Here is a 115,343-nt window from a genome sequence, read left to right as displayed (position 1 = left end):
ATATGTTTCGTACATGCCAGCAAAACTAGTACCTTCAAGATCTTCTTCTGGAGATGATGATCTTACAGCAAAAATATTACCCTGTAAATTTGTAAATGTCTTATTAAAAGACTCACTCTGCCATTCGTTAAAGTTCATAACCTCAGCAAGTGCCTTTACTGCATCACAGTTTTCTTTGGTAGTATTTTGAATTACTGCTTTAAACTCATTTGAACTCTTAATTGTGTTGAGCCATGTACTAAAAAAATCAACAGATAGTGTTATACCCTCTGGAACAGGAAATCCCGCATTTGTGGTTTCAATAAGGGCTTTGGCTTTTCCACCTACTTGAGACAATTCTGGTATTTTCTTTTCATTAAAATAATATATCATAGTAACCCTCCTATTCAATAACTGTACTCTGTCTGTTAACAACAGTACTAGGTTTCTATTATGCTTTAATTACCTACTTGTTTGTAAAAATGAGAAGTTAATACTTGGTAGTACAAATCACATAAATTAATAAGTTCTACAATAATAGCGTCATCTAAAACATATCCGTGTTTATTAAGCACCTCTATGCCTAACCCCTTATAAGTCCAGCGAATTATATGAATAGCTTCTTTTGCTTTTGATTGATCTTTAAACTTTGAGTAATCAATATTAAATGTATAGAACTTTTCTCTAAATACCTTAAAATTACTTTTTTGAGCTTCGTTATAAACTTTATCTCTAAATTGCTCAATAAACTCCATTAAATAAGGATACTCTATTATAATCCCAAATCTACACTTAGAAACATCACATATTCTTTTAATTATATCGTTGTTATTCCAATCAAAATTCTGCTCTAAATCAATTACTGCTTTACTAACCGAGTAATATAGTAAAAAATTAAACAGCTCTTGCTTATCTTCAAAATAGTGATAAAAAACACCTTTTGAAATACCCGATGATCTAAGAATCTTATTTAACGATGCTTTATTTTCACCATACTTTGCAAATTCTTCATACGCAGCATTAACAATTCTTTTTACTTTTTCATTATTTAAATCTATATTTTTAAACTTATCTTCCATTATGTCACTCTTTCTAGAACCGCTAGACCACTTCGGTCTATATTTAGTATATGCTCTAGCACCTATAAATGTCAAATATAAATGACCATTTCGATCTATTAAGTATTGTTATTAATGTAATATGTAAAAATAACTCACTTATTAAATAAGTGAGTTATTGCTAAAGCATTACAACAAAACAATATAATTATATTTTTTAAGCAACTCTTTTGTTCTGGTACCAAAAACTTGCAACTGCAACTACAATAATGAGCAAACCACCTATAACACTTAGTAAATCTGGAACCTCTCTCCACATAAAAAAGCCCATTATAGCCGCAAAAATAATGCTCATATAATTGTAAATAGATACTTCGGAGGCTGGAGCAAGTTTATAAGCAAAGGTTAATCCATATTGACCTATTGCAGCAAATACTCCTGTACCAATAAGATATAACCATTGAATACCAACTGGCATCTCAAAATTCATTATGGTTAAGGGAATCATTGCAATTACAGATACAAAAGAGAAGTAAAATATAATAGTAGAAGGATTCTCTTTATTTTTTAACAACCTAACTAATGTATATGCTGCACCTGCACATATTGCAGATAATAATCCCGATAAAGCAGGTAATACTTCAAAGCTGAACTCAGGTTTAATAATTAGTAATGCTCCGATAAACACAATTATTAATGATGGAACTTGTATTTTATTAAGCTTTTCTTTTAAGAAAAGATAAGCAAAAATTGTCACAAAAAAAGGAGAAAGTTTATTTAACATAGCAGCATCTGCCATAATTAAATTATTAATTGCATAAAAATAAAATACTACACCACCAACACCTAATAGAGACCTACTAAGTAAGTATTTTTGATTTTCCTTATTACCAAACATCTTTGTCTTTGTACTATAAATGACATAAAGAGCTACAACTAAGCTTACAAGGTTACGAAACAAAACCTTTTCGAAGATAGGTATATCGCCTGCTAGTTTCACCATTGTTTGCATAAACACAAATGAAAGCGCAGACATTAGCATAAACAGTACAGCTTTAGGTTTATTGTCGGGTATGTAAAAAATTTTGTGTCTAAAGAAACTCTAATCTGGCAATACTTAGCAAAGAGAAGCCAGAAAAGGAGTTTTTTTAATGAAAACAGCACGTCAGCAATTGCTAAGAGAGATAATTAGTGAAGGTAAACTACAAACATCAGAAGATGTGCATAACTATTTAAGAGACCTATTCAAAGATACCCTACAGGAAATGCTTGAAGTAGAGTTAGAGACAAGCTTAGGATATGAAAAAAGAGAGCGTAAGGATAAACAAACAAAGAACAAACGTAATGGCTATACCTCAAAAAAAGTAAAAACAAAATATGGGGAACTAGCAATTGAAGTACCTAGGGATCGAGATGGAGAATTTGAACCTAAGGTAGTACCTAAGCATAAACGAGATATTTCAGGTATAGAAGAAAATGTAATATCACTATATGCTAGAGGTATGTCAACAAGAGATATACATGACCAACTAAAAGACATATATGGTATAAAATTATCAGCAGAAATGGTTAGTAAAATAACAGATAAAATTATTCCTAAAATAAATGAATGGCAAAATAGACCTTTAGACGACATCTATCCATTTGTATTTATGGATGCAATTCACTATAAAGTGAGAGAAGATGGTCAAATTAAGAGTAAAGCAGCTTATGTAGTATTAGGAGTAACAATTGATGGTAAAAAAGACATATTAGGTATCTGGATAGGTGAAAATGAATCTTCAAAGTTCTGGCTAACAATACTTAATTCACTCAAGAACCGAGGAGTCAAAGATGTGCTAATATTTAGTATAGACGGGTTAAAAGGTCTAAAAGAAGCCATACAAGCCTCATATCCAAACGCTGAAGTACAAAGATGTATTATACATCAGTTAAGATACACCTTTAAATTTGTTAATTATAAGGATAGAAAAGAGTTTGCTAGAGATTTCAAACAAGTATATAGAGCAGTCAATGAAGAAGTTGCTTTTGAAACTCTTACTGAGCTAGGTGAAAAGTGGAGCAAGAAATACCCATACGCTATAACTAGTTGGGAGTCAAATTGGGATATACTATCTCCATTTTTCAAGTTTCCTTTAGCAATTAGAAGAATTATGTATACTACCAATATTATTGAGGGTGTTCATAGACAGTTTAGAAAAGTAACTAAAACTAAGTCAGTCTTTCCAACTAATAAATCACTTGAAAAAATGCTTTATTTGGCTAGTCAAAATATTATGGAAAAATGGACTACCAGATATAGGGATTGGGATAATGTCCTTAATCAGCTGATGATTTTCTATGGCGAAAGGCTTGCTGCTTTTGCTTTAAGATGAGCTTATGTCGCTTACTAAAGAATATCTTAAAAGTTACTTAGAGGTCATTTTATCTTTATCCTAAGTATATTGAAGTGAAGTTACTATTTGACCTTGGTTCTCATGCAATTGTTGATGACCAGATTTATGAGTACACAGAACAGGATATTGTTATGCATATGAGAATAACTATAGATAAGTATTTATATAATAATTCAAAAAATATTACATTCTAGCATAAATTAAATTGCCAAAATCATTTATTTTTATACATAAAATCTTTGATTTTGGCAATTCTATATTTAAATTAGTTTCTTCTTTGTTTTTGTTGTCAGATTTTAAGCAAACTTATTTAGACACAGAAATATTTACAGTCTCTTATTGTCCATTTTCATCCTCCTAGATTAATCTTTATATCTATTTATTTTAATCTTATAAAACCTAAAATTAATAAAGATAACTAAACCACTTTATTTCACTTTTTTTAATATTTTACTGTATTGATGACTACAGTCTTTAATTGAAACGAGCTGTAATATATTATTTTTAATCATTTTTTCTATACGTAGTGCATACCAAGCATCGCCAATGCCCAATGGATATTTGCCTAAAATTGTACCTATAAATCTGGCCATTTCAAACTCGCCAGATGGCAGGTTATTTAAAATTAAATGGTCATAAAAGTTCTCTGGAACAGAAATTAGTTTACCATTAACTACAGCACGCAATGCAGCGTTTTCTTCTTTTAAATTAGTCCAAATATTACTTTGCAAACACTTTTCCAATGTAGATACTTTGCGCTCTATAGATAAAAATTGATAAAACTTATAGGGTGCAATCTCTGCCCAATCAGTATAAGATGTTAAGCTAGTTTCGGAAGTCTGCCAGTATGTAGGTAGCTCCATTACACTTATTTCACAATCAATACTTTTTAACGTATTACATAAATAAGCATAAGCACAGGCTGAGTAGGGTGCATTACTTTTCCATACTCTTATGGCTGTACCACTTTTTGCAGCATTAATTAATTTACTTAAGTCATTGCGTTGTCTATTAAGGTATGTTTGCATTTCATTTTCTTCAAAACTAGCAAAACTAAATAGGCTTTTTAACACATCTTTGCGTGATTCTTCATTTTCAACACAGCTGATATCACCTATATCTAAATTACAACCAATAAAAACAACATCGTTTGAACTTCCTTCAAGTGCTTCACCTTCAGTATTACTTTGTAATTGTTTTAGAGCTTGTTTATCTCCAATATAAGCAATAGCACTATTATGCTTACTTTCTTTACTATAACTTTTTGCTACTTTTAAAGAGCCTTTTAAACTTTCACTAAACACTGCTTCAATCATATTGTCACCACCTAATTTATTTTTATTTACTTTTAACTATAATTCTATTGCATATTACAAAAGTAATTTACTAGTTGCACAACCCATTATATTTTTAAATATATTCTTGTTTACGAATTCTTTAATTATAGCTCATTATATAATAGTTACACAAATTAGTAAGGTATTTTTTTTAGCAAGATAGTATGCAAAATATCAAAATAAAAAGACAAAAAATCTATTAATAGAAATTTTGTCTTTTAATATGCTCTAAACTTTGTAACTATGTTTATTTAGTAAAATATCTTTAATACATTAAACATCTTGGCAAATTTCGCTTTAGAAGCTAATTCGGGATAATCAGTAAAATTAATAGCCAATAATTTAATTATTGTATCATCTGGAATACTTGGAGAAACTTTTATGCAAAAATCCTCTCCTGTTTTAACATACTTATTAAATAAAATATTTAAATCTTCTTCTGACTGAGCAAATTGTCCGTTTATCATGTAGTAATCTTTATCATCTTTATCACTTACATAATTTTTTAATTCTGAGTTTAATATATATTCATCACTTGTAGTAAAGTCTGTAGACACTACTTTATCACTAGCATTATATACAGCATAAGGAATACTATCCCCATCATTATTGGTGGCATCTACATGATACCATGTATCATTTAATCTAACTTTATTCCAAGCATGAGGTACTGAGCCAACTGTGCCTGAAGCAACTACACATGGTACGTTTGCAGCATCACATAATAGTTTGTAAGACTCTGCATAACTTTGACACACACCAAGTCCATTAATAAGTATGCCATAAGGGTTAAATGAGTCAGCATATTGCTCAGAAATATCTCGCATATCTTTTCCATCATAAAATGCTTCAAGGAGTTCTATGTGATATTCACCCCTACTAGTAACCCAGTCGTGTAATGCTTGTTCTTTTTGTTCTATGGTCATGTCTGGTTTAATTATTTCACCCACAACATCTGAAACTTTATTTACTATTTCTATTTGTTTTTTCAGAGCTTCTTCTTTAGTCCATCTGTAGCCAATTAATAATTTTTTATTACGATAATCATATCTATAATTTTCTTCATCAAGGATTAAAGGATATTGAGTAATAACTTTTAAGAGAGTATCTTTTAATAATATAGGATCATTAGCCTCTTTATGCATAGAAATATCTATACTTGTCTCGTGCTTTAACATACCCTCAGCAATTGTTATCTCTAAACTTTTTTCTGGCACTTTTTCTTCATCGTTATTAACAATGTCGTTTACATCTTTGTTGCTCATTTCCTTGCTATCTTCGTTGCTAGGAGCATTTGGAATGTCAATTTGATCTTCAACATTTACAGCTCCAATACTTACTTCATTTTCTTTTGCTTTTTCCTTAAATGCAGCTATTTCTTCATCTGTAGGTAAGTCGCTAAAAGGCAAATACCTAACAGTAAAAGTTGTACCTAATACTTTTCCTACATATTTTTCTACTTCACCTTTCATGACAACCATATTATCAAAATCCCAGATGATAGGTAAAGTTTTTCTATGATAATCACCATCGTATTTCACCATATCAACACTTATTTTTAATGGCAAATCTAAAATAGTATCTATCTCATCACTTGAAAAACGTGTTTTTTCACCATATGTTATTTTACTAATAGCAATATCATCTAAATCATCACCTATAATGATATTACTTAGTCTTGACTGCTCTTCTCCCTTAACTGCTACAACTGCAAAGTCATAAACTTCACCAACCAGGGTATTCATAGCAACAGTTCTAAATCTATCTTCTGATAAAACAAACTCAGTTTTTTCTGTTGAACCAATCACTTCCATGCCATGACTAGTTCCACGGTATATTTTGTATTCGGTAGCTCCCTCTATGGTTTTCCAATACAATGTTAAGTTTCCTTCAAAATTATGTTTAACTGTTACAGTTGGTATATCTACCTTCGACTGAACTGTAAACATCATACGTTTAGGTTTTTCTAGCTTGGTTACCTTGGTAGCTGTAACATCATGTTTAATTAATAGGTAGTATGTTTGTAATCCACCCCAGTTACGCTTTTCTTCACTATCAACACCTTTTCTAGCATACATTCCCCAACTGCTTTTATCGGGTTTAACCGTAATTTCATTTTTAGCTCTATCAAAAACAACATCTGCTAAAAGTTTACGTTTACATTCTCTATCTGTATAAACCTCAAACTGCTCTTCTATTCTAAAATCATCAAATGGATCAGTTCCAAGATTAAGTTTAATTACAAATTGGTTATCTGCTGGTACATTATGTAATGGTTCTACGGTTTCAAAAGGATCCTCGTTTTTACCACGTTGTGCTTCTGATAGATTAAACTTAGAAATAGACTCTAAGCTAAAATCTTCATTATCATTTTGTTCTTTCGCTATCGGTTCTTTTAACTCTCCATTAGCATTATTTTCAGCAGAACATCCAACTAATGCCATCACTAAAACAACAGTTAACACCAAGCTTAATAGCTTTTTCATGCTTATTCCCTCTCTCATATGTCCTATGCTTTTTTGCAAGTTAAGAAAATTATTAATTATGTAATCTCTTGTATTATAGCTAATAAAAATCTTATTTACAATTAATACTGTGATTAAATTAATCATAGTTATAGATTAAAATACATCCAGTTAAAGCTACCTTAAAGTTAAAAAAAACATGTAATTGTTTAACAAATTTATGTCTTTAGCTAATCTATATTAGCTGCTAATTTAACTAACGGTTCTGCTAGTTTTACCCTAATAAACGTTTCACTAAACATAAAAAGATAAAAATCGAAAGCGATTTTTATCTTTTTATAAACTTAATTTTAACTTAAATACTACTATAGTACTAAAAAATACTAATAGATAATAAAATTTAAAAAACTCTTATTGCTTATTTTTCATCTTACTTAAACATTCTTTACAATAACCATAAATCTTTAGACTACAATCTTCAGATTGAAAGCCCTTTTTTTCGTAGACTCTTTTACCTAAGTTATCTGGAAGTAATCCATAAACTTCAATTATTTTTCTGCAATTTTTACAAACTAAATGACAATGATTTTCTTTTTCTTTTATAAAAATTTCATACTTTGCCGCACCTTCACCAAAATCATGTCTAGTTACAGCTCCTATCGCAGCTAAAATATCCATAGTTCTATAAATGGTGGGAATGGCTATCATGTAATTTTTAGTTTTAGCTGTATTATAAATATCTTCTACAGACATATGCGTATCTATATTCTCGATTAAAATCTCTAGTATTTTTCTTCTTTGGTTTGTTATTCTAATATTATTCTTTTCCATTATGTTTCTCACAATATTATTCACCTTTAACTGCATTACAATCCATCCCCCTAATCCAAAATAACTAATAAATATTTTAAAAAGTTTATTTAAATATATATTGATTCATATAGTTGTAACCAAAATCAACATAATTTACTTTTTCAAAATTATATTTTTCTACTAATTTATCTAAATTATCAGCAGATATTCGAACATGCAACGGTGGTCCAAAACCCATTCGTTCTTTTTTACACTCTACTATAAACATACGTGCCCCAGGTTTTAAAACCCTGCAAATTTCATTAAATAACCTTTCTTTAACAAGCTCAATATCTAGCGAATGCAGCACTGTGCAAATAAAACAAACATCAACAGAGTTATCTTTTAGATCTATATTCGATGTAATATCTGAAACTTTGGCAATGATATTATTAATTCCACTCTGTTGCATCTGCTCTTTTAACTTAGTAATAATGGACGTCATTCCATCAATAGCATAAACTATTCCTTTTTGACCTACTCTTTTTGAGGCCTCAAATGAATAGTCACCTGAACCACATCCTAAATCTAAAAATACCTCATTTTCTTCTAGCTTCAACTCATTAAAAACTAACTGGTAATCTTGCATATGAAAACTACTTGGTCCTTTTCTATGCCTACCTAACTTATGCCCTTGTTTACACTCATTATATTTGTTCATAATATATCACCTCTTAATTTACTAAATTATAAATAATATAAAAATGAAGATAACTTACTTTTATCATTTTCATTATCATTGCCATCAAAAGTTAAATTTAATATTGCAAGATTATTTTCCTTATCGAATCCTCTTTGTACAACATTTAAAGCAACTCCTGTATTTTCATATATTGAATTTACAGTAATAATTCCATCTATAGAATTTAATTCACTACAAATTTTTGCTGCTCTGTATCTACCATTTGCTCCAGCATAGTAACCCATTGATTTTTGGGCTTTTTCAGTTAAACTATCTAGCTCTTTTTCAAATGGACTTGCACAATTAAAGCATAAAGCTATTGACTTTATCATTTTTTTAAAATTATTTAGCCTTTTTTGCACCTCTTGTGTATTATCTTGTCTTTCTCTTATTGAATCATGCCAAATCATCCACATATACTCACTCATAGAGTTATATATTATTTTATGGTTTTGATCTTCAAGATTTTTTAAAGTATAGTTGTTTAAAAAATCATTAAATATAATAGTAGCCTCACCAGTAACAAATATTTTTTTATTATATTGTTTAGTTTTTAGGCTTTCAGCTATTTCAGTTGCGAAACTTATAAGTTGATTTAAATCAAGCTCATTCTTTTTAACTAACTCAACTACTTGTAACAGGTATTTGTGCCTTTCATTTTTATCAGCCAGCATAATAATGTCTCCTGCTAAAAGACATCTACAAAGCATTGTGAACTCCCGCTCATCTCTATTTACTAAATCCTCAATAAAGGGTTCTACAATACCAATATCTGTAATTTGTTCTTCAGCTAAAATTGTTTTAACCATTTGGCTGTATTGTCCTTCTACTTCTGAGCCTTCTGTTCTAAAAATTAGGAAGTCAATATTATCTTCATCTTGCTGCTTAACGTCTTTAAACTCGTTAACCTTTTTAAATACATCTCCTAATAACATTGTTAAGGAATAATACTCTTGACCTAAGGTATATTTTCTGCCAATAGCCAATGATTTTTTACAGGTAAGTGGTAATACATCAGCATTTATGTCTCTAGTTTTAAGTGTTTCTTTTAGTAAGTCTGAATACGGATACATATATTGTAGGTAAAGCTTGGCTGGCTTATTATTGTTATTATTTTTATTAACATCCATAACATAATTTATATTTTGCACTCGACCCAAACTATTAACAAAAGCTTCTACCCGAGTAATTATGCCTACATTCGAAGAGTGTTCATCAACTTCAATATTCAAGTAGGGCTTTGCCTGCATTTCTTTTCTAAAGTAATGAGAAACAACGGAATCTGGACCACAGCCATGGTGGGTTAAAAAAACTGCATACATATTGGCTTTATTTTTTATATACTTAGCTGCCGCTAGAATATGCTGACTAAATGGCCAATACATATTAGGGTAGTCATCATAAATATCACAATGAACTAAATCAGTAAATAAAATTACATTGTACCCCATACTCTCAAGTTTTTTTGCTACCCCAGTATTTAAGACAGGATCAAGAACACCATATATTTTTGAGATAATTACAAAGGTTAGTTTATTTTCATCTTGGTGGGCAATTTTGTTTTTAGCATTTTGCTCAAGGTTTGTTTTAAATTTTTTAACTGCTGCAAAACCCCTATTAAGTGCCCTAAGTATCTCTTCTGAGCTACGATTAAGTACTTTTCCTAAGCTTAAAAAACTTTTCTGCATAAAATCAGTACCTAAGTTTGGTGCTAAAGTTGGAGATAATAAGTAGATACCTTTTTTCTCTAATTCCATAGCTTGATTAATCATTTTAAATGCTAATTGCATATAAGCACAGCCGTAATTTTTTCTTGATTTTGACTCAGGATGATCTGCTGTATACAAATCTGGAATAAATATATAATCTACTTTTTTCTCAATTAATTCTGCTACGTGGCCATTTAGTAGTTTCATGGGAAAACATGTTTCTTCCATAGAATATTCTTGGCATAACCTTACTGTGTTTTCATTTGATTCACTTGAAAGCAGTACATTAAATCCTAGCTCTTTAAAAAATTCATTATATAGTGGAAACATTCCAAATGTAAATAATGCTCTTGGTATACCTACAGTCTGTTTTTTATCAGCTATTGACTTATCATAATCCTTAAAAATTATTTTTTTTAACTCTTTATCAAACTCTGTAACTTGCTTTTGTTTGCTAATTATCCTATTATCATTTACTTCTAACTTTATATCTTTATTAAATCCTACAAATTGAGTCTCACAAACCATCTCTTCACTGGCAATTATAGCTACGCCATATGCTCCAGTTACGCTAAAGAATGGTGGTACTACAATTTTATCTCCAATTAAATTACGAAAAGCATTTACAACTCCCTGATTGTAAGCTACGCCACCTTGAAAAAATATTTTTTTACCAATTTTCTTTTTACCTACAACTTTATTAAGATAATTTTGAACTATAGAATAACAAAGCCCAGAGGCTATGTCCTGTATTTTAGCTCCTTTTGAAATGCTTGAAGCAATACTTGTTTCCATAAAAACTGTACATCGTTCTCCTAAGTCAATTGGGCTTAGTCCATTTAAAGCAACTTTGCCAAAATCATTTATAGGTATATTAAATTTATTAGCCTGTTCCTCAATAAACGATCCTGTTCCAGCTGCACATATTTTATTCATTTGAAAATCAGTCACTACTGCATTTTGTAGACTAATGTATTTAGAATCTTGGCCACCAATTTCAAATATGGTGTCTACAGAACTATCTATTGTTATAGCTGCTTTTGCCTGAGCAGTAATCTCATCTTTTATAATATCAACTTTAAGCAGTTTTCCTATCATATATCTACCAGATCCAGTAATACCAGTTCCAATTATTTGTATATTATTATCACATTTATTCATTAACAGTTTTAAACCCTTTTTTATTGTTTCAAGAGGTTTACCATAGGTCTTTAAATACTCATAAGCTAATATTTCTTTAGCTTTGTTCATTAGAACTAAATTTGTACTAGTAGAACCTATATCAATACCAAGATAACACTGCCTACTATCTACTTTACTTACTACTTTACAAATATGTTTATCTTTTGCATCATCTATGTTATAGGTGTTTAGGGGTTTAAGCTTTACAGTACTTACTTCTTGATACTCAAAATCATCTATTTGTAATATATTAAGCAGTTCCTTTATACTAAATAATTTTTTTTCTGTTAAAGCAATACTGGCAGCCCCAATCGCTACGCTATTTATGGCATTTTTAGGTACTACTAACTCGTTATCTTTTAGCTTAAAAATATCCTTAATTGCAATAATTATGCCTTGATTATAAGCAACTCCACCTGTAAACATAATGGGTTTACCAATAGGTAGTTTTCTAACCACTGATCCCTTATAATTTCTCACCATTGCATAGGCCAGACCCAATAAAATATCTTCTACTGAAGTACCCTCTTGTTGATGATGTGTTATATCTGTTTTGGCAAATACACTACATCTGCCTGCAATTCTGGGAATTTTTGTTGCTTTACTTGCATACAATGAATAGTCTTGTAACTTGAGATTAAGTCGTGAAATTTGCTCTTCTAAAAATGATCCTGTACCAGCGGCACAGTTACTATTCATAGCTACTTCAATCTGGGACTTGTTATCTTTATTTATACCTGCAATAAACTTAGCACCTTGACCTCCAATGTGAATTATTGATTTTATGTTTTTATTAAATTTTAATCCAGCCTCTACCATTGCTGGTATTTCATCAATAAAGCTTAATGAACTTACTTTTACTATTTTTTTACTTCCATTGCCTGTTAATGCTCCATACTTAATATTATTAAGATCATATTCACTTGCTAGTTCCTCTATTATTTCTAGTAAATTAACTTTAATATGACCTTTGTGTAATCTATATTTATTACAAATTACTTTATTACTACTATCGATCACCGCCATCTTAACCGCTGAGTAACCAATATCAATACCTATGCTATACATAATCATCCTCCTCTTCAATATTGAATATCATTATCACTTTTTACTTATTGTAATACATTTTTTACTTCGACATTGTATCTCGAGATACTATAACTATAAATATAGTAGTCATTATTATCATTCCATATTAAGGAAACAGTTTTCTTTAAAATTTATTATAGCTATGCTATACTCTTAGCAAATATTATAATTCTAATGAGAGTAGATATTATGAATAATTTATACCATAAATTGCAAAAATGCTGTCTTTTTAACAATAAAACTTGTTTAGAGATTGAAAAATTATTATCAAAAATTAATTATAGAACCTCATGCTACAATAAAAATGATGTTATATTTTCTGCATGTCAAAAAGCAACTACCCTAGGAATTATTATATCTGGATCTGTTGATGTCACAAAAAATTATCCATCAGGAAAAAAAGCCCTGTTAATAAGTAGAAAAAAAACCTATGATTTAATTGGAGAGGACTCCATATTTTCTACATTAGAGGATTATCCCGAAACTTTCACTGCAAACTGTAGCTGCGAAATTTTACTTATAGCTTATAATGAACTATTAATACTGCTTAACAATGATAAACAACTTAATTTAAACCTACTTACTGCAATTTCAAATTATATAATAGTATTAAAAAAATGCACTGGAATACTTTCTTTGAATTCTATTCAAGAAAAAATAGCAGGCTATTTATACCACGAGTATTTGCGTACTAATTCATTAGTGATAACTCTGCCCTTTTCTAAAAAAGATTGGGCCGAGCACTTAAATATCTCCAGAACTTCGCTCTCAAGAGAATTGCGTGCATTAGAAAGCTTAGAAATTATTTCTTTTGATTCAAGAGTTATTAAGATTATTAATTATAAAAAACTCAAGCAGTTATTGCTATTACTATAAATGGCACAATTGCTAAAAAATTGTGCCATTGCAAAATTGTTAATTAACTTATGATATAGTTTATTTCCACTCGTAAAGTCCTATAGATTTACTCATATCTGTATACAAGCCTTCAACGCCATAAAATTCTCTTAGTATCTCATTTGCAGACTGCTGTACATTTAAATCCTTAAATAAATCCGGATACAAAATTTTTGCAATATAGTAAACCTCAGCAATTTCTGTTGCTATGTCCCAACCAGCAAATTCACCCCTTATTGCATATACACAGTCATTTGCCACAGCATTTGTTTCTTGAATCACCGCATCTTGTTTTAGGTCTTCAACTTTACTCCAGCCTTTTACTTTTTCTGTAAAAGTAGATTGTAAAAATATATAGTCTGGATTCCAGGCTATAATTTGCTCTTTACTAACGTCAAAAAGCCCTTTAGGTATTACCTCTCCGTCTTTTGCTAAATTATTACCTCCAGCTAAATCAAAAGCCTCATAGTTTCCATTTGTTTTTGGAGCATTACCTATACGAGGATGAGACCAGTAAAATAACTTTTTTCTTTTATTGTTGGGTATTAAGCTAATAACATCATCTATTAATTTTAGTTTACTATCAGCATAGCTTATTAGCTCTTCTGCTTTACTTTCTAAACCAATAATTTTGCCAACAATTTTTAGAGTTTTAAAATTCAAACTACCGTGCCCACCTACACAAACAACTGGAATTCCAGTTTGTGCTTCTATTCTTTCAGCACTATCCTTTGTCATCCAATCTATAAAAATAACATCCGGATTTAATTGTATTATTTTTTCTATATTAGGCTCCTTCACCAAGCCAACAGTTTCAGCCATTTTAAGCTCTGGAGCAGCCTGTTTTACAACAATATAGCTTTTACTATACATTTTATCGGAGTTAAAAACAGAGTGACTTTTTTCACTAATGCCTATTAATCTATTTTGCTCATTTAAAAATACCAAGGTTCTAATACCATCTAACAAATCCGATAAATCAACAATTTTTTCTGCTTTATGATCTAAAACAACCTCTCTACCAGCAATATCTACAATTGATATACTCTGCGATGATGTATCTTCTTCCATAGCTTTATTAGCCTGTTGAGTCCTATAAGCTGCAAAAATCACTACTGCAATCAGTATTATAAAAAATACAATTTTACTCTTTATATTATTCATACTTACCCCTCCTATTTTTAAACACACATAACCTTTAAAGGCACAATATGTGGTTTACTCTCAATATTACCAACATAAGCATCTACCCCATATACATTTGCAATGTTATTTTTGGTGAGTACTTGATGAGGATCCCCCACTTTAACTATTTCACCTTTTTTCATCATTACAATTTTATCTGAATATCGCGATGCAATATTTAAATCATGCACAACCATAACAACTGATATTCCATATCTACTAGCCAACTGCTTAACTATTTCCATTACATCTAACTGATGTTTTATATCTAAATTACTAATTGCTTCATCTAATAACAGTATTTTTGTCTCTTGAGCTATGGCCCTTGCTATAATAACTTTTTGCTGTTGTCCGCCACTTAACTCATTAAAGCTTCTCATTGCAAGGTTTTCAATGCCTAATAGTTTTAAAGCATTTATTGCCTTTTCTTTGTCTTCAAAACTACTTCTCCAAGTCATATGAGGACTTCTTCCAATAAGAACCATATCAAAAACCTTTAACGAAAATCTATTCTGTGATACCTGAGGTACATAACTAACAAGCTTAGAAAGCTCTCTTCTATTCATGAACCTTATGTTTTTATCATGAACAACAACACTGCCTTTATTAGGAGTTAACAATCCATCTATACACTTTATTAAAGTGGATTTACCAGCACCATTAGGACCTAATATCGATACACATTCTCCACTCCTAATTCTAAGTGATATATTATTTAATATTACTTTTTTTGAGTAGCCAAATTGCAAATCCTTAATGTTAATTATCAAATGTTATTCCCCCTTCTTGAAATAATTAAATAAATAAACATAGGAACTCCAATAAAAGATGTCATAACACCAATAGGAATAATAACAGGTGCAATAACATTCATGGCAACAATATCACCAATTAATAATAATAATGCTCCAATTAATCCAGCTATTGGAATAACAAACTTATTATCTCCACCAATTAATATTCGGGTAATATGTGGAGCAATTAGCCCTACAAAACCTATTGCACCAGTAAAACAGATAGTTGTAGCAGTTAATAAAGATGTAACAATCATTAATATAATTCTTGTTCTCTGCACATTAATACCCATGCTTTTTGCTTCATTATCACCTGAGCTAATAGTATTTAATTCTTTTGCTTTTATCATTAAAAAAGGAATACATACTAATGCTACCGGAAACATAATTGCTAAGGTATCCCAGGTTCCTTTTGCTAAACTTCCAACCATCCAAAATACAACTTCAGCTGTCTGCCATGATTCTGCAAAGTATTGGATTACAGAGGTACAGGCACTAAAAAAATAGGACAATGCTACACCTACTAAAATCATCATTTCAGCTGTTGTTCCCTTTCTTTTCGACACTAACAAAATTATTACTGATGATAACAATGAAAACACAAAAGCATTTACAATAATTGCATATGAACCTTTACCAATACTTTTACCTAATATAATAGCAATTGCAGCACCAAAACTGGCTCCCGATGAAATACCTAAAGTGAATGGACTAGCCATTGGGTTACGTAATACAGGTTGCATTACAGCACCAGCAACAGCCAAACTAAAACCTACTAACAAAGCTGTTAAAATTCTTGGAACACGTACAAGCCAAACTACTTTTACAATACTTGAACGTGCACAATTACTTATCCCCCGAAACATATTATTAACAACCACCCATAATGATTGTTTAACAGATATTTCAAATGGTCCAATAGTAGTTGCAATTAAGGCAATCGTTATACATGAAATTATTAATGCAATTATGACAACCCATTTTTTATTACGATCTTTTCTGTACTCTTCCCAAAATTTTTTATTATCTTCACTTGTTCTCATGTAGACCTTCCTTATGTGATATGTAGCTTATTGATATTGATTATCATTGTCATTAATTTTAGTTTATCACGTTTTTTTTGAGCAACTAGTATCTCCAGATACACTTTTAAAAGTTTTCTTTATCATACTTAAGACTTAATATAAGTTAAAGATAAGGTTTGTTAAGATACTTTCACTTCTAAATAAAACTTAATATTAATTGATATTACCTGTATCACCAGATACATCTTTACCGAAAGTGATGTGCTAGAATTACAGCTAATCGATAAAGATTATCATTTTCATTATCTGTAAATAAGTGTATCTAAATAAAATTGAGGTGAAGATATGAAAACCAAAACAAGTTCTATTAAGCGTTTACTTTCGGTATCTAAAAAAGGAAATCTTCGTATTGCTTTATCTGCTCTGCTAATGTTTATCAGTTCTTTGTGTTCATTAGGACCATTTTATATTGCCTATATCATTATTGATAAAGCCATGAATCCCCCTTTTATAGCAACCGAGTTTTATAAGCTTGGCTGGATAGCTGCCTTGTTTATCCTTTTTCAAGTAATATTATCTGGTATAGCAATGAAACAATCGCACATTGCAGCCTATAATATTTTGTATGATTTAAGGGTAGATTTAGCAAAAAAAATGTTAAGGCTGCCTTTAGGTTATTACAGCAAAACTAGCTCTGGAGTAATAAAAAAAATAATGATGGGTGATATTGAAGCTATTGAGGAATTTTTAGCTCATAACTTAGTAGATTTAGCTTCTGCATTATTTTTACCTATTCTAATATTTGTATGGCTGGCAACATTCAATATACCATTAGCCCTTTTAAGCATTTTGCCAACAGTATTGGGTGTAGCAATTCAGCGGATAAGAATGATAATTGATGCTAAAAAACTAAATGAGTTTTTTAAGCTAAAGTCAAACATGAACATTACAATTATTGACTTTATAAGGGGTATGCCCATTATTAAAGCTTTTAATCAATCAGTGCATTCCTTTAAACAATACAAACTTGAGGCAGATAAATATCGAGATTTTTGGATAGCATGGACAAAATCCGCGGGACCCTTTATAGCACTCTACACTATTCTTATGGATGGGGGTATTTTGTTTGTTCTTCCCGTTGGCATGTATATGTTTTTATCAAATAGTATCACTTTAACAACCTTTTTAATGTTTATGTTCATTGGATTAGGGCTCGCTCGATTTATGAAACAGCTCAATGGCTTTGGCTCAAATATTACTCAGATATTAAAAGGGGTAGAAAAAATTAATGCTATTATGGCTGAGCAAGAAATTGAAGACAATGGAATATATTTAGCGGTTGAGAATTATGATGTAGAATTTAATAATGTTTCTTTTAGTTATGGCCCAAAAAAAATACTAGATAATATTAATTTTAAAGTAAAAGAAAAAACGATTACTGCACTAGTTGGTCCATCTGGAGCAGGTAAAACAACTGTAGGAAAATTAATTCCAAGATTTTGGGATATTGATAAAGGTGAGATAACCATAGGTGGTATTAATATAAAAAATATTAAAAGCGAAACTTTAATGAAATCTGTAAGTTTTGTTTTTCAAGATGTTTTTATGTTTAATGATAGTATTCTGGAGAATATTAGAATGGGCGATACTTCTATTAGTGAACAAATGGTTATAGAAATGGCCCAAAAAGCTCAGGCCCATGATTTTATTACCAAGCTAAAAAATGGGTACAACACTGTAATAGGGGCTAATGGTACTTATTTAAGCGGAGGAGAAAAACAACGTATTGCAATTGCTAGAGCTCTGGTTAAAGATTCCCCCATAATCATACTCGACGAAGCTACCTCTTATGCTGATACTGAAAACGAGGCTAAAATTCAGAGTGCCTTAAACTTCTTGCTTAAAAATAAGACCGTAATAATAATAGCTCATAGGCTTTCAACTATCCAACACTGTAATCAAATATTAGTGTTTAATGAAGGACAAATAATTGAAAAAGGAAAACAAAATGAGTTAATTGCTAATAACGGATTCTATAAAAAAATGTGGGATATGCATTGCTCTTCTGTTGATTGGACAATTGGTGATAACCTAAAAAAAGAGTACAAATTGCAGGAGGTAAAGACATGCTAAAAATATTAAAAATGATATCAAATAACAATAACTCAAAGTTATATCAAATATCGTTTATCTCAACCCTGGAAGCCCTTTTAGGTGCAGTGCCATTTTGTGTTTTATATTTTATTTTAAGTAGTATAATAGATAACAATTTTACCCTAGCAAAAGCTCATACTTACGTGTTAGCTATAGTAGTTAGTGTTGTATTGAGAGCAATAGTTTCATTTTTTTCTATAAACTTTGTCAGAAAAAGTGGCGCTATGATGATAAGAGATTTACGGTTACGTGTAGGTGAACATATCAGAAAACTATCTCTGGGCTTCTTTAATAATAACGATATAGGAAGCTTATCTAATAAAACACTTGAGTGTATTAATAGATTAGAGATGTTAATAACAATATTTTTAACAGAATTAGTTTCTACTTTTGTATTAACAATATTTGTAAGCATAGTGCTTGCTTTTATAGACATTAAACTAGTGTGGACTGTTTTAATAACAATCCCTATTGCATTTGTTATGTTAATTATTAGTAGAAGAGTAATGGGTTTGCATGGATCAGAACTTTATGAATCATCTAACCGATTATCTGATGGATTACTGGAGTTTATACAGGGCATTAAATACATTAAGTCTTTTAATAACTCTAGCAAAAAATTCGATGACTTAACAGAAAAAATGAATGATTTTAAAGTAAAAAGCTTAAACATTGAAGGAAATCTCAGCCCTATAATGGTACTAACAGGAATTGCTATTGACTTTGGATTAGTGTTATTAATTTTAGTGGGAGCCTACCAAATGATTGGTGGTGCTTTAAGCGCCAAAACACTTATTATTTTTATGATTATTAGCTCTAAGTATTTTGAAAACTTAAAAACATTAGCAATTAATTCTATAAAAATTAAGTACCTAACAATTGCTGGCAACAGTGTACAAAGTATTTTAAATGAAAAAGTTTTAGACGGTACCAAAACAGATGTTGATTTTTCAAACCACGATATAGTATTTAATAACGTTAATTTTTCCTATAAAAGTACTTCAGTATTAAAAGGTATTAACTTATCTATAAAGGAAAATACGTTAACAGCTTTTGTGGGTCCATCGGGCTCAGGAAAAACTACCATGACACATTTAATCGCTCGATTTTTTGATACCAATAGTGGAGACATAAAAATTGGGGGTTTAAAAATTAAAGAGCTTGATGCCGATAGATTATTACAAGAGATTAGTATGGTTTTCCAAAATGTTATTTTATTTAGAGATACAATTTACAATAACATTTTAATAGGCAGATCAAATGCTACTTATAAAGAAGTTATTGAAGCAGCAAAAAAATCAAATTGTCACGATTTTATTAGTAAGTTACCACAAGGCTACGATACTATAGTTGGTGAAAACGGCTCAACCTTGTCGGGTGGCGAACAGCAAAGAATATCTATTGCAAGGGCTATACTTAAAGATGCACCTATTGTTTTATTAGATGAAGCAACCGCTTCTTTAGATCCCGAAAATGAAATATTTATTCAAAATGCAATTTCAGAGTTACTAAAAAACAAAACTATAATTGTTATTGCACATAGATTAAAAACCATTAAAAATGCAGATCAAATAGTTGTTTTTGATAATGGAACAATTAGAGAAAAAGGAACTCACGCTGAATTATTAAGCTACAAACAAAAATACTACACAATGTGGAGAACTCAGCAAAATGCAATAGGCTGGCAAGTTGATAATTAAAAGCAATAGTTAAGCTTGATTTTTTAGTAGGTTAAATTAAAAAGGCTTTCACAGTAATAATTAATAATATAACATTAATTATGATAGTGAAAGTTTTTTTATTACCCTAAAAAATTAGTTATTTAAAACTGCTTATATAAATATTTTACATCGGGTATGTAAAAAATTTTGTGTCTAAAGAAACTCTAATCTGGCAATACTTAGCAAAGAGAAGCCAGAAAAGGAGTTTTTTTAATGAAAACAGCACGTCAGCAATTGCTAAGAGAGATAATTAGTGAAGGTAAACTACAAACATCAGAAGATGTGCATAACTATTTAAGAGACCTATTCAAAGATACCCTACAGGAAATGCTTGAAGTAGAGTTAGAGACAAGCTTAGGATATGAAAAAAGAGAGCGTAAGGATAAACAAACAAAGAACAAACGTAATGGCTATACCTCAAAAAAAGTAAAAACAAAATATGGGGAACTAGCAATTGAAGTACCTAGGGATCGAGATGGAGAATTTGAACCTAAGGTAGTACCTAAGCATAAACGAGATATTTCAGGTATAGAAGAAAATGTAATATCACTATATGCTAGAGGTATGTCAACAAGAGATATACATGACCAACTAAAAGACATATATGGTATAAAATTATCAGCAGAAATGGTTAGTAAAATAACAGATAAAATTATTCCTAAAATAAATGAATGGCAAAATAGACCTTTAGACGACATCTATCCATTTGTATTTATGGATGCAATTCACTATAAAGTGAGAGAAGATGGTCAAATTAAGAGTAAAGCAGCTTATGTAGTATTAGGAGTAACAATTGATGGTAAAAAAGACATATTAGGTATCTGGATAGGTGAAAATGAATCTTCAAAGTTCTGGCTAACAATACTTAATTCACTCAAGAACCGAGGAGTCAAAGATGTGCTAATATTTAGTATAGACGGGTTAAAAGGTCTAAAAGAAGCCATACAAGCCTCATATCCAAACGCTGAAGTACAAAGATGTATTATACATCAGTTAAGATACACCTTTAAATTTGTTAATTATAAGGATAGAAAAGAGTTTGCTAGAGATTTCAAACAAGTATATAGAGCAGTCAATGAAGAAGTTGCTTTTGAAACTCTTACTGAGCTAGGTGAAAAGTGGAGCAAGAAATACCCATACGCTATAACTAGTTGGGAGTCAAATTGGGATATACTATCTCCATTTTTCAAGTTTCCTTTAGCAATTAGAAGAATTATGTATACTACCAATATTATTGAGGGTGTTCATAGACAGTTTAGAAAAGTAACTAAAACTAAGTCAGTCTTTCCAACTAATAAATCACTTGAAAAAATGCTTTATTTGGCTAGTCAAAATATTATGGAAAAATGGACTACCAGATATAGGGATTGGGATAATGTCCTTAATCAGCTGATGATTTTCTATGGCGAAAGGCTTGCTGCTTTTGCTTTAAGATGAGCTTATGTCGCTTACTAAAGAATATCTTAAAAGTTACTTAGAGGTCATTTTATCTTTATCCTAAGTATATTGAAGTGAAGTTACTATTTGACCTTGGTTCTCATGCAATTGTTGATGACCAGATTTATGAGTACACAGAACAGGATATTGTTATGCATATGAGAATAACTATAGATAAGTATTTATATAATAATTCAAAAAATATTACATTCTAGCATAAATTAAATTGCCAAAATCATTTATTTTTATACATAAAATCTTTGATTTTGGCAATTCTATATTTAAATTAGTTTCTTCTTTGTTTTTGTTGTCAGATTTTAAGCAAACTTATTTAGACACAGAAATATTTACAGTCTCTTTACATCATTAATAACTTTCCACCCTAGTGATTGCCAAAAATTTTTAGAGCCAGGATTGTTAGTATTTATAAAAAGAAAACCTGTAGTAATGCCTATTTTATTTAGCTCTAATAAAGAACGCTCTTCCATTTTTCTGCCAATACCTTTTTTTCGGTATTCATTATATACGGCAGTGTGATATATAGAGCCTCGCCTACCATCATGACCACATAAAAGTGCTGCAACAAGTTTACCGTTTTCTAAACATGCCACAGAACTTAAAGAGGGGTTTCTGTTTAAATAGTAGCTTAATCTATCTTTTGTATCAAAACTCGATGAAAAACCAGCATTAAAAGATACTTTCCATAAATCTAAAGCTTGATCTAAATCAGCTTCTTCCATAGCTCTAATTTCAATTTTTACATCCAAATAACTCTCCTCCTTATAAACATTTATACTTAACTCTATTAAAGACCATAATCAAAATATAAATTCTATAATAAATATAACATAAGTATTGTACCATTTATTAGGTAGTAAAAAATATAAACCAGTAATAATCCCTAAACTATCAAAATCATAAAATCCTAACAAGCGAATAACTGCCACAAGAACTAAATTTTTAAACAAAAAAATTGCCAAAATTTAATTATGTAAAATAATTAATTTTGGCAATTTAATAGTTTCTGTTTTAGTTTATGTTCATAACCTCTACAATAATATTGTTTACTACTTTAAACTCAGCATAATTACCTAAGATTAAGGTATCTAAATTACTATTTTGTAAATCTTCATTTACTAAATATTGCACTGTTTCGCCATCTACAATATTTATTGTTAATTTCATTCCAGAGCTTGTAAATAACAACTCAGTCATTTCTCCAGTAATATGTTCTACTTTATCTTTTGCGGCTATTTTAACAACTACATTATTCTGCATCTCTACCTCTATGTTCATATTTATAACTAAGTTATCTAAAGAAGACTCTTCTGCATTTACTGTTATGAACTCTATATTCTCAGCTAAATTATATTCTTTTTCGTCTATTGTTAGAGTTCTTGCTTCAAGGTTTACTGCCTTTAATAATCCTTTAACTTCTAATACTTCACTTTGGTCTATGCTGTTAGCATTAATAGTTTTTACCAAACCATTGTTTATCTCTATTTCAACGTTCATTTTTACTTTTAAATTAATTAATGATACTTCTACTTCATCAATTAACACTAATACTTCATCTGTTAAGCTATATTCTACTTCATTAACTTCTATAGTTTTTTGGTCAATATTTATGTTTGTTAATAATCCTTCAACTTTAACAGTATCTAAAGTACTTGCATTTATCTGTGTTACTAAATCATCTTCAACAAGTAAATTAGCTTCCATACCTATCTCTAAGTCTTGTAAAGTTGCTTCATTTTCGTTGATTATAACCTGTGCTTCTCTTGATAATAAATATTCTTTATCCTTTACTTTTAGATAATAAACTCCAATTATATCGATATCTTGAATTTTTCCGGTTATTCTTGCTATATTTATTCTTGTAGCCTCTATTTTAACTATCTCGTTATCTACCAAATAAACTATGGCTGACATTCCTAAACATAAATCTTCTAACTGTGCTTCTTCTTCATTTATAGTTACAATAGCTTTGTTTAAAAGATTATACTCTTGCTCATCAATAGCTACATGATATATACCTATCAAATCTAAGGCTGTTATATCGCCCTCAACTATATTTGATTCAATATTTTTTGCATATATTTTAACGATTTTACTGTCTCTTAATTCTGCTTCTACTAACATACCAACTATTAAATCTTCTAGGGTTGCCAATTCTCCATCAATTTTAACTATTGTCTCTGTTGCAAATTGATAGTTTGCTGTACCAATTTCAACAGTATTGTACTGTAAATTTATAGCTGATATTTTACCTTTTGCCTCTAATAAATCTTCTTTGAATATATTTATTTCTACGATTTTTTCATTTAGCTCTACCGCAATGATATCCATATTTAATTCTAAGTCTGCTAATGTAGCTTCTTGATTATTTAATCTTATTTCTACTTCTTGAGCTAACTTATATTCAACTTCGTCTATTACAACTAAATTATCTACTAAATCTATTCCTGTTATAGTTCCTTCAATTTCTTTAATGTTATGTTTTACATTAACTTTAACAACTACTTCATTTTGCAGTTCTACAATAACACTCATTCCTGGCTCTAAATCTTCTAAAACACTTACAATTCCATTAATAACTACTTGGGCATCTCTTGATAATTCATACTCTACATCATCTATAGTAATATGATAAATTCCTAATAAATCTAAGTTTTTAATAGCTCCTTCTATTACTTCAGGCTCTATATTTTCAACAATGATTAAAGCTACTTCGTTATCGATTATTTTAACTTTAACATTCATTCCAACTTCTAAATCTGCTAGTGTAAGCTCTTCTTCATTTATAATAACTTCTACTTCTGTTGCTAATTTGTATTCTACATCATCTATTGTAATATGGTAAATTCCTATTAAATCTAAGTCTTCAATAATTCCTTGGATAGTTGTTATTTCTTCTATACTTACAGCTTTTATGGTAGCTTGTTCATTTTCAATTATAAGCTCTACTTTCATTCCAACTTCTAAACTGCCTAAAGTAGCCTCTTGTCCGTCTAATTCAACATCTATTTCTACTGGTAACTGATACAATTCGTTAGCAATTTCTATAACTTTATCTGCTATATCTATAGCTGTTATAGTCCCTTTTGCTTCAATTACTTGATCGTCATCATCATTGTCATCACCATCGGTTAATATTTCCTTTTGTATACCTGATGGCAAACCAGTTAATATTCCTTGTTCAGCTAGTTTAGCTAGTGAATCATTAGATAAATTTAGTCCCAAAATAATCTCTTTTAAAATCCCTGGAGACAAACTTCCTCTATTTTCTATAATTAAGTCAACTGCTTCTTGCTCTGATAAATTAGATTTTAACAACATATTTTTTAATAATCCGGGAGGCATTCCCCCTTTGACTTTTACATTTGATTTTTTGGCGTATACCACTGGTGCAACTGTAAGGGCTATAATAGTTATAACTAAAAGAATTGATATGATTTTTTTTCTTAATTTCACTTCTTTTACCTCCTTTTATGATTACTTCAACTAATAAAATCGACTAAACCTTTATGTACTTGCTCTTTTTTATAATTTGCAGTATTTATTAAAATCCCTAACTACAATTATGTCACCTCTTTTCTTTATATAATATACAAAGTGACAATTAATTTTAGGGACCTTTTTTGAATTTTTTAGGAGATTTAAATGCCAAATTAAATCTAAAGAGCGAAAAATATATTGATTGTACTTAAATAATAAGCTATCTGGGTAAGGTCGCTAGTTTTGATGTTTTATTTAAGAAGTATTGCTAAAAAAATATCTATATCTTAAAAATAATGAGATATTGTACCCAATTTATTTAAACTAAAAAGAAATCACATAATTCATGATTCCTTTAAACTCTATTTAGCTTTTTGATTGCTACTTGTTTAACTCCTAATAAAGCATTATTCTTCATAACTTACTCTCCATATTTAACAGTCGGAACGCATGCAATGCGTTCCATACACAAGTACATATGACTTGGTCAACATTTATTAAAATATATACTTATCATATTATAAACTACTAGTTCAATAGTACATGTATCCGAAATAATACAGAGTTAAAATTGACTATACAAGTTACCCTACAATGCCATCACAAACAGATATCAGCCTATTTCCATACTGTGCGGCTTGTTTTGAGTGTGTAACCATTAAAATAGTCTTATTTTTTTCGGTATTTATTTCTTGCAAAATAGAGAGTATTTCAGTGCTGGTTTTACTGTCCAGATTTCCAGTAGGCTCATCAGCAAAAATAATAGCTGGCTCGTTAATAAGAGCACGAGCAATTGCTACCCGTTGCTGTTGACCTCCAGATAATTCACGCGGTGTATGATAACGTTTGTCTGTAAGACCAACAATCTCTAATAACTCTTTAAGTTGTTTTTCATAATGGTTATCTACTTTTTTAGAATCTAGTAAGACTGGTAAAAGGATATTCTCAGCAACATTGAGATTAGGAACTAAATTATAAAACTGAAATATAAAACCAATATCTTTTCGTCTCATAATACTTTTTTGAGTATCGTTAAACTGCGATATGTCTCGACCATTCATTAAAACACTTCCACTAGTGGGACTGTCTAATCCGCTTAAAACATATAATAGTGTACTTTTACCTGAACCAGAAGAGCCAACAATACAGGCAAACTCACCGGGCACAATTCCAATAGATACATTACACAAAACATGAGATACCACATTGCCCACAATATAATTTTTTATAATGTTTTTTGCTTCAATTGCATATTTATTCATAACAGCCTCCATTATTTAAACTTTAATTCATCAACAATTTTCATATTTTTGCTCTTTATAATAGGAACAACTGATCCTATTAGCGTAATACCTATGCCCAGTGCACCAGCAAATAAAAAAGTGCCTAGTTCAAGTTCAGGTTGCATAGCTATTTTGGGTCCTGCTACAAGAAAGATTGTTTTAATTTCTAATAGTGATACAATAATAGCGATTATAGCTGCCATTAATCCTACTGAAAACGATTCGATTAATGTCATAGTTATCTGTTGTGAATTACTCATTCCTACGGATTTATATATTGCAATAGTATGTCGCTTTTGAATATGATTAATCAAAAGATTATTAATAATTCCCACTATTGCTAGTATGAAAATAAACCACGTCAAGTTTTTCATTGGTTGTAAAAATGCATTAATGGTTGCAAATGCATCATCATTAAACTCTTTAACTGTTCTGCTCCAATGTCTTTTATTGCCGAATAAATCTCGTATCTGAACCATTACAACCTCAGGATTGTTTGAAGTATAAGCCACAAGCCCATAGCTTTCCGCCCCAAAATCTTGGGTGGCATTATAAGATGAAATAATAGCTTCTTTATTGGTGGCACGAGTTTTATAACTACCTAGCACAAAATATTGAAAACTTTGACTACCTAACGATAGTGATACTGTATCCCCTGTTTTTATGTTCAGTCTCTTCATACAATTACTAGCTAATAAAATATTTCTGCCCTCGTTAAATTTTTCATCAATCTGCTTTTTACCATAGGTAATAGCAAACATATCAGCATATTCACGAATATCTGCTGTAGCCTCTACCCGAGATAACTTAGAGCCATCAAGAAAAATTTGATTATTTAAAACATGAACGGGCAAAATCTCATCTATGCCATGCAATTGACTTATTTTACTTACAAAATCTTTAGTCATGGGTGCGTCAGTAAATCCATCTAATTTTGCGCCGTTAAAAACATCTCCTACATATACTTGAACAAAATTCACAATTATGCCAATAGCTATAATCGCAGAAATGCTTATAAACAATAAGATAATATTCTGATTAATATTTTTATTGCCTCGCATATTGCGTGCCACCAACCACCCTTCATTGCCAAGGGTTATACCATAAATACGCTCCAGTATGCGGGACATGCCAGATATAAATAGTGGCATAAGAATAATAGTTGCAGCTAAAAGACCTGCAATTGAAAATCCACCAGTAATAAATAAAACTTTTCTTCCTAAATATTGCCCAATACGTGGCAGTACTATAGAAAGTATAAATACTACAGCTGCCAATATAATTACTTTTTTCTGGATACAGTTTTTTCTTCAACTTTTCCCAATATAATATCTTTAACGGGTATTCTGCTAGTACGTTTTATGGGAATGAGGGAACTCAACACAGATACTAAAATTGTTACACTACATGCAATAATAACGTTTATAGGTGAAATAATCATGGGAATAGCTACACCTTGAGATAGCGTGTTTCCAAGTCCATTAAGTAAAATTCGTAAAGTAATAAAACTAACAGGAATGCTAAGTACCGAACCAACTGCACCATAAACAAAGCTCTCTAATATTAATATATTTGTAACTGTTTTTTTTGTAGCTCCAATGCTTCTAAACGTACCAAACACAGGCAGACGCTCTAGTGTAATTACCTTATAGCTGCTGTATATTATAAATATACTCACAGTTAAGGAAAAAAAACTTATTAAAAAAAATGGTAGTGACTTTTCTCGTGCACTTGTATCTACTTTTTTTTCATTAATTACACGATGTACAGCATATTGATTAGGTAGTTTTTCTTTTAACTGTGTTTGTAAATCAGCTGTTTTAACGCCCTGTACAGGTTCAATAAGTAGTCTACTATAACCCTCACCTGAACCAATAATTGTGGAAAGAGTTTCAAGTGGTACAAGGGCAGTTGTTCCTCGGGTATGTCGTAAAAACACTGTATCGTAAGCTGCTATTGCACCAACAACAAATTCATTAAGCTCACCCTTAATCCATATAGCAAAGCTGTCTCCTTGCTTTATATTGAACTTAGAAGTGAATCTTTCTGGTAATATTATAGTTTTTTCAGTGAAATTAGTTATTTTGCTTTTATTAAGCAAGCGAGGCTCATTAATTTTTGAAAACTCAGTAAGGTCTGCTGCAATAATATCAAAATTTTCATAATAACCATCTTTTTTATACAGTGCACCAGTCTCAATTATACCTACAACATGATGAACATCAGAAATTTTTAATATATAATCTTTAATAATCTTGCCTTGTGTGTCAAAATCATTTGCTTTATGTGATATAGATAATTCTGCACTTCCAGCCATTCCTCGAGACATTTTTTTTTGAGCCTCGGCATAACTGTCACCAACAGATAAGGAAACAAACAGGAGCGTAGTTGAAAGAATAATAGACAACAACATAACCGCTGTTCGCATTTTTTTGCTCTTAATATTGTTTACAATATATTTTAAAACAATTTTCATAGCTCTCTTTAAAATCCTTTCAACAACGCATTTTCAATAGCTTTTTTTACAGTATCACAGGTTAATGTTGCACCTGCTATTACATCAACTTCTAATGATTGTTTTTTTACTACTGCATCAGCTATCTGACTAGCATAATGCATATAAGACGGTTTATGTTTTAAAATTTCAATCTTAACTACTTCATTTTCATAAACTTCAATACATACAACAGCCACTAAAATTTTATTTTGACAAATCCCTATGTATTTGCCGTCGGCTACCAACTCAAAATTAATTTTTTCAATATTAAGTGGTGTTGGTCTTAGTATTGTGGCAATAATAACAAGTACAACAAAGCTTGATACAATGGCTGTTATGATTACAGCTATAGTTATTTTTTTCTTCACCTATTCGCCTCCTAAAATAAAAGACTGTAAATCTACACAAAAAGTATAAATCTACAGCCTTATGCTTATTTTTAATTAACCTTAACTTAACCTTAATTTGAATGAGGTAATGAAATAGTAATTCTTGTGCCTTCACCATAAATACTATCAACCTCAATTTTGCCATCATGTAACTCAACAATTTGTTTAACAATTCCCATTCCTAAACCGGTACCCTCGGGTTTTGCTTCTGTATTAGTACCACGATAATAACGGGTAAATAATTTTTTTTGCTCTTCAGTAGTAAGCCCTGTTCCATTATCTTGAATAGAAATTAAAATATTATCGTTTAATTCAATAGTTACTAATATATCTGTATCTTTTGCATTATGTATTATAGCATTGATAATAATATTTGAAATAGCCCTACGGAATAAAGATATATCCAATTCAGTATAAATCTCATTGCTACTACTAATAAAGTTTATTTTACAATTTTCATATTCTGGTGTATTTAGGAGGTCGATAATTATTTCCTTTAGCTGTCTTACAATATTTACTTTACTGATACGGGTATTAGTAGTTCCATTTTCCATTTGATATATCAATTTTAAGTCGTTAATTAGCGACTCTGTGTAATTTATATTTTTTAGTATTACATTACCGTATTTGCGAATATCACTGGTGCTTATCTCATACTGGGTGTTAGTAAGTAGCTCTCCATAACCTTTAATTGGTGACAATGGTGTTTTTAAATCATGGGTAATACCTTCAATCCATTCTTTACGCAGAAGCTCAGTATTATCTCTTAGTTCATCACTAGCTTGTATTTCACTATCTAATTGGTTTAAACTCACATAAACATCTTCAAATAATCCAACTTGCTTTATGGGAGTATAGGTTCGTAAAGCTATTTCAAACACTGATTTTGTTATTTTTTGCATCTTTCTAGTAATCCATAATCCATAAAAAAATCCAAACAACATAATAAAAACACATACTGCAAATAAAATAGTAACCACAATTGATTTACCATTTGTAAAGTGTTCACCATTTAAATACATAATAACTTTTGATATGTTAACAGGAAAGCCAATGAGATATGTACATTCAATTCCTTGCTTAACATATACGCCTGCAAATACAGTTTCGGTTTTATTAGTTTGTTTACCACCTGTAATATCTAAAAGTTCAAAAACAGTATATTCTGTTTTAAGATCTGGGGCTGTATTATATGCTATTATTTCTTTACCACTTGTATCAAGAAGCTGAAACCATAAACCATATTTCTCTAGTTTTTCAATTCCACTATTTTTTAAGAGTACCTCATCTTTAACAATAATTATCTCTGTTGAAAAATTCTTTGTAAATGTCTTTGGCCATGCACTTGTTGCAGTTTCACCATTTGGTTTTTCAATATTAACTATATGTAAGAAAAACGCTATACCTAATGTACCCAAAATAAAAAGTATTAAAAAAAATACAATATAGATAGGCATTGCGAACTTAATGCCAGATGATTTTTTAATATTAATTTTTTTTCACCAACTTATAGCCTAATCCCTTTACAGTTACCAGCAAACGAGGATTAGAAGGTTCATCTTCTATCTTTTCACGTAAATGCCGAATATGTACCATCATTGTATTTTCACTACCAAAACTATCTTGTCCCCATACTTGTTCATATAATCTTTCTTTACTGATAATTTTATTTGCATTCTCAGCTAAATATAAAAGCAATTTATATTCACGAGCAGTGAGACCAATTTCCTTATCATGTTTATAAACACAGTTTGCTTCTATGTCTACCAGCAATGAACCAATACTAATTTTACTGTTTATGTCCTGATGTGCAATCTGCATATATTTTAGTCGGCGAAGTTGTGCCTTTATACGATAAACTACCTCTCGAGGGCTAAAGGGCTTTGTAATATAGTCGTCACCCCCTATAACAAGACCAAGAAGTTTATCTAGTTCATCGTTTTTTGAAGATAAAAATAGGATAGGACAATATGTAAATTGACGGATTTGTTTACAAACTTCAAAACCATCCATATCTGGCAACATAATATCTAAGATAATAATATCTGGACTATATTCACGACTTTGGCTAATAGCATCTTTTCCATTGTGTGCTTTTTTTATGTTTTGAAAGCCTTCTCTTCTCAGTACGTCATCAAGCAATGATGTAATGCTTTTCTCATCATCTACTAACAAAATTTTATTAATCATTATTATCGGTTCCTTTATTATTATTTCATAACTTACTCTCCATATTTAATAGACGGAACGCATCAATGCGTTCCCTACACAGGTACATATAACTTGGTCAACAAATATATACTAGAATATTATTCACTTATCATACTATAAACTACTTGTTTAAATCCTAATAATACACTATTATTAATAACTTACTCTTTATATTTAACAATCGGAACGCACACAATGCGTTCCCTACACAAGGTACATAACTTTGTTAACAAAATATATACTAAAATATTATTCAACAAATCATATTGTAAACTACTTGTTTGTATCCTAACAATACATTACTATTAATAACTTACTCTTTATATTTAACAATCGGAACGCACACAATGCGTTCCCTACACAAGGTACATAACTTGGTTAACAAAATATATACTAAAATATTATTCAACAAATCATATTGTAAACTACTTGTTTGTATCCTAACAATACATTACTATTAATAACTTACTCTTTATATTTAACAATCGGAACGCACACAATGCGTTCCCTACACAAGGTACATAACTTAGTTAACAAAATATATACTTGAATATTATTCAACTTATCATATTGTAAACTACTTGTTTGTATCCTAATAATACATTACTATTAATAACTTACTCTTTATATTTAACAATCGGAACGCACACAATGCGTTCCCTACACAAGGTACATAACTTGGTTAACAAAATATATACTAAAATATTATTCATCAAATCATATTGTAAACTACTTGTTTGTATCCTAATAATACATTACTATTAATAACTTACTCTTTATATTTAGCAATCGGAACGCACACAATGCGTTCCCTACACAAGGTACATAACTTTGTTAACAAAATATATACTTGAATATTATTCAACTTATCATATTGTAAACTACTTGTTTAAATCCTAATAATACATTACTATTAATAACTTACTCTTTATATTTAACAATCGGAACGCACACAATGCGTTCCCTACACAAGGTACATAACTTGGTTAACAACATGTTTATTGTAAGCTTTGATTATAGTTTGTACTTTTGCCTATTGATAATAACAGTATATCACCACTCACTTAAAGGTTGTTATTGTTTTATATTTAATTTGTAAATTATAGTTATAAATCTATGTGTTAACTATTAATGAAAAATATATTTTTAATAATAACAAAAAAAAATGACTGATCTTACATTTAAGTTTCAGTCATTTTTATTCATTTTTATATATTCTCTACATAGATTTCTTTATTTTTAATTCTTTCAATCCAGTTCATCATTGTATCAAAAACTAGTTTTGAGTTACCTACATTACAATGCGCACCAGCATTCTCTTTATCTGTGAAAATCCTTACGGTAAGAGACTCAACATTTTTTAGGGCATTAATTTCTTCTCCTACTATTTTATAGTCTATAAAATGGTCTTGATTAGCTCCTATTATTAAGGTGTCTTGAGTAATAAGGGGAGCAATATCTATCATTTGATACTTATTCATTTTACACAGATACTCATAGGGAGTTTTTGCTTCATAGGCATACATACCGTGCATTAATCCCCACTTTACTAGTTCATCACCATTTTTGAGCTTTTTATTAAAAGCTAAATTAACCAAAAACGAGCACTTTAACTTCATTAAAAGCTTTAGTAATTTCTGGGTTTTGGGCGATTGAGTAGCAATAAGAATATCTCTAAAGTTGGTAAAGACAGACCATGCTATTACTCTTTTTATTCTCTTTTCGTAGGCTGCTGCCCGTGGTGCTAACATTCCACCAAGTGATGCACCAATAATTGTTACATCATTTAAGTTAAAGAAATCAAGAATTGTTTTTACTGGTTTTTCCCATTGATATGTAAAATGTTTGCCTTGAACTCTCATAACACCGCCCTGCCCTGGACCTTCAAAAAGATAAACATCAAAACCATTCTCCGCTAAATATAACATAGGATTAAAAAATTCTTCAAAATAAGAGTCGTTTCCACCATGTAAAAGAATAGTGTCTTTCTTCTTACCCTTTGCTTTAACATGCATTACAGGAAGTACTATATCCTCATAGGGTACTTCATAACGTATTACTTTTTTATCTTTAAAATAATCATTATAACATTCATAAAACAACTTTGTTGCCAGTCGATAATATTTTTCTTTATCTTTATCACCATCATACATAAAAAATTCACTCATACGGTAGTATGCAATAGCTTCTTTAATTCTTTTTTCGGCTATTGCTTTATCACCAATAGCTATTAATTCTTGTTTCCAGGATAAACTATCTTTAATTTTATGGGCAATTTGTTTAATATCAGCCAAATCTCCACCGTCCCACATAATTGTACGGTTTAATTGAAAGTTGAAATTTGCAAGATTATTTAAGTTATAAGAACCTGTTTTAAATTCACTTGTTATATCCTTCACAGTATGTTGCCTCCTAAAGTATATCTTTTTATTAATTATACTTTGCGGCAAACAGCAACACTTGCAAAAATATGCTATGTTATCTCTTTAAACACCACCGCTTTGCTAAAGTCTGTGAAGGCAAGTCCAAACATTTTTTTACATACATTTGCAAAATGAGATGAACTGCTGAAACCTGCTTTTATACAAGCATTAGTAATATTTTCACCTCTAGCAACATAAGTGTAGGCCTTGCGAATTTTTGCAAAAATTAAATAACTACTAAGAGATACACCAACCTGTTTTTTAAACAAATGAGACACTCTACTGCGTGAAAGATACACCTTATTACAAAGAATGTTAATTGTATTTTTATAAATCCCTGGCATTTTTGAAATATGATTTAATATTTCACATATCCTATCATCATATTTTGCAGATATATCACTCTTTATATTACAGACAGCTAAAATCGCTTCATCCAGCTTCTTTGCATTATCAGAATTATTTTTCCACAGATTAACTACTTTAATAGAAAGCTCTTCTGGTAACAAACAATAAGGTAATGTCTTTAAATATTTTTTTTCTAGTTCTCTGGCCTTATTACTGGTTTCATCAAAAAGAAAAACCAGTAGGTCTCCACCATCATTAATTACTGTATGTTCAATATTTGAGTCAATGCAAACTGCCTTACAGAAAAATGTTTTATTATTTACCTTACATTCAAAATTATTATTAGTACTAAAGATTAAATGTTTTGCTAAATGACTGTGGGGGATTGGACTATTATAGTCTTTAGATATTAATAAATGATCAAATGACCAGTAGGCTTCTTTCAAATTAATCCTCCTCACAATATTAATGTTTATGATATGCATTAAGTTTAATAAACTTTACCCTAAAAAATGGAGCAAAAAAACAGCCCCATTAAAGCTGATTTTTTGCCCCATCTTCTGTGCATAACCACTTTTGGTCAAATCTATTATAAAATACTTAACCCTTGTGGTAAATATAATATTACTCTAAATTTATACCTGTTGAATCATTGGCTATAATTTTTCTAAATTATCACATCCACTTAAGGATTAGATTACTTTCGCCTTAATGTTTTTCCTGCTTTAACTCCTGTAATAACATTATCTTTTACAGCGATTTTCCCATTTACTATAACATAAGCAATTCCTTCATTCTTAGCAGTAATGTTACTAATTTCTGAATTATCAATTATAGTATCAGCATTAAAAATAACTACATCTGCATCATATCCAATATCAAGTAGTCCTTTTTTGTAAAGTTTGGCTTTTTTAGCGGGTAAAGATGTCATTTTACGTATGGCCTCTTCTATTGTAAGTACTTTCTTTTCTCTTACATACCGACCTAATATTCTTGGAAAAGTACCATAAGCACGTGGAACACTAGAGAATCCTTTAGCCACCACCATACCATCTGTTCCAAACATTACATTAGGATGAGCCATAATTCTTTCAATATCTTTATCACACATCATATAAAATATGCCACATGCGTTACATTTACTCTTTATAAGCAACTGAAATACAGCCTCAAAACAATCTATATTGTTTTCCTGGGCATATTGGGCTATTGTTTTTCCATCTTCTTGAGAGTCTCCCGACATAATAAATCGAATATTCTCAAAGCCACAGTTTTGAATAAAATTTTCAAAAGTTTTATTATCGTTTAGAATTATTTTTTTAATCTGTTGTTTTACGGCTACATCCTTTAACTTTTCAACAATAACCTCATTACCTAAAGAGGCATATGTTGGAGGCAAAACTGCTTTTAAATAGGAGCAGCCAGCATTGTAAGGATACATGTCGGCACTTACTCTTAGTCCTCTGGCATTTGCTTCATCAATAAGCCTTAACGTATCACGAGACGCTCCCCAAGTATCTTTAGAAGCAATTTTATGGTGAGATATTACTACCGCAATCCCAGCTTTCTCACCAATACGAATTGCTTCCTTTACTGCTTCTATTACATTATTTGACTCGTTTCTAATATGGGTATAATAACAGCCACCATACTCAGCTACTACCTTACACAGCTGTACAATTTCATTCTCCGACGTATAAATTCCAGGGGGATAAATTAACCCTGTTGTTAAGCCAATCGCACCATTTTCCATGCCTTCTCTAACTATGTCTTTCATTTTAGCCATTTCACTGGCTGTTGCTCTGCGATTTTCAAAGCCCATAACAGCAATTCTTATTGTGCCTTGTTGAACAGTAAAAGCAATATTTGTAGCTGTACCCATTTCTTCAACCACACTATAAAAACGTTTATAACTTGTTAAAGACGCAATTAAGGCTGTTTTCTCTTTGCCATAAGGTTTCATACTAATATACTTAAATAAGCTGGGCGAAGCTGGTGCTAACCCTAATCCACACATGCCAGTTACTTCTGTGGTTATTCCCTGCTCCAACATGTTATAACCACTATTATCCAATAAAAGTGTTAAGTCACTGTGACTATGGTTGTCGATAAAACCTGGGCAAACCACTAATCCATTAGCATCTATTACTGTGGTTGCATCATCACAAATTTTATCGCCAATTTCAACAATTTTACCGTCTTTTATTGCTACAGAAGATACATAACCTGTATTTCCAGAACCATCTATAATCAATCCGTTTTTAATTAAAATATCATTCATATCTAGTCCCCTAGCTTTATTTATTTTACTGTTTTACAATTAAACCTGTTTTAATAAAACTGATCATATTATCTATTATGCTTTTAATTTCATTTTCATTTATTGGCAGGCTTATGCCTTGTGCTATTATATTTTGATAAGAGAACTTAAATTTATGATTAATATATATATCTAAATCAGACGAAAGCTGCATAATCATAAAAATAATAAGGTCCAACTCAATATCGCTTCTTATCACTTCATTACGCTGTGCTTGTAATACAAAGGGCTTTATAAACTCATTGGAGGCTGTAATTATTTTATCTACTATATAACCAGAATCTTTGCAATTTAATTCACTTCCAGCATTGTATAAACACCTGCTATATTTAGGAAAATTTATATCAAATTTTACGGAAGCATACAATATCTGTTTATAAAATTCAAAAAAATCTTGCTGTAACTCTCCAGCTTCGCTTTTAATATAAGCAAGCTTTTTGTCGGTAACAAGCTTAATAATATAATGGTAAAACTCCATTTTATTATCAAAATATTGATAAATACTTCCTTTAGAAATATTAGCTTTTTTCACAATTTTACTTATAGATGCGATCTTGTACTCATTCATTGAAAACTCTATTAAGGCGGCATCTATTATAGTTTGTCTTTTTTCTTCTGATAAGTTTTCGAAGGTTTTCTTTGGCATATTTTTCTCCTATATATGTTTTATAAACACTCATAACTAAATAGCTTTAGCTATAGCATGACTTACTAGTCATATTATATTTCAATACTTTTATAAAAACAATGAGGTTACATCTTAGTGCAGCCTTTAATCAGCTTGCAACTGAAGTACTATTGTTTCCCTGTAGCTTTTTAGCATTTAGCTTTGCTGTAATATGCTCTATACTCTTGTCATCAAGCTTGTAAAAAAGCATAGTTATCAGCATTATCAACATCATTAAAATAGGAAAGACAATATTAGCTGCAAATAATCCTTCTAAAGCTTTTTGAGTTTGGCAGGCTGCATTGGCTACATATCCACTAGCGTCCAGAACTGAACCAAGTAATGCCCCTCCAATTCCTACCCCAATTTTTGTGCTAAATACATAAAAGGACATAACTAAACCTTCTGTTTTAATACCAGTTTTCCATTCTCCATACTGCATGGTGTCCATTAGTAAAAGATTACAAAAAGCACTAATAAAACCGTTAGCAATTGCTGCAATACTAAACAAAATAAGCATTACAGGTATGTTAGTATCCTTTGTAATATAACGAATAGCATAAACTATAAGCATTACCAATACTGACACTGTAAAAATTCTTTTTTTACTACCCGTTAGTTTTAAAAAAGGATAAGCTAACAAACTGCCAAAAAGAATACCTATCCATAAAATTGATGTCATTATAGGAGTTAAAGTTGGTTCTCTTAAATAATAAGTAGCATAATAAGCCAAACCACCTTGAAACAAACCTCCTAACATACCAAAAAACATACCAAAAAGAGCCATAATCATAAATGGTGCGTTTTTAATTATTGATTTAAATAACACTAATATACTTATTTTTTCCTGCTGTGATGTCTTTTTGTCTTTTATTTCTGTTGTGTTATAACAAAGAAACCAAGCAGTAGAAAGGGTTAATACTGCCATAATAATTGCCGTTATCTGATAACCTCTTTCTATGTTATCTCCTCCTAAAGTATTTATCATATACATTGTTACAGAGGAGACAATAACACCACATATAGCTAAGGCTACAAAAAAAATAATGTTCAATATAAATCTATCATGATTATTAGTAGTCATTCTTGGTACAAGTGTCTGCGTACTGATTAATAAAACTGAAAGACTCATACTAAGCCCCGTATAAGTAACATAAGCCCACACCAAATTAAGTGTTGCAGAATTACTAGGTATTGTGAAAACCAATATCATAAAAATAGCTACAGGAATCGCTCCACAAAAGATAAAAGGTCTTACTTTTCCATATTTGGTATGGGTATTATCTATAACAATACCTAGAATAATATCGAAAATAGCATCACATATTCTTGATACTAACAAAACCCTTCCTGCGGCAACTGGATTAACTTTCATTACATCAGTAAAAAAAATTAAAATAAACATAGTAAACATCATATAAACAAAAACATAATTAGGAGCACCAAGTGCAAAAGTAATTTTATTGCGAATCAATAAGCCTTTTTCCTCTGTATTATGCATATTTACTCATCTCCTACTTGAAACTTGATCTACAAATATTACAGTTTAAATTGCACTTTTTATTTTTACTAAAACAAGAGATGAAAATTCTTTACATACTTTCTTAAAAAATTTTCATCTCTTACTAAGCTACTATCTGTACCCAAGGTTATTGCTGTAAAAATAATTTATACTCATAAAGATAATTATTTAAAAAGAATTTATTCTTGTGGGTGCTTTTACAGGCTAAGTCTATCATGTTAATTAAATTATCTTTATTAGTATCGTTAATCTTATTATTTCCACACTTGCTTGCATACTCTTAACCAATTTTCTCCCAATATAGCCTTTATAGTCTTTTCATTGTAACCATGTTGCAACATAACCATAATCAACTCAGTAATCTTTTCTGGCTGGTAACTTACACCTTCATATATTTCCCCTGCTTTTTTGCGAAAAATCACTGACTTATCTACGTTCTTCCATAAAGCCTCAGTGTCTTCCACAAAATCAGAGCCAATTCCTACATGTTCAGGTCCAACTAATTCACAAATATAATCAATATGTTTAAACACAGACTCAGGACTGGCCTGAGGATCATTTAAAAATGCACCAATCATGATAATGCCTATTACTCCACCTGTTTGGGCACACGCTTTAATCTGTTCATCAGTAATATTTCTGGAGTTATTACAAAGCTTATATACATTTGAATGAGAATAAATAACTGGTTGGCTACTTATCTCTGCAGCCTGCATAGTTGATTTAAAACCTACATGACTTAAATCAACCACCATACCAACATTATTCATTTCTTCAACAAGTTTTTTGCCTAATATGCTTAAACCAGCGTTTGATTCTTCCCAACATCCATCTGCAAAATGATTTCTAAAATAGGCCAATAACATATGTCTTACTCCCATTTCATAAAACAGGCTTACGTTTTCGAATTGCAGACCTATTGGAGAAGCCTCCTGCATATTAAGAATAATTGCAAGTTTATTTTGCTCTTTTGCTTTAATTATATCGTCTGTGGTATTTACTAAAACTAACTCATCTTTATATTGTCTTATAAGCTTTTTATCAGTTGATATTTCTTTTATACTACCTTCAAAAGGGTTAATAAAATTCTGTGAACTAATAGAAATTACAGAATATCCTGCGTTTTTAAAGCGTCTTAAAGTCTCTATACTTCTATACGGATTGCCCCATGGTATAGTGTTATCCCATATTAGTGCTTTATTTTTTATCGCAAGTGCTTTTTCATAATAATTGTTATTCATTTTGTCTCCTCATCAATTCTAATTACCTAACCATTATTTCCTACAGTAACTACATTTTTTGGAATACCTAAATTTAGGAGTTTAGCATATAGAATTAAATCGAAACTCTTTAGGAGGTTCTACTCCAAGTAAATTTTTCACAAAAAAGTCCATTTTTCTTCTAGTGAAATACGGATCTTGAATGAACAGGTGAGTAGTATTAGGTAAATAGACAATGTCAAAATCTTTATTTGCCTTAACTAAGGCATCTACCATACGCGAAAAAGATGCATAATTTGCGTTTTCATCTAGTTCAGCAAAGCCAAGGAGTAACTTACCCTGTAATTTATGCACTTCCTCCAGCAAGCCGTTTTCTTTATAGACTTTATCTTCGTTATGCAACCCCATATACTTTTCTCCCCACATGGCATTTACCATTACTGGGTTATTATACCAAGCAGATGCCACACAGACCTTATAAAAATCACTATAATCAAGTATTGCTCTCATAGCAGCATAACCACCTGAGGAATGACCGTATATTCCTACTTTATCTAAATCGATATATGAATATTTTTCAGCCAACTGCTTAATAGCCGCAATATGATCAGGCAAGCCAGCATCTTTTAGGTTTCCATAACAGGCATCATGAAACGCCTTAGAACGATTAGGTGAACCACTTGCATCTATACAAACAACAATAAATCCTAGCTCTGCAATTGCCTCAGGGTGTTGTCCTAAAGTCTGTGGACCAAAATGTTTCTGAACACGGGTCATTTGTGGTCCTGGATAAATGTCATCAATAACCGGGTATTTTTTATTACAATCAAAATTAGAAGGTCTGTAGATAACCCCATAAATATCTGTTACTCCATCTCTTGCCTTTACTTTAAAAGGTTCGGCAGGTGTCCAAGCAAATTCTTGTAGTAGTTTTACATCTGCTTTTTCCACTTCAATTATCAGATTACCCTCTATGTCTCTTACCACAGTTGTTGAAGGCAAATCTGCCCTAGAAAAGGTATCCACAAAGTACTTTTTGCTTGGTGAAAAATTAAATTTAATATTACCTAAAAAACCATCCGGTGACATAATACGATGTTCGGCATTTTCTGGAGTTAATAACTTCATACCTGTTCCATCAAAGTTAATACGATACAAGTGTCTTAGGTAGGGATCACGACCCTCTTCTTTGCCACCTGCTAAAAAGTAAAGAACTCTATTTTCTTCATCAATCCAGGCTATTTCTCTAACAACCCATTCTCCCTTAGTAATCTGATTTTTTAAAACTCCAGTATGGGCATTATACAAATATAAATGACCCCAACCATCTCTTTCAGAATACCAAATAATTTCTGAATCGTTATTTACCACTTTGCTCGTCACTTCTTTAGATATTAAGTCTCCAGCTACAATATCAATAAAAGTATTAGATTCTTCTTGCATTATAATTTTTGCTTGCCCAGTTACTGTATTAATTTTATATAACTCTACCTTTTTATATCCTCGTTCTTCTCTTAGGCAGTATAGTGTTTCATTATCATCTGCCCACCAAATTTGTTTAAACATAAATGGGGTTGCCAAATAAGGATATACAGGTGGCATATTTATCCATACAGTTTTTTTTGTTTCTACATCAAATACCACCAACTCAGCAGTTGGCATTTCTTCTCCTAACCAAGGTTCGCGATAATGCCAAACGTTTGAATGATCAGAAGTTGCAGGGGTTCCTTGTAGTAGGTAAGATTTTGGAACTTTTCTTTCATCTATTCTGTGGGTAACTACTTTTTTAGCATCTTTAGACCATAAAGCAAATGGTGGTAACACAACACCCATTCTTTTAAACGATGCATTTGATAAGCTTGTACCAGATAAAGTTCCATACTCAAATCCTTCTTCACCATCTGTAGTTAAGGCAGTTTCCTCACCGGTTGCCATAGATTTTAAATACAAATTATAGCCCTTGCCAGTTAGTGCCCATTTTTGATCAGGTGAATATAAATTAGACATTAATGCTGCCATATCTATGTTTTCTCCCTGATTACAAATAGAGCTTTCAGTATTATATGTCCAAGGAGTAAGCCCTATCTGAAAGCTGATTGTTTTTCCGTCGGGTAAAAAACCAAAGCTATCAAATGGCAAGTTATGTTCATCACACTCTACTTGAGAATCACAGAGAGCCTTAGCCAATTTTTGATGGTCAAATGCCAATTGTTTGCTAGCTGTAGTTGGATTAACTATATAAAACTTCTTTCCTTGTTTAGATTTAGAGCAATACCAAAACCTGTCACTTTGCTCAAACCAATTTGGGGTAACTTCATAATTAAAAACCATTTTGTCATAATTAACCTTTAACATCTTTTCAGCATTACAGTACTTTTTCAACATATCATCATTAATTCTTGCATTATTATTCATATTATCTCCTTGTATAATGAGTAAAAAAATCTCCTATACATTTTCCTTTCTAATGTTATTAATCCTGATACTGTTTTTTCATACGTTTTATATTTTTATAATGCTAACTTAATAAACTTGTTGGCTACCCCATAAATCTTTATTAAATTCTGCTAAATGACTTTTTGAGTAATTACCAGGCATACCTCCAGTGTGGATAAACAATATATTTGAACCTTCTTTAAAAGCCTTATTGTTAATCATATCCATCAGTCCTAAAAATGCTTTACCTGTGTAACAAGGGTCAAGAATAACAGCCTCTTCTCTCGCCATAGTGTAAATAACATCTCTTATGGCTTTGTCGGGTTCATTATAACCTTTGCCCAGGTACTTCTTTTCAAACCAAACATCTTCTCTAGTGATTTTAATGCCCATTTCATAAAACTTACTGGTATCATTAAAAAGCTTAATATCTTCTGCCAGGTTTTCTTCTGAGTTATCTAAAACTGAAATACCAACTGTTTTGAATCCACACTTAAAATACTTGCTACCCAGTAATAGGCCCCCAAAAGTTCCACCAGAACCATATGCAGTTACCACATAATCAAAAGCTGTCTCCATATCCTGCATTTGCGTTTTAATCTCTCTCGCCACATTAATATAGCCCGCAAATCCAATATTATTGCTTCCGCCTAAGGGTATATAGTAAACTTTCTCACCCTTTTGTTCATAATTATCAATTACTGTTTGAAGAGTTTTATTATATAGTTCTGTATATTTTTCTTTGTAGTTTGCTTCGTTTTTTATTTTTCTGTCATCAATAAAATGTAAGTCTGCACCCATTAGTTTATCAAGCAGAAGATTTCCACTTAGCTCATTTGGGGGATTTCCTTTCATTATAATGCCGCATTTTAAACCAAACTTGCGGGCTGCCGCCGCTGTTAAACGTCCATGATTGGTCTGGATTCCACCATAAGTCAGTAACAATGTTGCCCCTTTATTCAAAGCGTCTTGAACAAGATATTCTAGCTTTCTTAACTTATTGCCACCTACCCCATAACCACCTATGTCATCACGTTTTAAATACAGATTAATACCATTTAATTTTTTTTCTAAGTTGTTTAGTCTGTGAATGGGTGTTCTTCCAAAATTCATATCCACTTTTTTCATTGCTTCAAATTTCATACTCTCCCACCATTCTTTTAAATTTTTTTAATGCCATAACACAACTCCCTTATTTTTATTAGCTGTAGCTACTTAATTTACAGACTTATAAATTTAGGAGGAGTATAACATGACTACCCAGTCATATTATACGCCTCCTAATTTGATATATGCAAGCATTATGTTTAAATTGTTATTAACTTATATTTTTTAAAGATCTAACTGCTGACTACAACAACATTATTTTGTAGTTAGTTTTATAAACTCACAAAAAAAACCAAGGGTTTATTTGCCCTTGGTTTATTCTGATTCATATACTAATTCTTTTTTATTATTCTCAGTAATAAATATTTTTTCTACTTCATCATCAATAAGCTCTTTTATGTCATCATTAAAGAATATCTTTGCACTAATGCTACAATTAGAGCTTAAGGCTCTAGGTACAGGCATTAACTCACATTTTATGCTTTTTGATTTAAGTTTTCTGTTAAATTTAATTGCCCCAGAGTGGGTAAAAAATAATACTGTGTACTCCATTTATTATTTCCTTGCACTTATAATAAAAGTATCTTGTTCTTCTTTAATCTTTATTTTATAGTCAAATTTTTTTAAAAATCTTTCTACATTCTTTTTTGCAGTATTATTATCTACAATAATGTCTGCCCCATTAGGATTATTCTCTAATGCCTTTTTTGTCATTAAAATAGGCTGTGGACAGCTCATGCCACAAGTATTAACCTTAACCACAAGTAAAACCCCCTAAAAATTAAATATTATTCTTTTTTAGTAATAAATTCGGTATTGAAATAAGAAATAATAAGTAAAACTACTACACAGATGCCTACCGCAATTTGACCATTTAAGGTAGGACCTTTAGGGCTAGCTGCTAATCCAAAGTTATGACAAATAGCCGCACCAACTATCATACCAATAACGGTTACAGCAGAATCAGAGTTGCCCTCTCCAGAGAGAATAAGTTGTCTTAAAGGACAGCCTCCTAATAATACCGAAGCCCAACCAACCAAGGCCATACCTAAAAAATTCCACAAGCCATCTGTATGAGCAACTGGCTGATTTTCAAAACCAAGATTAAAAAAACCAAATGCTAAGTTAGCAATAAAACTAAAAACTATTATGGCAATAAAACCCAAAAGTAGATAATTATCTTTAAAAAGAATCATATCTCTTGTTCCGCCTACCATACATAGTCTTGTTTTTTGAGCAAGTACACCTACAATTAAACCAGCGGCAAGCGCAATCCAAATAGCCGCATGGGCAGCACCAGGGCCTTTTTCACTAAAGAAAATGAATGCAGGAGCTACAACCAATAAAGCAAATAAACCCACACTAACTATTGGCAATAAATAGCCTTCAAATTTTGGTAGTTTATAATTTCTTTTAAGGTTGAATCCTTTATTTAAGAAATAAACACCTACTAAAATTCCTACAACAAAACCCGCAATTCCAAATAAAGCATTTAAATCTCCGCCACCAAGTCGCAATACCATTCTTAGTGGACAACCCAAAAACATTAATGCTCCAATCATAACAACAATAGCCAGTATAAAACGGGTAAATGGTGCTGAGCCACCTCGAGATTTAAACTCTTTGTTTTTAAGAGCTATAATAAATGCCCCTAAAACAAGACCAACAATTTCTGGTCTTATATACTGTACAACCTGCGCTCTATGCAAGCCAATACCACCAGCAATGTCTCTTAAAAAACAAGCAATACAAAAACCCATATTTGCAGGGTTACCAAAATACACTAATAATGAAGATATTACTCCCACTATTGCACCTGTTATTAATATGCCTTTTTTACTTTGCATAAGTAGTCCTCCTTAATTTTGTGCGCAAATTTATAATTTACACATGAAAACAACGCTCTAAGTTTATCAACTAAGTATATGCGAGTAAAATAATAGATATTAATAGTTTTAATTTAATGCATAAAATATACTTATAACTATTGCCTATTTAATAAGAAAAGAATATACTTTAAGCCAGTATCATAGATATACTAGAATATTTATAACTAGAGGGTGTTATAGAATGAGGAGCTTATATTTAGATAACGGTGCCACGTCTTTTCCTAAAGCACCTGGTGTTGCGGAGAGTATGTCAAATTACTTGTTAAATGTTGGCTGTAATATTAACAGAGGCGCCTATAGTGCCTCATATGAAGCTCAAAATTTGGTATTTGAAACAAGAGAACTAATTTGTGATCTTTTTAATTTTAATAAACCTGAAAACGTTGTTTTTACTAAAAACGTAACAGAAAGCATGAATGTCTTAATTAAAGGTTTATTAAAAGAAGAAGACCATGTGTTAGTTTCTTCTATGGAACACAATGCCGTAATGAGACCATTAAAATCATTACATAGTAGAAATGTAGACTTTACTCGCATAGCCTGTAATGAGCTTGGAGAGTTAAACTGCGATGATATAGTTAATAATATAAAACCCAATACTAAAGCCATTATCATGACTCATGCATCTAATGTATGTGGTACTATCTTTAACTTAAAAAAAGTAGGCTCAATATGCAAACAAAAAGGTCTATTTTTTATTATTGACAGTGCTCAAACAGCTGGCTTTTTAGATATTGATTATCAGCTGTTAAACGCCGATGCCATCGCTTTTACTGGCCATAAAAGCTTATTAGGGCCACAAGGAACTGGTGGATTTATAGTAAACGATAAAATGGTTAAAGCAATGTCAACCTTAATAGAGGGTGGCACAGGCAGCCTTTCAGAACTGGAAGTTCAACCAGAGTATATGCCCGATAAATTCGAGGCAGGTACTTTAAACATAGTAGGAATTTATGGTTTAAATGTTGCCTTAAAATATTTGGCGAAAGTTGGCTTAAAAACAATAAGAGAAAAAGAACTTTATCTTACCGACCTATTTTTAAAGGGCCTAAGTAATATGCCCAATGTAAAAACTGTAGGAAAAAAATCGATAGTAGGAAGAACTGCAATTGTGTCGGTAGATTTTTATAAAAATGATAATGGAATAATAACACATCAATTAAACAAAGAGTACGGAATAATGACTCGCAGTGGATTACACTGTGCACCTTCAGCACACAAAACCTTAGGAACATTTCCTAATGGAACAGTACGATTTGGGTTTAGCCATTTTAATACCAAAACAGATATAGAGTATGCTTTGGATAGTATAAGTAAAATACTAAAGTAATAATAAATAAGTTTAACATCGTAACTTAGATAAAGAGGAGGTGGCTTTTTGGAGTTTCATCAATTAGAAAGTTTTATTAATGTGGTTAATTTAAAAAGCTTTTCAAAAGCAGCAGATGAATTGTTTATAACCCAGCCAGCTATTACTAATAACATTAAAAATTTAGAAAAAGAGCTTAATACCATTCTACTAAATCGCAAAAACAAAAAAATCACCTTAACAGAACATGGTAAAATTCTATATAAATATGCTGTAAACCTAATCAACATTCGTGATACTGCTAAGTTTGATATAAACCTATCTAAAAATAAAATGGAAGGCAACTTAGAAATTAATATTAACTCAGTTGCAGAGCAATATATACTTCCCTATATTATTAAAGATTTTTCTGAAACATATCCCAGTATAACTTTTACTATTAATCATAAAGACTCTAAACAAGTTTGCAACGATATCATAAAAAGAGGCAACATAAATTACGGAATAATAGTAGCTGAGCAAAAAAATCCATTACTAGAATATATTGATTTATTTGAGGACGAACTTATTATTGTAGTACCTAACACTAAAAAATATAAATATAATGCCTATAAAAAAGTAGCTATAGACTTTTTAAAAAACCAAAAAATTATTTTAAGTGATGAAGGCTCAGAAACACACTTATTAATAAAAAAAGCTTTAGCTGAACAATCAATAGATTTAAATGACCTAAACATAATTTTATTACCACAAAGCAATGAATCTATAAAAAAAATGGTTGCCTTAGGTATAGGAGTTAGCATAATTTCAAAGTGTGCAGTAGAAAATGAATTAAAATTAGGACTGCTAAAACCCTATTTATTGAAAGATATAAGAATTAAAAGAAAATTTAGTTTTGTATACTGCAAAAATAGATGTTTATCTCCTATTGCTGAACAGTTTAAAAACTTTTTAGAGAATTGGGCTACTGAATTTAATAGTAAACAGGATATCTCTAAATGAATATGGTAACTAAATATCAAAAGCTCAGGCTAAGCCACTATAATTAGTATTATTTTTTAACTCTACTTTACTAACAAATTATGAACTGGAAAATAAAAAAATATTAAGTTTATTACATGGATATAACTATAACGCCCATTAGAGTTTATTAGCTTTTATACCTTAACTAATAAAGTCTTTGTCACTTCTTTTTCAATTGACTGAGGTTATTTTTTATCTACAATAATATTATAAATTTTCACATAATAATACTCACTTACATTTATGCTGAGTATCAAACCCTCGATAGATACATTTATCCTCCACAAAAGATTACTATGAAATCCATCATTTTAGACAACACCTTATCCCTGCTAGAATTTATGTATGAATAATTAGTATATAGTTACTGTTTTTTTCTTGCATGATTATTTATAAGTATTATAATATAATATTGTTAAGTTAGTTCTATAAGCTTATTTATTTTGATTTGAATAATTGAAAAGGAGTACAAGATGAAAAAATCTGTTAATTGTGTGGTGACTATTTTTATAATTATATCTGTTATTATACTTACATCAACTTTAACTGCTTGTACATCTAGTTTTATTATCAAAAGTTCGGTAACAATTGATAATATAACTTACAGAAATGGATTTTATGGTGATTTATGGCCTAATAATTTCACTTTTAAAGATGACTCAAGTAATGAAGAAAGTAGCAAATTTCGTCATGTAAACTGCGACAAATTCGATTTGGTACATAGCTATATTGGTTTCAAAGCATCAGGAATACTGTACTGTGCAGAGAATGAATGGAAACAGGCAAGTGAGTATTATGCAGCCAACAATAATTTTGATTATTATTGTCATATAGGTGGAAATTATGCAGATTGTGACCCTGTAAAAATTCCAAATATCGATTACCAAAAGTTTAATGAACTTATGTCTTTTGCAAAAGAAAATGATTATAATCCTTTCGGTTCTAACGACGGGGTGGAAACTCAACGTTTACCATTTCCTGATGAAAATAAATCACCTAAACTCGTTTTTTATAAGGAAAGCAAAGATGGACTTTTTAACTCATTTAAAGGCTATATATTTCATATTTTAGATGGAAAGCTTTTACAAGTATACTTTTATGATTACGGTCATGGAGAATACGAGGAAATGGTATATGTTAATGTACCTGATGAAATTGCCCAATACTTTATAGAATTGCTAAAGCAACTTGATGAAAAAACTTCATAAAGAGGACCATTTATTATTGGCTTGTGATGAAGCATGGCTATTATACAATGAACTAATCCTTTATAAAGTAGACAAATTATTAAAACTTAAAACAACAGAATACTAAAAAACTGCCTATAAAATATCTACTTTAATTTCTTATTCTTATATATTCTATAAAAATGAAAATCACACATATCATCGCCGTAGCCAAGAGCACCTTTTCTTTCAAAACGCATTTTAGTACTAACATCAGTAAAACTTATTTCATCATTTTTACAAAATAAAGCACACAGTTCAGGGCAATTATATTGCTTAAAAGTATCATGCCAAAGACATTTTTTTATATTGTACTCAAATTTTGTTTTGCTATTTGCTACCCATTCAACATTCCAACTATCTCCTTTTAAACCCGCAGTAAACATTTTTCTAAATAGAGAAAAGAAAAATGGAAGTCTTCCCATAAACTCATAGATTTTTCTGGCAGTTTTTTTAGTGTTGTCCGAAATCATTATCTCCATATGAGCAAAAGCCTCTTCTTTACTCATATGTTTTTGAAGTGCGTAATAAAGAGAGATAGCTGGATAAATAGATGTTGTAAGGTATTTTATACGGTTTTTACTTATTTCTATACAATTTTTCTTTAAATCATATAACTCGTAGTTTGCTTTACTAATAATAGATTCAGCATTTTTATTATCAAAACTCTTGTTAATATAGTTTTCCATGTATTTTAACATATAAATCACTCCTTAAATTATGTTCTATAGTTATTAACATGCTTACTGATGTAATTTTGCTACATATTGTATTTCATATTAGTATTTTCTTGTGATTCTAATATTCTAATGTTACAATTTAGTTAGGCTACACTAACTAATAATAGTCTATCTTTGTTACCCAACTGCAAGCAATACTGTTTGTACATGTTTGGCTTTTCGTGATTAAAATTCGGCTAATCATGATAGTCAGGAGGGGAATATGAACTTAAATAAAGAATTGTTGATACCATCGTTGAATAAGTTTAACTTTTACGAGATAATTACTATTTTCCCTGAAATAGGGTTGATACTCAAGCTAATAAAACTATATAGTAGTGAAACAGCAGATATCTATTATGAAAGCAAGATTACTGAAGCAGTATCTCTAATTGTAGATAAAATAAAGGAACTGGATGTTTATCATCGAGATATGTACCAAAAAGAGGTATCTGAGCACGATATTGAAAAGCTGCGTATTGTTGTGTCATATATAAATAATCATTACTCAGATAATAACCGACTGGAACAGTTAGCTCGTATCGCCTGTATGGGTATTTCCAAATTAAAATATACATTTCAAAAAGTTTATTACTGCAATATCACCCAATATATCCAACGTCAACGCATTTATAAAGCAGAACAAATGTTAATGAATACTAATTTAGCAATAAAAGAGATTGCCCAAAATGTCGGTTATGCCCATGCGGGACGTTTTTCAGTACTTTTTAAACGGTATATGGGGCTTTCACCTCGAGATTATCGAAAACTGCTTTATCACAAAAATTAAGTCAATAAACGTATTATTTTTGATTATAAAAAATTTTTTTCTTGTTCAAAAAGCAATTTTAATTACTTAAATACTGCTTTATTCTAATATTTAAGGCTGCCTTACTTTTTAGTAAAACAGCCTGCAGAACTCTAATTAGCACTGGAGAAAACGTAACAGCACCTGTAAGCATAGTCTGTGGCAAACATGGCGGTGAAAATACTGCTAGTAGCAAGATCGCGTACAGATAGGCCTTTTTTTTCGATTTTTCGATTCATGTTAAGTTCCTTTATTTTTGATTAATTTTCCAGTTTCTTGCATCTTGCCTTATCTGCCAGAAGTTATTGTATATTCCCGGCCTAGAAAGCAATTCCTCATGGGTTCCACTTTCAGTCAATCGCCCCTCGTCCATTACAATAATCTGATCAGCGTTGCGTACTGTTGATAAGCGGTGGGCTATAACTACCAGTGTTTTATTTTTTACCAACTCATTGATGGCTCTTTGAATATAATTTTCGTTTTCTGGATCAACACTGGCTGTCGCCTCATCAAGCAAAATGATAGGTGCATCCTTTAAAATTGCCCGAGCAATAGAAATACGCTGACGTTCTCCACCTGAGAGATTTGCACCATTCTCACCCAACATGGTGTTATATTTGTTAGGAAGTTCCATTATAAAATCATGGCATCTAGCCTTTTTTGATACCTCTACTACCTGCTCATGAGAGGCGTTAGGTCTACCAAACTTAATATTATTTTCGATGGTATCATTAAAAAGATAGACATTCTGAAAGACCATACTAATATTCTGTAAAAGTCCATCACAGCTCATATCCTTTACATCTACACCACCAACTTTAACGCTACCACACTGTACATCCCAGAATCGGGCTATTAGCCTGGTCACTGTAGTTTTTCCACAACCAGATGCACCAACAATTGCAGTCATGCTATTCTCTGGAGCAATAAAGCTTAAGTCTTTGATAACATTCTCTTTACCATCATAAGAAAAGAATACATTTTCAAAAGCAATATCATAACAAGAAAGCGGTTCTGTTTTAACCCCCTCATCAATTAAAGGCACATTTTTAACACGCTCCACGCGGTTCAACGATGCTTCCATTAAACGCACCATTGATGTTAAACTACCCATAATCTCAATAGGTGTGTATAGTGTAAAAGTTGCAATTACAGCAGTTAGCATTTTAACCAATGTCATTTCACCGCTAATAGCCAACATAGGAGCCAGTACCAGAATTACACCACAGGCAATTTTAAAACAAATGCTATATAGGCTAAACAGAGGAATGAAAGTTTTTTCAATGTAATATGATGCTTCACTGTGTTTTGTGAAGGCTTTCTCCGCTCGACGTGCCTGCTCTCCGGTAAGGTTAAAAGACTTAATAACCGATATGCCTTGCACATATTCTAAAGTAGCGGCAACTACCTCAGCCTGCGCTTGCTTTTGCTTCATGGAAGCCGCAATCATTTGTTTTTGCATTGCCCGATACACAAACATGGAGGCAAACAGTCCAATCAAAAAAACGATGCCCATTCGCCAGTCAAATAGAAACAGAAATATGCTCATAACCAGCACACTAATAAAGCCATTTACTACCTTATCAAGTATATGCATTGCGTACATTTCTAGAAAATTTAAATCTGTTGTTACAGTAGTGGTTATTTCACCAAGGCTATTTTTATTAAAAAATCCCATTGGAACCCGACGCAAACGGTCGCCAATGATAATACGCTGTTTTGCAATCACCGCGTAGCCTGTGGCACTTTGATACCTGTAAACCAAATACTTAAACAGGATCCGACCAATGATTCCTACAATCAATATCCCTGCACAAATCCATGAATCAGAAGAGGTTAGAATTTTTTTGTTTTGGATTTGAAGAAACACGTAGATAATTGCAGCAAAGGGTGCCACTTCAAAAATTGCGTCTACAAAACTAAAGAAGAAACCCCAGCGAATTCGGACTGCCAATTTTTCAGACAAATCCAATACTTTTTTAACAACTTTCCACATACCCTTGCACCTCCTCCTTCATACTCCATTCTATTGCTTCAATGTGTTCCTGCCACATGTTTTGATATAACTGCGATGATTGCAGCAGTTCTTCATGAGTACCTTGTGATTTGACTTTCCCATCTTTTACAACCAAAATGTTGTCCGCATACATGATCGTTGAAAGCCGGTGAGCAATTATAATTAGAGTTTTACCCTTTACAAGATTACCAATGGAGGTCTGGATTTTATTCTCATTTTCTGGATCAGTAAAGGCTGTAGCCTCATCCAGTAATACAATAGGTGCGTTCTTCAAAATTGCTCTTGCTATCGCTATTCGCTGACGTTCACCTCCAGATAATCGGTCGCCTGCGTCTCCTACACGGGTAGCATAACCTTCGGGAAAACGACCAATAAATTCAGCACAGCCAGCCTTTTCAGCAGCTGACTCAATTTCCATCTTAGTTGCGGTAGGTTTGCCAATACGAATATTCTCCTCAATACTCATATCTAGTAAAAAGTTTTCCTGTGACACATAGCTGATGCAGTCCATAAGCTGGGAAACGGGCATCTCCTTGATATTGACACCTCCTAGCGTAACTTCTCCATCCTCAACATCCCAAAAGCGAGCCAGTAATCGAGCAATCGTAGACTTTCCAGAGCCAGACGGCCCAACAACGGCTGTTATAGTTCCAGCTCTTGCCATAAAGGATATGCCCTTTAAGACTTGCTCCTTTCCATATGAAAATTGAACATCTTGAAATACAACATCATAACTATTAAGCTTTACAGGCTTTTCAGGTTGGGGGAGTTCTTCTGTACTAAGCATAGTATGAATTTTAGTTTCAGTGTCCATGATAGTCACCAAATTATCTGAGAACTCAACCAGTTTCATAATAGGGCCCACCAATCCAAGTGTTAAAATAATACCAGTCAAAAATGCACTAAGCCCTAAAGAACCCCTAGCTAACAGTAACGTACCCACAGGCAGTGCCGCGGCAATTCCAGAGGGCATAACTACGGCATAGCCACTAAGATACGGCCAGCAATGTTTATACCATTTAACTGTTAAGTCATGGAAATTAGTGACGGCATTCTCATAACGTTTCATGGAGGAAGCTGTCTGGTTAAAAGATTTAATTACCTCAATACCATTGATGTACTCCACTACCGTTGCGTTCATATGGGCGTTGGCCTCAATAAAATTCTCATACATGGTACCTCGGCCAACCATCATTAACATGTATATCAAAAAACCCACAGGAATACTTGAAAGCGCAAGGAGCGCAATGCGCCAGTCAACAGTAAACAAATAAGCCGCAATAATAATTGGTCCTAGTAGGTTACTGGTAAATTCGGGAATAGCATGGGCAAGAGGATACTCTAACTTCTCAACCTCATCCACAATAAGTTGTTTAAATTCCCCTGATGGCTTGCTTTGTAGATATCCCATGGAGGTCCGAGCCAACTTACCTGCGATAGCACTGCGAATATTCTTTAAAATCTCGAAGGCAGCTTTGTGTGACAAGAGAGTAGCTCGCCCATACAAAACAATCTTGAGAATAAACCCTATAATCGCTATCCCTACCCATAGCAGAATAAATTGCAGTGACTTATTACTACTATCCAGAATGCCAATCAGTAGTTTTGAAACTGCATAGTAGGGCACAAGCCCAAACAGTACACTTAAGACAGCTAATAACACCGACCCAATCATAATGTTTTTTTTCTGACCAGCAAAATCAATAATGCCCGTAAGCGGGTTATGTTTTTCTGTCAAGAATCATCACTTCCTTTCTAAATGTTAGGCTAAACTAACTTAATGACTCTATTATACTGGTGTGAGATTAGGCTTTGTACCCCAATCTGGAGTTTTAAATACCCCAATCGGGATAAAAAAAAACCGCCTTAAATAGGCGGAACAAAGTACATAAATATTCTTTAATATTATATAACGAATGTATTTTTATATTATTATATTTTAATGTGTGTGGAGCTTAAACGACCGGATGTTTCCTCTCTAGCAAATTTTCCTGGAGTTACGCCGTATTTCTTGCTAAATGCGGAAATAAAATGGCTAGTATTTGCATAGCCTACCATTCCAGCAATATCGCTAACCTTAAAACGCCGTTGTTCAATCAATATTCGAGCCAGTTCCATGCGTTTTTCTCGAACGTAACCATAAACAGTCTGCCCATATCGCAGTTTAAATCCTGTTTTCAACTTATATTCATTAAGGTATACCATTTTAGATAGTTTGGCAAGAGTCAAGGGATGCACAAAGGTTTTATCCAGTACATCTTTAGCATGTTTTAGAGCAAACAAATCATCTTTTGACAGCGACAAGTCAGGCAATTTATCGTTACGTTGACATACTATTTCATCTAAATACACGGCAATAAGCTCGAGTAGCTTTGCCTCAAGATAAAGATATCTTAAACGACCATATATATTACAGTTAACAATCTGCGAAAGAATAGCATGAATATGAGGAGTAATGGTATATCTATTCAATCCGTTTGAAAGGCTTTTAAAGCTGTTGATGGCGTTCTCGCATTTTAAGCAGTCGGCAACAATCTGTATCCTAGAAGGATTAAAAAAAACTCCAATTCCGTGATATTTCAGGCCTTCATCATATGTACTAATGCATCGCTCTGTACCACAGGTCATGATACAGGTTTCATTATGTTCAATTGTTAAATGTTTGCTAAGACTATCTGCAAGTGACCATTCAAATCTTTCACCTATGCAAAAGGACATCATGTAATGGTTTGATGTTGACATTTTTTCTTTAAGAGTAATTGATTCCTGGGGGATAAAGTTGAAAATAGATAAACCAAGTAAGTTTGGGAGCTCTGTATACCAATTGTTATCTTCTTCAATATTACTTAATAATCCTAATGAATTTTTTAAATCACTTTTTGCATGCATACAAAGAGCTCCCCTGTAATCATATTCCAATTCCTGTATCATCTTTTCCCTCCTCTCTAATTGCTAATCGATTCTATTTCTTTACTAGTAAATGAACCACTTTGAGTTAACCATTGTTTAAGTTGCTCTTCAGTAATATTATCAGTATTTATTGTCTTTCTCATATCCACAATAAAACCTGCACGTCCACCCTGCACCTCAATTGTTATTGATTTACCCATACCAGAGCCAATATCTATATTACTAGCAGGTACTAGTGTTAGTTTAGCGGTTTCATTTACACCCAAGTCATAGAACTTTAATTCTCCAGCGAACACATCTTCCACTAAACTTTTAGAACCTAAAAGACCACTGATTCTTAAAACCTGTTTGTTTATAGCACTATCACCATCGCCTGTTACTACAGTACCTAAAGGAATAAAACAGTCCTTCATCAAAATATTTAAAGCTATTTTAGGATAGTGTTGCGATAGAACACCTAAATGGGGCATCATAAATATACTATCAACAGCTAACTTAGTTACTCCCATAAGATTACAACTATCCATTAACATCATAGCAGCTTGCTGTCTTCTAGGAGCATGAGATAAAACTCCTCCACTACCTATAACCAAGCCAATTGTATTCATGTCTAACAAACTTTCATTATGTATAAACTCAGCTACTCTTTCTTCCTGTGTTGATAGAATTTCTTGTAACACTGTCTTTCGTTTAGGCAATGCAGTAATTAACTCACTGTGATGTTGTATAGAAGTTCTTAATGCTTCTCTAGCAACGGCTTGTTCAACCATTATTTCTATAAGAGACACAGGTAATGTTGTTGGAAAGAGCATTTTTGTGGCAATCCTATCGGCTAACTCAGTTTTACTAATATCAAAAGGCAACCATTGTTTAATTTTTTTAAAACCACATATTTCAAAAACATTACCAATGCTATAAGACATGCCCATATTAGCACTTACTGTGCGATAAAATTCATTATTTAACACTGAAAAAACATCTGTTGTAGCACCACCAATATCCATACCTAAAATATTTAGACCCTGCTGTTCTGCTAATTTAGTAATGATAGCTCCTACAGCCTTAGGGGTTGGCATAATAGATGCTTTAGTACTTTTGCTTAACTTACCATATCCTGGTGCTTGCTTCATAACATGGCTAAGAAATAGCTCATGTATTTGGTTACGAGCAGGTGCCAAATTCTCGCGATTTAAGGTGGGTCTAAGATTAGGTACAATATGTAAATCAAAATCATCAGCTAAAGTATCTCTAACATAATCTGCAGCATCTATATTGCCTGCATAAATAATAGGAAGTTTAACATCATCTCCAAATCTTGGTTTAGGATTAGAAGAATTAATAATATCCGCAAACTCTAATGCGTATTCTATACTTCCACCATCAATACCTCCAGTTAGTAAAATCATATCCGGACGAGAATTGCGAATTGAATCAATTACATCATATATTGGTCGGTCATCATCAGTTGAAATTACATCAAGTAAAATTGCCCCTGCTCCAAGAGCTGCTTTTCTGGCACTAGCTGCTGTTACCTTACTATACAAGCCAATTACTAATACTTGTAGACCACCCCCCGCACTGCTAGAGGTATAATAATCAATATTATCTGCAGTAATTTTATTGCTACTAGCCAATAACTCTCTATTGAGTATTTTACTTAATTTACTTATAGAATTTTTCACACCTATAGTAACATCTTCAAAGGGTTGCTCAACTGTAGTTGGTGATTCTGCTCTATTTACTAATCTATACTCATCGTCTTTTTTCTCTATTAGAATTGCTTTTGTAGTAGTACTACCTACGTTTGTAATTAAAAATGATGACAATCTCAAAACCCCCTTACTTAAGTAGTATTGCTTTTTACTATTAACTTCTCATTTTCTTTTGTGATCTTATGTTTTTTTATGTAAATGATGAATTGCAAAATGAAGTGCGACATAAAAAAACTCCCACTTTAATTTTATATTATTTAATCACTCGTGTGGAAGTCTTTTTATTTTTCACTTAATATATTTTACTTTACCGTATAATTTAAATTACAACTCTGGAACTCTGTAGTTTTTCCCTATTAGGTGCTTTACAACCTACTTATTTAAAGTATAAATATATTTTACTTCATTACATATCTCGTCATCCTACCACTACCTATTTTTGTAATTAGCTCTTTTTCTTGCATTTCTTTTAGCATATTAATTGCATGTGTTGTACCAATTCCTAAGTCCTCTTCAATATCAGAACGAGTAATTTCTTTTTTACTTTCAAACAGTCTAACTATTGGAAAGTACCTCCTATGTTCTTCACTTAACACTTGAGCATGCATATTAGGAAGAACTACTCTAAAGGCACCTTCAACAATTTCAAATTTAGGTTGTACAGGTAAACCTTTATAGCAGCTGATTATCTTACTAAGACCGGTTCCATATGCTTCAATTAGTTTCATTCGATAAAATAGGCTTGCTAATTTTTCATTTCTTGGTTGAGATACTCCCAGCATAGCTGCCTCTAATGATAACCCAAATACCAGCCCACCTATAGAGATAATTTCTAGCCGGTCAGAGTAAAGGTTTATAAATGTGCTACCACTAAAAGAATAGTCCCTGTGAACAATGGCATTAAGTAATGCTTCACGAACAGCGTCTTCTGGATAATCTCTCTCATCTGTGCGTAATAAATCATGGAAGGTCGCTTTTGTACCATTATAAAAGTCAATGGCTTTATAGGCATCCGTAAGTTGAGCAAATAGAGAACCTGTAAACTCTTTTCTATCCTTAAACACTAGCTTGTCTGTGCCTTGGAAAATTGCAAATTTGATAGAGTGTTTACACTGGTCTGAAACAAGTAACCCCATATTTGTGTAAATATCATCAGAAGAAAAAATGCCTAAATATTTCATTTGAACTTCAGTAAATTCTAAATCTCTTTTTTGCATTTCTTCATTTAATCTATTAAAAGTCAACTCTTGAACTAGAGAACGATTTACCTCAAAGGAATCTCCATCTGTCATTTTTATCATCATACGGATAGCATCTTCTGTTACTGGAGCAGATGTAGTTCCACTTCTAACATATACACCTGTTGGTTTAAGTCCTTTATCTGATAGGTAATAAGGCTTTTTTGTGCCTTGACTAACAGTTAGTTTAACAAAAAACTTATTCTCTTCTTGAAGCAACTCAATTTTAGTAAACATAGAAACATCAGGTCTAATACTATCTCTTAAAGAATTAGAAATTTGTTGCATTACAAAGTCAGCGTTATCAACACCTATAATTTCTCCACTATCTTGTACGCCAATATATATTATGCCACCGTTTGCATTTGCAAAGGCGATAACTTCTTTTTTTAAATCAGGTGTATAGATTTCTTTTAATTCAACTGTTTCACTTTCATATAATTTCATAATAACACTCCTTCTATCAGTTTCTATCACTTATAGCACAATGCTAACACAATTGGTGGTAGTAAGCAAGGAGAACTATCTGACAGTTAACGACAAATGAATACCGTAATATTCTTGCTTTTTTCGTTGAAATTTTTCTGTGATTGAGAGAATTAATGCTATATAATAAGATTGTGGTGTTGTTAGTAAAAAGATATTAATTTCAACTGATGTAGCTAATTTAATTTAAAAGAATAATCCCCCAGAGTTTGGTGTGATTTTAAGGAGAATGTTAGATGGGCAGTAAAAGAGTAATAAAAGTTATACTTGTCATATCACTATTATTAAATGTTATAGTGTTTACAGCAGTAAAGAAAAATCATGATAAACAGCTGGAGAAAGCATGGGGGTTATTAAGTCAAGGTGCTTATTATGCTAATAATATAGCATTTGATAATCTTGATAAAGACGCTTATCGATGTAGATATAATAAAATGTTGATGAATTTACATGCAGCATCAGCAATATTTGAAGACTCAAATAAGCAGTTACATCAAGACATCGCTTCAGCAATTCATAAGTTAGTAATTATGATGGAGTATCCAAACAGAGAAAAAGCGGTCATAAGGTATTCTAGAGTGGTCCTAGGTCAAGAAAAAGGACAACTTAAAAGCGAAAAAATCCTTAATATTAGATAGCTATATTATTTTCAAAGTCATGTGGTGACATCATATTGCAATGGCTGTGAATTCTAGTAGTATTATAAAAGCACTCTATATACTCGAAAACTAATTTGTGAGCATGGTTAATATGCTTAATAACAAATCTATTAAGCCACTCTCTTTTAATAAGGGCATGAAAAGATTCTATACATGCATTATCCCAAGGGGTGGCTTTTGCAGAATAGCTGCGTATAAAGCTACTTGATGGAGTTTCAGCAATGTAAGCATCAGAAATATATTGGCATCCACGGTCACTATGAATAATTACTGGTTCATCAATCTTACGGCTAATTTTGGCTTTTTGAATTGCTTTAATAACACCAGATGTACATAAGCTATTAGATATATGCCATCCAATTATTTTACGTGAAAATAAGTCCATTATAGATATTAAATAAGCAAATCCTTCAATTGTATATACATATGTTATATCTGTAACCCAAACTGAATTAGGCCTACTAGGGTTAAATTGCCTAGCTAAAATATTCTTTAGTTTAGAATCAAAGTCAGGGTCAATTGTCGTTTTTATATATGAACTTACCCATATAGCTTTTATCCCTGCTTCTCTCATATAATTACCTACCGTCTTTTCAGCTATCTTATAACCTCTAGCATTAAGTATAGTAGTTATCTTTGGAGCTCCATATATCTGTTTGCTCTCATTGTATATTTGTACAATTTCTTCAGTGATCTTCTTTTTTCTCTCTGCTTGTTTTGAAGGAGTTCTGTTTTTCCAACTATAATAACCAGAGGTTGAAACGCTTAGTAATCTAAGCACACCGCTAACTGAAATCTTGCGTTTCTTTGATGTCTCAAATGTTTGAGTGTATATTACTTCAGTTACTTGTTCAGTATGCCTATAGCCTTTTTTAGTATTTCTAAGGCATCCTTATGGTCTCTTAATTCTTTTTTTAGTCTTGCTATCTCTTTTTCAGCATCTGTGCTATAGTTCCCCGACCCTCTATGCACTACAGCTCCATTATTTTTCTCTGCTTTTGCTATCCATTCATGTAATGTTGTTAATCCTACTTTAAGTTCTCTTGCTACCTCTGTCTTTGTTTTTCCTGATGATTGATAATAGTCAACTGCATCTTGCTTGAACTCTGGTGTGAAATATCTCTTTTTCCCCATCTTCTAGTTCTCCTTATCTGATTATCTTATTATATCTCATTTAAGGATTTTCGTATTTAACCTGTCTGTTTTAAATTCTAGCATCAAGAGAGATTTATGAAGCTATTACGAATTTAGGGAAAGACAGTGAACAATCAATTAATACTTTACTTAATATTTCAAATGCTTTATTACATGACAGTAAGTAGATTCAGTAAAGCGTAGGTTTTATATGATTTATATAAAAGATTGTGGACATATTTGTATTAAGAAACAACTAGTTAACATTTATTTAAACTTGCGTATTGATACTTCCATAATCATTAAAATAAAGAGAAATCCTTAACTAAGATATATAGGGTAAGAAACGAGCATTTACAGCAGAGTTTAAAACAAGATGATCCACTCTACATAAATGGGCTCGTAATCCTCAAAAGAATAATAGTAGTGTAGTATATGTTATTCTGGATAGAAAGGCTAGAGGTATACTAAACATGAGATATACCTCTAATTCGCCAGATAAATTTAATAAATATTTACACAAAAAACTTGAAAGCTCTATCAATATGTTTCAAAACACTTTATTGAAGCAACTCCAGCAAGAAGCTTTACTCGTAGTTACTCAGCTAAAGGTACCCATGGAATTATACATATATTGAAACTTTTAATGTTCTTATAAAAAGAGAGTGGCTTAAGAGATTATTATTAGCATATTAATCAGGCACACGTTGTCTTTTTCTTGACATAAGACCAATATTTAAAAGAGTAAATATCTTGGAGTTTTCTTCATATACTCATAATAATTATCACCGTATTGGTCTATACAGTTCTTTTCCTGCGCTTTTAGTGAAGGGTATGAAAATATAGCAAAAGAAATTGCACATATAATCATTATCCATGTTTCTGAAACAATAGCAATTCCAAGCCACATTATAAAGTTCATTACTTGTATTGGGTGTCTTGATATTTTATATAATCCATTTGTAACTGGTTGTGATAGCTCTGCTTTTGAAAAAATCCACATTGCATAAACTGATAAAAATAATCCTATAAGATAAATACTTGTTCCAACATAAAAATATAATGAAAATGGATGTATCGGTGAAAAAATTGTGTAAGTGATTAGGCCTTTTCCAAAAGCAAATGATATAAAACCCCAAATAGATATTTTTCTATCTTTATTATACTTAGGAAATGTTAGGAGCTTTTTTCTTTTATCTTTTGGGATATTTATCATAACTAAAACACTTATTACTCCATACAATAATAAATACCACCAAATATTTAATAATCCGAATGAGTTATTTGGAAATAATCTCATATATAAACCTCCTAGTTTATTAAAGTTTATTCATTGATTGCCTTATGCACTACAAAAAATTTATTAATTTTTTGCCTGCTCTGTTCATTTAATATTTGCAAGATTTTTTGATAACTTTTAATACTTAACTAAATTACCAGCAAACTTACCGGGAGTTACATAATAAATATTATTAATATAACATAATACTAAGCTTATCTTTGCCAACTCTATGTTGGCGCCTTTTAAGTCAATTTTAAATTTCTCAATTTGCCTATCATATTTAAGTTCATCTTTTTTTGATAGCCTGCAAACCTTCAATTGATAACCCTCAATTTGTTTCCACGCAACAACCGAGATATTTTCATTTGTAGTATTATTAAAGCTTTTCATATCACTTTTACTAACACCTAACATAATAATATTATCAAAAGCTCTTTTACATTTCACAAAACAAACCTCAAGCTTATTATTAGTAACAAAACAATTTTGACAACCATTAAAATACTTTAGAATTTTATCTTTTTTATTCATTAATATTATCCTCTTAGTCTAAATATCTACTACTTCAAACTTGTCAACCTTCATAAGAACAATGCCTTTGCAGTTTAATTTAATATTTTTATTTTTTGCCTTTTTTTTAGCATACTTTTTAGCTCCTCTAACTGCCAACTTATATAATAGTCCTGAAGTTTTATATTGACAGCTACCACTTATTTTATATAATTGATCTCCTTCTTTAATAGTAAGAACCCCATACGCATTACCTAAAATATTAATTTTAGTCTTATCCATAAACTGGTCACTAATCATCACCTTACTATTTGAAATTAGATGTTTTGAATGAATTGGTACAATGTTAGGCACACCCTCTAAAGACAAAGTTGCAAACACTGCATCTTTTTTTATATCAAATATTTCTTTATATAAGTTCAATCCTAAGTTATTTTTATATTTTATTATTGATAAAATCAAAACAATCAAGCAATAAAGCCCAATTATAAACATAATTCCATCTTCGTATACTTGATACTTTGGAATTTGAATAAGCGGAGGAAAGGGGATAGCCCAAACAAGTAATAATGAATAAGTCAATTTATTTATTTTAGGAAGTGAACCCGCTAACAAAACCAAGGTGAACGCTGTTGTTGCACAAGGAAGTGTTCCTGGATATATTAGTTGATTTACCGAACGTGCTAATGCTAATCCTGCCATAGGATAAAACGCAACAATTATAAGAAATGCTATTGTTATACGTTTCGTAAATCCTTTTTTAGGTAAAATTAAATACGTTTTCTTAGTAAAGATATCAACAACCCAAAGTATGCCTATGGTAATAAATAAAGCCCCCTGAAATTGTCTTAAGGGCGAAGGAAAACCTTTGCCTAAAACAATAAAAAACATACTACCAATCCATAAATTGCAAAAAGCTAAATATAGCTTCATTGCTATATTTGCTTTTGTTGCTGTTCCATAAATTAAATATACAGTTACAATTACACCAACTAACATAACCAACAATTGCATTGGAAAAATACTTTGGTTATAGTTAATAATAACATTCCACCATTCTTGCGAACTTAGCATAAGACCACTCCTTTTTATTTAACCAGGTTAACAATTTCTTAAAAAATAAACAGCAAAATTTATGCTGTTTAACCTAAAGCATAATAACAGTCATTTGTTGTTTAACTTTTCTACTTGTAAAACCAAATTTCTTAAAAATGATTCCAAAAAATCAGCTTGATTCTCATTAAGACAAGATAAAACTTTGTATATTGAATCAAACGTCTCGTTACTAAATGCTTCATGTCCTAAATATGCAACTAACCCTTTCTCAGTTAAATTAAAAACAACTTCTTTTTTATTACCCACATGTTTGCTTTTAGTGATTAAACCCTTATCAAGCAATTTTCTAACGAATTTAGAAGTTCCACTCTTTGAAATATCTAATTTATCAGCTAGTTCAGTAAGATTAATACTTGAGTTATTTCCAATAGCTTGCAGAGTATGTATTTCAGAACTATACAACAAATCTCCAGTTCCAAAATCCCTTGGGGTGCTTTCAAACTCATTAAATTCTCTTACTGATTTAAAATATAACTTAATGATACTTTCATAAGTTTTCATATAATCACCATAATTATTGTACACTAGGTTAATTAAAAAGTCAAATATGATATATCTTTCCCTTACCAGCAAAGTCTTTGCTGTAGTTTTTAGGTCAAAATAATCTTATATGGGTGGGAACTTGCCCCTTTATATTAAAAGTTTTATGTAATGTATATGCTTAAACTACATACTCTTAAACTGTAAAACAGTCATTAAATGGCTTGGGGTTACTACCATAAGTAATCGTGACTTTAACTCAAACAACGCAGGTTTAGTTGTATTTAACTAACCCTGCGTTGTTAAAATTTTTGTTTACTATAAATTACAACTATTAGCTAACTAAGCATAATAAATTCAATCTATAGATTATGAATATATTTTATGCCTTAGGGATGGGTATAGAATCAGGTATTGGACAATTGTATTCTTTTTTACCCATAACATCTTTAAACTCAGCTTTTGCTTTTTCAATAATCGAAGGGTTTTTAACAGCTTTCAATGCTGCATTTGCCATTACTTTTGAGGCATATATCATACCTTTATGACCATATGAACTGCCTGCACTTGCTGTAATTTGCCAACTATGTCCTGGGGCACCCATATTATTTGTTGCAGTAGTGAACATTACACCAGGAACAATATGTTGAACATCCCCAACATCTGTAGAACCATAGCTATTGTTATGCTTTATTTCAGATACTTCTGTTGCTAAATGAGTATCTTTTGTAATTTGTCCACTTGCCAGCATTTTCTTGAATCTTGGACTTACTTTGTTCAAAGCTTCAGCAAATTTCATCTCTTCTTCAGTCCATTTAGGTCTATCAATTTCATGCATTGTTTTATGAACGAGATCAACAAGAACTTTATTTTGTAGTGTATTATAACAACCACCTAAAAACTCTATTTCAACTTCAGTTTCTGTTGAAATTGCTGCTCCTTTAGCTACTTTAATTAATCTTTCATAGGTGTCTTCCACAACTTCTCTTGATAAAGCCCTTACATAATACCAAACAGATGCATGGTCAGGTACAATATTAGGAGCTTGACCACCATCTGTAATAACATAGTGAATACGAACATCATCTGTGACATGTTCTCGTAAATAGTTCGCTCCAACATCAAATTGTTCAACAGCATCTAAAGCACTACGTCCATTTTGAGGGTCTCCACCTGCATGAGCTGTAACTCCATTAAAATGAAAAATTGCACTATTTAAGGCAGTGCCTGAACCCGTAGTTAAACTATTTTCTGTTCCTGGATGAAAAGCCATAGCTATATCCAAGTCTCTAAAAGCTCCATTTCTAGCCATGAATACCTTTCCAGTAAGAACCTCCTCCGCTGGGCAACCATAGTATACCACTGTGCCTTCTAAGTTGTTCTCTTCTAGTTCTTTCTTTATGCCAAGTGCCGCTCCTACATGAGCAACCCCCAGTAAGTTATGTCCACATGCTTGACCTGGTTCACCTTTTTGAATAGGATCTTTTACTGTTTTTATCTTTTGGCTCATATTTGGTAAAGCATCATACTCACCTAAAAGACCTATCACAGGTTTTCCTTTGCCCCAAGTAGCTTTAATAGCTGTAGGTACACCCACATACGCTCTCTCAACTGTAAATCCTTTTTTTTCAAGAAACTCTGCTGTCCATTTAGAAGCTTTAACTTCTTCATAAGCAACTTCTGGATTCTCCCATATTTTCTTACTTAATTCATTTAACTCAGCTGACTTTTCATCAATATACTTCTCTGCTATTGTTTTTGACATACAGATTCTCCTTTTTTATATACTCTTGAAAAAAATACATGTGTTACTTCTACATGTTTATAGCAAAACCCTTTGATATATTTACTCTTGTTTACCTTTTTTAGCCTTGCGAAAACACAAATAATCCTTAGCAAACATATCACTAAACTAAAAAGTAATACGCCAAAAAATCAATTTTTGGCGTATTGGTGTTTATAACTTATAATTTTACTCAACTATTTTAGCTCTGGTGTTAGAATAATTATTCTCGTAAATAAAAAATATCTATAAGTGTTATGTCAACAGTAATAAAACTTAAGTATATACTACAAAAAACTCAGCTGTATCAAGTATTTTTCGACTATACTCTATTTAGCTAATGCGATTACAGCTTTAGCCACAAAGCTGGGCGAACACCGCCTGTACATCTACCATCGCTGATATTGCCTTTTAAGATATTGTTGCCTTGTATACCAATATTGCCATCACCGTGGATATACACGGCCTTATTATTTAAGCGTCCGGGTGACCGAAGCCACCACCACCAAATGCCGCCTTTATTAGGCTCAAGTTTTGCTATTCGTTTACTGTTGTTTTTATCTTTTCTTTGAAACCAATATCTTTGATTCTTACCTGGGTTATACAGTTTTGAACTGCTATCACCAAAATAATGGCACACTACTTCTTCAATGTTTAATAAAAATATATTATCTTGCGTATCTACTCCACCTTGTGACTTATACCACTGATTATCAGGATTTTTATTCATTACTGGAATTATTCTTGATTTGTCAGTTGCATTGAATTTATTATAAAATTCATTGTTTAGATATTTTCTTAACGAGCAGTCAGCCCATGTTATACCTTCATAAACGTTATGGTAAGAGCGCTGATCTATAATGTACTCAGTTATAATCAAAGCCACATTATTTTTTATGTCCAGAACTCGCCAGTTATAATCACCAAAGGACATTATTGTACCAATATTAAATTCTTTCATTCATCTTCTCCTTAATAGGGTATAATATATCAAGTTGTAAATCCTTCATTTCACCGTTTTGAGCAAAATTATAATAATTTAGTGTTTCTTCAAGGAACTGTCCAACACTCACATCTGGTGAACTGCAACGTGGAAAATCCCAGTCATTATCATACTTATCGCTGGCGTTTATCCATTCTTTTAATAAACACCTATCCTTAAAATCCCATGACCTCAACACATGAGCAGCATATAATCCACCATTAAAAGTTCGCTTTACTAAAGGAGCAGGTATTTCCATATCTTTAGGAATAGATACCCAAACTTCATATAAGTGAGTAGGGTCTCCTTCTTTAAAGCAGTCAAAACCAAAACTACGGGCGTCGGGTTTAATTGCTAATAATCCACTATCTTTTACGAACTGATTTATCATATCATTGGCCTTACCTTCGCAGTTTTCACCCGATGCATAAGCAGCAGCTACGGTCATAGGCGGAAGGTAAACAATTCGTACATCTTTATCCTGCATTTTACTCAGTTTATCGCTTGCTTGGTTAAGTTTTTCCATTTTCTTTTCCACCTTGAAATTGATTTTAGAGACAGTCAGTGAATCCACAATTTCTAGTAAACCTTCATCATCAGGTAGTGCAAATGACGAGCCTGTAAGATCTAGATGTTCAATAAAGGCTTTAACAATATTGCGAATAGTTGAGAGAGCTGTTATTTCATCTTCTATATTGACAAGATTCCGCTGGAATACTTCGATTGCAACACTTACATCTACGTTTTTTAAAATCTCAGCAATTTGTTTAAGAGGTATTCTCAATTTACGTAGAATAATAATTTGACGCAGGCGTGTAATTGTTGCCAAGTCATATACTCGATAAGCATAATTTTCTTTTTCAGATGGTGTAATCAACCCAATTTGTTCATAATATCTTAGTGTTCGAGTTGAGATTGAAAAATTCTTAGCTACTTGACTGATGGTTTGCAGTTTCATCAGTATCACCTCCAGTATAAAAAAATCATAGGTAAACAATGGTAAGGTACATTGCTGACTATAAAGTCAATTAAAACTAATCTTTAAAACTAAACAAGTTGCTTGTACAAGATATATATTACATGTTTTTCATTGCTAAAAACATAATATATGTTGCTCTTAAATCACCAAACAACATAATCATTAGTCTTTAGTTATTAGTTTTTGGTATGTAATTATTTAAATATTAATAATCTTCTTTTGACTTATATTAATTAATCTTACAAGATAAGCGTAAAGGTTAACGCGACGTCAAAGTCAATAGAAAATCTTATTATATTGCTACTTAGCTAACAATTATTAGCTTAAACAGTCGTCGCCAATCATTAAGCAGCTACTTTTCCAAAGTGTGTACTCTAATACTACTAGAATTCATCATCACTATAAATGCAATAACCATATAATTTTAAAATTGCTGTAACCTAATTATAGTTATTTTCACTTTAATTTGCTATTTTTATTAATGTAAGACCATAGTCATACACCTAGTTTGCAGAACCTGAATATCTACGAACTCCTATTTTCCATTGCAGAAGTGCTACTAATACAAAAACAACAGTAATTAAAGGCAAATAAAGTACAGTTGAATTTAACTTATTACTCATAAAGAATATTGCTGGATAGTAACCAATAAAAGAGATTGGAATTATAAATGTTAAACAAAAGGCAATCATTGGACCAAAAATTGTAATTGGATATCTGCTAAATTGAAGAACTATGCTAAAATAACCTAAAAGTATTCCAGAAGTATTGTCCATCCAAAAAGAAAACCCAGCAATTATCGCATGAATTGCTAATAACAAGATAGCAGAGCATAATACACAAAATACTAATAAAATTACGTTGATTAAGCTTGCTTGAAATATACCATTATTCATAGAATAAATTAACAGCATTGAACCAATAACTACTCCACCCAAATCACCTATTTCTCTTATACTAGACTGAAATAAAGCGTTATATGGTTTTAATAGAATTTGATCAAACATTCCAGTATGAAGCATATAACCATGATCATAAACTCCCCAAAAAAGAAGATTGAATATACCGTAACTAATCATTGAAATAGCATAAATAAAAATTAACTGTTCATAGTTCCATCCCTTGATTGAGTCGATTTGAGTAAATAAGATATTAAAAAATAATAAATTTAGAATTTGAATTATAAAATCACAGAAAACAAATGTAATAAAATCTCCTCGGTTAGCCATTTTTGCTTTCAATAATTGAATCCTAAATCTACAGTAAAAATTTAAATGATTTAAAAAATTTTTAACCATAGTTATCCTCCATAAACAATCATATTTTTAATACCATTTTTATAAACCAGCTTATTTAGTAATACTAAGACTATACACCAAAAACATGCAATTCCTAATTGAATTATTTGTTTATTCTCTAAACCATAAATATATATTCTAGCTGGCAAGTCAATAATCATTCTAAATGGTAAATAGTTAGTAATTATATGTAAGGTATTAGGGAAAAAAGCTAGTGGTATTAAAGAACCTGAAAAAAGCGAAAAAACAAAATCTTTTAGGTGAGTCACTGCTTCAGTTCCTCTTACCCAAAACGCTATTTGTCCTGCTAAGATATCAATGTTTAGTTTAAGAATAAAAGCTAATAATAAACTTAAAACAAAACCGATAAAAGAAATAATATTAAAAGGTGTTATCATTTTGAAGAAAAACTTGGATACTACAGCTATTGGTATACAAAAAATTAATAACCTTGTTAATGAAGTAGCTAACTTTGAAGTAGCTAAGGTCAGCAATGGATTTACTGGTTTTAACAATAAAGTTGAAAAATTTCCCGATAAAATGGTTCTAGATATATCACGATCAATTCTTGTACTTGTAAACAAGGTGATAATCCTAGCTAAAATATAATACGTCATAAGTTGATTAATAGTAAAACCTTTTAGTACTTCACTTCCGGCAAATATACTTTTCCATAAACCTTTATACAGAAGTAAAAACAAAATGTTACCCACTATTCTCCAAATAAATATCCATCGAAATGTCAGCTCACGACAAATATATAGTCTAATATTATTAAAATAAAAATTCATGAAAATACCCTCCTTATATTTTGAGTGTTAATAATCATTTACTAGCTGCAAATAATGAAGTAATAATCTCTTCAATGGGGGTTTCTTGAATGATAATATCAGAAATTAGGTTAAAATCATTACTTAAACCACTCATTAAATTGCTTATCTCAAAACTATTTGAAGGATATGTAATATTTATGGTACTCTTAGCTGAAATTTTCACAACAACGTGTTTGTCATTATTAGTTAGTGCTAAAACTTTATTTTTAAGCTCTTTACATTTATCAATTTTTGTTGGTTTTATAATGATTTTACGAGAACCTTTAAAATATGTTCTTAAATTATCATTTGTATCATCAAAAACTATTTTACCTTTATTTATTATAATAAGCCTTTCGCAGACACCTTCAATTTCTTGAAGATCATGAGATGTCATTATTATAGTTGTTTCATTCTTTTTATTCATAATCTTTAGTAATTCTCTGATATTTTTTTTTGTTTGGATATCCATTCCTATAGTAGGCTCATCTAAAAATACTAATTTAGGCGAGTGGATAAAAGCTGATGCAAACTCACACCTCATTTTTTGACCAAGACTTAATTCTCTTACTGGTCGATTTACAATATTACCAATCTCTAACACTTCGTAAAGCATATTCAAATTATTTTTATAAGTGATTGTATCAACTTTATACATATGTTTAAAAAGTTCATAAGCATCTTTAGCTGGTAACTCAGGCCATAAGGTACTCCTGTTACCAAAAATTGCTCCAATTGTTTTTACATATTTTCGTCTTTGTTTAGTAGGAATAAAGCCATTGACTTTTACGCTACCACTCGAAGGCTCTAATATGCCAGTAAGCATTCTTAAAGTTGTTGATTTTCCAGCTCCATTTGGTCCAATAAAGCCAACTATTTCACCTGGTTCAATAATAAAGCTAATATCATCTACAGCTTTAATAGAATTATAAACTGGTGAAATTAAATCAATTAATGATCCTAGTTTTTCACTTCTTTTATTTTGGACTTTATATACTTTAGTTAAATTTTCAACACTAATCATATTAAGCCTCCTCATATAATGTAGACAGATAACTCTTACTAAACAAAAATAGTAAATAAAATTATGTTTTTTGTAAACAAACTATTATAAATAGGACGAACTCCTACTTATAAATTAAAGAAAGCACGAACCATTTCATACAATAATGGTGCTGTTTTATTGCAGCAATAAAGTGTTAGTGAATTAAATTACATAATTAATATGAGAACAATGAATAGTGTAGCTGATAGGAGTTTTTATAAGTGTGAAATCAAAAATCTAAACTTTTGTGTGGCATGTAGGTTATATTTCCATGTTTATATAGTAGTTTTTTTTGCATTACGGGTAAAATAGGTACATCCGTACCTGTGAAATATCTACAACTGGAATAACATTAAAATTAATATTTCCGCACATGATATGTATACAATATTGCTAATTATACATATATTTACTGGCAATTTCAAGTTGTTTTATGTGTATATTTATCGTTCTGTTGGGATCTATTTCATAAAATTACTTTAAGATTGATTATGATTATTTTATTGATTTTTTATAATTTTTTATTAAATTAAATAATTCATTTAATAACACTTTCTCATCTTTAATCACTATAGCTCGTGCACTCAATCTATACTTGCTCATTTTAACCTCCATTAATACTCATCACTCAATAGATTTCCAATATTAAATTCAAGCCATTTGTCAATGTATACATCATATGTATTTACACCCAGTGAGAAGATGTGATACACCTCAGAAACTCTCTCCATCACCCTTTATGTGAGCATTAATAAACTTGCTCAGCTTATCATAATGCTTAATAAATCTTTTATCCTCATTAAAGTGACAGATATTAAATATTAATATCTTTACAATAACATGACCATATTTCTGAATAATTTTCAATCCTTGACTTATATGAGTTATTTAGTGAATAGTATAATCTATCGTAACTTTTAACTGCACTATAGAGTAATCTGGCAATATGATTGTATATCTCATCTAATGTTTTTGCAAAAGCAATTTCTTCACTTTTAATTATACTTAAATAATCTAACTCTTCTTTATAGCCAAATCTATGAAAGTTAGTATCTTTTTCTTTATCTCTCATTTCCATTTGTAATACTAGTCCTTCTTGTATTAGGTTATGAGTTAAATGGGATGCTATTAAATAATCTTTTCTCATTAACTTCCCTAATGCCTGAATAGCTATAAACCAAAATTCATCTAATCTTCTCAAGTTATCAGTTATTTCATCATGAGGTAACTTGAATATACCTTCCATACATATTGCCTTTATAGTTAAATCAAATCTCATTCCATTTGTTTTACAAATCCTTATAACTTCTCCTCTTTCTATCGTAGAATAATGAAGCATCCCTAATATATCATTTTCAAAACCAAGTCTTCTTAAGCAATCAGCATATATGGTAGAATTTGAATTATACTCATCTTGATTCAATTTTATTAGTAACTCAACATCAACATCACTATATATATCATGAAAGCATTCATCGATTGCTTTGTTTATTACAAGCTCATCATCTAAAGATGCAATTACAACACCCTTTATTATTATTTCATCTAGTTCAGGTAGTTCAAATATTGACTTAAGGTGCTTTTTTGACTCTCTCTGAATGAACTCCTTTGTTATTGTAATTGTCATTTTGATTTTCCCCCTTTGTGATAGTTTAAAAAAATAAGCTTCTTATAACTATTTGAAATTAACTATAAAATTAGCTGAAAAGATCTAAGTTTTAAATAATAAGACAGAGCATGGACCAGATGCAATTTTAGTGTGGTCGAATAATATCCCTAATAATATAAAAAGGGGAAGAAAGATATATAGTAAAGCCATAGACAAAATGCGAAAATACGAAAATTTACCTTGTTTTTTACTTTCTTAAACCAGTCAGAAATTAAATGCATGAAAACTATAATAACTAAGCTTTGATTAAATTTATTTTATGGGTTTATGCTATGCCCAATAATAAAGGGACTAGGGATATCACCAGCAAGCTAATTTGTTTAACAAAGTAGCTTGCCCATTCTTTGTTAATTCTATATCTATTAATTCAAATATGGTTTTACATAAACCTAACCTTTAAATGCTATAGCATCAAGCTGGAATTGAAGTCCTTCCGAACCACCACGGTGAGCAAACTCTGTTTGTATTGTTTTTCTTGCTGGGTACTTACCTTTAAATCTCTCCTTAATTACCCCTTCCATTACAGGGATATTCCAAACATCTCTAAATAAGCAATCAATCTTTACAACTGATTCTAATTTTAATCCTACTGATTCTAAACGTTCATTCAAATGATCAAATGCACCATTAATTTGATTTTCAATAGACTGCCCAATATTACCTACGCAGTAACTTATGAATACCACGTCTCCTGCCTCAACAACTCCAGAATGTGCCCATTCTTCACTAATATCGCTTCTCACAATTTTACTCATCTCATATCTCTCCTTTACATTCTTTCTAAGATTTTAATAATATTGCGTTTCAACGATATTATATAATAAAATACCCGACAGCTATTTGTCAGGTATTTTATACTTATCGATAATTTTTTGTGCATGTTCAACCAAGCGCTTTTTGATGTAAATAGGCTCTATGATTTCCAATACATCTCCAAAGCTTAAAAGAAATGCAAACCACTTGCGTTCATCTTCTACAACATTAAACTCACCAATAAAGTGCTCTTCCTCTTTATCTATTATAATCACATTGTCTAGATACTCCATAATAGCACTATGGATACTCTTACTAAATTTAAAAGTAATTTTAGTTAATTTTCTCTTATCATTAAGCATTAATTTATTAAACAAGTCTGGATCATTTTTATGAATATTGACTATAACCTTATTAGTCTCTTGAAGTTCTTCCATTCGTATCAATTTAAATATCCTATAGCAGTCTTTTTCTGTACAGTATCCTATTAAATACCATGCATACCATTTGAAATTGAGTGAAATGGGTTCAACTGTTCTTATAGTTTTATAATGGTTGGCATTAACATATATGAACTGTATTCTTATCTTATTTGCTATTGCATCATCAATGATTTTTATATAATCATCAACTTTTTCATTTTCTTTTGCTACACCAAAATCCACAGAAATATTTGTTAATTGCTTAGTAGTTTGTATAGATTTAATCTTTTCTAAAGTAGTTAAAATATGTTTATTATCTATTGCTGAGTGTAAGCTTTCAAGAGCAACTCTCAAAGATTCTAAGTCATTACTCGTAGCCGTTTGTTTTGATAATCTATAGGAATCTAATATTTTATATCCACCATTTATTCCCCTTAAAGAAACAATTGGAATACCTGCCGTGTTTATGTTTTCAATATCCCTCTGAATTGTTCTATCAGTAACTTCAAATTTCTCAGCTAAATATTTTCCAGTTACAATATCTCTATTTAGTAAATATGTTATTATAGCTAACTGGCGTTGTATCTTCATAATTATTAATATCCTTCTTACTTTTTGTAAGTTAGAGTTACAATATCCTAATGATCTTCAAAATTAGTTCTAGCCCCACTTGATGACCACCACTTTTAAATAACGGAATTCCATTCCCTAAAATAACTGGCAATATAGTTATCTGATATTCATCTATTAAATCGTCCTTATAAAATCACGTATTAAATCTGCGTCAACTATTAACCATACATGCTTTCCTAATTGCTATAAAACGATTTATCCACCATAGTTTCACCTTGTATTTTAGGATTCAGCTTTATTAACTACTACCTTACTAGCATCTGACCTCTGCTCTGATGAATAGACGATGTAATCAATGGTACCTATCACTAACCCATATTTTTTTCAGCTTAATTATTTCTTGCTATAGTTTGATTACTCTTTCTATAATCTTTTTCTAATAAATACATCATTATAAAGTCAGAGTATTCTCCATTACAAAAATAGCCGTCAATTTGTTTGCCTTCTTCTTTAAAGCCAATACTCTTCCAAAATCTGAGTCCATTATGGTTAAATCCTACTACTCCAATAGCTAATCTGTTTAAATTGAGATCATTAAATGCATAATCTAACATTAACTGTGATGTTTCTTTACCATATCCTTTACCCCAGTATTCTTTATCCCATATTACCAAAGAGTAATCAGAAGTACGCCAATGCATGAAAATCCGTAATAGTCCTGTTTCTCCAATTATTTGCCCCGATTTTTTATCGATGATTAAAAACCAAATACGGTCATCCGTAGATTGAGTACGATCATAAAATGACTCCCAATCTTTTTCAGTTTGTGGAGTGACTTCACCAGTTAGTTTAGCAATATCACGTTTTTGTGTAAGAATACTTAACGTCTCTAAATCTTCTCTCTTAACTGTTCTTAATTCAATTCGTTCACTAGATAAAAACATAAAAACCCTCTTTTCTCTATAATCATTGTGGGATAATCGAATAGTATGGGTGATGTATCTCTCGTCTACTTTATAGTACTTCTATCAGAATAGTGTAGCTAATAGAAGTTTTTGCAAGTGTGAAATCTAAATTTTCAACTTTTCAGTGGAATGTAGACTATATTTCCATGTTTATATAGTAGTTTTTTTTTGCATTACGGGTAAAATAGGTACCTCTGTACCTGTGAAATATCTACAACTGGAATAACATCAAAATTAATATTTACGTACATAATATGTATACAATATTACTAATTATACATATATTTACTGGCAATTTCAAGTTGATTATATGTATATTTATTGTTCTTTTTATCTATTTCATAAAATTACTTTAATATTATTTTATTGATTCTTTATACTATTTTTATTACATTAAATAATTATGCATTATTAACTATATGTTTGTTAAGATAGATAATCAGAAGACTTGTTTTTCATTACGTTTCAAGGAATATTCAAAAAGATCGCAACTTTGATTTAACTAATTTCAAAACCTTCTATCAATTTTTTAGGTATTTCATCTCTATTATCAAAGGTTATTTCTATCAATGACACTTCTGCTCTATTCTTAAACTCATCAATCCACGGATGATCCTTAAAGAAAATTGTTCCAATAATTGGATTTGGCTCTTTAATTACTTCTATTAGCGTCTTCTTAAAAGACTCAGAAAACATCTGTATTGGACCAACTTCATCAATTATTATTAATTTATCTGTATTCGGTAGATTTGTTATTGAAGATATGCAAAGTTCTTCAAAAGTATCCAACTCTAAACCATATCTACTAAGTCTTACTTTACTCTCTGATCGAGTTGAAGCCAGGATACCTTCTCGCCCATCCATAGTTATGATTTTAAAGCCTTCACGCTTCCCGTCAATTCTAATCTCCTCAGTATAAAATCCATAACAATTTTCTTTTCCTATTAAGTCAACAACCTTCTTTATTGCTGTCGACTTTCCTGTTCTAGGTTTTGCAGTAATAAATATTTTCTTTTTCATATATTGCTCTTGCTCCTATCCTAAATCTATCTACAGAGTTAACGACTGTTCCCAAATATTAATAGAGCTAGGAGAATTCCCTCAAGCACTTTGTTATACAAAATGAAAATTTATTAAAAGCATCATATCAACTTTGACATATGTTCCTCAAAATACTTGCCAATTTTTACGACTTCACTCATAACTCTACTTGTCTTGTCTTGAAAGAGAAACCAATTATTTTTTCTAATTTCTTTTCCATCAATAATAGGTTGCACTATGAATTTAACGTCTTTAGGAAAATACATTTTGTAGGATAAATATGCTCTTCTTGCATGCAAGTTTTTACATACTAAAATTGCTTTTTGTGCAATAATATTATGTTTCTTTAAAACCTCTAAAGAAAACTTGGCATTTTCAAATGTATGTGATGCTTTATCTTCTTTTAATATTGCATCTTCAGGTACACCTGAGCGTACTGCTTCATCCTTTAGGAACTCAAACTCCGACATATTATCGGGTAAATGCTTATTGTGACCACCTGAAAACAGAATGTATTTGGCATACCCTTTATTATATAGTTCAGCAGCCTTCTGACTTAATTGTTTATGACTGCCCCCTGGTACAAGTATTACATCTGCCTTTTCAATTTGATCCTCCATAAAAATAAACTCAGTAATACAATCATAGCCCTTTCTCATTCTTACCTCCTGCTTACTTTTTAGCTAACAGTTATAAACTAAAAAACTATAAGTAAAATTAATTCTAGTGTCGTTATTTACCACAAAAATATCATTAAATTATTCATAAGTAACATTATATATATTCTTTATAATTTTATCTTTCGTTAATCCATTATTAAATTCTTTAATTGCTACTTTAAAGCGATTATTATTTGTAATATATGTAACTTGAATTTCACTCGTGGCACTATTTTTTATTATTTTATTAATTTTAGTATATATATCCATAATAATATTAGCAAAATCGTCTTCTGAAATTTCATAAGAATCATGTATTCTAATTCTTACAATATCATATCGCTCTACTTCTTTAATAGATAGTAAACTCTTTTTAGTTTCTATACAGGACAGTACACTACATGTTGAATTATTATAGTTTAAACTTATGTCATGTAGCTTTAGTGGCATTAATTTACATATTTCATCTAGAACTCTATATCTTTCTATCCCATCATAAAAAATATTATTAGCGTATTTAAAATTCATTACATTATTTGAGAATACTTCACTTAATCCCTCATATTTTATTCTATTATTATTTTCATCTTGCAACGGTATAATATAATGCCCGTTTAGAAAATCATAAGAAGCATTGGAAGCATGGATATCTGGATAATTATGTTCTGTATATTCTTTAACAAACTTATCTATTTTCATTCTTGTGAATAAACTTCCCCAAAACATATTATATATAAAACCTATCGCCACACATACTAATACAACTAAAATTATCCATAGCTTATTTTTCATATCATTATCCTTTCAAAACTTTTAAGACTTCTACAATTGCTCTACCTATACATTCACATTCTACCATAAATCACCTTGAAATTTCATGCAAATGAAAGGTCATTACTACATACTGGGCGTTGTTCTACGTGCAAAAAAACAAAAGACTAATCACTATCTAAAATGGGGATTACATGGTGTCTTTACCTATTGTATCTATTTTTTAATGTCTTTTATTCTATCTAACATAAATTTTTATTACGAACGTTTTGTCACTAATTATTAAACCAATAAATCCTATACCTATACATTATTGATTATAAGCTAATAAATCAGGTTATACAATTCTAAAGTATCATATATAATCCTACTTTCATGTTTTACATTTATATAGGTTAAATCACTTACTTCAACTCTAAGGTTTCTTTTCTATTAATTACCCCTTGACTCGTACACCGTGTAACGGTTTATACTTAATATCAAGGAAACAGAAAGGTAAATTTATGGAATTAAAAACTATAAGACAAGTTTCATTGGATTACGGTGTTTCGAGAAGAATGTTATCTTATTATGAAGAAATGGGACTGATAAAAAGTAGTCGCGTAGATAATTATGCGTACAGGGTTTATAACAAAAATGCAATACAACGACTGCAACAAATCATCATCTTACGTAAGTTGCAAATTCCGGTGAAGCAGATTAAAGATATTCTCAATAACCAAAATGCTTTAGAGATCACTGAGATATTTAGTCGGAAAATAAGTGAACTAGATCAAGAAATAACAGCCATATCTACTCTTAAATCGATATTAATGCGCTTTGTAGATGAGCTGAAAGAAAAAGCAGATGTATATTTGAAACTTGAAGTATTAAACGACAAAACCATGCTTGCCATTGTTAGTAATCTTGCATTTTGTGAAAATAAAATTAAGGAAAAGATATCGCTGGAAGAATTAAATGAGCCAAATGAAGTTTTAAACAAACTGGCAGACAAAGATGTGCGGATTGTATATCTGCCACCCATGACTGTTGCTGCTGCTTATGCAACAGGAGAAGGTTGCGAAGGCAAGGCGAATGCTACAATAACACAATTTGTAAGAGAAAGTGGATTGCTAAATATTAAACCCGACGCCCGTAGTTTTGGTTTTGATTGCTCTAAAGAGACAAGAACACTCGGAGAAACTTCCCTTGCATATGAGGCGTGGGTATCTATTCCTAACGACCTAGAGTTACCTGCACCTTTATTAAAACGAACTTTTAACGGTGGTTTATACGCTGCACATGTGTTAAGGACTTGGGACTTCCAAGACTGGCGTTTATTAAACGATTGGGTTAATGCAAGCGATAAATATGACAGTGACTGCCTAGAAACTGTTTCAGGAGGAGGGTTTGAAGAAACATTGAATTATTATAATTTTATAAAAAATGGCAGTAATATGAACGATTTGCAACTTGATTTATTATTTCCTATTAAAGAGAAAAACAAGATCAATAACTTATTGCTTTTTAATCCAAACCCAATATTTCAGGAAGCTAAAAATAAGTAAGATTGAGGAGTGATTTAATGCAATATACTATTAGTGATATGGCTAAATATATAAAAAATATTATTCCACCAACCATACCAAAAACATATTCTCTTAAAGCTATGTTTCGATCTGTTTCAGGAGAAGAAAATATACGAAACGGAGTTCTTGCTTTCAGAGATCTTCTCTATTTAATCTGCGATTCTTTAATTGATGACGGTAGCTTATATGACAAAGCAAACACACAGAGTAATGTTTCTCATCAAAGTTTACCTGTGAGTTATCCATTCCTGAACAACGTTAAAAGCATATTGTTCAATATAGGTTATCATGGAGAACTCATTGAGAACGGTGAGTCAATATTAATTAATGACATAAAAACCCTTACTTCTGTCATAGGTGCTGAAGGCAGGCAGCTGAAAGCCAAAATTTCTGGTCCGAAACTACTTAAAGCCTTAAAATTTTTAAATTGTTGCGGTATTTATTTTGATGGTATTGACTTAGATGCACGAAGGTTAGATATATCAAAAACCACGTCACTTAAGATTTCATATCCAGATAATCCTGTTATGTTTATTGGTTTAAAGACCATGGCAATTGCCCAAAAAGATTTATATTCTAAGGGTAATCATGATATATTCTTACGCTGTGATTATAGAGTTTTAAAAGATGAAGAAACAGAAACCATTTCTATCTTGAAAGATTTTGTTACCCCATTGCCTAAAGCTGTACAGGATTTTGCATTGAAGCTACATCAGCGTTATTTAAACGCAGGATTAACATGCAGAGTGGATGTATTTTATCTTGGTGTTCGGTTTATTTACTCACATAAGAATAAAGAAATATGGACGTTTTCAGCTGCGCATGACTCTGGTTACCGAATCCTCATTAAGGCACAAAAAACTCACTTGTACTCTGATGTTATTGATACGTTTCCATTATTTTTACAGCAGAAAATCTCCCGAGGTTATGGTTGCAACAAAAAATTATTCGGAGAACCTTGCCAAAAAGGTTGTCATGGATTTAGCTTTTCTTTAGATGATTCAATACTTGATATAAGCCATGATATTGAAGTATGGCTTGATAAGGAGCTGTCATGTTTACATATAAAAAATAAGTTTAGTAAGTGATAGTAAAAAGTAGCTTATTTAGTATACAAGTACCATTGCCATGCTTTTATTAAAGATAAAAAAGATAGGTATCTAATTTTATAATTAAATCCTATCTCTTTTGATCTTTCTCACAATGACAGGCACTTTACTCTTAAAATCTGGCCCACCTTCAAGCTTTAGTTTAAGTTTGACTACTCATTTTTTACTACTCCTAGGCAACAACTTGCTTATATCTTTCATCGTTTAAAACTTCCAACATAAAATCATAAGGAGTCATAGCTCGAGAGTTAAGAATTGATTTAAATACTGATGCAGATTGACCACTTGCTAATTTAACGCCTTCACAGCTATTTAAGACTTGAAAAACATTACTCATACTGTTTACATTCCAGAACACTATCTCTGGAATTGTGAAACCAGCTCTGCTATACATTCTCTTCATCTTCTTATAGAATGTCCAGTCTTTATTAGTGTTTTGAATACTTCGATCAAACTGCATATCAGTTACAACAATCAGAGTTTTTGGTAATTCTGCTTGTTCAAGATTATTTCTAACAGCTGTATCAAGAATAATCCTAAGAGCTTTTTCAAAATCAGTATTTACCCCCCAATTACTGCTCAATACCATTCTAACCTGCTCATATAAAGTATCTCCAGTAATTTGAATAATAGATGGTGATTCACTAAAAGTCATGAAATGTCCAGCAAACGCTCCTTTTGATCTTTGAGCAAAATACAATGCAAGTCCAATTGATGTAGCCATAGGACGACCAAACATAGAGCCTGAAACATCCGCCATCACCATAACATTATTGGTATTGCCTAAAACAAAATCAGGCATGCTATTCCATTGTTGCTCTAATACATTAATATTAATATCCGTCTTACCATATAGAATTTTTTCTGTTATGTTATATGGATATAATACAGAGGAATTAATCTTTTCGTCGCCACTTTTTACAGCTTCAATATAACTTTTAAAGCGTTCTTCATCATTATTAATGAATGCTTTACTATAAAGGTTCATAGCATTTGAAGGTACTTTTCTATAATCAATTTCTGTCCACATACCTGCTGACATTTTCACTTCTAAAACATCAATTTTCTTTCTTAAAGCCGATAGTGTTTGTCTATATTTTTTTGCATTCCAATTAAGACCTTCCATAATTATCTTTGCATAATTTTTAGTTGTGTTAGAAGATGTATTTATGCTAGGAAGCCATTTTGCAAGTAATGATGGTACATCTGATTGTAAATCAACTGCTAGTTGTATATTTATGATTTCAATAACATATGAACGTAGTTTAGTATCTAATAAAACATTTAGATCATCCCATCGGCCATAGTGGCTAATTAGTCCTAAGTTCTGCTTTAGTATATCGGGATATACCTTACCCAAATGCTTGTAAAGAATTCTTGATACCCTTCGTTCACCTAATCCACCTCTAATGTCTCTTGCGTAGAATAGTATCTTCATTGCCAATAAACTATCCTCTGAAAATGCTTTAGAAAACAGATTTTCAATATCAACTTCATTTCTATTTCTCAACGAACCAATACTTCCAAATAAATCAACAAGACCAGAATTGGTCGATTTCAACGCCTTAGCACCGTTAAAAGTACTTGTTTTGTTTAGTTTGTCTTTTAAGACATTAAGAAATTTCATATCTATTCCTCTCATATAAATAGGTGGATAGTGGCAAGAATCGAACTTGCAACATCTACGTCTAAAGGTTGATTGCTGTTAACGTCTTTTACAAGACATCTTTTTTATGTAGCGCTCTACCATTTGAGCTACACTATCCAAAATATGGTGAGGTGGTGGAATCGAACCACCAAAGTACATGATACTGATTAATGTACTCACTACCATTTGAATGTGTATATATCTTTAGCAAGATACATTACCTCACCATTTAACAAGACGCATTTATTCACTTAAAAGGTGTATTTATTGCTGTTAGCGTCTTTAATTAACTAATTTTGCGACTTGAAGTTATAAATTGGCTTGAGTATCGCCTTAATTTCTACTGAATCTTCAATATTATCTATAATATCTTCTATTGATTTGTACGCCATAGGAGCTTCATCTATAGTTTTTGGTGTAACAGAAGTTGAGTAAATACCTTTCATTTCTTCTTTAAAATCTTTGAACTCGATTGACTCAAACGCCTTCGTTCTCGACATTAACCTTCCGGCGCCATGCGGAGCAGAGCAGTTCCATTCGTCATTCCCTTTACCTACCGCAAGAATAGATCCATCACGCATATTTATAGGTATCAAAACTTCAGTGTTTATTGCTGCTTTTATGGCACCTTTCCTAACGATGTTGTCTTCAAAATCAATGTAGTTATGAGTTGTTTGGAATCTTTGAAAAGCATCGTGACCAAACATATAATTCAAAATCCGTTTCGCAATTACCTCTCTATTAAGCTCCGCAAAACGCTGGCAAATTGACATATCGTGTAGGTATTCTTCTCTCTTGTCTCCTTCCAAATAACACATCACATCTGGAAGCTTCTTATCTTTATAGAATTTCACTTTTAAATCAACAATTGCATTCTGGATTTCTTTTCTTCTACCATCTCGTTTATATGTATCAATCAATTCCTGTCTACTTTTAAGATACTCATTATCATATCCCGAGTGATACTCTATAGCTTGGTTCTGATAATGAGTTGCAACGACGTGTCCCAGATTTCTTGAACCAGAGTGAATAACAAGATACTTGTTATCATCCTCATCGATATTTACTTCAATGAAGTGATTCCCTCCACCGAGAGAGCCTATTGCTCTATTCCACCTCTTTAAATCTTGCCGTGTATCTTTGAGTAGCTTTAAGTCTTCTAATACTGGCATGAAATCAACCTGTTTGTGCTGATTAATTGACTTGCCATTTGGAATATTTTTATTGATATAGTCATCAAGTTTTTCAAGATCAATATCGATTTTCCCCAGTTTCACAGTTAACATTCCACATCCGATATCCACTCCTACAATATTCGGTATTACTTTCTCTCCCAAATTTGCTGTGAATCCTATAACACAACCTTTTCCCTGATGAACATCTGGCATAACTCTAATCTTAGAATTAGCGAATGCTTCAATGTCACAAATATCTTTTATTTGATTCATTGCGCCTTCTTCAATTACGTCTGTATAAACAATAGCTTCACTATATTTTCCTTTGATAATCATTTTATCTGCCCTCTCTTCATCATTTGTAACAACATCATATCCCTCTTTGTTACATAAAGATTGTTCTGTAAAATAATATTTATCTTTTTTTTCGGATTTTTCATAATAACGTAGTGTTCTTTTTGCTTCAGTAACTATTTCATATCTAATGTCTGCTGGTTCAATGACTTCACATCGTGAACCAAAAGAAAGGATGAATTTTCTTATTACTAATGAGTTACGCATGTCTGCTTCAAATAAGTAAATGTGCTGTTTGGAATTAAGACACGTAACAACCTGATTCTGTCCATATATCTTTTCATCCAGCATTCGTCCCATACGCCCATAAATCTTAAGTTTTACATGAGTAGAGTCTTCTTTCGTTCCTTGATTGTCGAAGTAATCATCTTCATTATAGTTAGTATCTTTAGTATACTCATCATATAACAACTCAATTTCTTTCATTCTATGCAGTTTAAACTTATTAAATCTTGAATACTTCTTACTTGAAACACTTTCATCACATGCAAAAACAAGCCAATTTGAATACTTGAACAGCTTATATGGATGAATGACTTTATAATTGTCCTGTTTGTAACCCTTATATAATATTCTTACCTTTTTTTTGGAATCTATTGCTGTCTGGATTATGTAGTACCTTTTTTCAATCTGCTCTGGAGGCATACTCAATGGAAAATGACCATAAAGAGCTAGTTCATCATTACTGTATGTCTTCTCATTCTCTAAAAATGCATTACCAAGGTATTCTAGCAATGTGTTTTTATTTGGCACATTACTCTCCTTTAATAAGTATTCATATGCCACGCTTAGTGATTTTAACTGGAAGGCATTCATTTTCATACTTGGCAGCATTGCATCAAATTCTAAAGTATAACCACCATTTTTTCCTGGCTTATAGCAAATCGGATAACCTGCATCATACAATGTATTTTTATAGTTGTTGATATTTCTTGTAGTTTCCTCTCCTAAGAGGTATGCTATCTCTGCTTTTTTAACGTATTTCTTTGACTTAAGTATCTTTAGGAGTCTAATGCACTGAATTGTTTTATTTGGTTTATCATATTTTTTTATTGGCATCATAATCCCTCTTCTTGTTTTTGCTTTAATTGTAACACAACGAAGCATAAAGTAATTACCATTCTATTTCAAGAAGACGTGCCTTGACATAATTAAAGACAAACATAGATAATGTGCTTGCCAAACGCTGAAAACCTTTGACGAGTTTTTATAGTTCATTCAAGATGCAAGCTATGAATTAAAAGCAGTAAACACTAGCACTTTAGGGTACGAATCAAAAGAAATTTACCCTTTGAGTTCTCTTGGAAAGGGTTATTAGAAATATAAGATCAAGGGAATCATTGAGGGTAAAGACCTGGTTTTGTAGTAAAGAGGTTAGCAGTATTTCATATGAAAAGTATACTAAGCAAAATAATATTAAAAATCCAGAAGAACTTTTATATCGATTAGCAACAGGATTGGATATACCATCTGTACCAGCAATGCAATGATTGCTGGTACAGACCTTTCAATACACCTTCTAATTTGAGACACAAAGCTATTTGCATAGAAATGTATCACCTGAATGTAGCATCTACATATAAATTATTAATTAAATATTTGGATCTACAGAATTAGGTATTGGACAAGTATATGTTTCACCTGCCAATTTGGTTTCAAGTTCTTCTTTTGCTTTTATGATTAAATTGGGATTACTTAGCAACTCAACTCCAGTTTTAAACATTATCTCAGATGCTCTAATCATTCCTTTATGTGCTATAGAAGCCTTTCCTTGAGCAACCATTTGCCAACTGTGCGCAGGTGTGCCATTTGCATAACAAGCTGTTATACATTGCACGGTTGGTACAATCCATGAAACATCACCAACATCACTTGATCCAGGCATTATCTTATTAGTTGGCACGTAGGGTAAGAATAGTGTAAATAACTCACTTTGTAATTCCTGCAATATCTTTGAATCATTTAAGCCAACCATTTTCATTGTCAATAAATTACTTTTTTGCTCTTGTTTAGATAGAGTTTCAATGTAATTCTTTGCATATTTTCTTTCGCTGTCGGTGAAATCAATTGGCTCTAACTTACGCCCAATGTCACTCATTACTTCACTAAGAATTGAATTTGGAATAATATTTGAACATGCTTTATCAAATACAACCTCCACATCCGTTTCACTCATTAAAGCGGCTCCCTTAGCTATGTTCTTAACTCTTTCTAAAATATCTAATGCTTGTGAAATTTTAGGTGCTCTAATCAAATATAAAACTTCTGCCTCAGCTTGCACTACATTCGGTGAACTACCACCACTATTTGTTACAGCATAGTGTACTCGGGCATCTGGAATAATATGTTCACGCAGATAGTTTACTCCTACATTCATTAATTCTACACTATCTAAAGCACTACGACCTAAATGAGGAGATACCGCAGCATGTGAACTCTTTCCTTTAAACCTAAAATAGCATTGTATATTTGAAAGTGTGCCTACTGAAAACATGCTGTTTACTGATCCTGGATGCCATGTTATTGCAACATCTAAATTATCAAAAACACCTTCTCTAGCCATGAACGCTTTACCAGATCCCCCCTCTTCACCAGGGCAACCATAGTATTTTACTGTTCCAACTATATTATGTTCTTTCATGTATTCCTTTAATGCTACAGCTGCAGCTAAGGAACCTACTCCAAGTAAATGATGACCACAACCGTGGCCAGTTCTAAAATGCTCTCGTTTTTTTTCTTCAGTACTATTTTCTACTTGTGACAGTCCATCTAAAGCATCGTACTCACCTAAATATCCTATATAAGGATGGCCTGAGCCATATGAAGCAACAAAGGCAGTCTCCATCTTTCCAACACCTTTAACAATACTAAAGCCTTCTCGTTCAAGTTCCTTTATTAATACTTGGCTAGAAACGTGTTCATTAAATTTTAACTCCGGATTGTCCCAAATTTCATCGCTCATTTTTGCATATTTTATCTTATTATCATTTAAATGTTTAAACATATCTAACTCCTAAAATGGTAATTTTCCTATTGTAGAATCACTTGCATTCCCATGTCCAAAAGACTCTCTAGTTAAGAACAGTATCGTTGTACCAATACCGTCATCAATAGCCTGACGGCATATTATGGGTTTATCTCTTAATATTTCTAGTAAATCCTCATTCGTTACTTTTCCATACCTAGAGAATATTGAGTTTAATAAATTTTCTGAGTATAAGTGTCTTTTCTTCGAGTAACTTGGTTTTTTTAAATACTTAATCCAATCATAATAATCATATTGATTTGATTGAACAATTTGATTTTTAACATATGTCATTCTTTGCTCAGTTGGAATAGCTTGGGTAGCTATGATTGAAGTATTGTCACTAATCACTAAATTATAGGAAAACGGACTTTGTCCCTTATCGTCAATCATGGCATCTACGGCTGCCCTTGCAGTGTTTTGTCGCATTGCTTCTCTTACTAACACCCCTCTTGGCTTCATGATTGGTGCAACTTGATTTGATTGAAGTACACTAACAGTCATACAAACACCGGCTTCATTTTTACCAGTGGCTGTACCTAAATCTGCCCCAGTTCTATACAGAAAAGCTTCGGGTTCGCCCTTCAATTTATGATGAACAAATGCATTACCAGCCTTCATTCTTCCATCTGCATCATAGTTTTGACCATGTACAATAGTTCCATCGGGGTTAACAACACCAAAATTTGTACAACCTTGCAAACTCATTTCAGGTGGCATTTTGGACATAAACTGATAAATTACATTAATCATTACCGATTGGAATTTAAAATCATCCAATGTAAGTGATTCACCAGTAGCTTCTACATAACCTTTATGCATACCTTTAATTTCCTCAAGATCATGTTCAGGAACATACTGCATATAAGCACCTACCATATTACTTAAAATCTCTCTATTCAAATACTTCTCAGCTGGAGTGCCTTTAGTATTAGATATCATTTTTTCAAAAACCATTTGAGTTGCTGTAATTTGTTTAGTCAAATTTTGTCCAAGACCAACACCTAACTCAAACTGATTAGTCGCTTCAACATATAAGTAAGGTTGCTTATTTGATTCTCTCCATTCATATTTCATATATTTCTCCTATTCTACTTATTCTAAAAAATCTGCTGTTCTTTCATCAATTGGATATTTTTTCATTGCAAAATAAGATGCAATGTCAGAACCAATTGCTGGTATCGCTATACATAGTACAATTGCAGTTAGAACTGCACTATTCTGAACTACATTAGCCTTAAAACCTGCAATGCTTAATGCATAACTTGCTAAAGTACCACCAATTGCTGCACTGGCTTTTAGTGAAAATGTAAAGCCAGATGTTACCATGCCAGCACTCTTTAAGCCTGTCAATTTCTTACCAAAATCTACGCAGTCAGGAAGCATCATAAATGCTGCTATGTTACAAATCATTCCACCAACACTACTTAAAATTGCTAAAATAGTAATCAATCCTAAGTTTGTAGCTGGATTAAGAATAAGAAGAGCAATCGGATAAGTAATATGAATAACTGTTCCGAAAATAAATATGTCCTTTTTTGCGAATTTTTTGGCAATTAACGGAACTAGAATCATTGCCACTATAGAGAGCATCATTCCAGTATTACCGACTTTAGCTATAAAGCTCATATCTCCTAAAACATACTTTGCAAAATATGATTGTACTGCCTTAATAGATGAATCTGCTAAATTATTTGTTGAAAAAGCAATAATTAATAATAACAAAGCCTTATTAGTTGTAACAACTTTTAACTGTTCTTTAAATGAAAACTTCTTACCATCAGCTTTTAACATTGCTTTTTCAGCAGCTTCTTTTGTATCAAACCTTCTTGCACAGCTGGCGCAAATCCACATACTTGGTACTATTAATAATGATAAAATAATGGCTAACTTTTGCCATGCTTCAGCTCCACCACCCATTTTACCTATAATAGTAAAAACATTAAATGCAATTAGACCTGCAGGCACCGTCAACAACTTAGATGACATAACCATTAAATTTCTACGGGCTTTATTTTTAGCAACAATTGAAACTATAGATTGATACGGCAGTACCATTAAGGTGTAGCCAATTGACCAAGAACAGTAAACAACAAAATAATAAACATTTTTACCTGTTTCATCAAAATTTACAACAGTAAATAACAGAATAAAAATTAAAGCTCCTATTATAGAGCCAAACATCATGAAAGGTCTATATCTTCCCCATCTTGATTTTGTACGATCTGATAATGCACCTATAATTGGATCAAATAATGCATCAATTACTCTTGAAAACAAAAACATTGTACCTGCCATTGCAACAGAAACACCTGCTACATCTGTTAAAAAATAAATAATGAAACTTGAAACAAGGATATACATCAAATTAACTCCGAATCCTCCAAAACCATATCGAAAGATTTCAAAACCAGTAACTTTTTTCATGCTTTGATCATTTTTCATATTTTCCCCTTTTAACAATGTATTTTATGACTCAAATTAATTTTATATCATAAATTATATTATTACAAGCTTTTTATGACTTATTTTAAATATAAGTCTTTTTAATAAGCATTTATAAGTAAATTAAACCTATTTAATCCAATGCATCTAAATCACACAAATATAAATATTACTATTTAATTCAATTACCTTCCTCTCACAGGGCTATCCCTACTCTATTACTAGGTTTAGTTTGTATTCCCCAGACCAATATATTTTCTCTAAGACTTGTTTCATAGCCTATCCCTCACATAAAAAATAACCTGGATATCCAGGTTATTTCACTAATCTATATTTTTTTTGTGGTCTTCCAACTTTACTCTTAACGGGTGACTTACTTAATTCTATAATACCTTTACTTTCTAGAATTGTTAGTATTCTATTGCTACTTCTATGGGCTATATTCAAGTGTTCACTCACTTCTTCTGTAGAAAGCAATGTTTTCTTATCATACAAAGCAAGCAGTCTACAATAATTAAAGCTCTTTATTCCAACACTTCTTGAATACTCATAACATGACTCTAACTGATATTCATTTATTTTAAGGCAATTCTCATGATTTATGGGACCGTAAATATCTCTTGCATCTGTAAGTAAAAACCCTTGATTACTATTAAAAGTTTTAGAATATTTTAAAGCTCTAAAGGCATTATGTTCACTTTCAATTTCAGTTCTACCAATTCCAATACCAAATCGTATTTTCTCAAAGCAACAAAATTCAAGTATTTTTTTATAATAAACTTGTTCATGACTTATAATAATTTCATCTGATTTCAGCCTAAAAGTTATTACTTTGTCATCTTTAGTTTTAGCAATATTATTGAATACACCCTTCTCAAAAAATAATTTTTGATGTTCTTCATCAATTTCAATTACTCCAGTAAAGTATTTAAGTGTATTAAGTTTATGTTGAATTACATCTTTAATCAGTCTATTGTAACTTGAGATCAGGTCGTCTTCATAGACCATTGTATTAATATGATACAAGATACCCAACTCATCTAACTCTTTTGAAATCTTAGCTGCAGAGACAACAGCTACTTTTATTTCTCCCGCTTCATATTTTGACTTTATATCATTATATATATTCTCTCTTGTGAAGTTCTCTAGTTTATCAAATTTAAAAGTTTTAACCGACCTCACAAGTTTCTCAGGAAACATATTGTAAAAATCCGGTGAAAACTGTTTCAATAGATCAATATAATCAAAATAAATTTCTTCTAGACTGTATTCTTTATATTTTAAAAGAATTTCCAATACATACATTACAAAAGATATCATATTAGAACCAATCATATCATAAGGTACATTAGTTCTACTCTCAAGTGATTCGTATGCTTTTAAGCCAATAAATCCACTAAATAAAATCCCTTCAATATTATCATTTTGAATGATAGCCTCAATTTGATTCAAATTTGTATAGTTAAAGTACTCAATATCAAAATCTTTTCTTCTACCACCTATAATGTTATTAATTAATTCATTTGTCTGTTTGGTTCCAATAACTGCTATCATATATTTATGTATACCAAATTCATATTAGTATATCTCTCCTTATACATCAAATTATACTGACTACATATAATAGTTAACAAAATCAATCGTAATCATTATTCAAAAAAACGTATGGCTATTCAATATTTGACTGCTAAACTTCCATCATTAGCCTTATTAATATTCTAAACCATAAACTATTATTTATCAATCTATGCAAATATGCAAATTTCTATATAATCTACTTACTAACTTAAATGTAATAAAATTTATATTTCTATATGGAACTATCGACACTATAAAAAATCGCTTATCCTTTTGGTAAGTGGTTTTTTATTTTTCTAAACGCTTATGAGTACCCATTAAAAGCATGGATATTTGGATAATTATGTTCTGTTTATTCTTTAACGAATTATCTATAGTTATTTAATCTATTATCTTTTTACCATTTGTACCACTTTACCTTTAGGGATAGCAATCAATCATTCAAAATTTATTGACAATCATTATTGTATGATGTATCATGAATTTAAACATGATTAAAACATGTTTAAATAACGTTTAATAAAGGTATGATAATATGAACCTAAATAAATCAAAAGCTAAAGATAAGGTATTTCAAGCTGCAATGGAATTAGTGCTTGAGGGAAAAAACGATAAGCAAATAACAACACGAGAGATTGCATTAAAAGCCGGTGTGAATCTTGCGCTTATCAATTATTATTATCAGTCAAAAGAAAATCTGCTTAGTCAAGTTGTAGGGTCACTAATGGGTGATGTTATTGAGAAATTAAATCCAAATAACCGTGCAGATACCGATGCACAAACAAGACTACGCAGTATACTGTTCTCTACAGCGGATGCGGCATTCAAATATCCTAGTATATGCAAAATAGCTATTTCACAAGAACTTAAATCCGGATGTCAGAACTCTTGTAAATTAGTCATACCCATACTGAAAGAGATAATGACTGAGTTAGATGAATCGGATTTAAATATTATCGCCATGCAATTAATGATTCCGTTTCACCATATTGTACTTGAACCAGAGCTTTATAGCAGGTATTTGGACACGGATTTTGCAAATGAAAAGATGCGAAAGCAAAAGATTAACCAAATGATTAATCATGTATTATCCAGACAAACCAAGGTGATAGATAAATGATAAATATAAAAACAAACAAATCGATACAGGGTAACATCAATCGTGCAATTCAAACAATTGTTGCCACGCTCGGTGTCACTTTTGGTATAGGTGGAGTAGGGCATGGTTTTTTTGAAGCACTACAAGGTAATAAAGCAACAAATGGTTATGTAATTCATGCTATTGGTGAAGCAAACAGAATGTGGCTGTATGGAAATGAACCAGCCTTTACTATCATTCCAAATTTTCTGATAACCGGTATTGCAGCCATGTTGGTTGGCATTGCCGTCATTATCTGGTCATGGGGATTTATGCATAAAAAACATGCATCTACAGTATTTCTGTCGTTATTTATCTTGTTATTTTTAGTTGGTGGTGGAATAGGTCAGGTAGTGTTCTTTATGATTGCATGGGCAATGTCTACGTGCATTCACAGTCCTCTTAACTGGTGGCGAAAAGTTCTACCGGCAACTATGCGCAGGTTTTTATCAAAGCTGTGGCGACCTTTCCTAATTGCCAGCACTGTGTTGATACTTTTTGCGCTACAAATCGCTATATTTGGATTTGTACCCGGCGTATCTAATCCAAACATCATCAGCATAATAATGGTTTCTACTTTGGGTGCTGGACTACTGTTTTTGATTCTAGCGTTCATATCGGGATGCGCTCATGATATTTACAAAGGAGGGGTAACCAGTGAATAAAAAAGTATTAGTGGCTTATGGCTCAAAAAGAGGCTCAACTGCGGAGATTGCTGAAAAAATCGGTGAAAGACTCAAACAAAAAGGCTTTAAGATAGATGTGTTAGATGCTGGTAAAGTAAAAGATCTAACTCCATACAATAAAATTATTCTCGGCAGTTCGGTTTATATTGGTTTTTGGCATAAAAAAGCCGTAGGTTTTTTAAAGAAGAACATCGCATCACTGGAAAAATTGCCTGTTTGGCTTTATATCTGTGGCCCTACAAGTCCTGGAGATCCAATTGAACAAATAAACGGTCGCTTTTATCCTAAATCTTTACAACCGGTTATTGAACGTATACGTCCTCAAGAAATTACCTGCTTTGGTGGCAAACTGGTATTGAAAACGTTGAATCCTTTTGAAAAGTGGATTGTTAAAAATGTAAAAGCTACCGAAGGCGACTTTCGTGATTGGCAGGCAATCACATCCTGGGCAGATAATCTGTAATGAGAATACAATCCTTTTACTAGTTTTCGTATAAGATAGCTATATCATGTATTCTACGCTTCATTTCTGCACGGATATGCAACGGTTCTAAACACTCGCATTTATCCCCAAAACTGAAAAGAATATTGTAGTAGTATTCGTTCTCTATAAAAGGAAAACTAACAATGTAATGCTCAGCACCATCTGGCGTAAAGTGTTCAGAAGTGCAATAATCAAGTACCCTGTCCATAACAGATTTATGAATACGAATTTTGATTTTTGTTTGCATAGTTGCCACAATATCACTAAAATCTAACTGCGGATTTTGATAATCTCGTGGCGTAAATATTTCCTCTTGTATTTGCAGGTTTGATATACGAGATAGTTTAAATAAGCGAAAATCATTTCTTTTATGGCAATAGCCATGCCAGTACCAATGACTACTTTTCAATACAAGCTGATACGGTTCTGCTGTTCGTGTGGTTTTATTTCCATAGCGGTCTGCATATTCAAACGAAAGCAGCTTGCTATCCTGTAAAGCTGTTTTGATAATTTCTAAGTATGGTTGTATATTCCTGTTGCCCATCCACGGACTTAAATCTATATATATTTGATTTGCTTTTAATTCAATGTCTTTTGCCCTGTCGGCAGGAATAAAACTCTTGACTTTCGCAAGAGCGTTTACCAGTTCATTACCTCGTATCATGTTGGATAGACTAGAAAGTCCCATTAAGATAGCAGAAAGGTCAGCAGTAGAAAAAACCTTTCTATCAATCTTGTATTTCTGCATAATTTCAAAGCCACCACCCACTCCAGATGTTGAGCGGACAGGAATACCCGCCATATTGATAGTATCTATGTCGCGGTAGATTGTGCGGGGTGAAACTTCAAACATATCTGCTAACGCCTGTGCGCCTATCCGCTCTTTATCAAGAAGAATCATAATAATGCTAACAAGTCTGTCTATTTTCATTTAATAGCCTTCCAAAATTTCTTTAAGTTATTTTATATTGTTGCCATAATGTTGGCAACAATTAAATAGTACAATAAAAAAGCAAGTAAATCAATCTACCTTTTAGGAGGAGAAACTATGCAAAAAGCCTTGTAATAATTGTTATTCAAAATGACATAATAAAGAATTACAAGGATATTATTAACAATATCAATAAGCTATTAATTGAGCAGTTAATATGGCGAAAAAATAATGAAAATGGGGGAAATTTATGTTTACAATTTATGTTTACGTTCTTGATACTTTAGCGGACTGGGAACTGGGGCATGTTATTTCGGAGTTAAATTCTGGTCGGTTTTTCAAGAAGGGAGAGCAACGTGTATTGCTTAAAACGGTTAGTTGTTCAAAAGAACCAATCAATACAATGGGAGGCATGACAATAGTGCCCAATTGCTTAATTGATGATATTGTTGTGAGTAAAACAAACGTGTTGTTATTACCGGGCGCAGATACCTGGAACGACCCAAAGCATAGCGCTATCATTGAAAAAGCAAGCCAATTTCTCTCTTTAGGCGCTACGGTGTGTGCAATCTGTGGGGCTACCGCTGCACTTGCCAACTATGGATTATTGGATAAGCGTCCACATACCAGTAATGGACCAGGATTTCTGGAAATGGTTTCTGCTAGTTATAAAGGACAAAGTTTTTATATAGATAAACCATCTGTAGCAGACAACAACCTTATTACTGCAAGCTCCACCGGTGCTTTGTTGTGGGCGAAACAAATTATTGAACATTTAGGTGTTTTTCAATCAGACACACTGGAATCTTGGTATGAATATTTTAGTACCGGTGATCCTAAACATTTCTTCGCCCTCATGCAAACTTTGCCGTCTAGCAATTAAAGCTGAGATTATATACCATATGCTTGTCCATTATAAATACACATATCATTTAGTAAGATTTATTTACTCGTATGCCCGATTGAAGTTATTTTGTCGGGCATTTTTAAATACATAGATTAAAAAAACAATAAGTGTAATAGCAGTAAAATTAAAAATCGCAGTATCCACTCTGCATAAATGGATTCGTTATTAGCAAGACAGGTTACTCCAAGTACTCCTAATGCAGTTTTGGTTAATATATTAATACAATTGCAGGATTTGTTTATTTAACGTTGGATTTATTCTCACGTAAAAATATTAGTTGGCATTAATTTTATAGGTATACCAATATCTTTTCTCATAATAATCCACTTTTCGTATTTCTAGAGATTCTCAATTGCCTACTAATTGTTATTACATATTAACTTCAATGACTTTTTAATGATTAGCTACTTTCCTAACAATAGTACTGAAAATTGGCGTTAGTCTGACTGCGATGTATTTACTTTACATGAAGAGGAAATTATTCTATACTGATATTATTAAAGAAAGGTAATAATCCAATGGTAAAATAATAAGCATTTATTAATTTATGATAAACATGAAACTCAGTCAAAATAGACCTGTATTTGTTGTGTGATTATAGATTTGCTTGTTCTATTGTGTATTGCCTTTGAAATACATCTTTTTAGCAACTCTATTTTCTTGTAGTTATATTAAGAGAAGGAGTTTTTTATTATGCAACTAAACTATAGAAACAAAGATAATATGATTAAAGAATACACTGAAACTAAAGAATGGCTAGATAAAGCAATTGATCAACCAGTAGAAGAGATAAGAACATTTTTTAATAAACGTTCAGATGGTTATGATAAATTGCGTATGGATGAATTTTGGGATGATTATAAAATAATCCCCAATTATCTTCCAAATAAATTTAATACCATGCTTAATATCGGCTGTGGAAGTGGATTTGAGTTTAATTTTATCTTTAATAAATATCCAAACATAAACGTAACAGGAATTGATATTAGCAATGCCATGCTTGATAAGTTTAGACAAAAATTTATTGATAAAAATATTGAGCTAATTAATGCTGATTATTTCAAATATCCTTTTGAAAAAAATCAATACGATGTAGTTTTATCTGTTCAAACACTGCACCATTTTAAGTACGATAAGAAAAAAGAAATATACGGTAAAATTTATCATGCTACTAAAGATAATGGATTTTATTATGAACTTGACTATATGGCTCAAGATGAAGAGTATGAGAAAATTTGTCTTGAATACTCTGAAAAACGTAGAAAAAAATACAACATTCCTGATGATGTTTTTGTACATATTGATATACCACTCACAATAAAACATCAAATTGAATTATTAAGTTATGTCGGTTTTACCAGAGTAGAAGTTTTAAACAAACCATTCTTAAATAGCAATACAGTATTTTTAAAAGCATCTAAATAAAAGAAATATAATGTATGATTTGATGGCACTTGTCAAGTTTTTTGTGTAAATATTTATTAAATTTATCTGGCGAATTAGAGGTATATCTCAATTCGCCTTTTAAAATCTTCAATCATTAAATTAATTTGTAATTTTTTTACCAATTAACCCTGGCAAAAGTTAACTTCAAATAGCTAAACCAGTATTTACTTATAGCGATTGTAGATGTCAATATGTTTCAAAAAGTTATATTGAAGCAACTCTGCAAGAAACTTTATTCGTAGTTACTCAGCTGAAAGTACCAACGCTCTCTATCTCAAAAAATTTTACTATCGTTAAATTAAACTACAAATTAGGCACTTCAAATCAGAATTCTAACTAATAAGTTTAATCTGGATGGTTTTTCTACGATTGAATTAGAAGCTATTGCTGAAGCTTTGGAATGTGAGTTTGAAGGTTATTTTGTGGATGAGGATGACGATAGAATATAAATCATAAGGAGGATAATTTATGAATTTAAATAAAAAAACTTTAGAAAAGCTTAGAATTTTAATTAATGAAGAAACACAATACAGATCAGGACCACAACTTGTTGATTTTTTTAACGAAATTGGTTTTTCTGATTCTTACGGACAGGGTTTTCCATCTAGATGGTTATATACTGACGATAAACTAAAAAAAATCAATGGTACTCCAGAATTAGATAAATGTATTAAAAATCTATTTTCACCAATCAACTTTGTGAATAAAATCCAAGAATTAGATACATGCATTAAAGATTTTAACCAATATCTATCTTTTGACGGTTGGAATGTAGTTAGAAAAAATAAAAATATCACTTTTGTAAAAAAGGATAAAATAGATTGGCTAGATGGATATTCTTCAAATTCTATAAATGATGAAAATACATTTCTTGAGAAAGAATTTTCCTATATATCTTTTGATAAGCTTGGACTAAACCAAAGTGTTAGATTAATTTTAGAAAATAGAATGGAAGAAGTAAAAAAATGCCTAAATTCAAATGCTCCTTTATCAGTAATATTTTTATGTGGAAGTATACTTGAAGGACTATTACTTAATACAGCATGTTCAAATCCTAAAAAATTTAACACTTCAAAATCTGCGCCAAAAAAACCAGATGGTAAAGTTAAAAAATTTCCCAATTGGACTCTAAATAATTTTATTGATAGTGCATATGAAATTGGAATTCTAAAAGATGATGTAAAAAAATTTAGTCATGCATTAAGGGACTTTAGAAACTACATACATCCATATGAACAAATGAACACAGGATTTTCACCTGATTTACATACTGCCAAAATATGCTTTCAAGTATTAAAAGCTGTAATAAACCAACTAAATACCTTTAATCAAATAATAAAAATTGACTGAATACTTAATTAAAATTTTTCAGTTATTTTTTACTGCTTACTATATTAATTGGCTCTATTTTAATATGTTCTTGCTATTTCTCCGACATATTTCCACGTATCAAGCATATAGCAAACCTTATTTCTATACGCCTTTACAGGTTTTTTTGGGAGTAATTTACCAAGCTATGAAGCTCTGGAAAATCATTAAAATTTTCTATCCATCGCTGATTAGTCATCAATGTAAACTGGACTGAACTTTTTATAGATTTCTCTTCTCTGATATATAGCTTTTAGAGCTTTTTTCTTCATGGTTATTGAATACCATTTAACTTGAACTCATAATGACTGCAATATGTAAATACCACATAATTTTCATAATTATCCCTTGCTGTATAACTTAATTATAGATTTCATTTATATAGGTTGTCCTTTTTCTTGATGTAAGACTACTATTTATAAGAAGTAAGCTTTAACTTATATTTCCGACTGATATATCTACAGCTATATTCTAGTTCAGGAAATAAAGTGCTTTCATTAATGCCAAATATATTTAGCAAGCTTCTTAGTTCAGACTTGTTCTCTTTTGGAATCTTATATTTTCTTATTGCATTAGGAAGTGTAACTAAAGGGTTTTCTTTAGAATTATATTTAAAGTTGCGATTATAATATCTTTCTAATGTGTCAACAGTTTTATTTTTATTGTATGGTATAGTTTCTATCAGGTTTCCCATAATTATAAATGCACCTGATTGATTATTTAATCGCTGTGTATTTATTTCTGGAAAAAACAAATAACTATTTGATAAATAGAACTTTAATAAAGATACTTTCTCACTGTCATCTTTTTCATCATAAAATGGGAAAAACTTATTAAAGATTCTAATTGCTTGTTTACTATTAATTGATAATTTATCTTCTTTAGCAATAAATGCAAGTAGATTAACATAATTTATAGAAGATAAAACAGGCATACCTATTATATATAAACTTCCATCAACCTGGTTATCTTCACATGCAAAGTATAGAGCAACTAAAGGATTAGTTGTCACATCTATTAATCTCGTTGGTGCAGAGTAGTGTTGTAATTTGGTTAAAATGTTAATATTACTGTATCCTGCAAATTCATGATAGTTTCTCTTAATTAAATCCTTAATAATTTGACTTTCATAGACTACTAAATTGTCACGAAAAACTGAAGGAATAATATCCCATGAAATATTTTTTTGTCCACGAAATACTACAATATCAGCATAGCAATTACCGGTAAATCCGTTAAACTCATTTATAATTTTAGATAAATCTTCAATATTTTTTATCTCATTACCTTCATAAATCTGATTAAAACACATTAGCTACCCTTCTTTCAAATAATTTAACAATTGTTCTCTACTCATTTTTAAACTATTTAATTTTCTTACCCTTTAGTACTTTTTTTAACTATCTAAATCCAAAGATATAACTGTTCTTCTACTTCTGCTATTATTCTGAGTTTATTTATTTGCCACTCTTTACCTTTTGACAGTGCTATATACCTTTTCATTGTAAATGAACTCAGCATTGTCAATTGCTTTTGATTAACTCTATTTATCTAATGTAATTCTAGCCTTAGCCACATAGCTAGACGGGAACTATCTTTATTTATTTTTTTGAGGCTTAGTGTTATGTCCCGAGTTTCATTCTATCACAATATATTTTGGTTAAATATAGAATACACATTAATATTTTAATTTTATTATTACTACTCCCAATAACTAGCTTTAAGTTTCTAATCCTTTAAAAGTTCACCTTCATTAATAATTGTATTAATAGGTACTACACGAACCACCTCCCACCCCCATTCTGCCGTGGCTTTCAGAATTGTTTCAGATTTAGGAGTAAAAAAAATATCCACAAACATAATATGAGCTAATATATGTTTTTGGATATTTTTTTGTTCGACGAAGAGATGGAACAATTATGGAAGCAACCGTGGATTGAAAGCAACCCCCAACCCTATTGCTTTTCCAACCTAACAACACACTCCACATGCACAGTCTGCGGAAACATATCCACAGGCTGAATCTCTTTAACCTCATAACCATAACCTACCAGCTGTGATATATCTCTGGCTTGGGTTTCTGGGTTACATGATATATAAATAACCTTATTAGGTTTTAGCTGACCTAAGGAACTTAAAAACTTTTCATCGCTACCACTGCGTGGGGGGTCTAAGATTATTGTGTCTATTTTTTTATTGTCTTTTATTCTATCTAACATAAATTTGCCAGCGTCACCCTGGTAAAAACGCACATTTTTAATGCCGTTTATCTCGGCATTATTACGGGCGTCTTTGATAGCAGCTCTACTTAGGTCTACACCTAAGACTTGTTTTACTTTGTTACTAATTATTAAACCAATAGTTCCTATACCACTGTAGGCATCCAAAACAACTTCATCTTGTTTAAATTCAGCCATTTCTATTACCTTATTATAAAGTTTTTCGGTTTGGATAGGATTCACTTGGTAAAAAGACTTAGGCGAAATTTGAAATTTGCAACCTAATAGAGAGTCTTCTATATAACCTTTGCCGTATAATGTTGACTGCTCTTTACCTAATACTAAATTTGTTTTTTCGTTATTAATGTTTAAAACAATGGTAGTAATCTCTGGATGTTTTTTTAAGAGTGCACTAATAAAGTTATTTCTTTTCGGAAACTCGATAGTTGAAGCAACTAAAACTACCATTACCTGCTTGCTATTAAATCCGGTTCTTATTAACACATGTCTTAAAAATCCCTCGCCTGAATCTTCATCATAAGGCATTATTTTAAGGTTATTCATTTGGCTTCTGATTGTTGCCAAAATTTTATCGGCAACGGAATCCTGAATATAACACTGCTCTACTTCAATTACCCAGTGGCTAAACTGTTCGTACATGCCAGATATAATCTTTTTATCTTTTCCATATTTAAATGTGGCATGGATTTTATTACGATAGTTATATGGATCTTCCATAGCAATAATATCGTTAACTTTACCATACTTGCCTAAAAAGCTTTTTACAATATTTTGTTTAAACTCTTTTTGAGCATCTTTATTCATATGTTGTATTTGGCAACCACCACATGAGGCGGCATGTACACATTTTGGCTTAGACCTTAACATCGATGATTTTTTAATTTTCACTACTTTTCCAGTAGTGTACTTTGGTTTGTTAATAATCTCAATAATTGCTCGTTCACCTTTAAGCAAATTAGGAACTGCAACATCTTGCTCATTTATTTTTACAATACCATTACCCATATTATCTACGCCTAAACATTCTGCTACCATTCTCTTGTTTCTGGCAGGCATTCTTCTTTGAAAACTCTTAGTAGGATTTACCTTTTTACTATACTTATTACTCTTTTTAGTTTTCTTACTCTTCTTAGTTTTCTCTTTCATGTAATCACCTATCTCAATTATTTTAATTACTATTTTGTATTCAACTTTCAGCTATTATTGGTTTAGTATTATCTCTTTTTTTATTTCTCTTACGGTTAGTATGACATTAGTATTTCATTGTATAATATTTCACTCTTTAGGTTAAAAGCAAAAAATTTTTCAACTAATAGGTTACTAAATACAAAGCCAAAGTTGAATTAATTATTATAATAATAAATCCTTATAATTATACCCTAAACGCCTGCTTAATGCACATTACTTGTTCTAAATATCTACTATAAATAAATAATGACCACAATATACAAAACACAATAAAAAACTGTTATAAATTAAATAAAAATATACAGAGTATTAAAAATATCTGATATAATATATTAAAGTAATTTTGTAATTTTCAAGTAAAAGAGGTCCTATTATGATAAACATTGATTTAAAATTTGATGAAATCCTAGTAGATGAGTACATTGATGTTAATAAAACTATTCTCAATTTAAATAATATAGAAGGTGACCTCAACAAAGTAAGTGCAGAGTATAGATTATTTAGAGAATCTTTATTAGCTAATTTTAGTAAAGATGTTAAATGCGCTATAGAGTTGGCAGAAGAGGCTTATAAAAGTGCAAGCTTTAATAACAATACTTTTCTTATTGAAAAAATTAGTATTCATTTAGGTTACATGTATACTAATTGTATGAATTTCGAAAAAGCTATAGATTATTATTTAGTTGCCTTAAAGCACAATGATCACCCCAGAGTAATTAATAATATTGGTGTTATTTTTCACATTTTAGGAGATATTGAAGAGGCCTATAAGTACTTTACTACGGCATCTCAAAAAATAGATATTAATCATAGTGAAAGGTTAAAGTCTATTATCTACAATAATATTGCTGAGTGTGAATGTGAGTTTGGTAATTATGATAAGGCCAAAAATTTATTAACCATTGCTCATGACATTATGCTTAGTTCCGATAACCCCATCGGCACAAGCAGTCTTTATAACTCCTATGGTTTAATAGAAACTAAAAAAAATAACTATGAAAAGGCAATTGAGTACTTTAAACTTGGTGAAGCAAACTATAATATTGAAAAATTCACTTTGCACTACTCTGATCTTTTAAGAAACCATGCTAATGTATTATTTGAGCTCAAAGACTATGATGGAGTTATTGAGAAACTAACATTAATAGAGTCTTTACGACTTGAACATAGCTTAGGAGATAAAAATTGTAATGATTTATTTTTATTGGCTAGAGTACATGAGCAAAAAAATAATTATCAAAAATCAAATAAGGCTTATTCAGAATATATAGAAGTTATTAAAAACAATGAAATGCGCAGCATACATACCAGAGTAGAAAACTTAAAAAGTAAAGTTAAACTACTTGAAATAACTAAAAAAGTAACAGCATTAGAGCGAATTTCTCAAACAGATTCCTTAACAGGAATTAAAAATAGATATTCTTTAACTGAGTATCTTAAAAGAATGTTAGCTAGTAATCAAATAAAAACCGAGACTTCTATTGTATTGGTTGATGTAGATTATTTTAAGGAATTTAACGATTGTTATGGTCATTCTTTGGGAGATGACTGTTTAAAAAAGATTGTTAATCAGTTAGCTGTAGTTTTAGATAACAAAGATAATCAACTATTTAGATATGGCGGAGATGAGTTTTTTGCTGTGTTGCCTAATATTAGTAAAAAAGAAGCAGTTAAACTAGTTGATATAACTAAAAAGAAAATCTCAAGCTTAAGAATACCCAATAAGAATTCTAAAACCTGTAAATTTATTACTTGTAGCTTTGGCTTAACAACCATAAAAGACATTAATAATATGAATTTTAAAGACGTTTTAGGTGTTGTAGATAAGGCTTTGTATGAGGCTAAAAGCAGAGGAAGAAATCAAATTTCCTATATAGAGTTAAGCTAAGATATTTATAAAAGGGGCAGTTGGAAAATAGACTTAAATTTGCTGGCTGTCTTTTTTGATACATAGTGCATCTCAATAAACTGTAATTAATACGCTTCATCTAGGTATCCACAGCGGAATCACACAGAGGTGATTCCCTACGGACAATTTGTACTATACTATCAGGTAACAACAATAAACAAGATGCCAACCTACTAAAACCATATCAAACAATCAATCTAACTTGTTATTAGAAAACTATTTTTTACCAGACTACCCCTTTACTAATTACTCTTAGTCTCCTAAATATAAAAATTCTTGAAATCTCTCAAAGTCACTATTATTACACTCTACGTGCATTAAAACTCCTTCATTTTCATATTTCATAGACTTAACATTGGCACTGTTATTTAAATAACCTAACAAACTGCCGTTAGTATAAGGTATTAAAAAACGACAATCAACATATTTTTCAAATACCTTTTCTTGCATAAGGGCAATAAGATTTTCTAACCCTATTTTTTTTGTAGCAGACATATAAATTTCATTATCACTACTAACAAAAGGTATTTTAATATTAGTTAAATCTGCTTTATTATAAACACTAATTGTTGGTATATTTTCTGCCCCAATTTGAGCTAAAGTATCTTTGGTAACCTCAATGTGATGTTCATAGTTTTCATCTGAGCAATCTATTACATGTAATAATAAATCAGCTTCACAGACCTCTTCTAGGGTAGATCTAAATGCTTTTACTAGGTTATGTGGTAGGTTGCTTACAAAGCCAACTGTATCCGATATTAAAAAATGCTTGTTATTTGGCAATAATATTTCTCTTACTGAGGTATCAAGGGTTGCAAATAACATGTTTTTTTCAAATACCTTTTTAGAATCTTTATCTGTAAAACACTCTAACATAGCATTTAATAAACTCGACTTTCCGGCATTGGTATATCCAACTAAAGATATCATAGGTAAGTTTGAATTTTTGCGCTTTTTACGTTGAGTTAATCTATTGTTGGTAATGGTTTTTAGCTCATTCTTGATTTTAACTATTTTATCTTCAATTTTACGGCGATCTAACTCTAATTTTTTTTCGCCAGATCCTCTACTTCTTATACCAGCACCACCAGTTCCTCCGCCCTGTCTACTTAAGGCTGAGCCAGCTCCAATAATTCGAGGTAACATGTATTGTAGTCTGGCTATTTCAACTTGTAACTTGGCCTCTTTAGTTTTAGCTCTTGTAGCAAATATCTCTAGTATAAGAGCTGTTCTATCTAATATCTCCTTATCTAAAAGCTTCTCTAGATTTTTTAACTGTGATGGAGATAACTCATTGTTAAAAATTAAGATTTCAGCATCGGTATGGTTTATTAAATACTGAACCTCCTCGGCTTTGCCTTTGCCAATGTATAAGCTAACATTGGGGGTTTTGAGATTTTGCTCTATTTCACCCACTACCTCAAAGTTACAGGCCTCTGCTAAATTATGAAGCTCCTTCACAGACTCTTTAAATCTGTTTTGATTATTTATGTTAACAGCTATTAATATTGCTTTTGGTTTGCTAAGCATATCTAGCACCTCTCTTATTCTTATATTCACGAAAACCTATCTCAACATTTTTAATTATAAGAATCGAATAAAAGTCATTTTGACTCACCTCATACACGCTTTTTTGTTATAAAGGTAAATGCAATAATACATTCGCAAAGCATTATAAATTTAAATAACTGGTTTCTCTAAAAAATAAAAGGTTACACATTAATTATGCGTAACCTTAATAAACATATTAAAACAGCTGTATAGTTAAAAAACTATACTACTAACGAATATTATTATTAATGTGTGCATAAATGTATTCATTGCATTTAGTATATACAAAGGCATATTAAATAAGCCTTTATATAGGCATTAATTTACTTATATCTATTTGATTTTATAGATCGTATAGATTACGTAACTTAATGTAAGCAATGCGCACATTCTACACCCCATTTACAAAATATTCTATTAAATTATAGCAGACAACTACCCATGTGGCAATGATTATAGTTACTAAAATTTTATTATTTTTGCTAAAACTATGGTTTAACTGGGTATTATCTACTATAATATTGTAATTAGAGCATAGTACTTGTTGTACTTTGTAAATCTATAAAGAAAGGCTTTTTCATGTTAACAAGATTATCAATCATAAAAAATAATAAAGAAATACAGGAGCAACTAGAGACTATTTTTGACTTTATTATTAACACTAAAAGCTTATCTACTAGTGATTTTCTTTTTACTTTAAACGCTAATTGTTATATTTTTGCCACCGATGGTGCCGGAAACTGCTTTGGCTTTCTTGATGATAATTCAGAGGACTCACCAGTTTTATATGTAAACCATGAGGGTTCATATGCAGTTATAGCTAATAATTTAGTAGATTTTCTATCCACAATAGTTTCACATCCCTATTATTGGAATGATATTCTACAAAACAACAGTTTATATAATAGTGAAGAGTTAGCAAATAAAATAATTGAGTGGCAGCAGGAAATTTTAAATGATATTCCAGATTTAAATCAAATTCAACGTAGTATCTGTAATTGCCTAAATCTAAACTATAATAAACATAGTTATGAAAAAATGTTGAAATGTTTAAATGCTTATAATCAGTATAAGGTTTGTGATTTAGCAAACAATCCCTATTCAAAATTTATTTAAAAGAGGAAAAAATGAATAACTCAATTACTAACAATACAATTAAGTTAACTGTTGCAGCTTTAGTTACAGCTATTTTTTCAATTTACTTTTACACCTTTATTCATGAAATAGGACATGGTGTTATTGGCTTATTAGCTGGTGGAACTATAGTTAAACTAAAATTAGGATTTGGAGCGCATATTTGCATAGCCAATGCCAACTATACTAACTTTACTCATCCCTTAATGAATGCCTTTGGAACTATATTACCTATACTTGTTTGCACAATTCTGGTTTTGATTTACAATAAAAAAGTGCAAAATATTTTTTATCAGGTATTTTATTTTATCTTTCCAATAAGCGTTATATCTAGTTTAGTTCCCTGGGTTTATTTACCGTTTATTTATAATACAAGTTCAGCACCAGCTAGTGATGATGTTATAAAATTTTTAAGTAACTCCACTATTGCACCTTGGTTGGTATCAATTACTGCTTTAGCACTTATAGTAGTGCTGTTTGTTATAGTAGTTATTATTAAAAAAATACCTCAAAATTATTTTAAATTATTTAAAAATAAATAATTTTAGTCTATTATAGTGTAAACTAAGGCAAGGTAACATAGTTTTAGGAGGCAAATATGAGATTATCCAAAGCCATAAATATTGGTGCCATTTTAGAACACGATTTAAATTCTGTAGGAATAAATAGTTTAGAAGAGCTAAAAAAATGTGGGAGTTTTTCTGCTTTATTATTATTAAATAAACACTATGATGTTTGTTTAAACAAGCTCTATGCCCTTGAGGGAGCAATTCAAGGTATAAGATGGCATAATTTAGCCAAAGAGGTTAAAGACGATTTAAAAAAACAGTACAATAGTCTTCCTATTGATTTTTTTAATTAAGTTATAAAGGGACTTAGCAAATAATTTTAAGCTAAGTCCCTTTGGTTATTATTGTATAGTAAAACTTGATTATAAAAGTCTTTATCTAGCTCTAAAAGTGACTCAAGACAGTACAGCTTACGATTATAAAAACTGTTTACGCTACCTGTATGTTGATATACCTTAAAAGCAATCTCTAAATGGTACTTAGTTTTTTCACTGTCGCCTTTATTATAATAAATATCCGCTAAAAATAAGGCCATTGATTGTATATTACTGGCATTTCCAATATCTCTGGCTCTGCTAAAGTGAGATAATAAACTATCTATTTTTAAGCCATTTATCTTGCCAAGTAACTTTAACCTAAACAAACTCTCAATCACATAAAAAGGGGCCTTAAACTTAGCAGTATTCAAAATATCTAATAGTACTTTTAAACTATCTTTAGAAACATTTCTATTTATCAAAATTTCCTTATCTATAACAGTAGCTATTACTAGTTGTTTCATTGCTGGCATTTGCTGATACATTTTGTTTAGTTTTATCTCATTCAATAAATTATTAACGTCATTAGTTCTTTGCTGAATTAAATAGATATGAATCATATAATTCATTAATAAAATATGATAACTAGGAACAGCTATGTTTTTGATTATTTTTTTTACCTCTAGTAATAAATCTATACTTTTTACTAAGTCATTTTTGTAATAAAAACAAATTGCCAAAGGCAGTTTTATTAATTGCTTTAATTTATTGTTTAATCTAGTGTTATTATTTAATAAATCATAACACTCTTTTACTACATCATCATACTTTCCTACGTTACATTTATTTATAAAGCTATTTACATAACAAGTTATTGCAAAGTAGTAACACTTTTGTGCCTCAAATATTTTAGCTGCCTCATAAAAATTTTGAGATGCCATATAAAACAGATTACATGATGTTAACTGTTTAGCGTAGTTATAATAAATATTTGCTCGAGCAATAGATATATCACCATCTTCAAAATAAGTTAAGGCTCTTTGAGTTAAATATAAACCTTTTTCGGGTCTACTAATGTTTAAAGACATAGAACTAAGAGCTAAATAACTAGCTCTGCTCTGATTGCTTTTCATTTTACTAAAATCAAGTTCAGCTAAAACCCACTTCAAACCTTTATTATTATTTACTTCTAAACAAAGCCAGCCGTAAAGCAGTTTATGTTCAGCTTTTTTAAAATAGGTTTTTGGTATTCTTGCAATAACTTTATAAACACCTCTTATATTAGGAGTAGATAGCAGTTCATTAATATTTTGAGAAAAGCATAATAGAGCCTTACTATATTGATAAGACTCTATAAATTTTTCTATTTTATTTAAACTTACTAATTTATTATTTATCATATCTTTCCCCACGATTATTAATACTTTTATCAGTATTATTTTAAGAATAACAGAAAAATATCTAACAGTCACTTGTCAATTATTTGCAATAATACATTTAAATTTCTTAACATATGCAATATATTTAAACTGGCATTTTAAAATCAACTAAAAAGTTTAAACTTAAGCTATTTAGTTTCAGTTCAAAATTTTAGTTTGTAAGATATTTAATACGTAAAACTACAATATGTTATACTGGTTTTTGCCTTGACTCTTTGAATTGTAAAGAGCTATATCTGCCCTTTTAAACACCTCATATTTACTATCATTTTCTTTAATTACTGTAATACCCATGCTTATTGTTGCTGTTTGAAATAAATCATTTTCATTTAATGCAACTAAGTTATATAACTCTTTTACATGAATAGTTAATTGTGTTATTGAGCAAAAAACTATCATAGCAAACTCATCTCCACCCCAGCGCGAAATAATGGTATTGTGAGGCATGGTTTTTTGAGCTACTTTAGATAACTTCCTTATTATAGTATCTCCTACTTTATGACCATAGGTATCATTAAAATGTTTAAAACTATCTAAATCTAATAAAACAATACAAATAGATTTATTTTTATAGAGTTTTTTAGTAAATATTTCATCAAATTTATTATCAAAATATCTTCTATTAAACATCCCTGTTAAAGAATCATGATTGGCCATATAATCTAACTCTTTGTTTGCTTTTTTAAGCTCCAAACTATACTTTTCTAACATTGTTCTTTCACTGACATAAGCATCTGCAAATTGTTTAAGTAATATAAATCCTACAACTAGAGTAAGGGGTACTTGAAAAAGTTGATCTAAAAATTGGCTCTTAGAACTGTGTACATGTAAAATATGGGGATAATAATATTCAATAATATGTAGTACTGCAAAAGTAGCAATTAACATAAATAATAATGCTAAACGTTTTTTTCCTGAAAAGAAAAATGCAACACAAATCATAACTAAAAATATATAAGCTATGGCATTATTGGCACTACCACCAGACTGCAGATAACCGTAAGGAATAAATACTAAAATAACAACAATAAAAAAAAGTAATTTTACCAAATCAATGTTTTTTGCTTTAGCTAATTGCCATTTTAATAAAAAAGATATAATCATAATTAATAGCCATTTGTAGTTTAAATATAAAGGCAATCCACAAAAAATATTGCCTACAATACAAAGTACAGAAGCAATAATAGCTAATGAAAGTATAGTATTAAATAACCTCCGATTTAACCCTTGTATATTATTCACTGCTTATCCCTCACTTAATCCTATATGTTCAATACATATAACTATTGTAATCTAATTGATTGACTATTGTCCAATAATGTCGAATTTATATCGATTAACTTAACATAAATAGCCTATTATGTATTTACGCATGATATATTAATAATTAATAACATGTTTAAAAGTAAAAAAAGCAATTGCCTAAACAATTACTTTACCAACTTATTTTATTTACTAAATAGTTTCATCAGTATGAATCTTTTTTGCAAAGTAAATAAATGGAGTATCTAAAGCAGCTACTACAAACTTCATTATATAAGTTACAAAAAATATCTCTAATACAATATGAGTTGGCATTACTCCCCAAAATGCAATAAAGGTAAAAATAACAGTATCTAAAAACTGACTGATAATAGTAGAAACATTATTTCGAAGCCATAGTTTATTAGGCATTCTTTTTTTTAATTTATCAAAGACCCAAACATCGTGAGTTTGACTAATGACATATGCTATAACACTGGCCAATGCAATACGAGGTAAAAATCCAAAAATTGTTTGAAAAGCACCATCTGCTGTATCTGTAGCATGGGCTGTAAACTGTAAACAAATTTGCATTATTGCAGTCACTGTTATTAAAGTAAAAATGCCAATATAAACACCTTTTTGGGCAGCCTTTTTGCCATATTTCTCGTTTAAAATATCTGTTGCTAGGTAAGAAGTGCCATAAATTATGTTCCCTAAAGTAGTTACAAAGCCCATTACTTCAATTGTTTTCATTACTTGAATATTGGCAATAACTGCAGCCATAGCAATCCACACATATAATCCTGTATTTTTTAAAAACTTATAACTCAGTGTTATTCCAATAAAGTTTACTATTAACAATATTAGCCATAGTATATTATTGTTCATGTGTTAAATTCCTTTCTATTCTCCTACTCCAAAATCGGTATTAATGTTTAACCAATCTATATTTTGATATTCTGCTAAATAACCATATTTTTCATAAAACCAGTTAATTAACTCTTCATCTCTCTTATGTTTTGTGCTATTTTCTGTAAAAATATTAATTGTACCATGGTTAAAATATTTCAGTAACAACTCTACATCCTTAGTTAACATTTCTTTAGTTTGGCCTTTTATACCTATTAACAAACATACTGAATCAAAATACCTACTGACTTCTTCGGCATTTTTAAAAATAGCATTTTTGTTTAGTACTTTATTCCTAAAGTTATTATCGAATGTTTCTATACCTACTTTAAACATAACAGGTATATCGTAATAATCGCGTATTTCGTCTAACCTATTTCGGTAATGCCAATGGCTTTCAAAACATAATTTTTTAATATTTAGTTTATATATTAAGCTTTTAATAAGCTGATGCGTTTGTAGTGGTAATTCAAAACAGCTACCTGAGTTTATTACTTCTAAGGTACCCCTTACCCCTGTTACTTTAGCAAGAACTTCTTCATTAGTATTAATAATTTTCTCTTTATCAAAACTATTGTCATTTATATAATCACAAAAACTACACTTGCCCCAAAAACAAGGAAAAGATTTTAATAATACAATTTCTCTATTCTGTAAAACACTATATCGATCCATAATAAACCCCTACTATTCTATATTTATTTAAACTAAAAAAAGGTAGTTTTTCATCACCTTTTAATTTAAAACGTTAATATAAGTTAATATAATAACAAAATAAAAAGGCGATTTTAAAAACCGCACCTTTAAGAACGTAATTTAGTAACTACCTAAAGTCACAAAATTACATGCCCTAGTTTTAATTAAAGACAGGATGGTACGAACGAACTGTCTTATGCAATTGTTTTATATAATACATTATTTATTAAAAAAATCAAGAGCTAATCTATACAAAATAATAGTAAAAAATGTACAAACTATGCTATTTAAGCTATAATGTTTTATTAATATAAGTATAAGGGGGAATTTTTGTGAGATACTTTAAAAAATTAGTAGGCAAAAAAGTTTATTTATCTCCTATTAATGTTGATGACTATAATCAGTATTGTGAATGGATTAACGACTTAGGTGTTTCATTACCCATTGGTTTAGCAACTAAGAATGTACCTTTACATACTGAAAAAGAGCTATTAATAAACCTATCAAAAGAACATAGCTATGCTATAGTTACCTTAAAAGATAATGAATTATTAGGTAACTGTGGATTAACTGATATAAATCATTTGCATAAAACAGCTACCTTAGGTATTTTTATTGGTAATAAAAGTAATCGTAATAAAGGCTTTGGATCTGAGGCAATTGAGCTAATATTAAACTATGGTTTTAAGATACTTAACCTTAATAATATTATGCTACAGGTCTACTCTTTTAATGAACTAGCCATACACGCCTATAAAAAATTAGGTTTTAAAACTCTTGGTACAAGAAGTGAATCTTATATTGTTAATGATATATATTATGACACAATTTATATGCAAATATTAAAAAGAGATTTTAAGAGTGATTTACTGAAAGAAAAAATTAATAAAATTACTACTTAAAATCTATTAAGGAGTAATAATGAATATTTTAGAGACCAATAGACTAATTATAAGAACATTTGTAGAAACAGATTGGCAAGATTTACATAACTATATGACTTTACCAGAGGTTGTAATGTTTGAGCCATATGAAGTATTTACTGAGCAAGATTGTGTAAAAGAATGTTATAAAAGAAGCCAAGATAAAACACACAGCTTTTGGGCTGTTTGTTTAAAAAACTCAAATACTATGATTGGTCATTTATATTTTTCTTTAGCAGAGCCAGCAGAGTTAAATACCTACTCAATAGGTTATGTATTTAATCCTCAATACTATGGTAAAGGTTATGCCACAGAAGCCTGTAAAGAAATGCTTGATTACGGTTTTAAAGTAAAAAATGCTCACAGAATAATAGCCCAAGTAGATGTTAAAAATAGAGCTTCATGGAGACTTTTAGAGCGTTTAAAAATGCGCAAAGAGGCTCATCAATTAAAAAACATTTATTTTAAACTCGATAAAAATGGCTATCCTATCTGGAAAGATTCTTATCAATATGCTTTATTAAATAGTGAATATAATCATTAAGGGTGTTTTTAAGGGACTACTACAAATTAAGCAGTAGTCCCTTTACTATTGTCACTAATTATAGTAACACTTACTCACTTACTAACATAGAATTATAATTAATTATAACACTAAACTTTCGCCAGCTTTTAATATTTTTACCTCAGCATTGGTAACTTTATTTGCAAAATCTTGAGGGTCAGCCTTAATCACCGGAAAAGTATTATAGTGCATTGGTACCACAATTTTAGGCTCAATAAACTTTACAGCTCTAGCTGCATCGTTTATATCCATAGTAAACTTTCCACCAATAGGTAACAATGCTACATCTACGTTTTCATAGGCCAATAACTGCATGTCCATTGTTAAACCAGTGTCTCCAGCGTGGTATAGTACTTTGTTTTTGATTGTTATCAAAAAGCCACAAGGGTTTCCGCCCGAAATGAAATGATCTCCTAAAGCTATGCCTGAACCATGTAAGGCAGGTGTCATTTTAACATTGCCAAAATCAAAATTAGATCTACCACCTATATGCATGGTGAATACATCTACACCTTCTTTCATTAGGGTTTCACCTAACTCAAAAACGGTAATTATTGTAGCGTTATTTGCTTTAGCTATTGGTACTGCATCACCTAAATGGTCTCCATGTCCATGTGTAACAAATATATGAGTTATATCAGTAAAGTCTTCCACTTTATAATCACAATCAGGGTTTCCAGATATAAACGGGTCAATTAAAGCCTTAAAATTATCGGCTTCAACTAAATAGGCTGAATGACCTAAAAAGGTTATTTTCATTGATACTCTCCTTTTTTAAATTTTTTTAATAAGTAGATTTAAAAAAATTGTATCATATTATTCGTAATGTATGTTATTTTTTTGCATTATTTCACATTTTTTTATCAAATACATAGCTATTTTAACTCTGTAAGTGTAATAATAGAATTTACTTACTTTAAAATTAGCAAGAGCTGTAGCTCTATGCCACAGCTCTTGTTAATTAATATATTAAAATTATTTTATGCTTTGCTGGATATCTATTTTAGACACATTATTATAATCACTAAACTCATATGATACTTTATTTTTTATCTTTAAAGCCATTTTTTTAGCAGTTAACTCTATATCCATATCTACTACTGCTTGTTGTACAGTATGAGTTTCTTGGTCAATTGTAAGTTCATAAACAAATGAATTAACCTTATTTAGTTTTAAAAAGGGTTCTATGCCTTTCATAGACGGTAGTATTATTTGATTTTGATACTCTTTTTGTAGGTCTGCAAAATCCTTACTAGTTGCATCCAGCTTTACAATATAGCTATTTTCCTCATTCACTAATATCAAGTTATCACTATACTCAGCAATTTGATCTAAAAAGCCAAAGCTTAATGTTAAAAATTCCTGATATTTTTTATTAAAGTCATAATTATTTATTTTTGCAAACTCAGTATTAGCACATTTAACATAATAATCATTCTCGCTTATGTACAACTCTACTTCATTATCTGCTCGTAAATCTTTAATAAGTTGATGAATAGCAGGTTGCTGCTTATTTATTTCCATTATAATATTTATGGAATTAGTACTTTTAAAATTATCTAAATAATTCTCCTGTTCATCGCTAATATTCACTCTAAAACTTTTAAGCTTTTGAGTTTTGTTAAAAACATCTTGCAAAATATCTTGAGCAGTTAATTCTTTATTAGTGCCCACACAGCCAGCTATAGTCACAAAGACAATTATAGTTAAAAAAACAATTTTAAGCTTTTTCAATTCATATTCTCCTTAGCTTAATTTAATACTATTGTGTTATAGCAGAATCTATAATTTCTTGTGGAACAATAATTTTAGGCACTTTATTATGATTGCTAAACTCACTAGTTGTCTTTTGAATGAAGTTCATTGTATTATTTAAAATGGTTAATTCATAATCCATATCAATTATAGTTTTTAGTATGAGACCTGTTTTTTTATCTATTACATACTCATAAGTAGATGTATTAATCTTTAAAATTTCTGATAGTTTATCAAAATTACTACCAACAGGCATAGTTTTAGTTAATTGCTCTTTAAAAATATCCATAAATTTATCTCCTGAACCATCCAATTTTAAGATATACTGATTATCCTCTTTTAATAGTTCAACATCATCAGTATATTCAACAAATATTTCTAATACATTATTACTAAGTTCTTTAATTGTTTTCATAAAATTCTCTACATCATAGTTCTCTACCTTTATCCATTGTGCATTGTTTCGCAGTGCATATAAATCATTTTTAGTTATATACATTGTTTCTTTTTTATTATTGTTATATTCTAATTCTTGATATACAGCTGGCTGTTCATAATTGATACTTAATGCTAAAATAGTAGAAGTTGTTGTCTCTTGTTCAGAGTTCATTTTTACTGTTTGCTCATTGATTGCATTTACTTGCACACTCTTTAAATCTTTTGACTTTGCAATTGTATCCTTTAGTATTTCTTCTGTAGTAATATTATCTGCACATCCTACTACTACAAATAACAAAGTAACAATTAATAATGCTAACTTAAGTTTTCTCATTATTTAACCCCTTTTATGTAATAACTTTTATTATAGCTGTTTTATAAAATATAGCAATAAGTTGCCCTAATTTATAACATTATTATTAATATTTATATATATTTTGTATTAAAAACTGTTAATATTCCTAGCTACTTTCAAAAAACGAATTTTTAGTGATAAAGTTGGAATGCTAT

At 30.9% G+C, this 115,343-nt stretch carries 100 protein-coding genes and 1 tRNA gene (1 of these 101 running past the window's edge); 27 read left to right on the top strand and 74 right to left on the bottom strand.

Translation table 11 applies throughout. The features are described 5' to 3' along the window. From IMX26_RS17570 to IMX26_RS17560, 3 genes are all read right to left on the bottom strand, one after another. Nucleotides 1-372, bottom strand: the 5' end (the start) of a protein-coding gene (locus IMX26_RS17570) for a PEP/pyruvate-binding domain-containing protein (protein ID WP_195159653.1). The gene continues 2,190 nt to the left of window position 1, outside the view; 372 of the gene's 2,562 nt are visible here — the first part of the coding sequence; its start codon is at nt 370-372; the stop codon falls past the left edge of the window. Between the two features lie 65 nt (nt 373-437). Continuing rightward, nucleotides 438-1,058: a TetR/AcrR family transcriptional regulator gene (locus IMX26_RS17565; RefSeq protein ID WP_195159652.1), complete on the bottom strand. Its 621-nt coding sequence runs from the start codon at nt 1,056-1,058 to the stop codon at nt 438-440. Between the two features lie 196 nt (nt 1,059-1,254). Further along, nucleotides 1,255-2,079: a DMT family transporter gene (locus IMX26_RS17560; protein ID WP_195159651.1), complete on the bottom strand. Its 825-nt coding sequence runs from the start codon at nt 2,077-2,079 to the stop codon at nt 1,255-1,257. 109 nt (nt 2,080-2,188) lie between these two features. Between IMX26_RS17560 and IMX26_RS17555 the strand changes: the two genes are divergently transcribed. Both IMX26_RS17555 and IMX26_RS17550 read left to right on the top strand, forming a co-directional pair. Further along, nucleotides 2,189-3,412, top strand: coding sequence for an IS256 family transposase (locus tag IMX26_RS17555; protein WP_195159639.1), 1,224 nt, complete (start codon nt 2,189-2,191; stop codon nt 3,410-3,412). A 74-nt stretch (nt 3,413-3,486) separates the two neighbouring features. Continuing rightward, entirely contained in the window at nt 3,487-3,627 is a 141-nt protein-coding gene (locus IMX26_RS17550) for a hypothetical protein (protein WP_195159638.1), read from the top strand. A 234-nt stretch (nt 3,628-3,861) separates the two neighbouring features. Here the strand turns inward: IMX26_RS17550 and IMX26_RS17545 are convergent, their stop codons facing one another. From IMX26_RS17545 to IMX26_RS17525, 5 genes are all read right to left on the bottom strand, one after another. Continuing rightward, the gene (locus tag IMX26_RS17545; RefSeq protein WP_195159650.1) at nt 3,862-4,749 is read right to left on the bottom strand and encodes a DUF3658 domain-containing protein; all 888 of its coding nucleotides are present in this window, start codon (nt 4,747-4,749) and stop codon (nt 3,862-3,864) included. A gap of 272 nt (nt 4,750-5,021) precedes the next feature. Continuing rightward, nucleotides 5,022-7,382 carry a transglutaminase domain-containing protein gene (locus tag IMX26_RS17540; protein WP_195159649.1) on the bottom strand — a complete coding sequence of 787 codons (2,361 nt, stop codon included), beginning with the start codon at nt 7,380-7,382 and terminating at the stop codon, nt 5,022-5,024. A 264-nt stretch (nt 7,383-7,646) separates the two neighbouring features. Further along, entirely contained in the window at nt 7,647-8,078 is a 432-nt protein-coding gene (locus tag IMX26_RS17535; RefSeq protein WP_195159648.1) for a transcriptional repressor, read from the bottom strand. Nucleotides 8,079-8,151: 73 nt separating this feature from the next. Next, a complete protein-coding gene (locus IMX26_RS17530; protein WP_195159647.1) occupies nt 8,152-8,748 on the bottom strand; it encodes a methyltransferase domain-containing protein in 597 nt (198 codons plus the stop codon). Between the two features lie 26 nt (nt 8,749-8,774). Further along, nucleotides 8,775-12,728 carry an acyl-CoA dehydratase activase gene (locus IMX26_RS17525; protein WP_195159646.1) on the bottom strand — a complete coding sequence of 1,318 codons (3,954 nt, stop codon included), beginning with the start codon at nt 12,726-12,728 and terminating at the stop codon, nt 8,775-8,777. A 195-nt stretch (nt 12,729-12,923) separates the two neighbouring features. Between IMX26_RS17525 and IMX26_RS17520 the strand changes: the two genes are divergently transcribed. Next, nucleotides 12,924-13,625 carry a Crp/Fnr family transcriptional regulator gene (locus IMX26_RS17520; protein WP_195159645.1) on the top strand — a complete coding sequence of 234 codons (702 nt, stop codon included), beginning with the start codon at nt 12,924-12,926 and terminating at the stop codon, nt 13,623-13,625. A gap of 60 nt (nt 13,626-13,685) precedes the next feature. Here IMX26_RS17520 and IMX26_RS17515 read toward each other — a convergent pair whose 3' ends face one another. From IMX26_RS17515 to IMX26_RS17505, 3 genes are read right to left on the bottom strand one after another with little or no spacing between them, the layout of a single operon-like run. Beyond that, nucleotides 13,686-14,810 carry an ABC transporter substrate-binding protein gene (locus IMX26_RS17515; protein ID WP_195159644.1) on the bottom strand — a complete coding sequence of 375 codons (1,125 nt, stop codon included), beginning with the start codon at nt 14,808-14,810 and terminating at the stop codon, nt 13,686-13,688. A 17-nt stretch (nt 14,811-14,827) separates the two neighbouring features. Continuing rightward, nucleotides 14,828-15,601, bottom strand: a complete 774-nt coding sequence (locus IMX26_RS17510; protein WP_195159643.1) for an ABC transporter ATP-binding protein — start codon at nt 15,599-15,601, stop codon at nt 14,828-14,830. Next, nucleotides 15,598-16,668 (bottom strand): iron ABC transporter permease, encoded by a 1,071-nt coding sequence (locus tag IMX26_RS17505; RefSeq protein WP_195159642.1) that lies wholly within the window; start codon nt 16,666-16,668, stop codon nt 15,598-15,600. Before IMX26_RS17505 ends, IMX26_RS17510 begins: the two co-directional genes overlap by 4 nt. Before the next feature lie 327 nt (nt 16,669-16,995). Here IMX26_RS17505 and IMX26_RS17500 point away from each other — a divergent pair, with 327 nt between their 5' ends. The 4 genes from IMX26_RS17500 to IMX26_RS17485 all read left to right on the top strand — a co-directional run bounded on the left by IMX26_RS17500 (nt 16,996) and on the right by IMX26_RS17485 (nt 22,177). Next, nucleotides 16,996-18,783 (top strand): ABC transporter ATP-binding protein, encoded by a 1,788-nt coding sequence (locus tag IMX26_RS17500; RefSeq protein ID WP_195159641.1) that lies wholly within the window; start codon nt 16,996-16,998, stop codon nt 18,781-18,783. Beyond that, complete coding sequence (locus IMX26_RS17495) at nt 18,777-20,504, top strand: ABC transporter ATP-binding protein (protein ID WP_195159640.1); 1,728 nt, start codon at nt 18,777-18,779, stop codon at nt 20,502-20,504. Before IMX26_RS17500 ends, IMX26_RS17495 begins: the two co-directional genes overlap by 7 nt. A gap of 234 nt (nt 20,505-20,738) precedes the next feature. Continuing rightward, nucleotides 20,739-21,962, top strand: coding sequence for an IS256 family transposase (locus IMX26_RS17490; RefSeq protein ID WP_195159639.1), 1,224 nt, complete (start codon nt 20,739-20,741; stop codon nt 21,960-21,962). Nucleotides 21,963-22,036: 74 nt separating this feature from the next. Then, nucleotides 22,037-22,177: a hypothetical protein gene (locus IMX26_RS17485; protein ID WP_195159638.1), complete on the top strand. Its 141-nt coding sequence runs from the start codon at nt 22,037-22,039 to the stop codon at nt 22,175-22,177. Nucleotides 22,178-22,309: 132 nt separating this feature from the next. Here the strand turns inward: IMX26_RS17485 and IMX26_RS17480 are convergent, their stop codons facing one another. From IMX26_RS17480 to yedE, 19 genes are all read right to left on the bottom strand, one after another. Next, nucleotides 22,310-22,729: a GNAT family N-acetyltransferase gene (locus tag IMX26_RS17480; protein WP_195159637.1), complete on the bottom strand. Its 420-nt coding sequence runs from the start codon at nt 22,727-22,729 to the stop codon at nt 22,310-22,312. 262 nt (nt 22,730-22,991) lie between these two features. Then, on the bottom strand, nt 22,992-25,436 hold the full coding sequence (locus IMX26_RS17475) for a hypothetical protein (RefSeq protein ID WP_195159636.1): 2,445 nt from the start codon (nt 25,434-25,436) through the stop codon (nt 22,992-22,994). Nucleotides 25,437-26,044: 608 nt separating this feature from the next. Then, nucleotides 26,045-26,722 (bottom strand): ABC transporter ATP-binding protein, encoded by a 678-nt coding sequence (locus tag IMX26_RS17470; protein ID WP_243259232.1) that lies wholly within the window; start codon nt 26,720-26,722, stop codon nt 26,045-26,047. A gap of 11 nt (nt 26,723-26,733) precedes the next feature. After that, nucleotides 26,734-28,020 carry an ABC transporter permease gene (locus IMX26_RS18325; protein ID WP_347707878.1) on the bottom strand — a complete coding sequence of 429 codons (1,287 nt, stop codon included), beginning with the start codon at nt 28,018-28,020 and terminating at the stop codon, nt 26,734-26,736. Between the two features lie 5 nt (nt 28,021-28,025). Next, nucleotides 28,026-29,219 (bottom strand): FtsX-like permease family protein, encoded by a 1,194-nt coding sequence (locus IMX26_RS18320; protein ID WP_347707877.1) that lies wholly within the window; start codon nt 29,217-29,219, stop codon nt 28,026-28,028. A gap of 8 nt (nt 29,220-29,227) precedes the next feature. Continuing rightward, complete coding sequence (locus IMX26_RS17460) at nt 29,228-29,608, bottom strand: FMN-binding protein (protein ID WP_195159634.1); 381 nt, start codon at nt 29,606-29,608, stop codon at nt 29,228-29,230. A gap of 92 nt (nt 29,609-29,700) precedes the next feature. After that, nucleotides 29,701-31,086, bottom strand: a complete 1,386-nt coding sequence (locus IMX26_RS17455) for a HAMP domain-containing sensor histidine kinase (RefSeq protein WP_195159633.1) — start codon at nt 31,084-31,086, stop codon at nt 29,701-29,703. Nucleotides 31,087-31,117: 31 nt separating this feature from the next. Further along, the gene (locus IMX26_RS17450; protein WP_195159632.1) at nt 31,118-31,819 is read right to left on the bottom strand and encodes a response regulator transcription factor; all 702 of its coding nucleotides are present in this window, start codon (nt 31,817-31,819) and stop codon (nt 31,118-31,120) included. A gap of 1,229 nt (nt 31,820-33,048) precedes the next feature. After that, entirely contained in the window at nt 33,049-34,239 is a 1,191-nt protein-coding gene (locus IMX26_RS17445) for an alpha/beta fold hydrolase (protein ID WP_243259230.1), read from the bottom strand. Nucleotides 34,240-34,313: 74 nt separating this feature from the next. After that, nucleotides 34,314-35,057, bottom strand: a complete 744-nt coding sequence (locus tag IMX26_RS17440; RefSeq protein ID WP_195159631.1) for a helix-turn-helix transcriptional regulator — start codon at nt 35,055-35,057, stop codon at nt 34,314-34,316. A gap of 251 nt (nt 35,058-35,308) precedes the next feature. Beyond that, nucleotides 35,309-36,892: a D-aminoacylase gene (locus IMX26_RS17435; protein ID WP_195159630.1), complete on the bottom strand. Its 1,584-nt coding sequence runs from the start codon at nt 36,890-36,892 to the stop codon at nt 35,309-35,311. Nucleotides 36,893-36,917: 25 nt separating this feature from the next. Continuing rightward, on the bottom strand, nt 36,918-37,577 hold the full coding sequence (locus tag IMX26_RS17430; protein ID WP_195159629.1) for a TetR/AcrR family transcriptional regulator: 660 nt from the start codon (nt 37,575-37,577) through the stop codon (nt 36,918-36,920). Nucleotides 37,578-37,707: 130 nt separating this feature from the next. Next, nucleotides 37,708-39,099 (bottom strand): glycoside-pentoside-hexuronide (GPH):cation symporter, encoded by a 1,392-nt coding sequence (locus IMX26_RS17425; RefSeq protein ID WP_195159628.1) that lies wholly within the window; start codon nt 39,097-39,099, stop codon nt 37,708-37,710. 275 nt (nt 39,100-39,374) lie between these two features. Beyond that, the gene (locus IMX26_RS17420; RefSeq protein ID WP_195159627.1) at nt 39,375-40,361 is read right to left on the bottom strand and encodes a membrane dipeptidase; all 987 of its coding nucleotides are present in this window, start codon (nt 40,359-40,361) and stop codon (nt 39,375-39,377) included. An 81-nt stretch (nt 40,362-40,442) separates the two neighbouring features. Next, nucleotides 40,443-42,755, bottom strand: coding sequence for a DPP IV N-terminal domain-containing protein (locus IMX26_RS17415; protein WP_195159626.1), 2,313 nt, complete (start codon nt 42,753-42,755; stop codon nt 40,443-40,445). A 108-nt stretch (nt 42,756-42,863) separates the two neighbouring features. Next, complete coding sequence (locus IMX26_RS17410) at nt 42,864-43,919, bottom strand: pyridoxal-phosphate dependent enzyme (protein WP_195159625.1); 1,056 nt, start codon at nt 43,917-43,919, stop codon at nt 42,864-42,866. Between the two features lie 279 nt (nt 43,920-44,198). Beyond that, nucleotides 44,199-44,435 carry a DUF3343 domain-containing protein gene (locus IMX26_RS17405; protein ID WP_195159624.1) on the bottom strand — a complete coding sequence of 79 codons (237 nt, stop codon included), beginning with the start codon at nt 44,433-44,435 and terminating at the stop codon, nt 44,199-44,201. A 3-nt stretch (nt 44,436-44,438) separates the two neighbouring features. Next, a complete protein-coding gene (locus IMX26_RS17400) occupies nt 44,439-44,645 on the bottom strand; it encodes a sulfurtransferase TusA family protein (RefSeq protein ID WP_195159623.1) in 207 nt (68 codons plus the stop codon). 26 nt (nt 44,646-44,671) lie between these two features. Continuing rightward, the gene (yedE, locus tag IMX26_RS17395; protein WP_195159622.1) at nt 44,672-45,730 is read right to left on the bottom strand and encodes a YedE family putative selenium transporter; all 1,059 of its coding nucleotides are present in this window, start codon (nt 45,728-45,730) and stop codon (nt 44,672-44,674) included. 223 nt (nt 45,731-45,953) lie between these two features. On the opposite strand from yedE, the gene IMX26_RS17390 reads away from it, so the two are divergent. The 3 genes from IMX26_RS17390 (at nt 45,954) to IMX26_RS17380 (ending at nt 49,312) form a co-directional block, all read left to right on the top strand. Then, nucleotides 45,954-47,102 carry an aminotransferase class V-fold PLP-dependent enzyme gene (locus tag IMX26_RS17390; protein WP_195159621.1) on the top strand — a complete coding sequence of 383 codons (1,149 nt, stop codon included), beginning with the start codon at nt 45,954-45,956 and terminating at the stop codon, nt 47,100-47,102. Nucleotides 47,103-47,150: 48 nt separating this feature from the next. Then, nucleotides 47,151-48,083, top strand: a complete 933-nt coding sequence (locus IMX26_RS17385) for a selenium metabolism-associated LysR family transcriptional regulator (RefSeq protein ID WP_195159620.1) — start codon at nt 47,151-47,153, stop codon at nt 48,081-48,083. 494 nt (nt 48,084-48,577) lie between these two features. Continuing rightward, complete coding sequence (locus IMX26_RS17380; protein WP_195159619.1) at nt 48,578-49,312, top strand: hypothetical protein; 735 nt, start codon at nt 48,578-48,580, stop codon at nt 49,310-49,312. A gap of 125 nt (nt 49,313-49,437) precedes the next feature. Here IMX26_RS17380 and IMX26_RS17375 read toward each other — a convergent pair whose 3' ends face one another. Then, entirely contained in the window at nt 49,438-50,031 is a 594-nt protein-coding gene (locus IMX26_RS17375) for an L-2-amino-thiazoline-4-carboxylic acid hydrolase (protein ID WP_195159618.1), read from the bottom strand. Between the two features lie 241 nt (nt 50,032-50,272). Here IMX26_RS17375 and IMX26_RS17370 point away from each other — a divergent pair, with 241 nt between their 5' ends. Then, nucleotides 50,273-50,839 (top strand): AraC family transcriptional regulator, encoded by a 567-nt coding sequence (locus IMX26_RS17370; RefSeq protein ID WP_195159617.1) that lies wholly within the window; start codon nt 50,273-50,275, stop codon nt 50,837-50,839. A gap of 58 nt (nt 50,840-50,897) precedes the next feature. On the opposite strand, the gene IMX26_RS18235 is transcribed toward IMX26_RS17370, so the two are convergent. The 6 genes from IMX26_RS18235 to IMX26_RS17345 form a co-directional block, all read right to left on the bottom strand. Then, complete coding sequence (locus tag IMX26_RS18235) at nt 50,898-51,023, bottom strand: hypothetical protein (RefSeq protein WP_279324875.1); 126 nt, start codon at nt 51,021-51,023, stop codon at nt 50,898-50,900. An 84-nt stretch (nt 51,024-51,107) separates the two neighbouring features. Further along, nucleotides 51,108-52,853 (bottom strand): ABC transporter ATP-binding protein, encoded by a 1,746-nt coding sequence (locus IMX26_RS17365; RefSeq protein ID WP_195159616.1) that lies wholly within the window; start codon nt 52,851-52,853, stop codon nt 51,108-51,110. Continuing rightward, nucleotides 52,837-54,612 carry an ABC transporter ATP-binding protein gene (locus IMX26_RS17360; protein ID WP_243259228.1) on the bottom strand — a complete coding sequence of 592 codons (1,776 nt, stop codon included), beginning with the start codon at nt 54,610-54,612 and terminating at the stop codon, nt 52,837-52,839. The genes IMX26_RS17365 and IMX26_RS17360 overlap by 17 nt, the downstream gene beginning before the upstream one ends. A 194-nt stretch (nt 54,613-54,806) precedes the next feature. Continuing rightward, nucleotides 54,807-55,805: a helix-turn-helix domain-containing protein gene (locus IMX26_RS17355; protein WP_195159615.1), complete on the bottom strand. Its 999-nt coding sequence runs from the start codon at nt 55,803-55,805 to the stop codon at nt 54,807-54,809. 14 nt (nt 55,806-55,819) lie between these two features. Further along, nucleotides 55,820-57,610 carry a glutamate mutase L gene (locus tag IMX26_RS17350; RefSeq protein WP_195159614.1) on the bottom strand — a complete coding sequence of 597 codons (1,791 nt, stop codon included), beginning with the start codon at nt 57,608-57,610 and terminating at the stop codon, nt 55,820-55,822. Nucleotides 57,611-57,894: 284 nt separating this feature from the next. Beyond that, nucleotides 57,895-59,181 (bottom strand): RNA-binding domain-containing protein, encoded by a 1,287-nt coding sequence (locus IMX26_RS17345; RefSeq protein ID WP_195159613.1) that lies wholly within the window; start codon nt 59,179-59,181, stop codon nt 57,895-57,897. A 275-nt stretch (nt 59,182-59,456) separates the two neighbouring features. Here IMX26_RS17345 and IMX26_RS17340 point away from each other — a divergent pair, with 275 nt between their 5' ends. Then, the gene (locus IMX26_RS17340; protein WP_195159612.1) at nt 59,457-59,858 is read left to right on the top strand and encodes a hypothetical protein; all 402 of its coding nucleotides are present in this window, start codon (nt 59,457-59,459) and stop codon (nt 59,856-59,858) included. Here the strand turns inward: IMX26_RS17340 and IMX26_RS17335 are convergent. From IMX26_RS17335 to IMX26_RS17240, 19 genes are all read right to left on the bottom strand, one after another. Next, nucleotides 59,851-60,714, bottom strand: coding sequence for an IS3 family transposase (locus IMX26_RS17335; RefSeq protein ID WP_195161445.1), 864 nt, complete (start codon nt 60,712-60,714; stop codon nt 59,851-59,853). The two genes, IMX26_RS17340 and IMX26_RS17335, sit on opposite strands and share 8 nt — an antisense overlap. Before the next feature lie 8 nt (nt 60,715-60,722). Continuing rightward, the gene (locus tag IMX26_RS17330; RefSeq protein ID WP_195159611.1) at nt 60,723-61,013 is read right to left on the bottom strand and encodes a transposase; all 291 of its coding nucleotides are present in this window, start codon (nt 61,011-61,013) and stop codon (nt 60,723-60,725) included. A gap of 736 nt (nt 61,014-61,749) precedes the next feature. Continuing rightward, nucleotides 61,750-62,313, bottom strand: coding sequence for a methyltransferase (locus tag IMX26_RS17325; protein ID WP_195159610.1), 564 nt, complete (start codon nt 62,311-62,313; stop codon nt 61,750-61,752). 117 nt (nt 62,314-62,430) lie between these two features. Beyond that, on the bottom strand, nt 62,431-62,826 hold the full coding sequence (locus IMX26_RS17320; RefSeq protein WP_195159609.1) for a hypothetical protein: 396 nt from the start codon (nt 62,824-62,826) through the stop codon (nt 62,431-62,433). A gap of 18 nt (nt 62,827-62,844) precedes the next feature. Next, nucleotides 62,845-63,879 carry a DUF6064 family protein gene (locus tag IMX26_RS17315; protein ID WP_195159608.1) on the bottom strand — a complete coding sequence of 345 codons (1,035 nt, stop codon included), beginning with the start codon at nt 63,877-63,879 and terminating at the stop codon, nt 62,845-62,847. A gap of 90 nt (nt 63,880-63,969) precedes the next feature. After that, nucleotides 63,970-64,422, bottom strand: a complete 453-nt coding sequence (locus IMX26_RS17310) for a MarR family transcriptional regulator (protein WP_195159607.1) — start codon at nt 64,420-64,422, stop codon at nt 63,970-63,972. 361 nt (nt 64,423-64,783) lie between these two features. After that, nucleotides 64,784-66,166, bottom strand: coding sequence for an amidohydrolase (locus IMX26_RS17305; RefSeq protein ID WP_195159606.1), 1,383 nt, complete (start codon nt 66,164-66,166; stop codon nt 64,784-64,786). A gap of 364 nt (nt 66,167-66,530) precedes the next feature. Further along, nucleotides 66,531-67,145: a DUF6273 domain-containing protein gene (locus tag IMX26_RS17300; RefSeq protein ID WP_195159605.1), complete on the bottom strand. Its 615-nt coding sequence runs from the start codon at nt 67,143-67,145 to the stop codon at nt 66,531-66,533. Beyond that, the gene (locus IMX26_RS17295; protein WP_195159604.1) at nt 67,132-68,124 is read right to left on the bottom strand and encodes a MerR family transcriptional regulator; all 993 of its coding nucleotides are present in this window, start codon (nt 68,122-68,124) and stop codon (nt 67,132-67,134) included. Before IMX26_RS17295 ends, IMX26_RS17300 begins: the two co-directional genes overlap by 14 nt. 524 nt (nt 68,125-68,648) lie before the next feature. After that, on the bottom strand, nt 68,649-69,443 hold the full coding sequence (locus IMX26_RS17290) for an ABC-2 family transporter protein (RefSeq protein WP_195159603.1): 795 nt from the start codon (nt 69,441-69,443) through the stop codon (nt 68,649-68,651). A gap of 2 nt (nt 69,444-69,445) precedes the next feature. Further along, a complete protein-coding gene (locus IMX26_RS17285) occupies nt 69,446-70,234 on the bottom strand; it encodes an ABC-2 family transporter protein (protein WP_195159602.1) in 789 nt (262 codons plus the stop codon). Nucleotides 70,235-70,268: 34 nt separating this feature from the next. Beyond that, nucleotides 70,269-71,279 carry an ATP-binding cassette domain-containing protein gene (locus tag IMX26_RS17280; protein ID WP_195159601.1) on the bottom strand — a complete coding sequence of 337 codons (1,011 nt, stop codon included), beginning with the start codon at nt 71,277-71,279 and terminating at the stop codon, nt 70,269-70,271. Between the two features lie 835 nt (nt 71,280-72,114). Further along, complete coding sequence (locus tag IMX26_RS17275) at nt 72,115-72,927, bottom strand: hypothetical protein (protein WP_195159600.1); 813 nt, start codon at nt 72,925-72,927, stop codon at nt 72,115-72,117. Between the two features lie 431 nt (nt 72,928-73,358). After that, nucleotides 73,359-73,724, bottom strand: coding sequence for a Rid family hydrolase (locus IMX26_RS17270; protein ID WP_195159599.1), 366 nt, complete (start codon nt 73,722-73,724; stop codon nt 73,359-73,361). An 81-nt stretch (nt 73,725-73,805) separates the two neighbouring features. Beyond that, nucleotides 73,806-74,735, bottom strand: a complete 930-nt coding sequence (locus IMX26_RS17265) for a YafY family protein (RefSeq protein WP_195159598.1) — start codon at nt 74,733-74,735, stop codon at nt 73,806-73,808. 371 nt (nt 74,736-75,106) lie between these two features. After that, a complete protein-coding gene (locus IMX26_RS17255) occupies nt 75,107-75,661 on the bottom strand; it encodes a GNAT family protein (protein WP_195159597.1) in 555 nt (184 codons plus the stop codon). Nucleotides 75,662-76,180: 519 nt separating this feature from the next. Continuing rightward, complete coding sequence (locus IMX26_RS17250; protein WP_195159596.1) at nt 76,181-76,702, bottom strand: nucleoside-triphosphatase; 522 nt, start codon at nt 76,700-76,702, stop codon at nt 76,181-76,183. A 122-nt stretch (nt 76,703-76,824) separates the two neighbouring features. Then, nucleotides 76,825-77,382: a YdcF family protein gene (locus tag IMX26_RS17245; protein WP_195159595.1), complete on the bottom strand. Its 558-nt coding sequence runs from the start codon at nt 77,380-77,382 to the stop codon at nt 76,825-76,827. 99 nt (nt 77,383-77,481) lie between these two features. Continuing rightward, nucleotides 77,482-78,174 carry a hypothetical protein gene (locus IMX26_RS17240; protein ID WP_195159594.1) on the bottom strand — a complete coding sequence of 231 codons (693 nt, stop codon included), beginning with the start codon at nt 78,172-78,174 and terminating at the stop codon, nt 77,482-77,484. A gap of 482 nt (nt 78,175-78,656) precedes the next feature. On the opposite strand from IMX26_RS17240, the gene IMX26_RS17235 reads away from it, so the two are divergent. Next, on the top strand, nt 78,657-79,700 hold the full coding sequence (locus tag IMX26_RS17235) for a MerR family transcriptional regulator (RefSeq protein WP_195159593.1): 1,044 nt from the start codon (nt 78,657-78,659) through the stop codon (nt 79,698-79,700). Nucleotides 79,701-79,717: 17 nt separating this feature from the next. Beyond that, on the top strand, nt 79,718-80,809 hold the full coding sequence (locus IMX26_RS17230; RefSeq protein WP_195159592.1) for a hypothetical protein: 1,092 nt from the start codon (nt 79,718-79,720) through the stop codon (nt 80,807-80,809). A gap of 193 nt (nt 80,810-81,002) precedes the next feature. Here the strand turns inward: IMX26_RS17230 and IMX26_RS17225 are convergent, their stop codons facing one another. The 3 genes from IMX26_RS17225 to IMX26_RS18315 form a co-directional block, all read right to left on the bottom strand. Continuing rightward, complete coding sequence (locus IMX26_RS17225) at nt 81,003-82,457, bottom strand: DUF2828 family protein (protein WP_195159591.1); 1,455 nt, start codon at nt 82,455-82,457, stop codon at nt 81,003-81,005. 24 nt (nt 82,458-82,481) lie between these two features. Further along, nucleotides 82,482-82,596 (bottom strand) — tRNA-OTHER (locus IMX26_RS17220). A 172-nt stretch (nt 82,597-82,768) separates the two neighbouring features. After that, complete coding sequence (locus IMX26_RS18315) at nt 82,769-85,069, bottom strand: RtcB family protein (RefSeq protein ID WP_195159590.1); 2,301 nt, start codon at nt 85,067-85,069, stop codon at nt 82,769-82,771. Nucleotides 85,070-85,347: 278 nt separating this feature from the next. Between IMX26_RS18315 and IMX26_RS17210 the strand changes: the two genes are divergently transcribed. Next, entirely contained in the window at nt 85,348-85,497 is a 150-nt protein-coding gene (locus IMX26_RS17210) for a hypothetical protein (RefSeq protein WP_195159589.1), read from the top strand. Nucleotides 85,498-85,598: 101 nt separating this feature from the next. On the opposite strand, the gene IMX26_RS17205 is transcribed toward IMX26_RS17210, so the two are convergent. The 4 genes from IMX26_RS17205 to IMX26_RS17190 all read right to left on the bottom strand — a co-directional run bounded on the left by IMX26_RS17205 (nt 85,599) and on the right by IMX26_RS17190 (nt 91,031). After that, nucleotides 85,599-87,011, bottom strand: a complete 1,413-nt coding sequence (locus IMX26_RS17205; protein WP_195159588.1) for a M20 family metallopeptidase — start codon at nt 87,009-87,011, stop codon at nt 85,599-85,601. A gap of 9 nt (nt 87,012-87,020) precedes the next feature. Then, entirely contained in the window at nt 87,021-88,109 is a 1,089-nt protein-coding gene (locus IMX26_RS17200; protein WP_195159587.1) for a C45 family autoproteolytic acyltransferase/hydolase, read from the bottom strand. An 18-nt stretch (nt 88,110-88,127) separates the two neighbouring features. Next, nucleotides 88,128-89,477: a glycoside-pentoside-hexuronide (GPH):cation symporter gene (locus IMX26_RS17195; RefSeq protein ID WP_195159586.1), complete on the bottom strand. Its 1,350-nt coding sequence runs from the start codon at nt 89,475-89,477 to the stop codon at nt 88,128-88,130. A 315-nt stretch (nt 89,478-89,792) separates the two neighbouring features. After that, nucleotides 89,793-91,031, bottom strand: coding sequence for a hypothetical protein (locus tag IMX26_RS17190; protein ID WP_195159585.1), 1,239 nt, complete (start codon nt 91,029-91,031; stop codon nt 89,793-89,795). Nucleotides 91,032-91,590: 559 nt separating this feature from the next. Between IMX26_RS17190 and IMX26_RS17185 the strand changes: the two genes are divergently transcribed. From IMX26_RS17185 to IMX26_RS17175, 3 genes are read left to right on the top strand one after another with little or no spacing between them, the layout of a single operon-like run. Then, a complete protein-coding gene (locus IMX26_RS17185) occupies nt 91,591-92,175 on the top strand; it encodes a TetR family transcriptional regulator (protein WP_195159584.1) in 585 nt (194 codons plus the stop codon). After that, on the top strand, nt 92,172-92,858 hold the full coding sequence (locus IMX26_RS17180) for a hypothetical protein (RefSeq protein ID WP_195159583.1): 687 nt from the start codon (nt 92,172-92,174) through the stop codon (nt 92,856-92,858). The genes IMX26_RS17185 and IMX26_RS17180 overlap by 4 nt, the downstream gene beginning before the upstream one ends. Continuing rightward, nucleotides 92,851-93,342, top strand: a complete 492-nt coding sequence (locus tag IMX26_RS17175) for a flavodoxin domain-containing protein (RefSeq protein WP_195159582.1) — start codon at nt 92,851-92,853, stop codon at nt 93,340-93,342. Before IMX26_RS17180 ends, IMX26_RS17175 begins: the two co-directional genes overlap by 8 nt. A 19-nt stretch (nt 93,343-93,361) precedes the next feature. On the opposite strand, the gene IMX26_RS17170 is transcribed toward IMX26_RS17175, so the two are convergent. After that, a complete protein-coding gene (locus IMX26_RS17170; protein ID WP_195159581.1) occupies nt 93,362-94,294 on the bottom strand; it encodes a YafY family protein in 933 nt (310 codons plus the stop codon). A gap of 250 nt (nt 94,295-94,544) precedes the next feature. Here IMX26_RS17170 and IMX26_RS17165 point away from each other — a divergent pair, with 250 nt between their 5' ends. The 3 genes from IMX26_RS17165 to IMX26_RS17155 all read left to right on the top strand — a co-directional run bounded on the left by IMX26_RS17165 (nt 94,545) and on the right by IMX26_RS17155 (nt 97,997). Further along, the gene (locus IMX26_RS17165) at nt 94,545-95,177 is read left to right on the top strand and encodes a type 1 glutamine amidotransferase family protein (RefSeq protein ID WP_195159580.1); all 633 of its coding nucleotides are present in this window, start codon (nt 94,545-94,547) and stop codon (nt 95,175-95,177) included. A gap of 717 nt (nt 95,178-95,894) precedes the next feature. Continuing rightward, nucleotides 95,895-96,626: a class I SAM-dependent methyltransferase gene (locus tag IMX26_RS17160; protein ID WP_195159579.1), complete on the top strand. Its 732-nt coding sequence runs from the start codon at nt 95,895-95,897 to the stop codon at nt 96,624-96,626. Between the two features lie 489 nt (nt 96,627-97,115). Then, nucleotides 97,116-97,997 carry a hypothetical protein gene (locus IMX26_RS17155; RefSeq protein ID WP_195159578.1) on the top strand — a complete coding sequence of 294 codons (882 nt, stop codon included), beginning with the start codon at nt 97,116-97,118 and terminating at the stop codon, nt 97,995-97,997. A gap of 430 nt (nt 97,998-98,427) precedes the next feature. Here the strand turns inward: IMX26_RS17155 and IMX26_RS17150 are convergent, their stop codons facing one another. Together IMX26_RS17150 and rlmD are read right to left on the bottom strand one after the other, a co-directional pair. After that, nucleotides 98,428-99,327, bottom strand: coding sequence for an FRG domain-containing protein (locus IMX26_RS17150; RefSeq protein ID WP_195159577.1), 900 nt, complete (start codon nt 99,325-99,327; stop codon nt 98,428-98,430). 643 nt (nt 99,328-99,970) lie between these two features. After that, a complete protein-coding gene (rlmD, locus tag IMX26_RS17145) occupies nt 99,971-101,401 on the bottom strand; it encodes a 23S rRNA (uracil(1939)-C(5))-methyltransferase RlmD (RefSeq protein WP_243259217.1) in 1,431 nt (476 codons plus the stop codon). Between the two features lie 415 nt (nt 101,402-101,816). Between rlmD and IMX26_RS17140 the strand changes: the two genes are divergently transcribed. Further along, a complete protein-coding gene (locus IMX26_RS17140) occupies nt 101,817-103,331 on the top strand; it encodes a diguanylate cyclase (protein ID WP_195159576.1) in 1,515 nt (504 codons plus the stop codon). 273 nt (nt 103,332-103,604) lie between these two features. On the opposite strand, the gene hflX is transcribed toward IMX26_RS17140, so the two are convergent. Then, entirely contained in the window at nt 103,605-104,882 is a 1,278-nt protein-coding gene (gene hflX / locus IMX26_RS17135) for a GTPase HflX (protein WP_195159575.1), read from the bottom strand. Between the two features lie 600 nt (nt 104,883-105,482). On the opposite strand from hflX, the gene IMX26_RS17130 reads away from it, so the two are divergent. The 3 genes from IMX26_RS17130 to IMX26_RS17120 are packed head-to-tail and all read left to right on the top strand — an operon-like array spanning nt 105,483 to nt 106,899. Beyond that, nucleotides 105,483-106,019: an SMI1/KNR4 family protein gene (locus IMX26_RS17130; RefSeq protein WP_195159574.1), complete on the top strand. Its 537-nt coding sequence runs from the start codon at nt 105,483-105,485 to the stop codon at nt 106,017-106,019. Nucleotides 106,020-106,030: 11 nt separating this feature from the next. After that, a complete protein-coding gene (locus IMX26_RS17125) occupies nt 106,031-106,579 on the top strand; it encodes a hypothetical protein (protein WP_195159573.1) in 549 nt (182 codons plus the stop codon). 56 nt (nt 106,580-106,635) lie between these two features. Beyond that, nucleotides 106,636-106,899, top strand: a complete 264-nt coding sequence (locus tag IMX26_RS17120) for a TfoX/Sxy family DNA transformation protein (protein ID WP_195159572.1) — start codon at nt 106,636-106,638, stop codon at nt 106,897-106,899. Nucleotides 106,900-106,925: 26 nt separating this feature from the next. Here the strand turns inward: IMX26_RS17120 and IMX26_RS17115 are convergent, their stop codons facing one another. From IMX26_RS17115 to IMX26_RS17100, 4 genes are all read right to left on the bottom strand, one after another. Further along, nucleotides 106,926-108,263, bottom strand: coding sequence for a hypothetical protein (locus IMX26_RS17115; protein WP_195159571.1), 1,338 nt, complete (start codon nt 108,261-108,263; stop codon nt 106,926-106,928). Between the two features lie 219 nt (nt 108,264-108,482). After that, nucleotides 108,483-109,544, bottom strand: coding sequence for a sensor domain-containing diguanylate cyclase (locus tag IMX26_RS17110; protein WP_195159570.1), 1,062 nt, complete (start codon nt 109,542-109,544; stop codon nt 108,483-108,485). Between the two features lie 213 nt (nt 109,545-109,757). After that, on the bottom strand, nt 109,758-110,435 hold the full coding sequence (locus IMX26_RS17105) for a queuosine precursor transporter (RefSeq protein WP_195159569.1): 678 nt from the start codon (nt 110,433-110,435) through the stop codon (nt 109,758-109,760). A 15-nt stretch (nt 110,436-110,450) separates the two neighbouring features. Next, nucleotides 110,451-111,131 (bottom strand): radical SAM protein, encoded by a 681-nt coding sequence (locus IMX26_RS17100; RefSeq protein ID WP_195159568.1) that lies wholly within the window; start codon nt 111,129-111,131, stop codon nt 110,451-110,453. A 353-nt stretch (nt 111,132-111,484) separates the two neighbouring features. Between IMX26_RS17100 and IMX26_RS17095 the strand changes: the two genes are divergently transcribed. Continuing rightward, the gene (locus IMX26_RS17095) at nt 111,485-112,054 is read left to right on the top strand and encodes a GNAT family protein (protein WP_195159567.1); all 570 of its coding nucleotides are present in this window, start codon (nt 111,485-111,487) and stop codon (nt 112,052-112,054) included. Between the two features lie 19 nt (nt 112,055-112,073). Next, nucleotides 112,074-112,619, top strand: a complete 546-nt coding sequence (locus IMX26_RS17090) for a GNAT family N-acetyltransferase (RefSeq protein WP_195159566.1) — start codon at nt 112,074-112,076, stop codon at nt 112,617-112,619. 102 nt (nt 112,620-112,721) lie between these two features. Here IMX26_RS17090 and IMX26_RS17085 read toward each other — a convergent pair whose 3' ends face one another. The 3 genes from IMX26_RS17085 to IMX26_RS17075 form a co-directional block, all read right to left on the bottom strand. Next, nucleotides 112,722-113,399, bottom strand: coding sequence for a metal-dependent hydrolase (locus IMX26_RS17085; protein WP_195159565.1), 678 nt, complete (start codon nt 113,397-113,399; stop codon nt 112,722-112,724). A 216-nt stretch (nt 113,400-113,615) separates the two neighbouring features. Continuing rightward, the gene (locus IMX26_RS17080; protein ID WP_195159564.1) at nt 113,616-114,374 is read right to left on the bottom strand and encodes a DUF6612 family protein; all 759 of its coding nucleotides are present in this window, start codon (nt 114,372-114,374) and stop codon (nt 113,616-113,618) included. Nucleotides 114,375-114,402: 28 nt separating this feature from the next. Further along, entirely contained in the window at nt 114,403-115,167 is a 765-nt protein-coding gene (locus IMX26_RS17075; protein WP_195159563.1) for a DUF6612 family protein, read from the bottom strand. Nucleotides 115,168-115,343 lie beyond the last annotated feature (176 nt).

Origin of the sequence: Clostridium sp. 'deep sea' (genome assembly GCF_014931565.1) — a bacterium.
Classification (GTDB): domain Bacteria; phylum Bacillota; class UBA994; order PWPR01; family PWPR01.
This window is presented reverse-complemented; position numbering and strand designations above follow the sequence as displayed.

Coding starts and splice junctions, on each gene's coding strand:
- IMX26_RS17405 (WP_195159624.1), bottom strand. CDS start 44,435: ATGGAGTACACAGTATTATTTTTTACCCACTCTGGGGCAATTAAATTT.
- IMX26_RS17180 (WP_195159583.1), top strand. CDS start 92,172: ATGATAAATATAAAAACAAACAAATCGATACAGGGTAACATCAATCGT.
- IMX26_RS17290 (WP_195159603.1), bottom strand. CDS start 69,443: ATGGTTAAAAATTTTTTAAATCATTTAAATTTTTACTGTAGATTTAGG.
- IMX26_RS17435 (WP_195159630.1), bottom strand. CDS start 36,892: ATGAATGATATTTTAATTAAAAACGGATTGATTATAGATGGTTCTGGA.
- IMX26_RS17225 (WP_195159591.1), bottom strand. CDS start 82,457: ATGAAATTTCTTAATGTCTTAAAAGACAAACTAAACAAAACAAGTACT.
- IMX26_RS17420 (WP_195159627.1), bottom strand. CDS start 40,361: ATGAATAACAATTATTATGAAAAAGCACTTGCGATAAAAAATAAAGCA.
- IMX26_RS17120 (WP_195159572.1), top strand. CDS start 106,636: ATGAGATTATCCAAAGCCATAAATATTGGTGCCATTTTAGAACACGAT.
- IMX26_RS17240 (WP_195159594.1), bottom strand. CDS start 78,174: ATGAAAAATAAGCTATGGATAATTTTAGTTGTATTAGTATGTGTGGCG.
- IMX26_RS17530 (WP_195159647.1), bottom strand. CDS start 8,748: ATGAACAAATATAATGAGTGTAAACAAGGGCATAAGTTAGGTAGGCAT.
- IMX26_RS17410 (WP_195159625.1), bottom strand. CDS start 43,919: ATGAAATTTGAAGCAATGAAAAAAGTGGATATGAATTTTGGAAGAACA.
- IMX26_RS17190 (WP_195159585.1), bottom strand. CDS start 91,031: ATGATAGCAGTTATTGGAACCAAACAGACAAATGAATTAATTAATAAC.
- IMX26_RS17265 (WP_195159598.1), bottom strand. CDS start 74,735: ATGAAGATACAACGCCAGTTAGCTATAATAACATATTTACTAAATAGA.
- IMX26_RS17195 (WP_195159586.1), bottom strand. CDS start 89,477: ATGAAAAATGATCAAAGCATGAAAAAAGTTACTGGTTTTGAAATCTTT.
- IMX26_RS17520 (WP_195159645.1), top strand. CDS start 12,924: ATGAGAGTAGATATTATGAATAATTTATACCATAAATTGCAAAAATGC.
- IMX26_RS17495 (WP_195159640.1), top strand. CDS start 18,777: ATGCTAAAAATATTAAAAATGATATCAAATAACAATAACTCAAAGTTA.
- IMX26_RS17130 (WP_195159574.1), top strand. CDS start 105,483: ATGTTAACAAGATTATCAATCATAAAAAATAATAAAGAAATACAGGAG.
- IMX26_RS17115 (WP_195159571.1), bottom strand. CDS start 108,263: ATGATAAATAATAAATTAGTAAGTTTAAATAAAATAGAAAAATTTATA.
- IMX26_RS17270 (WP_195159599.1), bottom strand. CDS start 73,724: ATGAGTAAAATTGTGAGAAGCGATATTAGTGAAGAATGGGCACATTCT.
- IMX26_RS17325 (WP_195159610.1), bottom strand. CDS start 62,313: ATGAGATTATTTCCAAATAACTCATTCGGATTATTAAATATTTGGTGG.
- IMX26_RS17085 (WP_195159565.1), bottom strand. CDS start 113,399: ATGAAAATAACCTTTTTAGGTCATTCAGCCTATTTAGTTGAAGCCGAT.
- IMX26_RS17515 (WP_195159644.1), bottom strand. CDS start 14,810: ATGAATAATATAAAGAGTAAAATTGTATTTTTTATAATACTGATTGCA.
- IMX26_RS17090 (WP_195159566.1), top strand. CDS start 112,074: ATGAATATTTTAGAGACCAATAGACTAATTATAAGAACATTTGTAGAA.
- IMX26_RS17320 (WP_195159609.1), bottom strand. CDS start 62,826: ATGAATAAAAAAGATAAAATTCTAAAGTATTTTAATGGTTGTCAAAAT.
- IMX26_RS17415 (WP_195159626.1), bottom strand. CDS start 42,755: ATGAATAATAATGCAAGAATTAATGATGATATGTTGAAAAAGTACTGT.
- IMX26_RS17155 (WP_195159578.1), top strand. CDS start 97,116: ATGAATTTAAATAAAAAAACTTTAGAAAAGCTTAGAATTTTAATTAAT.
- IMX26_RS17160 (WP_195159579.1), top strand. CDS start 95,895: ATGCAACTAAACTATAGAAACAAAGATAATATGATTAAAGAATACACT.
- IMX26_RS17125 (WP_195159573.1), top strand. CDS start 106,031: ATGAATAACTCAATTACTAACAATACAATTAAGTTAACTGTTGCAGCT.
- IMX26_RS17375 (WP_195159618.1), bottom strand. CDS start 50,031: ATGTTAAAATACATGGAAAACTATATTAACAAGAGTTTTGATAATAAA.
- rlmD (WP_243259217.1), bottom strand. CDS start 101,401: ATGAAAGAGAAAACTAAGAAGAGTAAGAAAACTAAAAAGAGTAATAAG.
- IMX26_RS17105 (WP_195159569.1), bottom strand. CDS start 110,435: ATGAACAATAATATACTATGGCTAATATTGTTAATAGTAAACTTTATT.
- IMX26_RS17455 (WP_195159633.1), bottom strand. CDS start 31,086: ATGCCTATCTATATTGTATTTTTTTTAATACTTTTTATTTTGGGTACA.
- IMX26_RS17425 (WP_195159628.1), bottom strand. CDS start 39,099: ATGCATAATACAGAGGAAAAAGGCTTATTGATTCGCAATAAAATTACT.
- IMX26_RS17430 (WP_195159629.1), bottom strand. CDS start 37,577: ATGCCAAAGAAAACCTTCGAAAACTTATCAGAAGAAAAAAGACAAACT.
- IMX26_RS17500 (WP_195159641.1), top strand. CDS start 16,996: ATGAAAACCAAAACAAGTTCTATTAAGCGTTTACTTTCGGTATCTAAA.
- hflX (WP_195159575.1), bottom strand. CDS start 104,882: ATGCTTAGCAAACCAAAAGCAATATTAATAGCTGTTAACATAAATAAT.
- IMX26_RS17235 (WP_195159593.1), top strand. CDS start 78,657: ATGGAATTAAAAACTATAAGACAAGTTTCATTGGATTACGGTGTTTCG.
- IMX26_RS17340 (WP_195159612.1), top strand. CDS start 59,457: ATGGGCAGTAAAAGAGTAATAAAAGTTATACTTGTCATATCACTATTA.
- IMX26_RS17450 (WP_195159632.1), bottom strand. CDS start 31,819: ATGATTAATAAAATTTTGTTAGTAGATGATGAGAAAAGCATTACATCA.
- IMX26_RS17545 (WP_195159650.1), bottom strand. CDS start 4,749: ATGATTGAAGCAGTGTTTAGTGAAAGTTTAAAAGGCTCTTTAAAAGTA.
- IMX26_RS17230 (WP_195159592.1), top strand. CDS start 79,718: ATGCAATATACTATTAGTGATATGGCTAAATATATAAAAAATATTATT.
- IMX26_RS17075 (WP_195159563.1), bottom strand. CDS start 115,167: ATGAGAAAACTTAAGTTAGCATTATTAATTGTTACTTTGTTATTTGTA.
- IMX26_RS18320 (WP_347707877.1), bottom strand. CDS start 29,219: ATGAAAATTGTTTTAAAATATATTGTAAACAATATTAAGAGCAAAAAA.
- IMX26_RS17355 (WP_195159615.1), bottom strand. CDS start 55,805: ATGATACAGGAATTGGAATATGATTACAGGGGAGCTCTTTGTATGCAT.
- IMX26_RS17345 (WP_195159613.1), bottom strand. CDS start 59,181: ATGAAATTATATGAAAGTGAAACAGTTGAATTAAAAGAAATCTATACA.
- IMX26_RS18315 (WP_195159590.1), bottom strand. CDS start 85,069: ATGATGCCAATAAAAAAATATGATAAACCAAATAAAACAATTCAGTGC.
- IMX26_RS17285 (WP_195159602.1), bottom strand. CDS start 70,234: ATGAATTTTTATTTTAATAATATTAGACTATATATTTGTCGTGAGCTG.
- IMX26_RS17380 (WP_195159619.1), top strand. CDS start 48,578: ATGAAAAAATCTGTTAATTGTGTGGTGACTATTTTTATAATTATATCT.
- IMX26_RS17275 (WP_195159600.1), bottom strand. CDS start 72,927: ATGACAATTACAATAACAAAGGAGTTCATTCAGAGAGAGTCAAAAAAG.
- IMX26_RS17170 (WP_195159581.1), bottom strand. CDS start 94,294: ATGAAAATAGACAGACTTGTTAGCATTATTATGATTCTTCTTGATAAA.
- IMX26_RS17140 (WP_195159576.1), top strand. CDS start 101,817: ATGATAAACATTGATTTAAAATTTGATGAAATCCTAGTAGATGAGTAC.
- IMX26_RS17370 (WP_195159617.1), top strand. CDS start 50,273: ATGAACTTAAATAAAGAATTGTTGATACCATCGTTGAATAAGTTTAAC.
- IMX26_RS17280 (WP_195159601.1), bottom strand. CDS start 71,279: ATGATTAGTGTTGAAAATTTAACTAAAGTATATAAAGTCCAAAATAAA.
- yedE (WP_195159622.1), bottom strand. CDS start 45,730: ATGCAAAGTAAAAAAGGCATATTAATAACAGGTGCAATAGTGGGAGTA.
- IMX26_RS17330 (WP_195159611.1), bottom strand. CDS start 61,013: ATGGGGAAAAAGAGATATTTCACACCAGAGTTCAAGCAAGATGCAGTT.
- IMX26_RS17295 (WP_195159604.1), bottom strand. CDS start 68,124: ATGAAACTGCAAACCATCAGTCAAGTAGCTAAGAATTTTTCAATCTCA.
- IMX26_RS17165 (WP_195159580.1), top strand. CDS start 94,545: ATGTTTACAATTTATGTTTACGTTCTTGATACTTTAGCGGACTGGGAA.
- IMX26_RS17505 (WP_195159642.1), bottom strand. CDS start 16,668: ATGAGAACAAGTGAAGATAATAAAAAATTTTGGGAAGAGTACAGAAAA.
- IMX26_RS17490 (WP_195159639.1), top strand. CDS start 20,739: ATGAAAACAGCACGTCAGCAATTGCTAAGAGAGATAATTAGTGAAGGT.
- IMX26_RS17245 (WP_195159595.1), bottom strand. CDS start 77,382: ATGAGAAAGGGCTATGATTGTATTACTGAGTTTATTTTTATGGAGGAT.
- IMX26_RS17540 (WP_195159649.1), bottom strand. CDS start 7,382: ATGATTAATTTAATCACAGTATTAATTGTAAATAAGATTTTTATTAGC.
- IMX26_RS17560 (WP_195159651.1), bottom strand. CDS start 2,079: ATGCTAATGTCTGCGCTTTCATTTGTGTTTATGCAAACAATGGTGAAA.
- IMX26_RS17200 (WP_195159587.1), bottom strand. CDS start 88,109: ATGAAATATGAATGGAGAGAATCAAATAAGCAACCTTACTTATATGTT.
- IMX26_RS17555 (WP_195159639.1), top strand. CDS start 2,189: ATGAAAACAGCACGTCAGCAATTGCTAAGAGAGATAATTAGTGAAGGT.
- IMX26_RS17390 (WP_195159621.1), top strand. CDS start 45,954: ATGAGGAGCTTATATTTAGATAACGGTGCCACGTCTTTTCCTAAAGCA.
- IMX26_RS17365 (WP_195159616.1), bottom strand. CDS start 52,853: ATGTGGAAAGTTGTTAAAAAAGTATTGGATTTGTCTGAAAAATTGGCA.
- IMX26_RS17205 (WP_195159588.1), bottom strand. CDS start 87,011: ATGTTTAAACATTTAAATGATAATAAGATAAAATATGCAAAAATGAGC.
- IMX26_RS17150 (WP_195159577.1), bottom strand. CDS start 99,327: ATGTGTTTTAATCAGATTTATGAAGGTAATGAGATAAAAAATATTGAA.
- IMX26_RS17470 (WP_243259232.1), bottom strand. CDS start 26,722: ATGAATAAATATGCAATTGAAGCAAAAAACATTATAAAAAATTATATT.
- IMX26_RS17100 (WP_195159568.1), bottom strand. CDS start 111,131: ATGGATCGATATAGTGTTTTACAGAATAGAGAAATTGTATTATTAAAA.
- IMX26_RS17525 (WP_195159646.1), bottom strand. CDS start 12,728: ATGTATAGCATAGGTATTGATATTGGTTACTCAGCGGTTAAGATGGCG.
- IMX26_RS17310 (WP_195159607.1), bottom strand. CDS start 64,422: ATGAAAACTTATGAAAGTATCATTAAGTTATATTTTAAATCAGTAAGA.
- IMX26_RS17250 (WP_195159596.1), bottom strand. CDS start 76,702: ATGAAAAAGAAAATATTTATTACTGCAAAACCTAGAACAGGAAAGTCG.
- IMX26_RS17300 (WP_195159605.1), bottom strand. CDS start 67,145: ATGAAAGAATTTAATATTGGTACAATAATGTCCTTTGGTGATTATAAC.
- IMX26_RS17315 (WP_195159608.1), bottom strand. CDS start 63,879: ATGCTAAGTTCGCAAGAATGGTGGAATGTTATTATTAACTATAACCAA.
- IMX26_RS17185 (WP_195159584.1), top strand. CDS start 91,591: ATGAACCTAAATAAATCAAAAGCTAAAGATAAGGTATTTCAAGCTGCA.
- IMX26_RS17255 (WP_195159597.1), bottom strand. CDS start 75,661: ATGTTTTTATCTAGTGAACGAATTGAATTAAGAACAGTTAAGAGAGAA.
- IMX26_RS17305 (WP_195159606.1), bottom strand. CDS start 66,166: ATGTCAAAAACAATAGCAGAGAAGTATATTGATGAAAAGTCAGCTGAG.
- IMX26_RS17565 (WP_195159652.1), bottom strand. CDS start 1,058: ATGGAAGATAAGTTTAAAAATATAGATTTAAATAATGAAAAAGTAAAA.